109 protein-coding genes and 2 tRNA genes (1 of these 111 running past the window's edge) are annotated in these 112,355 nt (G+C 62.1%); 48 read left to right on the top strand and 63 right to left on the bottom strand.

What is annotated here, in order from left to right:
* Positions 1-1,479: the beginning of an excinuclease ABC subunit UvrA gene (uvrA, locus tag HZR20_RS10575; RefSeq protein ID WP_181686583.1), read on the bottom strand. Its footprint begins 1,500 nt before the window's first position; the window shows 1,479 of its 2,979 coding nt (coding positions 1-1,479); it begins with the start codon at positions 1,477-1,479; its stop codon lies beyond the left edge, outside the window.
* Positions 1,480-1,610: 131 nt separating this feature from the next.
* Here uvrA and HZR20_RS10570 point away from each other — a divergent pair, with 131 nt between their 5' ends.
* On the top strand, positions 1,611-2,381 hold the full coding sequence (locus HZR20_RS10570) for a bacteriorhodopsin (RefSeq protein ID WP_181686581.1): 771 nt from the start codon (positions 1,611-1,613) through the stop codon (positions 2,379-2,381).
* A gap of 100 nt (positions 2,382-2,481) precedes the next feature.
* Positions 2,482-3,777 carry an MFS transporter gene (locus HZR20_RS10565; protein WP_181686573.1) on the top strand — a complete coding sequence of 432 codons (1,296 nt, stop codon included), beginning with the start codon at positions 2,482-2,484 and terminating at the stop codon, positions 3,775-3,777.
* Between the two features lie 61 nt (positions 3,778-3,838).
* On the opposite strand, the gene HZR20_RS10560 is transcribed toward HZR20_RS10565, so the two are convergent.
* Positions 3,839-4,597, bottom strand: coding sequence for a lycopene cyclase domain-containing protein (locus HZR20_RS10560; RefSeq protein WP_181686571.1), 759 nt, complete (start codon positions 4,595-4,597; stop codon positions 3,839-3,841).
* A 401-nt stretch (positions 4,598-4,998) separates the two neighbouring features.
* Here HZR20_RS10560 and HZR20_RS10555 point away from each other — a divergent pair, with 401 nt between their 5' ends.
* Positions 4,999-5,421 (top strand): SRPBCC family protein, encoded by a 423-nt coding sequence (locus tag HZR20_RS10555; RefSeq protein WP_181686569.1) that lies wholly within the window; start codon positions 4,999-5,001, stop codon positions 5,419-5,421.
* A gap of 53 nt (positions 5,422-5,474) precedes the next feature.
* Here HZR20_RS10555 and HZR20_RS10550 read toward each other — a convergent pair whose 3' ends face one another.
* From HZR20_RS10550 to HZR20_RS10540, 3 genes are read right to left on the bottom strand one after another with little or no spacing between them, the layout of a single operon-like run.
* The gene (locus HZR20_RS10550) at positions 5,475-7,487 is read right to left on the bottom strand and encodes a bacterio-opsin activator domain-containing protein (protein WP_181686567.1); all 2,013 of its coding nucleotides are present in this window, start codon (positions 7,485-7,487) and stop codon (positions 5,475-5,477) included.
* A gap of 48 nt (positions 7,488-7,535) precedes the next feature.
* On the bottom strand, positions 7,536-9,119 hold the full coding sequence (locus HZR20_RS10545) for a phytoene desaturase family protein (protein WP_181686564.1): 1,584 nt from the start codon (positions 9,117-9,119) through the stop codon (positions 7,536-7,538).
* Position 9,120: 1 nt separating this feature from the next.
* Positions 9,121-10,197, bottom strand: a complete 1,077-nt coding sequence (locus HZR20_RS10540; RefSeq protein ID WP_181686562.1) for a Brp/Blh family beta-carotene 15,15'-dioxygenase — start codon at positions 10,195-10,197, stop codon at positions 9,121-9,123.
* 110 nt (positions 10,198-10,307) lie between these two features.
* Here HZR20_RS10540 and brz point away from each other — a divergent pair, with 110 nt between their 5' ends.
* The gene (brz, locus tag HZR20_RS10535; protein ID WP_181686560.1) at positions 10,308-10,490 is read left to right on the top strand and encodes a transcriptional regulator Brz; all 183 of its coding nucleotides are present in this window, start codon (positions 10,308-10,310) and stop codon (positions 10,488-10,490) included.
* A 9-nt stretch (positions 10,491-10,499) separates the two neighbouring features.
* Here brz and HZR20_RS10530 read toward each other — a convergent pair whose 3' ends face one another.
* The gene (locus HZR20_RS10530; RefSeq protein WP_181686558.1) at positions 10,500-10,895 is read right to left on the bottom strand and encodes a hypothetical protein; all 396 of its coding nucleotides are present in this window, start codon (positions 10,893-10,895) and stop codon (positions 10,500-10,502) included.
* Positions 10,896-10,970: 75 nt separating this feature from the next.
* Here HZR20_RS10530 and HZR20_RS10525 point away from each other — a divergent pair, with 75 nt between their 5' ends.
* On the top strand, positions 10,971-11,228 hold the full coding sequence (locus HZR20_RS10525; protein WP_258560418.1) for an AIM24 family protein: 258 nt from the start codon (positions 10,971-10,973) through the stop codon (positions 11,226-11,228).
* Positions 11,229-11,335: 107 nt separating this feature from the next.
* Here HZR20_RS10525 and HZR20_RS10520 read toward each other — a convergent pair whose 3' ends face one another.
* From HZR20_RS10520 to HZR20_RS10510, 3 genes are all read right to left on the bottom strand, one after another.
* The gene (locus HZR20_RS10520) at positions 11,336-12,727 is read right to left on the bottom strand and encodes a DUF402 domain-containing protein (protein ID WP_181686556.1); all 1,392 of its coding nucleotides are present in this window, start codon (positions 12,725-12,727) and stop codon (positions 11,336-11,338) included.
* Entirely contained in the window at positions 12,724-13,101 is a 378-nt protein-coding gene (locus tag HZR20_RS10515) for a DUF7532 family protein (RefSeq protein ID WP_181686554.1), read from the bottom strand. The genes HZR20_RS10520 and HZR20_RS10515 overlap by 4 nt, the downstream gene beginning before the upstream one ends.
* Before the next feature lie 67 nt (positions 13,102-13,168).
* Positions 13,169-13,327: a preprotein translocase subunit Sec61beta gene (locus tag HZR20_RS10510; protein WP_181686553.1), complete on the bottom strand. Its 159-nt coding sequence runs from the start codon at positions 13,325-13,327 to the stop codon at positions 13,169-13,171.
* A 135-nt stretch (positions 13,328-13,462) separates the two neighbouring features.
* Between HZR20_RS10510 and HZR20_RS10505 the strand changes: the two genes are divergently transcribed.
* Complete coding sequence (locus tag HZR20_RS10505; protein ID WP_181686550.1) at positions 13,463-13,729, top strand: thioredoxin family protein; 267 nt, start codon at positions 13,463-13,465, stop codon at positions 13,727-13,729.
* Between the two features lie 98 nt (positions 13,730-13,827).
* Here HZR20_RS10505 and npdG read toward each other — a convergent pair whose 3' ends face one another.
* Both npdG and HZR20_RS10495 read right to left on the bottom strand, forming a co-directional pair.
* A complete protein-coding gene (gene npdG / locus HZR20_RS10500; protein WP_181686548.1) occupies positions 13,828-14,496 on the bottom strand; it encodes an NADPH-dependent F420 reductase in 669 nt (222 codons plus the stop codon).
* A gap of 72 nt (positions 14,497-14,568) precedes the next feature.
* Positions 14,569-15,444 carry a TIGR01548 family HAD-type hydrolase gene (locus HZR20_RS10495; RefSeq protein WP_181686546.1) on the bottom strand — a complete coding sequence of 292 codons (876 nt, stop codon included), beginning with the start codon at positions 15,442-15,444 and terminating at the stop codon, positions 14,569-14,571.
* A gap of 153 nt (positions 15,445-15,597) precedes the next feature.
* Between HZR20_RS10495 and HZR20_RS10490 the strand changes: the two genes are divergently transcribed.
* Complete coding sequence (locus HZR20_RS10490; protein ID WP_181686544.1) at positions 15,598-16,119, top strand: archaemetzincin family Zn-dependent metalloprotease; 522 nt, start codon at positions 15,598-15,600, stop codon at positions 16,117-16,119.
* A 28-nt stretch (positions 16,120-16,147) separates the two neighbouring features.
* Here the strand turns inward: HZR20_RS10490 and HZR20_RS10485 are convergent, their stop codons facing one another.
* On the bottom strand, positions 16,148-17,965 hold the full coding sequence (locus tag HZR20_RS10485; RefSeq protein WP_181686543.1) for a bacterio-opsin activator domain-containing protein: 1,818 nt from the start codon (positions 17,963-17,965) through the stop codon (positions 16,148-16,150).
* 262 nt (positions 17,966-18,227) lie between these two features.
* Here HZR20_RS10485 and HZR20_RS10480 point away from each other — a divergent pair, with 262 nt between their 5' ends.
* The 4 genes from HZR20_RS10480 to HZR20_RS10465 are packed head-to-tail and all read left to right on the top strand — an operon-like array spanning position 18,228 to position 24,570.
* Positions 18,228-19,259, top strand: coding sequence for a 4Fe-4S dicluster domain-containing protein (locus HZR20_RS10480; RefSeq protein ID WP_181686542.1), 1,032 nt, complete (start codon positions 18,228-18,230; stop codon positions 19,257-19,259).
* Between the two features lie 3 nt (positions 19,260-19,262).
* The gene (gene nrfD / locus HZR20_RS10475; protein ID WP_181686541.1) at positions 19,263-20,531 is read left to right on the top strand and encodes an NrfD/PsrC family molybdoenzyme membrane anchor subunit; all 1,269 of its coding nucleotides are present in this window, start codon (positions 19,263-19,265) and stop codon (positions 20,529-20,531) included.
* Entirely contained in the window at positions 20,531-23,833 is a 3,303-nt protein-coding gene (locus tag HZR20_RS10470; RefSeq protein ID WP_181686540.1) for a molybdopterin-dependent oxidoreductase, read from the top strand. The genes nrfD and HZR20_RS10470 overlap by 1 nt, the downstream gene beginning before the upstream one ends.
* A 5-nt stretch (positions 23,834-23,838) precedes the next feature.
* Positions 23,839-24,570, top strand: coding sequence for a molecular chaperone TorD family protein (locus HZR20_RS10465; protein WP_220132744.1), 732 nt, complete (start codon positions 23,839-23,841; stop codon positions 24,568-24,570).
* 3 nt (positions 24,571-24,573) lie between these two features.
* Here HZR20_RS10465 and HZR20_RS10460 read toward each other — a convergent pair whose 3' ends face one another.
* The 5 genes from HZR20_RS10460 to HZR20_RS10440 form a co-directional block, all read right to left on the bottom strand.
* Positions 24,574-24,855, bottom strand: coding sequence for a hypothetical protein (locus tag HZR20_RS10460; protein ID WP_181686539.1), 282 nt, complete (start codon positions 24,853-24,855; stop codon positions 24,574-24,576).
* 534 nt (positions 24,856-25,389) lie between these two features.
* Positions 25,390-27,084, bottom strand: coding sequence for an L-lactate permease (locus HZR20_RS10455; RefSeq protein ID WP_181686538.1), 1,695 nt, complete (start codon positions 27,082-27,084; stop codon positions 25,390-25,392).
* A gap of 147 nt (positions 27,085-27,231) precedes the next feature.
* On the bottom strand, positions 27,232-28,002 hold the full coding sequence (locus HZR20_RS10450; RefSeq protein ID WP_181686537.1) for a PHP domain-containing protein: 771 nt from the start codon (positions 28,000-28,002) through the stop codon (positions 27,232-27,234).
* 45 nt (positions 28,003-28,047) lie between these two features.
* Positions 28,048-29,880, bottom strand: coding sequence for a ribosome biogenesis/translation initiation ATPase RLI (locus HZR20_RS10445; RefSeq protein ID WP_181686536.1), 1,833 nt, complete (start codon positions 29,878-29,880; stop codon positions 28,048-28,050).
* A gap of 19 nt (positions 29,881-29,899) precedes the next feature.
* Positions 29,900-30,199 carry an EMC6-like membrane protein gene (locus HZR20_RS10440; RefSeq protein WP_181686535.1) on the bottom strand — a complete coding sequence of 100 codons (300 nt, stop codon included), beginning with the start codon at positions 30,197-30,199 and terminating at the stop codon, positions 29,900-29,902.
* Positions 30,200-30,339: 140 nt separating this feature from the next.
* Between HZR20_RS10440 and HZR20_RS10435 the strand changes: the two genes are divergently transcribed.
* Positions 30,340-30,609 (top strand): ArsR family transcriptional regulator, encoded by a 270-nt coding sequence (locus tag HZR20_RS10435; protein ID WP_154551468.1) that lies wholly within the window; start codon positions 30,340-30,342, stop codon positions 30,607-30,609.
* 72 nt (positions 30,610-30,681) lie between these two features.
* Here HZR20_RS10435 and HZR20_RS10430 read toward each other — a convergent pair whose 3' ends face one another.
* The 4 genes from HZR20_RS10430 to HZR20_RS10415 all read right to left on the bottom strand — a co-directional run bounded on the left by HZR20_RS10430 (position 30,682) and on the right by HZR20_RS10415 (position 35,953).
* A complete protein-coding gene (locus HZR20_RS10430; RefSeq protein ID WP_181686534.1) occupies positions 30,682-31,905 on the bottom strand; it encodes a lactate racemase domain-containing protein in 1,224 nt (407 codons plus the stop codon).
* An 86-nt stretch (positions 31,906-31,991) separates the two neighbouring features.
* Positions 31,992-32,669: a sugar phosphate isomerase/epimerase family protein gene (locus HZR20_RS10425; RefSeq protein ID WP_181686533.1), complete on the bottom strand. Its 678-nt coding sequence runs from the start codon at positions 32,667-32,669 to the stop codon at positions 31,992-31,994.
* Between the two features lie 2 nt (positions 32,670-32,671).
* Positions 32,672-35,380, bottom strand: coding sequence for an AAA domain-containing protein (locus HZR20_RS10420; RefSeq protein ID WP_181686532.1), 2,709 nt, complete (start codon positions 35,378-35,380; stop codon positions 32,672-32,674).
* A 99-nt stretch (positions 35,381-35,479) separates the two neighbouring features.
* On the bottom strand, positions 35,480-35,953 hold the full coding sequence (locus HZR20_RS10415; RefSeq protein ID WP_181686531.1) for a redoxin domain-containing protein: 474 nt from the start codon (positions 35,951-35,953) through the stop codon (positions 35,480-35,482).
* Between the two features lie 151 nt (positions 35,954-36,104).
* On the opposite strand from HZR20_RS10415, the gene HZR20_RS10410 reads away from it, so the two are divergent.
* Positions 36,105-36,380, top strand: a complete 276-nt coding sequence (locus HZR20_RS10410) for a hypothetical protein (RefSeq protein WP_181686530.1) — start codon at positions 36,105-36,107, stop codon at positions 36,378-36,380.
* 31 nt (positions 36,381-36,411) lie between these two features.
* On the opposite strand, the gene HZR20_RS10405 is transcribed toward HZR20_RS10410, so the two are convergent.
* The 3 genes from HZR20_RS10405 to tenA are packed head-to-tail and all read right to left on the bottom strand — an operon-like array spanning position 36,412 to position 39,325.
* Complete coding sequence (locus HZR20_RS10405; RefSeq protein ID WP_181686529.1) at positions 36,412-37,920, bottom strand: sodium:solute symporter family transporter; 1,509 nt, start codon at positions 37,918-37,920, stop codon at positions 36,412-36,414.
* Positions 37,914-38,663, bottom strand: a complete 750-nt coding sequence (locus HZR20_RS10400) for a TenA family protein (RefSeq protein ID WP_181686528.1) — start codon at positions 38,661-38,663, stop codon at positions 37,914-37,916. The genes HZR20_RS10405 and HZR20_RS10400 overlap by 7 nt, the downstream gene beginning before the upstream one ends.
* The gene (gene tenA, locus HZR20_RS10395) at positions 38,660-39,325 is read right to left on the bottom strand and encodes a thiaminase II (RefSeq protein ID WP_181686527.1); all 666 of its coding nucleotides are present in this window, start codon (positions 39,323-39,325) and stop codon (positions 38,660-38,662) included. Before tenA ends, HZR20_RS10400 begins: the two co-directional genes overlap by 4 nt.
* A 107-nt stretch (positions 39,326-39,432) precedes the next feature.
* On the opposite strand from tenA, the gene HZR20_RS10390 reads away from it, so the two are divergent.
* Positions 39,433-39,978 (top strand): hypothetical protein, encoded by a 546-nt coding sequence (locus HZR20_RS10390; RefSeq protein ID WP_181686526.1) that lies wholly within the window; start codon positions 39,433-39,435, stop codon positions 39,976-39,978.
* 28 nt (positions 39,979-40,006) lie between these two features.
* Here HZR20_RS10390 and HZR20_RS10385 read toward each other — a convergent pair whose 3' ends face one another.
* Together HZR20_RS10385 and HZR20_RS10380 are read right to left on the bottom strand one after the other, a co-directional pair.
* Positions 40,007-40,966: a zinc-dependent metalloprotease gene (locus HZR20_RS10385; RefSeq protein WP_181686525.1), complete on the bottom strand. Its 960-nt coding sequence runs from the start codon at positions 40,964-40,966 to the stop codon at positions 40,007-40,009.
* Between the two features lie 46 nt (positions 40,967-41,012).
* Positions 41,013-41,276, bottom strand: coding sequence for a hypothetical protein (locus tag HZR20_RS10380; RefSeq protein ID WP_181686524.1), 264 nt, complete (start codon positions 41,274-41,276; stop codon positions 41,013-41,015).
* 139 nt (positions 41,277-41,415) lie between these two features.
* Between HZR20_RS10380 and HZR20_RS10375 the strand changes: the two genes are divergently transcribed.
* The 4 genes from HZR20_RS10375 (at position 41,416) to purF (ending at position 44,358) form a co-directional block, all read left to right on the top strand.
* The gene (locus tag HZR20_RS10375; RefSeq protein WP_181686523.1) at positions 41,416-42,486 is read left to right on the top strand and encodes a M20/M25/M40 family metallo-hydrolase; all 1,071 of its coding nucleotides are present in this window, start codon (positions 41,416-41,418) and stop codon (positions 42,484-42,486) included.
* A gap of 84 nt (positions 42,487-42,570) precedes the next feature.
* Positions 42,571-42,756, top strand: a complete 186-nt coding sequence (locus HZR20_RS10370) for an LSM domain-containing protein (RefSeq protein WP_181686522.1) — start codon at positions 42,571-42,573, stop codon at positions 42,754-42,756.
* Positions 42,753-42,926: a 50S ribosomal protein L37e gene (locus HZR20_RS10365; RefSeq protein ID WP_181686521.1), complete on the top strand. Its 174-nt coding sequence runs from the start codon at positions 42,753-42,755 to the stop codon at positions 42,924-42,926. Before HZR20_RS10370 ends, HZR20_RS10365 begins: the two co-directional genes overlap by 4 nt.
* Before the next feature lie 4 nt (positions 42,927-42,930).
* Complete coding sequence (gene purF / locus HZR20_RS10360) at positions 42,931-44,358, top strand: amidophosphoribosyltransferase (protein WP_181686520.1); 1,428 nt, start codon at positions 42,931-42,933, stop codon at positions 44,356-44,358.
* Positions 44,359-44,380: 22 nt separating this feature from the next.
* Here the strand turns inward: purF and HZR20_RS10355 are convergent, their stop codons facing one another.
* The 5 genes from HZR20_RS10355 to HZR20_RS10335 all read right to left on the bottom strand — a co-directional run bounded on the left by HZR20_RS10355 (position 44,381) and on the right by HZR20_RS10335 (position 48,830).
* Positions 44,381-44,944 carry a DUF420 domain-containing protein gene (locus tag HZR20_RS10355; protein WP_181686519.1) on the bottom strand — a complete coding sequence of 188 codons (564 nt, stop codon included), beginning with the start codon at positions 44,942-44,944 and terminating at the stop codon, positions 44,381-44,383.
* Between the two features lie 70 nt (positions 44,945-45,014).
* On the bottom strand, positions 45,015-45,164 hold the full coding sequence (locus HZR20_RS10350; protein ID WP_181686518.1) for a hypothetical protein: 150 nt from the start codon (positions 45,162-45,164) through the stop codon (positions 45,015-45,017).
* Positions 45,165-45,302: 138 nt separating this feature from the next.
* Positions 45,303-46,010, bottom strand: coding sequence for an ABC transporter ATP-binding protein (locus HZR20_RS10345; protein ID WP_181686517.1), 708 nt, complete (start codon positions 46,008-46,010; stop codon positions 45,303-45,305).
* On the bottom strand, positions 46,007-47,080 hold the full coding sequence (locus tag HZR20_RS10340; RefSeq protein WP_181686516.1) for an ABC transporter permease: 1,074 nt from the start codon (positions 47,078-47,080) through the stop codon (positions 46,007-46,009). The genes HZR20_RS10345 and HZR20_RS10340 overlap by 4 nt, the downstream gene beginning before the upstream one ends.
* A gap of 52 nt (positions 47,081-47,132) precedes the next feature.
* Positions 47,133-48,830, bottom strand: coding sequence for a hypothetical protein (locus HZR20_RS10335; protein WP_181686515.1), 1,698 nt, complete (start codon positions 48,828-48,830; stop codon positions 47,133-47,135).
* Between the two features lie 166 nt (positions 48,831-48,996).
* On the opposite strand from HZR20_RS10335, the gene HZR20_RS10330 reads away from it, so the two are divergent.
* From HZR20_RS10330 to HZR20_RS10315, 4 genes are all read left to right on the top strand, one after another.
* The gene (locus HZR20_RS10330) at positions 48,997-49,293 is read left to right on the top strand and encodes a DUF5785 family protein (RefSeq protein WP_181686514.1); all 297 of its coding nucleotides are present in this window, start codon (positions 48,997-48,999) and stop codon (positions 49,291-49,293) included.
* A 78-nt stretch (positions 49,294-49,371) separates the two neighbouring features.
* Positions 49,372-49,923 carry a CBS domain-containing protein gene (locus HZR20_RS10325; RefSeq protein ID WP_181686513.1) on the top strand — a complete coding sequence of 184 codons (552 nt, stop codon included), beginning with the start codon at positions 49,372-49,374 and terminating at the stop codon, positions 49,921-49,923.
* Positions 49,924-49,985: 62 nt separating this feature from the next.
* A complete protein-coding gene (locus HZR20_RS10320) occupies positions 49,986-50,447 on the top strand; it encodes a GNAT family N-acetyltransferase (protein ID WP_181686512.1) in 462 nt (153 codons plus the stop codon).
* Between the two features lie 11 nt (positions 50,448-50,458).
* Positions 50,459-50,532: transfer RNA gene (locus HZR20_RS10315), tRNA-Thr, on the top strand.
* Between the two features lie 156 nt (positions 50,533-50,688).
* On the opposite strand, the gene HZR20_RS10310 is transcribed toward HZR20_RS10315, so the two are convergent.
* Entirely contained in the window at positions 50,689-50,889 is a 201-nt protein-coding gene (locus tag HZR20_RS10310; protein ID WP_181686511.1) for a DUF7835 family putative zinc beta-ribbon protein, read from the bottom strand.
* 237 nt (positions 50,890-51,126) lie between these two features.
* On the opposite strand from HZR20_RS10310, the gene HZR20_RS10305 reads away from it, so the two are divergent.
* The 4 genes from HZR20_RS10305 (at position 51,127) to HZR20_RS10290 (ending at position 55,082) form a co-directional block, all read left to right on the top strand.
* The gene (locus HZR20_RS10305) at positions 51,127-51,666 is read left to right on the top strand and encodes an HIT family protein (protein WP_181686510.1); all 540 of its coding nucleotides are present in this window, start codon (positions 51,127-51,129) and stop codon (positions 51,664-51,666) included.
* Between the two features lie 79 nt (positions 51,667-51,745).
* Positions 51,746-52,669, top strand: coding sequence for a cation diffusion facilitator family transporter (locus HZR20_RS10300; RefSeq protein ID WP_181686509.1), 924 nt, complete (start codon positions 51,746-51,748; stop codon positions 52,667-52,669).
* A 150-nt stretch (positions 52,670-52,819) separates the two neighbouring features.
* Entirely contained in the window at positions 52,820-53,587 is a 768-nt protein-coding gene (locus tag HZR20_RS10295; RefSeq protein ID WP_181686508.1) for an SDR family oxidoreductase, read from the top strand.
* Between the two features lie 85 nt (positions 53,588-53,672).
* On the top strand, positions 53,673-55,082 hold the full coding sequence (locus tag HZR20_RS10290; protein ID WP_181686507.1) for a phosphoglucomutase/phosphomannomutase family protein: 1,410 nt from the start codon (positions 53,673-53,675) through the stop codon (positions 55,080-55,082).
* Between the two features lie 224 nt (positions 55,083-55,306).
* Here HZR20_RS10290 and HZR20_RS10285 read toward each other — a convergent pair whose 3' ends face one another.
* Together HZR20_RS10285 and HZR20_RS10280 are read right to left on the bottom strand one after the other, a co-directional pair.
* Positions 55,307-56,137, bottom strand: a complete 831-nt coding sequence (locus tag HZR20_RS10285; RefSeq protein WP_181686506.1) for a universal stress protein — start codon at positions 56,135-56,137, stop codon at positions 55,307-55,309.
* Between the two features lie 36 nt (positions 56,138-56,173).
* Positions 56,174-57,271: an NADH:flavin oxidoreductase/NADH oxidase gene (locus tag HZR20_RS10280; protein ID WP_181686505.1), complete on the bottom strand. Its 1,098-nt coding sequence runs from the start codon at positions 57,269-57,271 to the stop codon at positions 56,174-56,176.
* A 203-nt stretch (positions 57,272-57,474) separates the two neighbouring features.
* On the opposite strand from HZR20_RS10280, the gene HZR20_RS10275 reads away from it, so the two are divergent.
* Positions 57,475-58,098, top strand: a complete 624-nt coding sequence (locus tag HZR20_RS10275) for a ribonuclease H (RefSeq protein WP_181686504.1) — start codon at positions 57,475-57,477, stop codon at positions 58,096-58,098.
* Positions 58,099-58,131: 33 nt separating this feature from the next.
* On the opposite strand, the gene HZR20_RS10270 is transcribed toward HZR20_RS10275, so the two are convergent.
* On the bottom strand, positions 58,132-60,387 hold the full coding sequence (locus HZR20_RS10270) for an NADP-dependent malic enzyme (protein WP_181686503.1): 2,256 nt from the start codon (positions 60,385-60,387) through the stop codon (positions 58,132-58,134).
* 111 nt (positions 60,388-60,498) lie between these two features.
* Here HZR20_RS10270 and HZR20_RS10265 point away from each other — a divergent pair, with 111 nt between their 5' ends.
* The gene (locus HZR20_RS10265; RefSeq protein WP_181686502.1) at positions 60,499-61,308 is read left to right on the top strand and encodes a COX15/CtaA family protein; all 810 of its coding nucleotides are present in this window, start codon (positions 60,499-60,501) and stop codon (positions 61,306-61,308) included.
* Here the strand turns inward: HZR20_RS10265 and HZR20_RS10260 are convergent.
* A complete protein-coding gene (locus tag HZR20_RS10260; RefSeq protein WP_181686501.1) occupies positions 61,305-62,789 on the bottom strand; it encodes a replication factor C large subunit in 1,485 nt (494 codons plus the stop codon). The genes HZR20_RS10265 and HZR20_RS10260 overlap by 4 nt on opposite strands.
* Before the next feature lie 167 nt (positions 62,790-62,956).
* Between HZR20_RS10260 and HZR20_RS10255 the strand changes: the two genes are divergently transcribed.
* Both HZR20_RS10255 and HZR20_RS10250 read left to right on the top strand, forming a co-directional pair.
* Positions 62,957-63,928 (top strand): ABC transporter ATP-binding protein, encoded by a 972-nt coding sequence (locus HZR20_RS10255; RefSeq protein ID WP_181686500.1) that lies wholly within the window; start codon positions 62,957-62,959, stop codon positions 63,926-63,928.
* A complete protein-coding gene (locus HZR20_RS10250; RefSeq protein WP_181686499.1) occupies positions 63,925-65,157 on the top strand; it encodes an ABC transporter permease in 1,233 nt (410 codons plus the stop codon). The genes HZR20_RS10255 and HZR20_RS10250 overlap by 4 nt, the downstream gene beginning before the upstream one ends.
* 28 nt (positions 65,158-65,185) lie before the next feature.
* On the opposite strand, the gene HZR20_RS10245 is transcribed toward HZR20_RS10250, so the two are convergent.
* A complete protein-coding gene (locus tag HZR20_RS10245; RefSeq protein ID WP_181686498.1) occupies positions 65,186-65,866 on the bottom strand; it encodes a metal-dependent hydrolase in 681 nt (226 codons plus the stop codon).
* 132 nt (positions 65,867-65,998) lie between these two features.
* On the opposite strand from HZR20_RS10245, the gene HZR20_RS10240 reads away from it, so the two are divergent.
* On the top strand, positions 65,999-66,706 hold the full coding sequence (locus HZR20_RS10240) for a helix-turn-helix domain-containing protein (RefSeq protein WP_181686497.1): 708 nt from the start codon (positions 65,999-66,001) through the stop codon (positions 66,704-66,706).
* 119 nt (positions 66,707-66,825) lie between these two features.
* On the opposite strand, the gene hmgB is transcribed toward HZR20_RS10240, so the two are convergent.
* From hmgB to HZR20_RS10220, 4 genes are all read right to left on the bottom strand, one after another.
* Positions 66,826-68,160 carry a hydroxymethylglutaryl-CoA synthase gene (hmgB, locus tag HZR20_RS10235; RefSeq protein ID WP_181686496.1) on the bottom strand — a complete coding sequence of 445 codons (1,335 nt, stop codon included), beginning with the start codon at positions 68,158-68,160 and terminating at the stop codon, positions 66,826-66,828.
* 90 nt (positions 68,161-68,250) lie between these two features.
* Positions 68,251-70,119, bottom strand: coding sequence for a PA14 domain-containing protein (locus HZR20_RS10230; RefSeq protein ID WP_181686495.1), 1,869 nt, complete (start codon positions 70,117-70,119; stop codon positions 68,251-68,253).
* Between the two features lie 2 nt (positions 70,120-70,121).
* A complete protein-coding gene (locus HZR20_RS10225) occupies positions 70,122-72,200 on the bottom strand; it encodes a hypothetical protein (RefSeq protein ID WP_181686494.1) in 2,079 nt (692 codons plus the stop codon).
* 62 nt (positions 72,201-72,262) lie between these two features.
* The gene (locus HZR20_RS10220; RefSeq protein WP_181686493.1) at positions 72,263-72,844 is read right to left on the bottom strand and encodes a DUF2150 family protein; all 582 of its coding nucleotides are present in this window, start codon (positions 72,842-72,844) and stop codon (positions 72,263-72,265) included.
* A gap of 174 nt (positions 72,845-73,018) precedes the next feature.
* Here HZR20_RS10220 and HZR20_RS10215 point away from each other — a divergent pair, with 174 nt between their 5' ends.
* Positions 73,019-73,423 carry a universal stress protein gene (locus HZR20_RS10215; protein WP_181686492.1) on the top strand — a complete coding sequence of 135 codons (405 nt, stop codon included), beginning with the start codon at positions 73,019-73,021 and terminating at the stop codon, positions 73,421-73,423.
* On the opposite strand, the gene HZR20_RS10210 is transcribed toward HZR20_RS10215, so the two are convergent.
* Entirely contained in the window at positions 73,420-74,445 is a 1,026-nt protein-coding gene (locus tag HZR20_RS10210) for a mechanosensitive ion channel family protein (protein ID WP_181686491.1), read from the bottom strand. The genes HZR20_RS10215 and HZR20_RS10210 overlap by 4 nt on opposite strands.
* Before the next feature lie 160 nt (positions 74,446-74,605).
* On the opposite strand from HZR20_RS10210, the gene HZR20_RS10205 reads away from it, so the two are divergent.
* Positions 74,606-75,049: a type IV pilin gene (locus tag HZR20_RS10205; protein WP_181686490.1), complete on the top strand. Its 444-nt coding sequence runs from the start codon at positions 74,606-74,608 to the stop codon at positions 75,047-75,049.
* Between the two features lie 12 nt (positions 75,050-75,061).
* On the opposite strand, the gene HZR20_RS10200 is transcribed toward HZR20_RS10205, so the two are convergent.
* From HZR20_RS10200 to HZR20_RS10185, 4 genes are all read right to left on the bottom strand, one after another.
* Positions 75,062-76,522, bottom strand: coding sequence for an RtcB family protein (locus tag HZR20_RS10200; RefSeq protein WP_181686489.1), 1,461 nt, complete (start codon positions 76,520-76,522; stop codon positions 75,062-75,064).
* An 86-nt stretch (positions 76,523-76,608) separates the two neighbouring features.
* Positions 76,609-78,744, bottom strand: coding sequence for a catalase/peroxidase HPI (gene katG / locus HZR20_RS10195; protein ID WP_181686488.1), 2,136 nt, complete (start codon positions 78,742-78,744; stop codon positions 76,609-76,611).
* Positions 78,745-78,926: 182 nt separating this feature from the next.
* On the bottom strand, positions 78,927-79,337 hold the full coding sequence (locus HZR20_RS10190; RefSeq protein ID WP_181686487.1) for an archease: 411 nt from the start codon (positions 79,335-79,337) through the stop codon (positions 78,927-78,929).
* Positions 79,334-80,107: a DUF502 domain-containing protein gene (locus tag HZR20_RS10185; RefSeq protein WP_181686486.1), complete on the bottom strand. Its 774-nt coding sequence runs from the start codon at positions 80,105-80,107 to the stop codon at positions 79,334-79,336. The genes HZR20_RS10190 and HZR20_RS10185 overlap by 4 nt, the downstream gene beginning before the upstream one ends.
* Positions 80,108-80,215: 108 nt before the next feature.
* Between HZR20_RS10185 and HZR20_RS10180 the strand changes: the two genes are divergently transcribed.
* Entirely contained in the window at positions 80,216-80,701 is a 486-nt protein-coding gene (locus HZR20_RS10180; RefSeq protein WP_181686485.1) for a GNAT family N-acetyltransferase, read from the top strand.
* A gap of 24 nt (positions 80,702-80,725) precedes the next feature.
* Here HZR20_RS10180 and HZR20_RS10175 read toward each other — a convergent pair whose 3' ends face one another.
* From HZR20_RS10175 to HZR20_RS10150, 6 genes are all read right to left on the bottom strand, one after another.
* On the bottom strand, positions 80,726-81,157 hold the full coding sequence (locus tag HZR20_RS10175; RefSeq protein WP_181686484.1) for a metal-dependent transcriptional regulator: 432 nt from the start codon (positions 81,155-81,157) through the stop codon (positions 80,726-80,728).
* A gap of 46 nt (positions 81,158-81,203) precedes the next feature.
* Positions 81,204-81,683 carry a ferritin-like domain-containing protein gene (locus tag HZR20_RS10170; protein WP_181686483.1) on the bottom strand — a complete coding sequence of 160 codons (480 nt, stop codon included), beginning with the start codon at positions 81,681-81,683 and terminating at the stop codon, positions 81,204-81,206.
* A gap of 95 nt (positions 81,684-81,778) precedes the next feature.
* Complete coding sequence (sufD, locus tag HZR20_RS10165; RefSeq protein ID WP_181686482.1) at positions 81,779-82,990, bottom strand: Fe-S cluster assembly protein SufD; 1,212 nt, start codon at positions 82,988-82,990, stop codon at positions 81,779-81,781.
* Entirely contained in the window at positions 82,987-84,414 is a 1,428-nt protein-coding gene (sufB, locus tag HZR20_RS10160; protein WP_181686481.1) for a Fe-S cluster assembly protein SufB, read from the bottom strand. The genes sufD and sufB overlap by 4 nt, the downstream gene beginning before the upstream one ends.
* Positions 84,415-84,426: 12 nt before the next feature.
* Positions 84,427-85,335: an ABC transporter ATP-binding protein gene (locus HZR20_RS10155; protein WP_181686480.1), complete on the bottom strand. Its 909-nt coding sequence runs from the start codon at positions 85,333-85,335 to the stop codon at positions 84,427-84,429.
* Positions 85,336-85,456: 121 nt separating this feature from the next.
* Positions 85,457-88,174 (bottom strand): DNA-directed DNA polymerase, encoded by a 2,718-nt coding sequence (locus HZR20_RS10150; protein ID WP_181686479.1) that lies wholly within the window; start codon positions 88,172-88,174, stop codon positions 85,457-85,459.
* Between the two features lie 95 nt (positions 88,175-88,269).
* On the opposite strand from HZR20_RS10150, the gene HZR20_RS10145 reads away from it, so the two are divergent.
* The 3 genes from HZR20_RS10145 to HZR20_RS10135 are packed head-to-tail and all read left to right on the top strand — an operon-like array spanning position 88,270 to position 89,311.
* On the top strand, positions 88,270-88,461 hold the full coding sequence (locus HZR20_RS10145) for a DUF7331 family protein (RefSeq protein WP_181686651.1): 192 nt from the start codon (positions 88,270-88,272) through the stop codon (positions 88,459-88,461).
* A gap of 59 nt (positions 88,462-88,520) precedes the next feature.
* Entirely contained in the window at positions 88,521-88,832 is a 312-nt protein-coding gene (locus tag HZR20_RS10140) for a DUF7322 domain-containing protein (protein ID WP_181686478.1), read from the top strand.
* 53 nt (positions 88,833-88,885) lie between these two features.
* Positions 88,886-89,311 carry a DUF7346 family protein gene (locus tag HZR20_RS10135; protein ID WP_181686477.1) on the top strand — a complete coding sequence of 142 codons (426 nt, stop codon included), beginning with the start codon at positions 88,886-88,888 and terminating at the stop codon, positions 89,309-89,311.
* A gap of 34 nt (positions 89,312-89,345) precedes the next feature.
* Here HZR20_RS10135 and rad50 read toward each other — a convergent pair whose 3' ends face one another.
* From rad50 to HZR20_RS10120, 3 genes are all read right to left on the bottom strand, one after another.
* Entirely contained in the window at positions 89,346-92,018 is a 2,673-nt protein-coding gene (gene rad50 / locus HZR20_RS10130) for a DNA double-strand break repair ATPase Rad50 (RefSeq protein ID WP_181686476.1), read from the bottom strand.
* Positions 92,015-93,481, bottom strand: coding sequence for a DNA double-strand break repair protein Mre11 (gene mre11 / locus HZR20_RS10125; protein WP_181686475.1), 1,467 nt, complete (start codon positions 93,479-93,481; stop codon positions 92,015-92,017). Before mre11 ends, rad50 begins: the two co-directional genes overlap by 4 nt.
* A 71-nt stretch (positions 93,482-93,552) precedes the next feature.
* Entirely contained in the window at positions 93,553-93,819 is a 267-nt protein-coding gene (locus HZR20_RS10120) for a MarR family transcriptional regulator (RefSeq protein WP_181686474.1), read from the bottom strand.
* A 193-nt stretch (positions 93,820-94,012) separates the two neighbouring features.
* Between HZR20_RS10120 and pan1 the strand changes: the two genes are divergently transcribed.
* From pan1 to HZR20_RS10100, 4 genes are all read left to right on the top strand, one after another.
* Complete coding sequence (gene pan1 / locus HZR20_RS10115) at positions 94,013-95,224, top strand: proteasome-activating nucleotidase Pan1 (RefSeq protein WP_181686473.1); 1,212 nt, start codon at positions 94,013-94,015, stop codon at positions 95,222-95,224.
* Positions 95,225-95,303: 79 nt separating this feature from the next.
* The gene (hisC, locus tag HZR20_RS10110) at positions 95,304-96,377 is read left to right on the top strand and encodes a histidinol-phosphate transaminase (RefSeq protein WP_181686472.1); all 1,074 of its coding nucleotides are present in this window, start codon (positions 95,304-95,306) and stop codon (positions 96,375-96,377) included.
* Positions 96,374-96,880 (top strand): adenylate kinase family protein, encoded by a 507-nt coding sequence (locus tag HZR20_RS10105; protein ID WP_181686471.1) that lies wholly within the window; start codon positions 96,374-96,376, stop codon positions 96,878-96,880. The genes hisC and HZR20_RS10105 overlap by 4 nt, the downstream gene beginning before the upstream one ends.
* The gene (locus HZR20_RS10100) at positions 96,877-97,485 is read left to right on the top strand and encodes a CDP-alcohol phosphatidyltransferase family protein (protein WP_181686470.1); all 609 of its coding nucleotides are present in this window, start codon (positions 96,877-96,879) and stop codon (positions 97,483-97,485) included. The genes HZR20_RS10105 and HZR20_RS10100 overlap by 4 nt, the downstream gene beginning before the upstream one ends.
* A 14-nt stretch (positions 97,486-97,499) precedes the next feature.
* Here HZR20_RS10100 and HZR20_RS10095 read toward each other — a convergent pair whose 3' ends face one another.
* The gene (locus HZR20_RS10095; RefSeq protein ID WP_181686469.1) at positions 97,500-99,695 is read right to left on the bottom strand and encodes an LUD domain-containing protein; all 2,196 of its coding nucleotides are present in this window, start codon (positions 99,693-99,695) and stop codon (positions 97,500-97,502) included.
* Complete coding sequence (locus HZR20_RS10090) at positions 99,692-100,207, bottom strand: LUD domain-containing protein (RefSeq protein WP_181686468.1); 516 nt, start codon at positions 100,205-100,207, stop codon at positions 99,692-99,694. Before HZR20_RS10090 ends, HZR20_RS10095 begins: the two co-directional genes overlap by 4 nt.
* A gap of 150 nt (positions 100,208-100,357) precedes the next feature.
* Between HZR20_RS10090 and HZR20_RS10085 the strand changes: the two genes are divergently transcribed.
* Complete coding sequence (locus HZR20_RS10085) at positions 100,358-100,900, top strand: multiprotein bridging factor aMBF1 (protein ID WP_181686467.1); 543 nt, start codon at positions 100,358-100,360, stop codon at positions 100,898-100,900.
* A gap of 13 nt (positions 100,901-100,913) precedes the next feature.
* On the opposite strand, the gene HZR20_RS10080 is transcribed toward HZR20_RS10085, so the two are convergent.
* Positions 100,914-101,471, bottom strand: a complete 558-nt coding sequence (locus tag HZR20_RS10080; RefSeq protein WP_181686466.1) for a response regulator — start codon at positions 101,469-101,471, stop codon at positions 100,914-100,916.
* A gap of 116 nt (positions 101,472-101,587) precedes the next feature.
* On the opposite strand from HZR20_RS10080, the gene tpiA reads away from it, so the two are divergent.
* Positions 101,588-102,235, top strand: a complete 648-nt coding sequence (gene tpiA / locus HZR20_RS10075) for a triose-phosphate isomerase (RefSeq protein WP_181686465.1) — start codon at positions 101,588-101,590, stop codon at positions 102,233-102,235.
* A 344-nt stretch (positions 102,236-102,579) separates the two neighbouring features.
* Positions 102,580-103,905, top strand: coding sequence for a DNA polymerase IV (gene dinB, locus HZR20_RS10070; protein WP_181686464.1), 1,326 nt, complete (start codon positions 102,580-102,582; stop codon positions 103,903-103,905).
* 39 nt (positions 103,906-103,944) lie between these two features.
* Here the strand turns inward: dinB and HZR20_RS10065 are convergent, their stop codons facing one another.
* Positions 103,945-104,298 (bottom strand): hypothetical protein, encoded by a 354-nt coding sequence (locus tag HZR20_RS10065; protein WP_181686463.1) that lies wholly within the window; start codon positions 104,296-104,298, stop codon positions 103,945-103,947.
* A gap of 126 nt (positions 104,299-104,424) precedes the next feature.
* On the opposite strand from HZR20_RS10065, the gene HZR20_RS10060 reads away from it, so the two are divergent.
* From HZR20_RS10060 to HZR20_RS10050, 3 genes are all read left to right on the top strand, one after another.
* Complete coding sequence (locus tag HZR20_RS10060) at positions 104,425-106,095, top strand: ATP-binding protein (protein WP_181686462.1); 1,671 nt, start codon at positions 104,425-104,427, stop codon at positions 106,093-106,095.
* 257 nt (positions 106,096-106,352) lie between these two features.
* Positions 106,353-106,589, top strand: a complete 237-nt coding sequence (locus tag HZR20_RS10055; protein ID WP_181686461.1) for a hypothetical protein — start codon at positions 106,353-106,355, stop codon at positions 106,587-106,589.
* Between the two features lie 348 nt (positions 106,590-106,937).
* Positions 106,938-107,084, top strand: coding sequence for a hypothetical protein (locus tag HZR20_RS10050; protein ID WP_181686460.1), 147 nt, complete (start codon positions 106,938-106,940; stop codon positions 107,082-107,084).
* A 311-nt stretch (positions 107,085-107,395) separates the two neighbouring features.
* Here the strand turns inward: HZR20_RS10050 and HZR20_RS10045 are convergent.
* From HZR20_RS10045 to HZR20_RS10035, 3 genes are all read right to left on the bottom strand, one after another.
* Positions 107,396-107,573, bottom strand: a tRNA-Trp gene (locus HZR20_RS10045).
* 41 nt (positions 107,574-107,614) lie between these two features.
* Positions 107,615-107,842 carry a DUF5795 family protein gene (locus HZR20_RS10040; protein ID WP_181686459.1) on the bottom strand — a complete coding sequence of 76 codons (228 nt, stop codon included), beginning with the start codon at positions 107,840-107,842 and terminating at the stop codon, positions 107,615-107,617.
* A gap of 70 nt (positions 107,843-107,912) precedes the next feature.
* The gene (locus HZR20_RS10035; protein WP_181686458.1) at positions 107,913-108,806 is read right to left on the bottom strand and encodes a DUF5794 domain-containing protein; all 894 of its coding nucleotides are present in this window, start codon (positions 108,804-108,806) and stop codon (positions 107,913-107,915) included.
* A 461-nt stretch (positions 108,807-109,267) separates the two neighbouring features.
* On the opposite strand from HZR20_RS10035, the gene guaB reads away from it, so the two are divergent.
* The gene (gene guaB, locus HZR20_RS10030) at positions 109,268-110,758 is read left to right on the top strand and encodes an IMP dehydrogenase (RefSeq protein WP_181686457.1); all 1,491 of its coding nucleotides are present in this window, start codon (positions 109,268-109,270) and stop codon (positions 110,756-110,758) included.
* A 66-nt stretch (positions 110,759-110,824) separates the two neighbouring features.
* Here the strand turns inward: guaB and HZR20_RS10025 are convergent, their stop codons facing one another.
* Positions 110,825-112,006, bottom strand: coding sequence for an outer membrane protein assembly factor BamB family protein (locus HZR20_RS10025; protein WP_181686456.1), 1,182 nt, complete (start codon positions 112,004-112,006; stop codon positions 110,825-110,827).
* Between the last annotated feature and the right edge of the window lie 349 nt (positions 112,007-112,355).

Genomic DNA, 112,355 nt, shown 5'->3' with positions numbered 1-112,355 from the left:
CTTGAGAATCTCCGTGGCGATCGTGGCGTCACGCTCGCTCATTCCGTCTTCCATCCCCTCGAAGTGTGCCAGGGCGTCCCCGATCGACAGTTCGTTGACTGCGGTGATCGAGGTTCCCTCGACGAGGACGGCCCGCGATTCGGCTTTCAGCCGCGTTCCCTCACAGTTGGGGCACGTCGTCGTGGCCATGAACTCCTCGATGTGTTCACGCGCCCGATCGGAGTCCGTCTCGACGTGGCGACGTTCGAGGTTCGGGATGACGCCCTCGAAGCGTTCGGTCTTCTCGCGGGTGCCGTTCTTGGTCTGCCACTGGAAGTGCACTTGGTCGTCCGTGCCGTAGAGGAACTGGCGCTGAATCGCCGGATCGAGGTCCTCGAAGGGCGTTTCCAGGCTGACGCCGAAGTGCTCGGCGACGTTGTCAAGCTGTCGGGAGTAGTACGTCCGGTTGTAACTCCAGGGTTCGAAGACGTGCTTCAGTGGCTTGGCGGGGTCGGTAATCACCAGATCCTCGCTGACTTCTTTGGTTTCCCCGAGCCCTTCACACTCCGGACAGGCACCGTGCGGGGAGTTAAACGAGAAGCTCCGGGTCTCGATCTCGCTGATATCGATGCCACAATGCGTGCAGGCGAGTTCTTCGGAGAACTCAACGACGAGTCGGTCCGCTCCCGACCCGCCGCCCTCGCCGTCCTCGGCCTCGTCAGCGAGGTCTCCAGTCGAACGGGCACTCGCACCGCCCAGTTGGGCTCCTTCGGGCGGATCGGGGACGATCACTTTGAGCACGCCGTCGGCTTCGGTCAGGGCTGTCTCGACTGAGTCGGTGATCCGCGAGCGGGCCTCGGGGGCGACCTGGACGCGGTCGACGATGACGTCGATCGTGTGATCGAAGTTCTCGTCGAGGTCGGGCCGGTCGAGCGTCAGATCGTATTCTTCGCCGTCGACCTCGACGCGACTGTATCCCTCGCTCACGAGATCGTCAAAGCGGTCCTCGAAGGCACCCTTCTGATCCCGGACGATCGGCGCGGCGATCTTGAGTTTCGTCCCCTCGGGGAGGTCGAGGATCCGCGAGACCATGTTCTCGGCGCTCTGTTCGCCAACCTCACGGCCACATTCGGGACAGTGTGGCGTCCCGACGCGGGCATAGAGGAGGCGGAGATAGTCGTGCAGTTCCGTGACGGTCCCGACCGTCGAGCGGGGATTGTTGGCGGCGTTCTTCTGGTCGATGGAGATCGCAGGCGAGAGTCCCTCGACCGATTCGACCTGTGGTTTGTCCATCTGGCCGAGAAAATTACGGGCATAGGCGGACAGCGATTCGATGTATCGACGCTGCCCCTCAGCGTAGATCGTTTCGAAGGCCAGCGAGGACTTGCCCGACCCGGAAAGGCCGGTGACGACCGTCAGTTCCTCGCGCGGAATCTCACAATCGACGTCCTTGAGGTTGTGCTGTTCGGCCCCGCGGACCTCGATGACGTCCTTGCTCATTCGGAGTATGCCACGGCCCGGATCCGTGAAACCCTGTCGGTACAGGCCTGTCTCGCGTGAGTGACCGGTCAGATACCGAATTGATTTGGTACGATAGTTACCCAGAACCGGCAACAATGGGTAGTTGTAGCATGGCAGACCTGACAAACATATCACTGTGGGCAGGCACGGCAGGAATGTTCCTGGGGATGCTGTACTTCATCGCGACAGGCTGGAACGTACAGGATTCCCGGCGAAAGAAGTTTTACATCGTCACAACGTTCATCGCGGCGATCGCGTTCGTGAACTACCTGGCGATGGCGACAGGGTTCGGCCGGTTGCCGATCGAAATCGTCAACGACATCATCGGGACCAGTTTCGAGGAGCCTGAAACCATCTACTGGGCCCGGTACACCGACTGGATCCTGACGACGCCGCTGTTGTTGTACGACATCGCGTTGCTCGCGGGTGCTGATCGGAACACCACCTCGACGCTCGTCGGCCTGGACGTGTTGATGATCCTCACGGGTGTCGTCGCAACACTGCAGTTCACCGGCGCGGCCGGACTTGAGGCCGAGGCGCTCCGCATCGTCTGGTGGGGCGTCTCCACTGGTTTCCTGCTGGTGTTGCTGTACTTCCTGTTCTCGACCCTGACGGCCAAAGCCAACGAGTTGTCGCCGGACACGCGGAGTACGTTCAAACTGCTCCGGAACATGATCGGAATCCTCTGGCTGGTTTACCCGATCTGGTGGATCATCGGAACCGAAGGTGTCGGCGTCATCGGGATCGGCCCCGAGACGGCCGGCTTCGCCGTGCTGGACGTGACCGCGAAGGTGATCTTCGGGATCATCCTGCTGCGTAGTCACAACGTGCTGGACGACGCCGCGCCGGCGTCCAGCGGATCCGCACACGCAGCCGACTGAACGCGGCTCCACCCCGAATCCATTTTTCGCGCCACGTCGCCGAGAAGAGAGTTCGAGAGATTTTTCTTCCCACGTAAACAACCCACAAAAACGGTCTCTCGTGACACGGTTTCGATCGGTCGCGCTCTTGGGCGACCGGGAGTTTGCCGCGTTGGCGGGCACGGCGTTTGCGCGCAGTCAAGCGTATTCGACGATTCTCATCGCGCTGGCGCTGTACGCCGACCTCTTCGAGACGACCGGTTTCGTCGAGGGGCTGTTCGGTACCTCCTTTGCAATCGTGCAGTTGCTGGTCGTCCTGCCGCTGGGGCGGTCCGTCGATACGGGCAACGCCAAGCGGTACCTACTCGCCGGATTTCTGATAAACGTCGCCGTCTTCGTCGGGTTCATCTTCGCCGACAGTGCCGTCCACGTCATCCTGATCCGAATGCTACAGGGCCTGGGAGCCAGCGTCCTCTGGATCACGGGGGCAACGATCGTCGGGGAGATCAGTCCGAACGCGAGCCAGGGACTGTGGCTTGGCTCGTACAACCAGGTCGCCTCGTTCTCGTCGCTGCTGGGCGATCTGGTCGGCGGCTACCTCCTGTTTGCCTACGGCTTCACCGTGCCGTACCTGGTACTGACGGCGATCACCCTCGCCTCGTTCCTGCTCGTCTGGGCGTTCCTGCGTGACGATCCCGGCGGGCAGACAAGTCCGGACGAGGCTGGCGGTCTCGACGCGTTCCGGTCGCTGCTCGGCTTGCCGACGCTCCGGGCACTGGTCGGCTTTCGGTTCGCGTTCAGTTTCGGGAAGATGGCCGTCATCATTTTCCTCCCGATCTACGCACGGACGACGTTCGGCATCTCCGCGTTCGCGATCGGGTGGATCATGGCCGGCGGCAAGCTCACGAAGGCACTCATGCAGGGCTACGTCGGGACGCTCACGGATCGGTTCGGCCACGAGTATCGCTTCGTCGCCCTCGGTGCGTTCCTGTATGGTGTTGGGACGGCAATCATCCCGCTGGCCGCGTTCTTCGAGGGGCGGATCGAGCCAATACGGATCGGGCTCCTCGGCGACACACAGGTCCTCGGTGGTGCCTTCGTCACGCTGTTTTTCGCGTACTCGCTTTTGGGCGTGGCCGACTCGATCCGCCTGCCGGCCAGCATGTCGCTGTTCGTCGACGAGGGCGAACGGTACGACTCGGTGGCCAGTGCGATGTCGCTGCGATCGATCTCCTGGAAAGTCGGCCAGGTCGCGGGCCCGGTCCTCGTCGGGACGACGATGGATTTCGTCTCGACGGAAGCCGGGTTCGTCCTGGCTGCCGGATTCATCGCCGTCGCGACGACGGCCTACGTGCTCACGGCGCGACAGGCATATTTGCAGGAACCGCCCGTCGAGCCGACGCCAGCCGACGATTGACTGCTCGGTGGACGCCGATCGTCTCATACGCCGGGCGGTCGGGCACGCGGGGCCGACCGATTCACTTCGTTCGCTCCGGAACGGTTCCAAGGAGCGCCGAGAGTGACGGAAGCGCGCCGCGTTCGACGACCCAGCCGAACAGGACCAGTCCCTGGACGAGGAAGAGATTCGTCATCAGGAAGAACATCGCTTCCTCGATCGGGAGGCCGAGCAACGTCACGCCGGTCGTGTACGTCGGCGAGAACGTCCACAGCCCGAGGCCGATTGCCAGCCGATCGGCCACCCAGAGATACGCCGTGGGCACTGCCAGCGCGCCCAATACGCCACGCCCTCTTGCCAGCAGGACGGGCCAGCCAAACCCCCACTGAAGGGCAAGCACTGGCCCTGCCCACGCCAAGATTGCACCGAGATACCGGAACGTCGTCGCGGTCAGAGCGAGCAGGCCCAGCGCACCGACGAGTAGCCCACCCACGACGCCAGCTGCTCGCTGCCGTGGCGTGACGGACGATCCCGCCCCGTCTGGCCGGACCACCATCGCCGTCCACAGCCCGGTCAACACGGTCTGGCCCCCGATGAACAGCACTTCCTCGTAGGGGACGGCTCCGACGTGCCCGACGACGATCGAGCCGTATTCCCAGACGCCCGTCCGGATAAGATAAGCATCCCACGGGAGCGTATAGACGAGGGCGACGCCGAGTAACAGCCCCGTGCCTGCAAGCTGTGCCGGATGAAACCGATGAGTGACGAACAGGGCTGTGGCGAGGGCGACAATCGGCACGCCGACGAACAGCAGCGTGAATTGCAGGTAGGTCAGGACCATATCGCCCCCACCGGGACCGACAGGACAGTCCGAGCGTCGTCCCCTGGAACGCTCAGCACTGTCAGGCAGACCCAGTCATCTGTCCCTATCGCGACGGTCGCTCGGTTTTCCATGGCTGATAGTACAGCTACGTCCGCATCACGCCTCAAAAGTCCACCCACTCAATTGGGGTCGGTAACGCAGCCGCTTCGACGCCAAAGTGTGTGGGCGCGTTCTGAATCCGCTGCTGACGATGCACTGCCACTGCAACTGTGGTCAGTACCGATTGACACGCGACCAAATCAGTTCGGTACAAGCTACAACTTGGTGACGAACGAACCAGCGTATAGCGGTCGAGCCAGGTGTCGTTACGGGACACCGACCGCTCGCCGCGTGTATCCACCTCGGAGTGGTGATTGGAAGTGTTCACACACGAAGCTTCGATCACGGTCGGCGTGCCCCCCAGGACGGGCTTCCAATTCCTGGCTGACCCCCGAAACCAGGTGAAGATTACGCCCGGCCTGATCACCGTCAGCGCGACGCCGCCAGAGGAAGGGTTTACGACCCGGTATGAATACGAACTCGCCGGCGTCACGCTTTCGGGCCAGCTGACCGACAGCCTCCGTCGCCCACCGACCCGGCTCGTCCGCTCGCTGTCCGGTGCACTTGATGGAACGGTCCGGTATCGGCTTGCCGCCACTGACAACGGGACGCGGGTAACCTGCTCGATGGCGGTCCGGCTGCCGGCGGCCGTCCTCGATGCCATCCCGACGAGTGTCATCGAAACGAGAATCGAGCAAGCGGTGACGGCGACACTGCAGACGCTCCGGTCCTATCTTGAATAATAACCACCGGAAGGCGGTGGCAGTCGGGGAAGTCATCGCTCACAGAGAGTGGGTTAGTCGTCTTCGAAGAACGCTCGCATGAGTTTCTTCTCGGCCGTCCGGAGGTGCTGATAGTACGTCGAGGGAACCACATCCATCGATTCGGCGAGATCCTCACCCTCACACTGGCGGGGCCACTCGAAGAATCCACTCGTGTAGGCCTTTTTCAGTGCCGTCAGTTGCCGATCGGTCAGCTCGGCCTCGACAGCTGCCGCGAACGATCGCGGAGTCTCGTCGGCGTCCTCGGACTCGTGATACGCGATCAGTTCGACAACGTCGTAGGCCGTTTCGAGTTCCTCGACGATCGCCCGGCCATTTTGCTCGGTAGCGACGGTAAAGCGGACGCGAACGCTCTCGTTGTCGATCGAGATCGTCTCGACATCTGCCCCGTAGCTCGCGAGTGCGTCGACGAACTCTGCGCCAGCGGTGACGATCTCGACGACACACTCCCCGTCGGCCGTCGAGAGGACTGACACGTCCGTGACGGCCTCGTAGCGGTCCTCGGCCCCGAGGACTGCGGCTTCGTCGGCTTCGGAGACGGCAAACAGGAACGCGACGCGCCCGTCATCGTGGACCTGGGTACCACGATAGACGATCGGGTCGGTCGCCGTATTCGCGAGGTTAACGAGGAACAGCGACGGGTCCTGGAGATCGACTTCAATCGTAATCGTGACGTCAGTCGTGACCGTCCGCTTGCTGAGGACGTCGTTGATCGCCGCGCCGATCACCCGACCGAGCGCGCCCAGAATCGCCCGTTCAGTCTCGTCAAAGGCCGCCGGGTCGGCGTCGAAAACCGAAAGGACGCCGTAGGTCGTCCGGCGATAGGAGAGCGGAATGAGCACGCCCGACCCAGCCTGCCCCGAGTCGAAGCCGACTGGTGGGTCGAGTGTCGTCGCGTCACCGAGTCGCTGAATCGAATCCGTTTCGAGGGCCGCCGCGATACGATCAGCGCCCGGTCGACCCTCGTCGAGAGCAATCCTCACGGCCTCGGGACCGTCCTCGCTATACTCCGCGATTGAGACGGTGTGGGCGGTCGGATCGTACGTGCCGATCCAGGCCCGGTCGAACTCCTCACCGGAGCCGATTCGATCGACCGTCATCTGGTGGATCTCGGTCCGATTGTTCGCCCGGACCAGGATTTCAGAGAGGTCACCAACGAGCCCCTCGACGCGATCGAGCAACCGACGGAGCGTCTCTCGTTCCTCCCGGATCGCGGCTTCGGCTTCCTTGCGCTCGGTCACGTCCTGCTGGAAGGCGACGAAGTTGGTCACGTCGCCGTCGTCGTCGCGGATCGGCGAGATAGCCAGGTTGTTCCAGAACGTCGAACCGTCTTTTCGGTAGTTCAATAGTTCGGCCGACACTGGCGCTTCATTTTCGACGGCCTCGCGGATCTCGACGGTCGTCTCGGCGTCGGTGTCTTCGCCCTGCAGGAATCGACAGTTGACGCCGATCGCCTCCTCCTTGTCGTAGCCGGTGATTGCCTCGAAGGAGTCGTTGACGTAGATCAGGGGCTCGTCCGGCTCGGTCGCATCGCCGATCGTGATCCCGACCGGGGCCTCGTCTAAGGCGCGCTCTTTGAGACGTTGCTCCTCGGTTGCCGTCCGGTCGTGGATCGGCATCCTGATCCGATCTTCGTGGGTGGCGGGCACGGCGTCGTCGAGTTCCTCGAGAACCTGCGTCGCAAGATCCGGCGAGGACTGCGGGACGAATGCCGTCACGTCGGCCCTGACGGCGCGCCGTGCGACGTCGCCGTCGTCACTCGTCGGGAGCAAGAACACCGGAAAGTTCGGGCGCGTCTGTCGAATCGCTTCAAGCAGCGACAACCCGTCGAATCCATCCGCGGAGTGGTCGGCGATCACGCAGTCGACGGCCCCGGATTCGACCTGCGAGCGGGCGGCTTGGAAATCACGTTCAGTGTCCACCGCTACGGTCCCTGCCCGGGATCGTAGCGCGTCGGCCGGCAGCGGGGGACCATCCGGATTGTCCCCGACCCGGAGGAGATGACGACCCTCGGCTGACTCGCTCATGAGACGGACGTACACGGACGATCGCCCTAAAGGTCAGGGCTGTCGATCTCAGCGCGCAATCCCAAGTCTCGACAGCAGGTCACGCTTCCCCCGCGCATCTTCGAGAACGGCATCGGCGGCGTGCTGGCCACTGATAAACGCCATCGGCACGCCGATCCCCGGCGACGTGAACCCGCCGACGTAGTACAGCCCATCGACGGATTTGGCTCGGTGGGACGGTCGCATCGGGCCAGTCTGGAATAGCGTGTGGGCAAGGCCCAGTGCCGTCCCTTGCGGGTAGTTCAACCGCTCGGCGAAGTCACTGACGCACATCGAAGACTCGTAGACGATCCGATCGCGGATGTCGACGCCGACGTTGTCGGCCAAGTCGTCTAGAACCAGATCACGGTACTCCTGGCGACGCTCTGGCGTGTCGTCTAGTCCCGGAGCGATCGGCAGGAGCGCCACCACCGCATGGTGGCCGTCGGGCGCGACCCCGTCGTCGGTCAGGGACGGCACCGCGAGGTAGTAGGCGGGATCGTCCGGCCAAGCTGGGTCTTCGAAAATCGCTTCGAAATGGGGGTCCCAATCGTCGGGGAACACCAGCGAATGATGGGCCAGCGGCCCGACGTCGCCCTCGACGCCGAGATACAGCAGGAGCGCGGAGGGCGCGTAGGTCTGGTCGTCCCAGTGATCGAGGGCGTGATCCCTGTTGCCCGGCGAGAGCAACTCGCGTTCGACGTGAGCCTGTGGAGCGTTGGACACAACCCTGTCAGCCCGACGCCGCCCCTCGCTGGTCTGGAGTGCAAAGCCGGTCGTCGTCGACTGGAGATCGGTCACTTCGGCGTTCGTTCGGTACGTGACGCCGAGCTCCTCGCCGAGGTCGGCCAGCCCCTCCACGACGCTGTACATCCCGCCCTCGGGATAGTAGACGCCGAGATTGAAATCGACATGGGCCATGAGGTTGTACAGCGCCGGCGTGTTGTGTGGCGCGCCCCCCAGGAACACGAGCGTGTACTGCAGGAGTTGCTGGAGTTTCGGGTTCTCGACGTGGGAGGCGACGTGATCCTGCATCGATCCGAGCATTTTCAGCCCCGGACCGAGCCGAACGACGTCGAGGTCGATGAGGTCCCGGAAGCGAGACCGATCCTCGTAGACGAAGTGCTCCATCCCCACGTCGTACGTGTGTTCGGCCTCCGCGAGATAGGCGTCGAAGGCCTCGCCGCCGCCGGCCTCGTAGGCTGCGAAGGTTCGGCGCGTCCGCCCGAGGTCGGAGGTGATCGTCACCCAGTCACAGGGAGGATCGATATCGTCGTCGGAGGGCGTCCCGGCACCCGGCACTGGATCGCTATCGCGGTAGAACACCCGATACTGCGGATCCAGTTGGTGAAGGGTGTAGAAGTCCTCTGGGTCGTGGCCGAAATGGTCGAAAAACCGTTCGAACACATCCGGCATCAGATACCAAGAGGGACCGGTATCGAAGCGAAACCCGTCGGTTTCGAGTACGTTTGCCGCGCCACCGAGGCGGTCCTGGCGTTCGAGGACGGTCACGTCAGCACCGGCGTCAGCCAGGTAACAGGCCGTGGTGAGGCCGCCAAAGCCGCCGCCGATCACGTCGATCGTCTCGCCCGCAAGCGGAGATTCCTTGCGCATGTTAAGGCACATACCAGATACCGCGGCCCTGGTCTAAAAACGATCCGACGAGTACGTGTGGCAGCGCGATGATGCTGATCGCGATACTCCAGAACGCCACACCGCCCGCAAGCAGCGGTGCGCCGGCCAGTGGTCGGGTCGCAGCCAGATAGATCGCGCCGACGACCGTCGCGGTCGCGACGGCCCCGACGATCAACACGCCCCAGGCTGTCATCGCCACGACGCGGGGATCGTCGTTGTCGAGCAATCCAGCGAGGATTCCGCCCTCGGCCGGGATGTCGTCTTCGACGGCCACGTGCCTCCCGGTCTGTCGAAGCGAGTACCACAAGGGAAAGTACAGCCCGACCGCCACGACCACCGGGACGACCGCGAAGTACCCGACCAACAGGAGCGTCTCGGCGGCGTCGAGGAGCCAGGCTCCGCTGCCGTCCCGCCCCAGGTATCCCCAGGACAAGTGAGCGACAGCGAGCGTCCCGAACCCGACGGCGATCAGCGGGCGCGTCACCCCGAAGAGGTGACTGAACTGCGCGAGTGCGCCCGGATCGAAGATGCTGACCATGTACGCACTGAACGTCTCGAACGTGCCCGGCCAGAAGACGATCGGGACCGCCATGACCGTGCCGCCACGGACCAGTGCGGCGAGGTGTCGCTGTGATGCCGACCGGAGGTGACCACTGCCAGTCACAGCGTCCATGACGTGGAGGCCACCGTAGCCGCCTTTCAGGACCGCGACGACGATTGCCAGTGTCAGTCCCGCCACCGGCGCAACCATAAACAGGCCGATGAACGCCCCGATCAGCGCCAGGTACCCGGCGACGTACCGCCACTGAAAGGTCAGGCCGCGCTGGCGGATGTTGTTGAAGTGTTCGTACCCGCCGTGGGGAAGGTTTAGCGCGACCATCCCGAAAAGATAGATCGCGGCCTGAGCCTCCATTCCCAGCCGAATCCCGACAGCGGCAGCCACCGCGAAGGCGGCGGCGATCGAAGCGAGTGCGACCCGCGAGACGGTCACCGCAATCGGTTCGTCCACTCGCAGTCGAGACGCAGACGCGAATCGCCCGTGAGCGGTCTGTCCCATGGGCCAATAGTGGGACGGAACCGGCCTCAATCGGCAACCCAACTGATTGGGTAGGTTCGATCCACGGCTCGCCGGAGATTTATCAGGGACGCAAGCGAACTCCTCGATCGATGGCCATTGAAACGCTCGCGTGTCCGGACTGCGATGCCGAGGTTACGATGGGGCTCCCCCGGAACTCGACAGTGCGGTCAATCGCCGCCCAACCGCGGGACGAACCCGACGACGAGCGCGTAAAGGTCCGGGAGAACGCCTGCCCGAACGACCACCGACTGTACGTCACCTTCGAATTCTGAGTACGGGAATCACTCCGAGCGTTCAGCCCAGGCCTGCTCCTGGAGTCGCTCGGCGACGTGGCGACGGCCGTTCGCCAACTCCTCGTGGACGTGGCGATCGAACGCCTGTAAGTCGGCGTAGACGCCCGATTCGAAGTCCTCCAGGACGTCGTACGACCACCGATCCTCGTCGATGACTCCCCGCGGAAGTATCTCGTCTCTGAGCGTGTCTGCCAGTTCCGTCTGTCCGGCCTCGCGCAACTCCTGTTCAGCCACCGCAAAGTGGTCCATCGCGTGGCCGGTGTTGTGATGGAACGCGACCAGGTGGCCGTGGGCTCGATGGAGCCACTCGATCCCGAGTTCGATCCGATGCAACGCCTCCCGTTCAGTCGCTTCCGGCGTCGATGCAGTACGATCTCCCGACATGCCATATGTTACTATGTGACGAAGTATAACGGTGTCGTCAGAGTCAGTTTCAACTGAATAGGACGAGGCAAGCGTATGGTCCACGAAATCGAGAACCGACCATCCTACACCCTCCTGTCCGTCGAACTCGACCAGAGCGAGGGGATCCAGGCCGAAGCCGGCGCGATGGTCAGCCACACAGACAGCGTCGAAATCGAGACCGGCGCACAGGTTGAAATCGTCGGTTCGCTGAAACGCAAGCCTTCGGCGGCGAGGAACTGGTCTGTGTGTTCGAGAGCCAGGGTTCGGTCTGGCTCCAGACTCGCAGCACCGACGCCTTCCTCTCGTGGCTGATCCCCAACCTGCCGAGCGATGGCGGTGGCGGGGACCTCGACAGCGGGTTCAGCGTAAACTTCTGAACAGGGGGCCAGCCACAGCCCTGTCAGTGACCGAAATCACACTCAGAGTGCGCTCTCGACCGCGCTCGCCACATCCCGGGCCTTTTCGGCCAGCGCCTCGGGCACGTGACCGGCTTCGACCGCCGCATCGAGTTCGTCGTCGTCGACGCGCTCGACGGTCCCGTCTTTTTGCTTGACGACGTCGACGTGCAGATCGACGTATCGCACTTCGGTGGGAAACACCTCGACCGGCGTACAGACGTTGACGTACGTGCCGCGCTTTTCGCCCTCATTACTCCGGTAGACCGTCGGATACCACCACTTGCCCTCGGTGAGTTTCGTGACGGCGACGTCACCAGCCTGGCGTTCGATCCCCAGCCCGTCGTAAGTCCCGCCCGGTGACATCTCGCGTTCGACCCGGACGGTCCCGTCGGGATCGCGCTCGGTGACCTCGCCCCGACCGAGGCTGATCGTCCGGCCGTCGGGCTTGCCGTGGGCGATGGAAACTCGATCGCCTTCGGTCGGTCCGAACTGTCGAGTGACGACGTCGAAGGGGAACGAGCCCGCAAAGTCGGGTGCAAGCGCTTCGACGAAGTCGACGGCGGCACTGGCCTGTTCCGCACCAGCCTTGATCCGGTGATGGCCGGGCATCGTCGCCGTGACGGACCGGCGGCGCTCGTCGAGTTCGAACCGGGATTCACGACCGAACAGGACCCACGCCGTCGACTGGCCCCCGAACACCTGTCCCGTCCGGGTCCGATCGTCAGCTTCGGTGAGCGCTCGATCGAGATCGTCGGCGCGGTCGATCAACGGCTCGAGAGCGGCTTCGAGCACCTCGAAGTCCGCGTCGTCGGCAGCACGCTCCCATGAGACGCGCCAGCCGTCAGGAATCTCGACGGAGAGTACATCGAGCAAATCGGGCCCGCTCGTGCCAGTCGATTCTTCGCGCACTAGCGACGCGAGTTCCCTCGGGATCGAGAGTTGTGTCGTCACCTCGGGACGCTCGTCACTCCAGGGGGCAACGGACCTGTCGACCTGCACGCGAAGCCGATCGTCAGTCTCGACGTGGGCCTCGGTCGCGCCGAACGGGAGAAACGCCTCATCGTCGCCAAGATCGACAAGCGCGCCACTGCCAAGCGTTTCCGTGACGACACCATCGAAGACAGCCCCGCGTGGCGTCGAATCCGCCCAGGACAGTGTGTCTCTGGCGACCCTGAGCCGATCGACGACCGCCGAGACGGCCGCCTCGGCACCGATCACGCCGACACCGAGTCGATCGCCGTCGGGCACGATCGACGCATCCGGCGGTGCCGTCTCGAAGTCGCCGTCGAATCGGCGTTCGATCGGGCCGGACGGCCACACGACCGCAAATCGATCATCCGCGACGAGCAAGTCAGTGAGTGCCGTCGCGTAGATCCCGCGACACTGGACACTGAATGGGGGACTCGTCGTCATAGCGCCTCAGCATCGCGGCCGAACCGCACCCGGTCGTCGATGGTCGAGCCGAGGGAGAGTTCGACGCATTTGCCGTCTTCGAGGACGCGACCGCCCTCGATGGGAACGCCCCAGCCGTCAAACCGGAGATAGCCCCTGATGTCGTCGGCGTGGGTGTAGAGATCGATATACTCGACAACATGGGTCTGGTGGTCGGTGTCACTGTGGGCCATCTCCATGTCGGAGACGACCTCGCGCTGGGTGTCGAAAAACAATTCGATGGCCTCAGCCTCCTCGCGCGCGGCCTCGACGGCGATCTCGGCCGCCGCCTCGATGTCCTCGGCGGAGAGGCCAACCTCTCTGAGTGCGTGCTGGGTTCGCGGATCGAAGTGCATGTGCTCGCGGTTGGCAGGGCGCGTTTGAAAACGTCGCGGTCCACCGCGAATAGTGATCGCTAGCCGCTCAGGCGACGATGTTCAACACGAGAACGAGGACGCCAAACAGTGCGCCAAAGGCGACAATCGTCTTGGGATCGATCGTGATTGCGTTACGGTCTTCTGCGTCAAAATACCGGACGAGACCGGCACTCGACATCAGTCCGCCACCGTCGTTGCTGCTCATACCGGAGTGAACGTCATCGATCGGCCTAAGGCTTACGACACGACAGCCCCGGTGAAGCGAGGGACAGTCTGATTCGTCGAAAGTCGGACAGTGGAAACCCTTATTTTGCCGCCTCGGCTAACCACAGTAGGCATCATGTCCGTCACCCTCAAGGACTTTCAAGCAGACTGGTGTGGCCCGTGTAAGACCCAGGACCCGATCCTGGAAGACCTCATGGACGACTGGCCGGACGTCGAATTCGAGAAGATCGACGTCGACGAGAACCAGGACGTCGCCAACGAGTATCAGGTGCGGTCGCTGCCGACGCTGATTATCGAAGACGACGACGGTATCGTCGAGCGGTTTATCGGGGTCACTCAGGCCGACGACATCGAATCGGCGCTCGAAGAAGCGTCCGTATAACGACGTCGCCGCCATCTTCGCCGCTTACGACGCCGATCACGCACGTCCGCAGCGTTGCCTGTAGACTATCCGGAAATAGTCGTAACAGGATCGGGTGCTCACTCGAAGCGAACGCCCACGTCGTGGAGGGCGTCGTTGTACTGGGCCAGATTGATCAACAGCGGCGTCACCGATTCGACCTCGGCCGCGTTGTCGATCGGGCCGGCGTGTAACGCTCGCAGTCCATCGACATCCTCGGTGAACGACGTGACTGTCTTGAGAGCCTGATCGTCGTCACCGACCAGCAAGACGTCCATCGAGAGGTCGGCGTCCAGATTCGCCAGTCGACCGGCAGCCAGGTTGTGGAACGCCCCCACGACGGGAACGTCCGCCGGCACAGCGTCGGCCGCAAGCGCCGTGACGCTGCCAGCCCCCGGCTGGTTGTAGTGAATCCCCGCCTCGTCTCGCTTCATCCCCACCGCCGGACTCACGAGCACCGTACCGGCCGATAGATTGCCCCTGACAGCCTCGATCGTCTCGACGAGGTGGTAGGCCGGGACCGCGGCGACGACCACATCTGCGTCGATGACAGCCGCTTCGTTGGCCATCCCCTCGATGGTCACGTCCTGACCGCGGTTTGATACGGCCGTCTCGTATTCGTCTGCAGCGCTTCTGGCACGTTCGGCATCGCGGGACCCGATGACAAGCTGGTGGTCGGCGTGAAACGCCCAACGGAGGGCTAAACCTTCCCCAACGTCACCGGTGCCGCCGAGAATCGCAACTCGCATGTGAAACCATGAGTCGAGGGCGGTTAAGCCTGCTACGGTATTGGCAACTCCACGGCCCCGCAAGGAGATCACTCACGCACGCGATTCCAACAATTCAGGAAGCTCGTTGACCGTTTCGACAACTGCCTCGGCACCAGCATCGTCGAAGGCTCCACGCCCGCTGTCGCCGGTCAGCCCCCCCGTGAGCACGCCGATCCCGTGGTAGGTCCGGTCGGGATCGGCCGTCTCGGCGTTGACAGCCGTTCGGATGTCGTCTAAGGTGTCGCCCGCAAAGGCGACAGTCTCGGCGTCGAACCGCTCGGCGAGCGTCTGCAAGGCGGCGGGATCGGGTTTTCCCGCCTCCCAGTCGTCCATGGTGAACCGGTGTGGCTCCGGGATCGAGAGGCCGGCACGATCGAGGGCGATGTCTGCTTCCGCTGCTGGCCGGCCCGTCAGGATGCCGACGTCGAAGCGAGTCTGCAAGGCGTCGACGGTCTCGCGGTTGAGAAGTACTGGCTCGTCGTGAATGTAGCCCGCTTCGTCGAGTACCGGTTCCGCGCCCTCGATGTCGCGGTACAGGTCGCTCCCGAGGTACAGTTGCTGAAAAATCTCGCGGTTGTACTCTCGGTCGAGTGCCGCGTTGATGCGCTCGCGGGCGTCGGCGGCAAGCTCGTCGTCGATGACTGACCGTGCCCCACTGAATCCGCCCCCGGAGGCCGCAATGCAGTCGGTGAACGTCTCGACGCTCAGTTCGAACCCCTCCTCGCGAGCCAACACGTACAGGGCAAGGGCATCAGTCAGCACCCAGTCGTTGTTGAAGCCACCGGCGTCTTTGAACGGCTGGAGCGCCGAACGAGCGATCCGCTCGCCGTGAACCCGGGCCACCGTCTCGACGACTGCCCGGCGGTACGAATCCGCCACGTCGACGAGGACCCCGTCGACGTCGAGGACCACCGCATCAGTTTCCATTCGTGCTTGACGGAACGAACTCACTCCCAAAGGGTGTTCCGACTGCTTAGCAACACAGTCGTCAGTGAGGGGGCGCGGCCGATCGAAACCACTGCACTGGCGGGCGTCTCCGAGGGCGAGGTTTTTAAGCATCCTCCGATCATATACTGATCCATGCACGTGGACATCGTGCCGGTTGGTGACCTCCCCGCGGTCGTCAAGCGGGAAGCTTCCGCCGGGTTGCGTTCTGTTTTCGAGTGTGACGTCAGCGTCCACGATGCCCGATCAGTCCCCGCCGGCGCGCACGACCCCGATCGTGAGCAGTACCGTGCCGAGGAGTTCATCGACCTTGCAAAGCGGGTGGGTGTGGGCGAGAAGAACGTCGCAATTACAGCCAGAGACCTGTTCTATCGAAACCGCAACTATGTGTTCGGGCTCGCGTATTTGGACGGCAGCGGCAGCGTCATCTCGACACACCGACTCCAGACGTCCTCGGATGGCGGCCTCTCGAATAAGTCTTCCTCGGAGGTGTTCGCCGAACGTGTCCGCAAGGAGGTCGTCCACGAGATCGGCCATACACTGGGCCTCGAACACTGTGACAACAAGCGCTGTGTCATGAGTTTCTCGCCCCGCGTCCGTCAAGTAGATGTCAAGGAACAGACCCTCTGTGGGAGTTGCCAGCGGCGCGTTCTCTGACTGCGTTCGATCGTTTCCCGCCCGCCGCTCAAGTGTTAGAGACCGCATTGTCCTCGAACAGGGCCGCGAACAGTTTTCGCTGGGCCGTCCGCAGGTGCTGAGTGAACGTCGACTGGGTAATGTCCATGATCGCAGCGACATCTTCCCCGCTGGTCTCCCGGGGCCATTCGAAGAAGCCCGCGAAGAACGCCGTCCGGGCGGCCTCCAACTGCCGATCGGTGAGTGACTCCTCGAAGGATGACTGGAACGCCGTCCCCGGCTCGGCCTCACGCTCTTGCTCTCGCTGGGCGAGCAATTCGAGTTCGGAATGGGCCGCCTGGACGGCCTCGACGACCGATCGGATATCGTTTGACCGGGAAACCTCGGCACGGATCCGGCCGTGCCCATCGGTGACTGAAAGTCCGGTCACCGTCGCGCCGTATCTGGCGAGCGTCGGGACGATCGCCGACTCGTCGACGACGAGACGGACGAGACACCGCTCGTCGTACTCACACAGCGGTCGTCCGTCACGGGATTCGACATCGTCAAAATACGACGAAACGGACGCTTGATCGGCTCCCGTGACAGACACGTACGCGATGGGGTCCCCCTGATCACCAGCCACATGTTCGAGATCGACCGAGCATCCGAGAGACGCAGAGAGATCGACCAGTGGATCCGTAGCGCCGTCGACGAGGAACTCCAGTTCCGTGACCTCCGCTGCCGCAAGCGTGCGTCGACTCTCCGCGGCATTGACCGCATCACCCACGGTCGAGCCGAGTTCGGTGAACACCCCGCGGTCGATCGCCGCAAAGGCGTCCTCGGTCGCGGATTCGACGACGAGCACGCCGTAATCGGCGTCCTGATACGACAACGGAATCACGACCGCCGTCGCGTTCAGCGGATTGTCGAGTCGCGTCGCGTCAGCGTCGACGAATGCCGGCTCGTCACTGTCAAGGACATTATCGATCACGCGCCGATAGTTGGCCGTCGCGTCGATCCGGGTATCGAGTGTGCTCTCGTCGATCCCGGCACGAGTTCGGACGTTGACGTTGTCGTCGACGAGTCGAGGGTCACCGACCCACGCTGCCGCGAACAGTGGTGAGCGGGCGAACCGATCACACAGCGAGCGCTCGATTTCCTGTCGGGACGTGGCCGCGACGAGTTCGCGGTTGACGTCGCGCAATACCTCGTTCGTGTTGTTTAGCCGTTCGAGCCGGTCGTTCTGGTCGGCGATGCGGACCTCGCGTTCCTTACGCTCGGTTACGTCGCGCTCGACGGCGACATACCGTTCGACCTCGCCGTCCTCGCCGGTGATCGGTGCGATCGTCATGTCGACCCAGCAGAGGTCGCCGGACTTCCGGCGGTTGATGATCTCTCCCTCCCAGATCGATCCCGCGGCGATTGTCTCCCACATCTCGGTGTAGAAGTCCTCGTCGTGCTCGCCGGACTTCCACAGCCGCGGGTTCTCCCCGACGACTTCGTCCGGGTCGTGACCCGTCACCGCTTTGACGGCCGGATTGGCGTACTCGATCGTGCCGTCCGTGTCCGTCAGGAAGATGGCGTGACCGGCGTGTTCGATCGCCTTCTGAAATCCTCGCAAGCGCTCGGTGATGCGCTGTTCCTCGACGACGTAACTCGAGAGGTAGTAGACGGTGAGCACCGCAAGGATACTCACGGCCAGCCCGGGGAGTTCCTCGATCGGGTCGGTCGACCCTTGTGCGGAAAGGATCTGTCGTGTCGCCATCAACGAGAGCATGACCGTCAGAAACGCGAATCGCCGGTCGTTGGACCGGTAGAGCAACACCAGCGAGTACCCCACGCCGAGAACCCGCAGGACGATAGAGGCGAGAATGACGAGATTCATGGCACGTATTCGGGCGTCACGGCGTATATATCACAAGGATGTCTCCGACCGCTGAGCCGCGCTCGAACGAACCTTGAACGGGACCGCAATCGAGCCGGCCAAAGAGTATTGGGTGGGTGGTTATACCGGGTATTCGGTCCGGGGTGCGGAGGCAAACAGTATTGGGACGACGCTCTCAGGGGTGTCTTTCGTACGTCTACGTGATGATCCGAGCCACTGTCGGAGCGAGCGGCTGTCCGAGCAACCAGAAGGGTGACCCGCGATGAGTAGCTCCAACGACGACGTTCAGCCGGGCGTCCCTGCAGTCGAGACGGCGTCGATGGACGCGATGGTCGAGACGGAACGGGCCGATCCACGCGAGGAACTCGCGAAGACGGATCACGACACCGAATTGGGGATCGCGATGGCCGAGGACGCAAAGCGCGTCTCCCAGGGCGAAATTTCGGCCGAGGCCTACTGGGAGAAATACGACGCGGCCGCCGAACAGGAGTTCGGCGACGCCTATCGCGAAACCCCCAACCCGTCTATCGAGAGCACCGACCAGACGATCGACGCCGGGACGGCCGACTCGCTGTCCTGTACCATCGGCTCGATGGAGTCAGTCGCCTGCGAGATCGACGCCGCCGAGAGCGTCGAGGGAGGAGCCGCTCCGGAGGACCGAAAAGCGCGCTGGGGGATGGTTATCGACCTCCAGAAGTGTGTCGGGTGTGACTCCTGTACGGTCGCCTGCAAGGCCGAGAACCGCACCCCACCGGGCGTCTCCTACAACGTCGTCATGGAAGAGGAACACGGCGAATTCCCGAACGTTACCCGAACAAACGTCCCGCGGCCGTGCATGCAATGCGAGGAACCACCATGCGTCCAGGTCTGTCCCGTCAGCGCGACCTACAAGATGGACAACGGCGTGGTCAACATCGACTACGACCGCTGTATTGGATGCCGGTACTGTATGATCGCGTGTCCGTACGGCGCGCGGTACTTCGACTTCGGCGAGAACTACGACGACGAGGTCGAGGAAGCCGGCGAGATTACCAGCCCCGAGTACGGCGTCGATCGCGGGAAGCGAGAGGATGGTAAGTCACCGATCGGCAACGTCCGAAAGTGCAGTTTCTGCACCCACCGGCTCGAGCGCGGCGAGGAACCGGCCTGTGTCGAGACCTGCGTCGGCGACGCCCGCAACATGGGCGATCTGAACGATCCCGACAGTGACGTCGCCGAGATGGCCGACTCGACGCGATCGTTCCAGCTCAAGGAGAGCGAGGGAACCGATCCGAACGTCTACTACCTCAAATAACCCATGGCGACAGATACCTCACACTTCGAGTTCGATCCGGGGTTCACCGACAACCGCTTGCGAGTCGCCTGGTACGCCGCTCTCGCCGTCCTCCTGATCGTTGGCGGGGCCGCGATGATCCTCCGGATCACCGACGGCATGGCGAGTACGAACCTCACGAGCACGACCCCCTGGGGCGCGTGGGTCGCCTTTTACATCTACTTCGTCGGCCTCTCGGCCGGGGCGTTCCTGGTGAGCACGCTCGCGAACGTCTTCGGCGTCTCCGGGATGCACCGGGTCGACCGCGACGCCCTCTTCGCGGCGATCATCAGCATGGTGGTCGCGCTCATGTTCGTCTGGGTCGACCTCGGCCGGATGGACCGGATGTTCTTCCCCTTCATCTGGCGACAACTCACCTCCGCGCTTTCCTGGGAGGTCCACGCCTACGTTGCCTACATCGCCGTACTCGTCACTGAACTGTACTTCTCGATGCGGATCGACCTCGCTCGCGTCGCCGAACGTGGTTCCGGTCTCCGGGCCCGTCTGAGCGGCCTGCTGACGCTCGGCCGCCGTTCGACCAGCGAAGCCTCCCGCACTACCGACCGCAAGTGGCTCACACGGGCTGGCATTCTCGGCATCCCGCTGGCGATCTTCCTCGTCCACGGCGGGACCGGCATTCTCTTTGCCGTCTCGAAAGCCCGGCCGTACTGGAACAGCGGCCTCTTCCCCGTGATCTTCATCGTCTCGGCAGTCCTCTCGGGGACGGCGCTGGTCATGATGCTGTACGTCCTCCGGACGAAACTCTTCGACGACGAGCCGGTCGATCGGAACTTGCTGAATCGACTCGCCGTCCTGCTGGCCGCCTTCATTGTCGTCGACGCGGCGCTGACGGGCATCGAGATGCTGATCGCCATTGCCAGTCTCCACCCCCACGAGGTCGAGACCTGGGCAGTCATTCTCTTCGGGGAGATGTCCTGGTCGTTCTGGTGGTTCATGGTCGGGATGGGGTGGCTGTTCCCGCTCGTGATGCTCTCGAAACGCGAGTGGCGAGAGACGCCGTGGCTGATGGTCCTTGCGGGCCTGAGCGTCGTCATTGGAATCATCGCCGTCCGGTTCAACATCGTCGTCCCGCCACAGATCCTTCCCGTCATGAAGGGGCTTCCCCACGGCTCGTACTTCCCCTCCGCCGTGGAGTGGGCGACGAGTATCGGCATGATCGCGGTCGGCCTCCTGTTGTACACGATCGGCGCGGAACTGCTTCCCCTGACGCCACTCGATCGAGGTGATCACTGATGTCTACAGACAGCGATAGCACAGAGACGGACGTATCGGACACAGACAGCGACGGCACAGCGTCTGGGGGTGGACCGTCGCTGACGCGACGCGATCTCGTGAAAGCAGTCGGCAGTATCGGCCTCATCGGCGCGGCGAGTGCCGCCACGGTCGACGTCGACACTGAAGACCTCTGGACCGACAGCCAGCAGCACTACGTCGGCGACGATTATGGTGAGTACGGTGCCGAGGACGTGATCCACACGACCTGCGGGCAGTGCAACACCTTCTGTCCGATCAAGGTCAGACTCGCCGACGAGAGCGGGACGGGCGGATACAGTTCGCTCGTCCGCAAACTCGCCGGCAACCCCTACTCGTTCCTGAACACCCAGCCGTTCGCCCAGGTCCCCTACGACAGCGACCCGAACGACGTCGCGATGGGTGACGTCGCCGGCAGCGGCGACGTCGACACCGACCGATGGTCGCTGTCCGGCGGTCGGATCTGTCTGAAGGGCCAGGCCGGTATCCAGACGGCCTTCGACAGCTATCGCGTTCGCCAGCCGATGAAGCGCGTCGGCCCGCGAGGTTCCGAGCAGTGGAAGACGATCTCCTGGGAGCAGGCGATCGAGGAGATAGTCGAGGGTGACGACGAACTCGACCATCCCGGACTTCGGGAGATGTGGGGATATGCCCCCCAGGGCGAGGTGATGAACGACTGGGAGGCCGTCCAGTCCGACGAGATGGACAAAGCCACCTTCGACGAGAAGTGGGGCGAGGCCCTTATCGACACTGATCACCCCGACCTCGGGCCGAAGGCCAACCAGATCGTCGACGTTGGCGGGTTCCGGCGGAACTTCATCCGCGCGCGCCTCTGGCAGCAAGGCCTGGGATCGATCAACAGCACCCACCACGCCGGAACCTGCGGGTTTTCGAGCGTCATGGGGAACGTCCGCTCCCACGACGCCAAGAAGAAACGACAGTACCCCGACATCGAGAACACCGAGTACCTCCTCGTCTGGGGGACCAACCCGATGGTCGCCAACAAGGGCCCGACCTGGCTCGCCCCGAAGTTGACCAACGCCATCGCAGACGGCATGCGCATGGACGTGGTCGACCCCCGGCTCTCGAAGACCGCCGAGAAGGCCGAGACGTGGGTCCCGGTCGAACCTGGCGCGGACGGGGCCCTCGCGCTCGGCATGGCGCGCTGGATCATCGACCACGACCGCTACGATCTGCAGTATCTCCAGAACCCCGCTCAGGACGCCGCCCACGCCGACGACGAACCGACCTGGAGCGACGCGACCCACCTCGTCATGGTCGAGGAGGACGCGGGACCGAAGGCCCGCGCGGCAGACCTCGAACTCGTCGAGGCGGACGCCGAGACAGCCGACGATTTTGTCGTCATCGACGCCGAGACCGGCGAACCCCGTCCCGCGAGCGAGGTCGAGACGGCCGTCCTGGACGTCGAGGAAACGATCGGGGGAACGCGCGTCGAGAGCGTCTGGAGCCAGTACCGCGATCGGGTCTTCGAGTACACACTCGAGGAGTACGCCGAGATGGCCGGCGTCGACGCCGAGACCATCGCGGAGATCGCCGACGAGTTTACCAGTCACGGCAAGCGCGCGGCGATCATGTCCTACCGCGGCCCGGCGAAACACGGCAACGGCTTCCACAATACGCGTGCGATCGCTACGCTCCAGCACCTCATCGGCAATTACGACTGGAAAGGCGGCCAGATCACGCCCTACGCCGGCTACAGCACGATGTCCGGCCGCTACGAACTCGGGACAGTCCCCGACGGGAACTCGCCGTGGGGGATTCCGCTGCTCCGAGGGGGCGTCAACTACGAGGATACCTCGCTGTTCGAACGCGACGGCGGGTACCCCGCGAAACGGCCCTGGTTCCCGGTCGCGCCGCCACAGGCGACCCAGGAACTGTACGGCAGCGCGGCTGAGGAATATCCCTACGGGATCGAGGCGCTGTTCATCCGGCCATACTCGAACAATCACGTTATGACAGTCGCAGGCGGCGATCAGATCCCGCCGATCCTCCAGGACGAGGAGACGATTCCGCTGATCGTCGCCTCCGACACGGTGATCGGCGAGACCAGCAAGTATGCCGATTACATCCTGCCCGAGCCGACCTATCTTGAGCGGTGGGAGAACTTCGGTACCTACCCGAACAAGCGTCTGGCCGACGAGAAGATCAGCCAGCCCGCCGTCAACGTCGTGCCCCAGGCCCGACCGTTCGAGGACGTCCTCATCGACATGTGGAAGCGCATGGACCTCCCCGGCGTCGGCGCGGACGCGATCCCGGACGCCGACGGCGATCTCTGGGAACTCGACCAGGCTGAGGACTTCTACCTGAAACTCGCCGCGAACATCGCCTACGACCGCGATCCTGTCCCCGACGCGGACGACGACGAACTCGCAGCCTTCCGGGCGAGCCACGAGAAGGGACTCGGCGACGCGTTCGACGTGACGGACTGGAAAGGTGCCGTCACGGACGAGGAGTGGCGGAAGGTCGTCACCGTCCTCAATCGTGGCGGGCGCTTCGAGGAACCCGTCGAGGACTATTCCGATCGCTTCGCCGAGCACGGCCACGAGTACGATTACGCCGAGCGCTTCGACGACAGCAACGCCTACGACGGCGAGCACATGCGCTACAAACTCGGCTCGCGCGTGGACTTCTACAGCGAGGTAGTCCCGAACGGGAAGCACTCCTACACCGGCGACCGCTTCGATCCACTGCCGAAGGTCGCCGACGTCGAACACTACAACGGCGAGGTCCAGGCCGCCGTCGCGAGCGAGGACGACCGCGAGCGCCCCCTTCGGCTCATCAACTGGAAGCCACGAACCCAGGGGATGCACCGGACCCAGAACAGCCCGTGGCTCAGAGAGACCCGGCCGGAGAACCCGCTGTGGCTCAACCCGCAGGACGCCGAGGAACGCGACGTCGAGAACGGCGATCCGATTGAAATCGACGCCGGTCGCCGGACCGTCGAGGGAATCGCGATGGTCACGAGCGGCATCCGTCCGGGCGTGGTCGGCGCGATGTGGGGCTGGGGCCGAACCGGCGACGGCGCGAGTGCCGAAACGATCGACGACGAAACCCGCGGGCCGGTCGACGAGGACGGACATACGCCCTACCAGTTCGACGAGCCGATGACCGAGGAGGCAGGGCTGGCGAAGGGGCGGGACGCCGGCTTCGCGATCAATCACATCCAGCCGCTGGACGACACCCTCGAGGACACCGGCCTCTCGGATCTCGTCGGCGGCAGCAACGCCCAGTACGACGCCTTCGTCGAGGTCCGGCGACGGTGATTGCCGTGACGGAAACTACCCCTCACGACACGGAGGCCTCAGAATTAGATCCGGACGAGCAGTCCGAAGCGGTCGCCGTGGCCCGTGCCAGGGCCGAGGTCTACGGGCTTCTGGCGGCGGTCTTCGACGGCGACGTGGAGACGCTCGCCGCCGCGATCGAGGACGGTGCGTTCGTCCGTCTTGCGGACGCCCTCGCGGCAAACGTCGAGACTGACGCACTCGATCGCACTGACCTCGACTGCGAGGGACTCCGGATCGGTTACGACAATCTCTTCGCTGTCCCGGGGCCACACTACGTCCCGCCGTTCGCGTCGGCCCACGCAGACGAGCCAAGCGAGTCCTTCGAGTCGGACTCGCCGTATCACGAGGAAGGCGAGGCCGGCGAGTTCCTCGGCGATCCCGCCGCCGCGGCGGCGAAAGCCCATGCAGCCACGGGATTCGAACCGGAGCGTGGCGACGGTGTCCCCGACCATCTCGCGGTCGCCTTCGAGTTCATGGGGGCGCTCTGTGATCGGGAAGCCGAACTGTTGGCTGGCGACCAAGACGGCGCAACTTCCGAAGAGCTATCGGCGATCCGTGCCAGCCAGCGTGAAGCCCTCGATCGACTCGACTGGCTCGAATCGTTTCAGGAGGCGGTCGCCCGAGAAGATGCTGTCGAGGGCTTGTTCGCCGAACTTGCCGTCTTCGCCCCCCAGTTCGTCGCCTGGGACCGCAACGACGGGCTGGTGACGAACTGACTCTTACTGCTCACAGTGGCAGCCGTCGGTTGCTCCAGTACTCCCACGCACCCGTCGCCCGGCGCTGACGCCCGCCGCGACGACCCCGACTGCCAGTGCTGTCACGACGACCTGGATGAACGTCCCACCGACGGCTGCCGTCGCACTGCCCGAGAGCGCACTCCCAGTGGCTGCCGCCGTCGCCGGAGCGAGGAAAATACAGCAGAGACTTGCGACCCCGCCGATCCCCAGGATCGACCACGTCGAAGCCGAGTCTGTCCCTTCGCTGGCGTTCAAGGGCGACATGCTGACAATCCGTAGCGTAAGTTCACTGATCTATAAGAGATATAGCGCGAGAACCACGGGCCACCGTGCCCGTGGGTGAAGCGCGTCGAAATCGGTAATAAACTGCGCTATAAATTAGCGGGTAACGACCAGAACACAACCTCAAAGTAGGGAATTGAAGACCTCAATTCCTTTGCTGGTCGTCGGCGCTGAAATGAAAATGCGACTCCTCTCAAACGGTCTCTTAGAACCGAGATGAGACGGGAGTTGTCGGGTCGTGGTGGAGCGACCGACCTCCACGGACACTCGCCGTTGGCGAGTGTTCGGGTGTTTACCCGCGCCGGGCACGAGCCGTCAGGCGAGTGCGGAGGGAATTAAAGTTCGGTGCTGGTGCAGTGCGGTCCGAAACCCGGACGCCCCGCGCCACCGAGCGCGGGGTACTTCACCTTGTCTCGTCGAACGGTATCGGCTTGCCCCGGACAAGACATACCGATGTCGAGCAGACGCCGACGGCATGTCCCGCCCGGACCGTACTCGAGCGGACTTCGATTCGTCTCAGAACACCCCTGGTGCAACCACGTACACCAGCAGCGTGCCGATCGAGCCGGCAAAGATCGCGAACAGGACCGTCGGGACGATCACTTTCCGGAGAATATCCCCCTCACGGCCGGCGATCCCGACGACGCCACAGATCGCCGCGATGTTCTGGACGGAAATCATGTTGCCGACCCCGCCGCCGACGTTCTGAATCGCCACGATCAGCCCTTTCGAGAGGCCAACGTTCTCTGCGGCATTGTACTGCAAGGCGTTGAACAGAATATCAGAGACTGTGTTCGAGCCGGTGACGAACGTCCCCAGGGCACCGATCCAGGGGACGACCATCGGGAGGGCACCGCCGGCCGCATTCGCCAACACTTCTGAGAGGACCTGCATCATGCCGGCGACGTTCTCTGGGTTTTCGGCCGATCGGCGCATGATCTGGGTGAGCGAGACGACGACAACCAGTGTGATCGCCGCCGGGGCAACCTGTCGAATCGACTCCCGCCAGGCCTCGACCGTCCCTTCGAAGTCCAACCGGTACAGCAAGCCGGTGCCGATTGCGATGGGGATAAATGGCATCGTTCCGGGTAGATAGAGGTACTGTAAGTCCCACCCGAGTTCCGTACCCAGCAGACCCGTGACCCCAATAGTGAACTCCTGAAGCTGGCTCTCGATGCCCAGGCCAGGCCAGCGAGTCACCAGCAGGAAACCGGCGACGAGGAGGTACGGTGTCCAGGCAAGCCAGACCGGCATTTCCTTGGTTGGCTCGTCGTCACTGATCGAATCGAGATCGAGGCCGCCAAGCCAGGTGTCAGACCACCGACCGCGGTCGGGAAACGACCACTTGTGCTCGGGAACGAGTACGTTCGCGTTCGCCATAACGATCCCGACGCCGATCACGACGAAGCCGGCCGCGATGTCCGGCAACGAGTAGCCGACGAACCACGCGACGGCCCACTGGACGAGGCCGGTGATCACTCCCAGCACAAGCGCGAACGGGAGGACCGGAAGCGTCGACCGGGCCGCCCCGCTCAACGACCGTTCGTCGTCGTCACCGAACCAGTAAATGAGCAGAAAGACGCCGAGCACACCCCAAAAGACGAAGGTTAGCCCGGTCATCACGCCCGTCCACTGACCGACGAGCATCTTGAACGCTTCTGTGCCCATGCCGTCGATCAACTCGGCACTCATTCCCTGATCGACGCCGCCGATGATCGGCGTCCCAGCGGCCCCAAACTGTGGATTGGGCGCGTTGAAGAACAGCCCGAATACCGCCGCGGCCAGGGGCGGGAATCCCAGCCCGATGAACAGCGGCGCAGCCAACGCTCCCGGCGTCCCGAACCCGGCAACGCCTTCGATGATGGTCTCGAATCCCAAGCCGATCAACAGCAACTGGACGCGACGGTCGCTCTCGATGCGCCGGAAGAACCACCGAATCGTGCTGATCGAGCCGCCGACTTCGAGATAGTTCATCAGCAAGATGGCCCCGAAGACGATCAGGATGATGTCGACCGCGCCAAGCACGCCTTTGAGCGCGGCCGCCGCGAACCATGCCCCTTCCATGCCCCACACACCCAGTCCGAGTGCCGCGGCGATGACCCAGCCGACAGTCATCGATCGTGCGGCCGACCAGCGCAGCCCGGCCAGCAGCACGAACGAAACGACAATCGGGAGGCTCGCCGCCAGCGCCAAGAGCCCGGTACTCGTCATGTATTCGACCGTGACAGGTCCCGCGACAATAGTCACACGGTTCCAGTCGCTATTTGCCACGATCGATCGTCATCGTCAGGCATCGAACCGCCAATTTCGGACCTGCCCCAACTCCCCGAATCTGGATCCCTCGTCCTGATGGGAAACTTACACGTCCAGCTCGACTATTGGCAGGTCCTCGTTCCTGACGACCGCTGCCAGTCGGTCCTGGCAGGCGAGTAACTCGTCGGGTTCATGCGCGTCCGAGCCAATCGTGAACGCGACACCCTCAGCGAGGAGCGTCTCCAGAAACTGCTCGCTTGGATGGAAATCACCATACTCCCGGGTGACGCGCCCGGCATTGATCTCGGGGACTGTCTGCGAGTCGGCTAGCGCGTCGGCGATCCGGTGATAGTGGCCCTCGTCTAACAGTCCCCGGAGCGCCGGATTACGTTCGACGATATCGATGTGGGCCGCGATGTCGACCAGTTCGGAATCGAGCAGCGCACAGACGCGCTCGACGTACGTCTCGACCGCGTGCTCCCGTTCGGCAGGCGAGAGCGCGGCGAAGTGCTCTCGATCGTGGACGTTCGCCCCGTCGATTTGGTGAACGCTGCCGATGGCGTAGTCGAACTCCGCGTCGGCGAGGAAGTCTTCGATGGCTCCCTCGTGATCGGGGTGGTAGTCCATCTCGACGCCGTCGTACAGCCGGAGGTCGGTTCGGTCGCGAGACCGCTCGATCGCCCGGCGCCGGCGCTCGTGCGTGAGATCCAGGTTGAACCCGAACGCATTCCGGTAGGCGCGAGCACCCTCGGTCCCGAAGACGTTGCAGTGGTCGGCGAACCCGAGCCCGTCCAGACCCGCCTCCTCAGCGGCGGCGACCATCCGGGGCAACAGCGACCCGTCGGAGTAGGTGGTGTGCACGTGATAGTCGTGCATCAGTAACTCGTTTGGTGAGGACAGACTTGCGGGTTTCGCTCCCGGTTACTCGGGGGCGTAGTAGTACTCGCCAGCCTGCTTTTGCTCGCGATCGAGCTGACTCTCCGGTTTGTTGATCCGTGGCCGGGAGGTGCGTTCGTCCCGACGGAACGTGATGTCCAGATTGCTCAGGAAGTCGTTCATGCCGTCGCGCATCGATTGGGGCGTGCTCGCGTGACCCGAAACAGCCGGTTCGCCGTCGAAGACCAGCAGGCGGTCGGCCAACAGGTCGATCATGTAGATGTCGTGGTCGATGACCATCGCCGTCGCGTCGTGGTTCTCGGCGTAGCGACGGATCGCACTGGTCGCAAGCACTCGCTGCTCGACGTCGAGGTGGGCGCTTGGCTCGTCCAGCAGGTAGAGGTCGGCGTCCCGCGAGAGGCACGCCGCGATCGCAACGCGCTGGCGCTCTCCACCCGAGAGGTCAGTGAGTTGCTGTTCCATGATCTCCTCGAGTTGGAGGGGCTGAGCGATCTCCGTGTTCCAGTACGAACTGCCGAAGTCATCGGCGATCGAGCCCAAAAAGGCGTCGACGCGCATCGGCTGGTCAACCTCGACGTACTGAGGCTTGTAAGAAATATCGAGACTCGCGTCGATATCGCCCGCGTCAGCGTCGAGGCGGCCGGCCAGCAACTTCGCGAAGGTAGACTTCCCGATCCCGTTCGGCCCGACGACACCCAGCACCTCACTCTCGCGGATCTGACCCGATTCGACGGCCAGGGAGAACTCGTCCTCGCCATAACTCTTCTCTAAGGCCGGATACTCGATGACCGTGTCGCCGGTGCTGATCGAGCGCGGGGCATGTTCCTCGAACTCGATGGCCTCCTCGCGGATGCGCATGTTCTCGTTTTCCAGATAGCCTGCGAGATACTCGTTGATCCCGCTTTTAACCGACTTGGGATCAGTGATCACACCGAAGGCACCCGGCCGCCCGTAGCCGACGTGGATGGCGTCAGCAAGAAGGTCCAGAATAGCGAGGTCGTGTTCGACCACCAGCACTGACCGGTTCTGTTCCTCGGCGAGTTCCTGGATCAATCGGGCGGCGGTCATCCGCTGGCCGATGTCCAGATACGGTGAGACTTCGTCTAAGAAGTAGAAGTCGGCATCCCGGGCAACAGCCGCCACGAGGGCGACACGCTGGAGTTCCCCGCCCGAGAGCGTGTCAATGTCCTGATCGACGACAGGACCGATTCCGACGCGCTCGATCAGGTCGTCAAGCACACCGCGTTCGTCAGTCCGTTCGAGCAACTGTCGGGTCGTCCCGTCGAACTGGTCGGGGATCTGGTCGACGTACTGTGGTTTCCGGGCGACCGTGACGTCACCACCCAACAGGGATTCGAGGTAATCCTGCAGGGCCGTCCCACGGTAGGCGTCAAGCACTGCCTCCCACTCCGGGGACTCCTGGAATTGGCCGAGATTCGGCGTCAGTTCGTCGGCAAGCATGCGTACCGCGGTCGTTTTCCCGATCCCATTCGGCCCGAGAATTCCCGTCACGCGCCCTTCTTCGGGGGCCGGAAGGCCATAGAGCGCAAAGGCGTTCTCCCCGTAGCGGTGGACTGGATCATCATCAAGTTCCTGTGGCAGGTTGATGATCTCGATAGCGTCGAAGGGGCACTTCTCGACGCAGATCCCACAGGATTCGCCGAGACAGATCTCTTCGCTTATCCAGACTTGGTCGGCCCCCCCGCCGTGGGGTTCGCCCTCTTCAAATCGTTCTTCACGCGTGGTGATGCACTCTTTGCCCGTCCGATTTGGCGGACAGAAGTTGGCACACTCGTAGTTACAGCGGTCGGGTTGGCACCGATCGAGATCGACAACGGCGATAGAATCATCAGCCATGTATCAAATCCTCTAGAAATCACGCGGATGCAGTCGTCAATAGGATCGACCAGGTCACGAACCACATCGAGAACGTCATGAAGGCGATGTAGAGATAATCTTTCGTCGAGAAGTCTCCGATGTCGACCCCGGCAACTTGCAAGACCGGTAGCTGGACGATAATCGCGCCAGCGAGCAGTCCAAGTGCCGTATTGTCTGTTGCGGCAAGCCCCATCACCTCCGACCCCAGCCCGGACAGCACTCCCATCACGGCGGTCAGGGCCGTCACAGTCACACTCTTTACGTGACCGGTCAGTTGTCGCGTCTGTTCGGTAGCCATACCCCAAGGTGGGCCACCCGGGCTAAAAAGGCGTTCGTTCCCCGGTCCGGGCCTGAGGTCCCGATCCTGACTGATCATTCCGATGGACTATCGATCGAACTCCTCAATCTTTATACGGCCGGCGTCCCGAATAGATTTCAATGGCAGAATCCGACGGAGAGGGGATCGAAGACCTCCCGCCGAGCGCAAAACTCGTCTACAAGGTCCTCGAATACAAAGGGCCACTAACCCAGAAGGGTATCGTCGAGGAGTCGATGCTCTCGGCCCGTACAGTCCGCTACGCCCTCGAACGACTCGAAGAGGTCGATGTCGTTTCCGAAGACGTCTACTTCGCGGACGCTCGACAGAACCTCTACGAACTCACGACCGAGGACGGTACCGAACAACAGGACCAGGCCGTCTCAGACTGACTGTCGAGTCTTTTCTTCTCGGCGACCGACATCGTTTGTTGTCCGGAGACAGCCCATAGCTCGAACCGGCAGTTACACTAGCAAGGTTTTGGGCGCTTTCGGCACGACCAGCACCTCACTCCCGGGTTCGATCGCTTCCTCGACCGTCCCCTCGGCGTGCATCAGGCACTCCTCGACGAGTTCAGGGTCCTCGCTGTTCGTGATGTAGGCGTCGGCGTGCCGGAGTGACCGCACCGTCACGAACCCGCGCTGGGCACCAGGCTCGTAGCCCTGCAGCATCGCCTGGTAGCACGATTCGGCGTCCTCGGCCCCTGAGAGCCATTCGTAGAAGCGTTCTTCGCCACGACCCGCACCGTAGCCCTCGTCGAGCACCGCGGGCACGACGACGCGACCCCCCTCTTTGACAGGGGCACCATCCGAGAGGACGACGTACGTGATGCCGCGCGTCGTCTGGTAGAGTTGGGCGTCCTTTGGCGCACCGACACCCGAGATGACGGCGTCGTATTTCCCGTCAACCTCGAAAGCCAGTGCTTCACGGGCCGTCTCGGCCAGGTCGCGGACGACCGCACCCGAGTCACCCGCTGCAGCGTCCAGAAAGCCATTGGGGCCGGGCGTAACATTCAGACAAAAATCGAGCCCGAGCATTTCGCCCGCCTCCTCGACGGCCTCCCGGAAGGGGTTGCCGTCGATCTTGCCCAACTTGACCGATTCCTGGCTGAGCATCTCCGGGCCGTGGGTGTACTTGATGAACGATTCGCCGCCGGCACCGATGACGACCGTCTTTGCGCCCCCCGAGAAGCCCGCGTACTGGTGGGGTTCGCTCTGGCCCGTCGTGAGGACGAGGTCGGCCTCGGCGACTGGCCGATAGATCTCGATCGGCACGTCGTTTACCTCGCCGACAGTCACGGTGTCGTCCGGGTCGTGATTCTCCGCGAGGGCGGCGTATTCGCCGAGTTCGGCTTCGATTTCGTCATCGTCCATTGGTCGATGGAGGCCCAGGCCGAGCACGATCCGCACTTGCTCGCGGTCGATACCGGCCGCTTCGAGTTCTTCGAAGAGGACGTCGACCATGACGCCGTCCGGTGCGTCGCGGGTCACGTCCGTGACGACGATCGCCACCTCGTCGTCGGCGTTCGCGCGTTCGGCGAGTGGTGGCCCGTGTGGATCGCCGACAGCGGCCTGGGCTGCCTCGCGGACGTCGACTGGTTCGCCGCCAGGTAGCTCAGCGATCGTCACGTCACACTCAGGAAGGTCAACGTCCACATAGCCGTCCCCACGTGGAACTTTGAATGCCATGTCGACGGACAGGGGGGCGAACCACAAAGGAATTGCCCACTCCCATGACAGTCTGAATCGGCCCTGTGAACGCGGGAGCGGACCTGTTAGTCCTGCCAGTGACGCCCGAAGACACGCATTGCGGCCGCCTGCTCATCTGGCATCACTTCGAGCACGATCGGCCCCTCGAAGGCTGATCTTCGAATCGTTTGGATCGTCTCGCCCAGATCGATCTCACTGTCGCCAAAGGGGGGTCCATCGTGGCGTCGCGTGTCGTCAGTCAGGTGAATCAGGCCGATCTGCTCGGGATAGGTCGAGAGAAGTCGATCGAGCGCACGCTGAAACTCGCGTTCGGCTGTATAGAGGTGGGCCGTATCGAGTACCAGTTCGCTGCCGCGCCCGAGAATCATCTCTTCGAGGTGCAGGGTGCTCGCGCCGGTGTTGTTCTCGTGACCGTGTGGGGCCTCGAAGCCGATCCCCTCGACCGCCGGCCCAAACACCTGCAAGACGCGCTTCCAATGCAACACGAGGGAAGCATCGAGTTCGACCGCGAGGCGATCGGTCAACTGGTAATAGTCCGTTTCGTCGAGTTGGACGTGCGGTGTGTGGACCGAAGCGGCACTGACCGGGGATTCCCGCACGGCCGCCACCGTCTCCTCGAAGGCATCGAGATGAGCGCGTTCGAGATACAGCTCGACGGCGCCAAAGCCGCGGTCGATCGCGGCTGACAGCGCAGCCGGTTCGGGCGCACACTTGCCGACGGAACGTCGGGTGCCAAAACCCAACCTCACTCGCTGCGAGCCCACTCGACCATCCGACCGTACCGTTTGTCCGTCGAGAGTGCGTCAGCGTCACCGACGAGCACCAGCGCCCGCTTGGCCCGGGTCAGGGCGACGTTGATCCGCCGATAGTCCTCGAAGATGGGTCCATCGAGACTCCCCGTCGCGACGAACGAGACGACGATCACCTCCTTACTGGAACCCTGGAAGCGATCGACGGTATCGACAGTGGCCCCCTCGGGTACGCGCTGCCCGATCTCGGCCACCTGCGCGCGGTAGGGCGCGATGACGCCCACGTCCGTCGGATCGAGCCCGGCCGCCAGATACGAGTCGACCGTTTCGGCGACGGTTTGGGCTTCCGTGGGGTTGGTATTCCCATCAGCGCGGCCGTCCGGGTCGATGAATGCCACTCGGTCCTGAAGTTGGGCGGGCAGCGCGGACGGATCGACACCATCGAGATCGGCGAGGGACTGCCCCGCAATCTCTCCGCTGGCCGGGCGGAGTTGACCATCGTAGAACTCCCGCGAGGAGTAGGCCTGGATGCGCTGGGCCATCCGGTACTGGCGATCGAGAAGGACGCCGGCCTCGGGATGGGTGTCGATCAGGCGCTCGAACAGCGATCGCGAGAGGTCGGCGGCGTCTTCGGCGACGTCACCCTCGCTACGCACGACTGGCGGCAGTTGCTGGTGGTCGCCGACGAGGACGAACCGGTCGGCGCGGGCGACGGCCGCAAGCGCCCCGGGTTCGGTCAACTGGCCCGCCTCGTCGATGACGGCCACGTCGAACTCCTGCTCGCGCATGATTCGGGAGCCACAGGTCGCCGTCGTGGCGGCGACGACGGGCGCGTCCGTCAGTGTGGCTGCCCGCTCGTCCGGATCACCGGCCGGATCGAGCCTGACGTGAGCGAGGTCCTCGCGCACGCCAGTTTCGGTCCCCATCCGCACCACGTCCGAGACGCCCTGATCGAGCAGCGCCTCGACGGCGTTATCGACGGCCCGATTCGTAAACGCTGAGAGGAGGACTCGCTCGCCACGGTCGAGAAGCGCGTCGACGAGCGTCGCGAGCGTGTACGTCTTGCCGGTCCCCGGCGGGCCGTGGATTAGCGCGAAGTCCTCGGCACCGATTGCGCGGCGGACCGCCCGGTCCTGGGCCGGATTGTTCTCGACGAAGGTCTCGTCGACATCGCGGAACGCGGGTTCTTCCCGGCCGAACAGGACCGCCTTCTCCGCATCGGACTGTCGGAGGAGTGCGTCGTGGACGGCCGTCAGCATCCGGTCGGTCGACAATTCGGACGGATAGACGTCGAGGCGGCGAAGTTCGACCGGTTCGTCGGCGGTGACGACGATTTCCTCTGTTAACCGCTGCACTCGCGCAAGTTCCGCGTCCCCACGGATCGGATCGCCGTCGTTGGCAAGCACGACATCGCCCTCCCGGATCTTCGAGGTCGCACCTGTGGCTTTCGCGCGTAACTCCCAGCGACCGCCGTCAAGTTCCCGCCGGCCGGTGGGTTCGAGGTCGATCAGCGCGCGGTCGGCCTCGGCTCGTTCATCGGCGTCCTGCCGCCAGAGTTTGGCGTACTCTCGGTGGGCAGCGCGGCGTTCGGCCTCGATCGCCCGGTACTGCCGCCGGAAGTACGCACGTTCAGCCTCAGGGATTGCATTGCCGATCTGGCCGGCCTTCGACTCCTGATCGAGGCGTCCCGAGACAGCCATGCAAGTGTCTTGTTCGAAGCAGTACTCGCACTTGGCATCGGCCTCGTAGCCAGTCGGCACGTCCATTCCGTGTTCCATCGCGGCGATGTCGTTACGCGTCCTGAGAACAAACTCCAGCAGGCCCGACCCGATCGAAAACTCCTTGGCCGGCGAGAGATCCCCGCCCTCCTCGTTGCGGTCGACGGCCGCGTTCTTCGTATAAAGAAGCGTGCCCGTGTTGGGTGGCTCATCGCCGTGTTCACCGAGGATCAGCGCGTAGGCGGCTGCCTGGATCTTGTCCTGGAAGCGGGGTTCGCGGTTGGTGTTTTTGCCCGTCTTGAGTTCGACGGGCATCCCCCGCCGCACGGCGTCAGCCCGCCCTTTCACCCCGTAGCGCTCGCTGATGAGCGTCTGTTCGGACCGCCACTCGCCCGCCTCGGGGCCGAACGTCGTCTGGCCGCCGTCAGCAAGATGGCCCTGCTGGAGCCAGCCCTCGATCGCGCTGGCGTGATCGAGCGCGTCCTCGCAGACGGTTTCCGCATCCCGACCCAGCAAGCCGAGTTCGAGTCCGACTTCCTCGACCCGCTCGGCAACGGCGGTCTCGACGTCACGACCGCGCAGGAGATCCCCGAAGACCTCGTGGACGATCGTCCCCTTGACGACCGGGAATGCCAGGGGCGTCCCCGAGAGTTTGTTCAGGTAGTACATGCGAGGACACTGGACCCACGAGCGGACGTCGGTCACGTCGACGATGAACTCCGGGTCGACGACGACCATCGTGTCCTCGCCGGTCTGGTAGGTCGTCTCGCCGCGGTACTCCCGCTCCTCGGCGTCGTAGACGGCCAGTTCCATGCCGGGTTCGAGGACGTCAGCCGTTTCAGTCCACTTCCCCCACAGCGTGACCGTGACAGCCTCAGCGCGGCCATCGTCCGGGCGAACCTCGACCTCACAGAGTTCGCGCTCACCGTACTGTGTACTGACGGTCTTGGTCTCGCTCACCTCGACGACGGGGCCGCGTAGATGCACAACGGGAGCAAGCGGGCAGCGGGAAAAACGCTGTCGATGGCCCGGGTCGTCCCGCGGGTGCGTTGCAGCGACTTGTCGGTATTGCCGCACGCCCGTCGCTTAGACCGCCTCGACGGCCTCGATCAGTTCCGCGTAATCGGGTTCGTTGGTCGGGTCCTCGGCCTCCCAGGCGTAGGTCACCGTGCCCGCCCCGTCGAGGACGTACACCGCGCGGTTTGCGATGCCGTACAGGCCGAGGTCGGCGATGTCGATCGAGAGGCCGTAGGAGTCGATGACGTCGCCACCCATGTCGCTGACGAGGTCGAACCCGAGGTCGTACTCCTCGGCGAACGCGCCAAGCGAGAACGACGAGTCGGCGCTGACGCCCAGCAGCGTCGCACCGGCGGCCTCGAAGTCCGCGAGGTGCTCTTGCAGTGCAACCATCTCGTTCGAGCACGGGGGCGTAAATGCACCCGGGAAGAACGCGAGGACGACGGGACCGTCCCCAAGGTGGTCTTCGAGGTCGAACGTCTCGTGATCGCTTCCCTTGTACGTTGCCGTGAACGTCGGTGCTGTGTCGCCTTCTGAAACCATATCACTGGACGATATGATCCCGTCACTCAAAAGCCCGGCTATCGTGACAATCTAACCGAACTGTCCCGATTGACGCCACGCACTCATGCTGGACGGTCCACGCATTCGCAACGACCGAAACGTTCAGGCTGTCGGGTTCCGTCACTGAGGTATGTCACCGACAGTAGACGAGCTCCGCAACGAGATCCGCCAATCGACCGGTCGGTTCGAACGCGAGATTTCGACCGGATTTACCAAGGAAGACCTTGCCGCGATTTCGGGGGCTGTCGGCCACGACGTCGGGGACGGGAGCTTGCCGGGGAAAGCCACGATGCGCGAGGCGATCGAGCAAGGCATCGATACGCTCGACGACAACCGTGACGCGGAGAGCCCATTCAGAAAAGCGGAACTGGAGACGATCGCCGCCGTTGTTTCCACAGACAGCTGAGTCGTTGCAGAGTACGCGTCAGAGTACCACGTTAGTCAGCCGTCTCCTCGTCGAGTCGACGGACGGTTTTCCCGAGTCCGTCGTGATCGAACGTGGGACTGGAGAGCCGAGCGGCGATCACTGTCAGGGCGGTCGAAAGCAGGAATGCCCCGGCGAAGGACGTCAGATAGAGCGGATCAGCCGCCGGTAGGGCGTCGCCGACAAGCGGGATCGCGGTGATGTAGCCGCGCAAGTCTGGGAAGTACGCCAGCCCGAAGGCCAGGCCCGCGAGACTACTGATCAATGCGCCAGGCCCCGTGAGCCGCCGAGAGTACAGCCCATAAATGAGTGGGAACGCGACGGCCGCACCCAGCAGATCGGCGAGGAAAAACAGCCGGAGGACGCTCCGGGCGCGGAGACTCACGTAGATCGCCGCCAGCGCGACGGCAACGGTGAACGCCCGGGCACCGAGAGTAAGCGTCCGGTCGGTCGGATCGTCGAGTAGTCGCGGGAGGTCGGCGGTCACGAGACTCGACAGCGCGTTGAACAGCGTGTCGACGGAACTCATCACGAGCAACAGCGCCAGCAGGACCACGATCAAGACGAGCCACTCGGGGAAGGCTTCGCCAAGGAGAAGGAAGAACGAGACGTCAGCGTTGTAGCCAGCACCGGCAGTCACGACGTTTGCGTGGCCGGCGGCGACCACTCCGAACAGGGCGGCCACCAGGATAATCGCGCCGTTCGCGAGCGAGGCTGAACGGAACCCACGTCGCACTGTCTCGCTATCCGCCCCCGCGTAGATGCGCTGCCACCATGTCTGGTTGATGAGTTCCGCGCCGAGAATGGCAAACGAGAGTCCGAGTCCGAACTGCAGTCCCGGCCAGTAGCCCGGATCGAGCAACGCGGGATTTGTCGACATGATCCCGTCGTAGACCGCGCTGGGACCGCCAAGCGAGAGGATCGCGCCGATGGCCGCGAGCACGAGCAACGGTAGGACGACAACCGCCTGGATCGTGTCGGTGAAGATGCTCGCCCGGAGCCCGCCGTAGCCCGTGTAAACGAGTACGAACCCACCGACGAGGACGGCCGTCTGCCACTGGGGCACCTCAGCGATCAGCGCGAGGGCCCGGGAGATACCCGTCAACTCGGCGGCGAGGAAGACGAACATGTACAGCGCACTCACCACGAGCACGAAGGCGTACATCGCCGCGCCGTACCGGGCGTGGGCGTACTCGGTCAGGGAGTGTCCGTCCGGGACCACTTCGCGGAGCCGGGGACCGATCTTCGCGTAGGCGAGCATTGGCAGGGCTTCACCGATCGCATAGCCAACGACCGCCGCGATCCCGAAACTCGCGCCGGCCTCGGGAGCCGACAGCAGGATCCAGACGCCCATCACCGAGGCGACCAACGTGGCCGTCATCCGGCCCTCGCCGACGGAATCCCTGGCCGTGATTAGATCCTCGACGGACCCGACGCGTCCCCGGGAGTGCCACAGGCCGAGCCCGGAGAAGACCACGAGGGTCAGGACCGTCAGGCCGAGCGCGAGCCCAGTGCTCACCACGAGTGGTCACCTCCCGACGGGGCCTCGTCAGTCCCATATGCCATCTCGAAAAACGCGCCCTCAAGTTTGACCGTGCGGGCAAAGAGCCGCTGGAGGCGCTCGCGGCGGCGAGGCGACGCTTTTGCCCCCTCCCGGTCCAGTTCCTCGCGAAGCCAGCCGACGAACGACCGGAAGTTCTCGTTTGCGTGAAGGTCGATCCACTCCCGAAGATAGAACGCGCCGGGTTCGGCATCGCTACTCGCCGTGGCCCAGGAGCGGTAGATCCACTCCGCGGGGACCAGTACAGCCAAGGTCTCCGCGTAGCCACCCTCCGCCCGGGCGCGACCGAGCAGATCTTCGAAGGCCCGTGTGGTCAGGGTCAGTTCCGGATCAGTGTAGGTCTCGGGCGGGATGGAAAGCGCCTCGAAGGACCGCTCGAAGTAATCGTTTTCGTCGTCGGTCAACGTCCCCAGAAAGGCCACGAGTCGTGAGCGAGCCGCCATGCCGGGTGCCTCGCCGACCGCGTGGCCGAACGTCCCCACGAGTTCGTCAAGGAATGCGTAGTCCTGTTGAAGATAGCGACCGAAGACTGCCTCATCCAGTTCGCCGCTCGCCAGTTCGGCGACAAAGCGGTGCTCGACGGCCGCCGACCAGTCAGGTTCGGCCCTGGCGCGCAGCCAGTCGGTGAACCGGGCGTCCGAGCGGTCTTTCGCGTACGCCTCATAGGTGGCCGGCACGTCGCTACCGGTGGTGCCAGCGGTCATATCTCCCACCCCTCCTGTCGCCAGGCAGCGTCCCAGAAGCGGTATTCGTAGCGGGCGGAGGTCTCGAACAGTTCGCGGTACCGTTCGCGGTCTTCAGCCGTCGATTCGGCAGCAATCTCGTCCATGAGATCGAGACACCACTCCGCGAGTTCCGTGAACTCCTCACCGGCGTAGGTGTCGATCCAGGCCGCGTAGCGTTCCTCGGCGGGGCGGCCCTGGGCATCGAGGCGTTTGGCCGTCTCGTTGAACCCCCACATACAGGGCAACAGCGCGGCGACGGTGTCGCCGAACGACCCGATCGAGGCCGTTCGCACGAGGAAGTCAGTGTACCCGCGCGTCGTAGGCGAGGGCTCGGTGGCTTCGAGTTCGGCCTCGCTGATACCGAACTCGGCGGCGTACTCCCGGTGGAGATCCATCTCGGTATTGATCGTCGCATCCAGTAACTCGGCGAACCGGCCCATCCGAGCCAACGATGGGGCCTTGGCGGCCCCCAACGCGAACACGCGACCGTACTCGATCAGGTAGACGTAGTCCTGGCGCACCCAGTGTTTGAACGGTTCCTCGTCGAGCGTCCCCTCGCCCAATTGGGCGACCATCGGATGCTCGACGATCGCCGTCCAGTGGTCGTCGGCGAGCGGTTCCAAATCGTCGGTGAAGGACATAGCTGACTGCTGGGACTGAAACGCCTTATAATTGGCTAATACTACATTGTTATATCTGGCTTCGATCGACCGTCACGTTCATTCTAACCGATCGACTACGTTCGCCCATGCGCGTTCGCGACTGGCAGGACATCCTCGAGGACGTCGTGGAGAACGACACCGACCCAGACGGGTGGCGCGCCGTCGGAGGCGACCGCGCCAACGGCATCGGCGAGGACCTCTATCTCGGGCACCCCTCGGTCGGGGTCTACCAGCTCAAAACGTACGCGAAAAACCCCTTCGAGGTCCAGGGTGTCGGCGCGGAAGTTGCCCGCAAACTCGACGACGAGATCGAGCCGCTCTTTCCCGAAGACGGCTCGGGACTGTTCGGCGTTCAGCCACCGGTCGAAGACGAGAGCGAGGCCAAACAGACGGCCAACCGTCTGGAAGAAGTCCTCAAGACCCACGCCGAAGCACCGACGACGCCTGACGCGCTGTTCGAGGACATGATGGACGCCATGGACAGTCCAGCCTACGGCCCGATGGAGTTCGAACCCAGGGACCGACCCGACGCGATGGGCGACCTGACGGACACCTTCGAGGAGGCAGAACAATTGCTCGACGCCGAACTCGAGGACCTCATCGACGAGAGCGTCGATCGCGGCGTTTACTGACGAGATTGCGTGACTTCGGACACCGCTATTAGGACGGCTCGACCCGGGCCAGCCACCGCTGTGGGTGATCGAGTTCGGCATCCGTCGGCAGGTTTTCCTGGCGATCCCAGACGGCACTCGCGCCGGCCAGGCCACGCTCGTCGGCGACGACGTCGAAGAACTCCTTTCCACGCTCGTACTGGCGGCGCTTCATCCCGAGGCCGAAGACGTACCTGAGCAGGCGCTTCACCGGCCCGCCGCCCCCTCGACGCTCGTCGAGTTTCGCGCGTAGCTCGGCAGACGGTTCGTCGAAGGCCCGATCCATCACCAGTTCGGCGTAGCCCTCTACGGCGGTCATCGCGGTGTTGAGATCCGTGTACGCCTCTCGATCGACACTGCCCTCGGTGAGTTCCTCGATCGCACTCGTGATCCGCGTTTCCAGATACGTCGAGAGCCACGGTGCCGCGCCGAACTCGGCCGCGTGGGCAACCTCGTGAAAGGCGATCCAGCGGCGGAAACGGTCCAGTGGCACGTCGAGATCAGCGGCCGTCCGCGTAACGTTCGGGTGGACGAAGTACAGCGCGTGCTCGTCAGCGTCGGGACCGGCGAGCAGTAGCGGGTCGTACTGTCCAATGACGTTCCGGGCGAGAAAACCCAGGAGAACCGACATGGTCCCGGTATTGACGACGGTTGCCGCTCGCGGGGTGGCAGCCGTTCGCTCGGCTAATGGGGTGGTGATCAGCCGGAACGTGTCGGCGTTGGCGTCGATCCAGTGGTGGCGGTTGAAAATCTGGACTGTCTCTGGAAGCGTGACGTCGCGGTCGATCGCTGCGGCGATCGCGTCACGGGCATCGCCGACGTCCTCGGCGTAGGCCTCTCGCTCGGCCGACGAAAGGGACAAGTCTCCAGAATCGGTCCCGTTCGTAGCGGCCTCGACGACGGCACTCCAGTCGACGACGCCGTCGCCGTCGGCCGATGCAACGGCTTGCAAGCTCCGATAGGCGTCCATACCAGTGGCTGGTACTCCGTGCGGTTAGACGTTCGCTTTCGAGTGGTCACTCGACGAGTTCGTCTGCTTCGTCGAGGACGTCGTCGGTCTCCAGCGGGCTGGCGTCGTCACCAAGCAATTGCCGGACGATTGCAATCGCCGCGACGGCGAGAAGTATCCCACCTGCGATTTTCAAGATGCTGGGGCCGCCATCATCTTCGTCACCGACCGATTGGTCAGTCGTGTCGTCGCTTCTCGTGCCGCCGAGACCGTCCATACCGGGGATCGCCCCCTCCTCGAAGTGGAGTTCGATGAATGTGAACTGTGCCATGATTGAAAGGATGAGCAGCGACCGTATAGAAGTTCCGCCTGTAGTAGCGTGTCGTTCATGCGATGCTCGAAAGCGGCTCTGAAAGTGCACCTGACAAGTGAGTCGTGGTCTTCAAGCCGGTGCCGTGCCCAGGAGCTGTATGGACAAGCCACAGCGAGAGTTCCTCGAATCGTTGCTCGAAACGTCGAGTCCGTCGGGATTCGAACAGCCTGGCCAGCGGGTCTGGGTAGAGTACGTCTCCGCGTTCGCCGACGAGGTCCGCACCGACGAGTACGGGAACGCCGTCGCCGTCCACGAGGGTGATGGTGACGCCGAGATCGCGATCGCCGGGCACGGCGACGAGATCGGATTTATGGTCCGGGAGATCACCGACGACGGTCTCCTTCGGCTCGCGCGGATTGGGGGCTCCGACCGGACAGTCACACGCGGCCAGCACGTCACCGTCCACGCTGACAACGGGCCGGTCGAGGGTGTCGTCGGACAGGTAGCGATCCACTTGCGGGACGGTGAGGACGAAGTCGACGACGTGCCGGAACAGTACGTTGACATCGGCGTCGAGAGCGAGGAAGGCGCGCAAGAACTGGTCGAGATCGGCGATCCGATCACGTTTTCCTCGGGCCTGCAATCGCTGGCTGGCACGCGGTTGGCGGCCCGCGGCATGGACAACCGGGTCGGGATATGGACGGCCGCCGAAGCGTTGCGCCGGGCGAGCGAAGCCGACGCGGACGCGACCGTCTACGCCGTCAGCACCGTCCAGGAAGAACTCGGCCTCCGCGGGGCGCGGATGGTCGGGTTCGATCTGGATCCCGACGCGATCATCGCGGTGGACGTCACGCACGCCACCGACACGCCGGACGTGCCCGGCAAGCGATCGACTGGTGTCGAATTAGGTGCTGGGCCAGTCGTCGCTCGCGGGAGCGCCAACCACCCGCAACTGGTCGCGGCAGTCCGGGATGTCGCCGACGCCGAGGATGTCGACGTCCAGCTGGAAGCGACGGGCATCCGGACGGGAACCGACGCCGACGCCTTTTACACCCAGCGTGGCGGTATCCCGTCGCTGAACGTCGGACTCCCCAATCGCTACATGCACACGCCGGTCGAAGTGATCGACACCGACGATCTGGACGCGGCGGCCGCGGCCCTCGGTGCATTCGCGATCAAAGCGGACGAATACATGCCCTTCGCCGTCGATCTCGACGCCGAAACGTAGCGTCGGCGGGACAGTGTCGGTGGCGGACGGTCGAAAGATCAACGGTCCGTCAGGTTTATCCCGCCGTCGCTCCCTGCCTGCGGTATGAGTGATCGACCGCTGGACATCCTCGAGGCAGCACTCGATAGCGAAGTGACCGTCGCGCTCAAGGACGGCACCGAACGTGTCGGTGACCTCGCGGGCTACGACCAGCACATGAATCTCGTCTTGCAAGCGGGCGAAGACACAACGATTATACGCGGCGACAACGTCGTCACGATACAACCATGACCGGGAAAGGAACCCCCAGCCAAGGGAAGAAGAACAAGACGACTCACGTGAATTGTCGACGGTGCGGCGAGAAGTCCTACCACGTCAGGAAAGGCGTCTGTGCCTCGTGTGGCTTTGGCAAGTCGGCCAAGCGACGCGACTACGCCTGGCAACAGAAGGCCGGCGAGTAGGCGTATGGACGAGAAGTGCGGCGTCGTCGGCGTTTCACTCGCCGACCGTGAGGCCGCTCGTCCCCTTTACTATTCGCTGTACGCCCTTCAGCACCGCGGCCAAGAATCCGCGGGAATCGTCACCCACGACGGCTTTCAGCAACACAGCCACGTGGAAATGGGGCTTGTCGGCGACGCCTTCGACGAAGCGGACCTGGCGGGACTCGCTGGGTCGGTGGGGATCGGCCACGTCCGGTATCCGACAGCCGGGAGCGTCGATAAAGACTGCGCCCAGCCGTTTACCGTCTCCTTCAAGAGTGGATCGCTGGGGCTGAGTCACAACGGCAACCTCGTCAACACCGAGGCCGTCCGGGACGAACTCGCCGAGCTCGGCCACGCGTTCACCTCGGACGGTGATACCGAGGTTATTGCCCACGACCTGGCGCGGAATCTGCTCGAATCAGATCTCGTCCGGGCAGTCAAGCGCACGGTCGAACGGATTCACGGCTCGTATTCACTGACAATCACCCACGACGATACCGTCCTGGGCCTGCGAGACCCACAAGGGAACCGGCCGCTGTGTATCGGGGAACTCGACAGTGGGTACATCCTCGCCTCGGAATCGGTTGCCATCGACACACTGGGCGGCGAAGTAATTCGGGACGTCCGCCCGGGCGAACTCGTGGTCTTGCACCCGGACGGCGAGGGCTACGACACCTACCAGCTCGTCGAGACCGACCGGACGGCGAACTGCTTTTTCGAGTACGTCTACTTCGCCCGGCCAGACTCGATCATCGACGACAAACTCGTCTACGACGTCCGGCGGGAACTCGGCCGGCGACTCTACGAGGAGTCTGGCATCGACAGCGACGTCGTGCTGCCGGTGCCGGACTCGGGACGAGCGTTCGCTTCCGGGTACGCCGCGGCCGCCGAAGATGTCGAGTTCGCTGAGGGGCTGATGAAAAACCGGTACGTCGGGCGGACCTTCATCATGCCCACTCAAGACAAGCGGGAACAGGCTGTCCGGCTGAAACTCAACCCGATCAAGAACACGATCGAGGGCAAAAGCGTCACACTCATCGACGACTCGATCGTCCGCGGGACGACCTCGAACCAGTTGATCGAACTCCTCCGGGACGCCGGAGCCGAGGAGATCCACATGCGGATCGGAGCGCCACCGATCGTCGCGCCCTGTTACATGGGTATCGACATGGCTTCACGCGATGAGTTGATCGCTGCTGATCGCGACGTCGAGGACATCCGCGAGGAGATTGGCGCGGACAGTCTCTCGTACCTCTCGATCGACGCCATCGCCGAGACATTAGGCACTGACCGACGCGATCTCTGTCTGGGCTGTGTCACCGGTGCGTATCCCTACGACATCGACGGAGAGACGACCGACCGGGAAATCGTCCCGTCGGAAGTCGGTGGACCAGGCGTTGCTGACGATTGATCGGGTCTTTTCTGATTTGTGTTCAAGCCGGAAATGCGACGTACAGCAGCAGGTAGACGACGATTCCGAGCGCAAACGAAATTGCCCACAGCGCGGCGGCGATCCGGCCGATCCGTGGATGAGGTGTCGTCGAAAGCTCCGCAGGCTCGTAGGCATACGCTAGCAATAGCACGTAAAAGAGCAGGGGCACGCAGAGAATGGCCAGCGAGACGTGGATCGCGAGAATGAGTAGATACACGGGCTCGATAGCAGCGGGACCACCAAAGTGAGTCGTCCCTTCGAGGGTGAGTCGATACAGATACAACGACAGGAAGGCGACGAAGAGGACGAATGCCGCCCCCATCCGTTGGCGGTGGGCGTGCACATTCTGGCGATGAATCGCCCGCACGCCACCGACAATAGCCACGAGCGCGAGCGCGCTCATCGCCGCATTGAGGTGTGGTATCGCGGTGATCAGTGTCTCGGGAGCCCGGGGGAGGAGTGATGACGGGACAACTCCACCCACGGTCCCAAAGATAATCGCTAACGAGACAACTGACAGCACCGCAGCTAATCCACCGACGTGTCCGCGAACGGACGATCGCATATCGGTGTATGCGGACCGCTTCCAGAAGGCCATTGTGCTCTGGATCGGTCAGTAACGCTGCTCCAGAAAATCAACGCCACGCTTTGCGGTCGACGTGATAATCCGATTGGATCCACGCGTCGAAGTTCGCTCGATCGTAGATGATGTAGTACTGCTCGCCGGTGTGTTCCGCGTCGATTCGGGGACCGTCCGGTTCTGACGCGCCGCCTGATGAGTCCATTCCTGTCTTTGTTTTCGTAGTGACATGTAGTCAGTGACTGTGCGGTACATCTTACCCATCCAAACAGAATAGCAAAAAAGCTGTCGTCTTGTTAACGAACCGTGACGTCGCTGTTCGACCGGTGAGAACGAGCGTCGATCACGGCGATTTCGCGTCGGTCGGGCCAACTAACTCGGTATACATCTCGGTCATCGATCGGTCGTCTGTTGTGAGTTCCTCGCTGGTCTCATCGAAGACCACACGGCCGTGATCGAGGACGGTCACTCGATCAAGGACGGTGGCAAAGTCCGCAATCCGGTGGGTCGAGACGAACACCGCGTTGCCGGCCCCGGCATACGACGCCAGGAAATCGAGAAACTGTGATTCGGAGACGTCGTCAAGGTCAGCCAGCGGCTCGTCGAGCAATAGAAATCGTGGCCGTTTCAGCAGGGCAAGAGCTAGATCGAGTTTCTTTGCGTAGCCACCGGACAGCGCACCTGCGCGGCGGTGACGAACGCGATCGAGGCCCAGCACATCCACGACGTACTCCTGCCACCCGTCAGCCGGCACGTCCATCAGCCGGCCGAATACGTGCAGATTCTCCGCGACCGTGAGGTCAGGATACCAACTAGGCCGCTGAAAGCCGACTCCAACGGTCGCCTCGGGCCGCGATATGACGCCCCCGGTCGGCTGTGTGAGCCCGAGCAAGATTCGGAACAGCGTCGTCTTGCCTGAGCCGTTTGGGCCGACCAGACAGTGAAGCGTACCAGGTTCAACTGCGAGAGAGACACCGTCGAGGGCGACGACCGGGCCGTACTCGCGCCGGAGGTTCTTGACAGTCAGCGTCTGCGGAGCGTTTGCTATCATGAAATCCACCGCCTATAGGCGATAATCGACAGTTCCAGTCCCGCGCCGGCCAGGACAGTCACGATGACCAGGCCGACCAGCCAGTCGGTAAACAGCGACAGCGGCAGGTCCTTGAGCATCGCGCTCCGGACGACGATCATCCCGTAGTGGACCGGGACGAGCCGCGCAATGGCTCGCCGGAGCGGGGAGAAAAAGCCGACAGGATAGATGAGCCCACCGAGTGCGAACAGCCCAAACAGGACGAGGACGTTCAGAAACCGCCCCGTTGTGCTGAACCGCGAGAGGAACATGATCGTCATCGCCACGATCGACATGAGGAGAAAGGACACAAACAAGGCTGCAATCGCTCCTGGTGTGAGGACAGCGAGGCTATACTCGAACTGGCGGGCGACCACCCAAAAGATCCCGACGGGAATCGACATGAGTGCCGTAAAGAAGAGGAGTTTGCTCACGGCCAGGGCTTCGAGCGACGATTCCGTGCGGATCCGATCGAGTGCGGTCCGTTCGGCTGCCAGGTTGTACGGCACGTAAGTGAACGCGAACAGCGTGATCACACCGAACAACAACAGTGGCATGAGAAACTCAGGAAGTGTGTGTGTCGGTTCAAGGACGGTCCGCGTGACCCGAACGTCGACGGGAAGGGCCGCGGACAGACGGGCGTTCGCGATGCTCGTGATCGCTTTCGAGGTCTCTCTGAACGGGACCAGACTCCCGTCGACGTGCAGGACAAACTCCAATCGACCGTCTGATTGGGCAGCGACGCCCGATGGAATCTCGATGACGGCATAGACCGACTCCCGACGGAGGTCCTCGAGTGCGTGTTCGGTCGACTCGTATCTGACGGGATCGGAGAAGAACGTCACCGCACCCTCGACCACCGAGAGGTCCGCATCCGAAACGTTCTCCCCGGCACCGACGACAGCGACGGGCATATCGGTCGGCACGACCGTCTGGAACGCCACACTCGCGCCGGCGAACACCGCCGGCACGACGACGAGCAAGACGATCAACGCCGCAAGATTGCGCTTACTCCAGACGAGTTCCTTCCTGAGGAGTGGACGAAGACGCATAGGCAAGCAATGAGTGCGTCGAGGGAGCCACCGATGAAGCTATCGGAGTCGATCAGCCCATCAGGCTGCCACTCTGAGAGAGTCGCTGCATGAGGTCGACGAGATCGCTGGCAGGATACTGGAACGACATCGTCACGCGACGCTGATCTTGAGAGACCTCCAGTTCGTCGATCAGATCCGACACTGCACTGCTCTGGGAGCCGACTGTCGCCAAGGACAGTAAGCCATCGACGGACTCTTTGACAGTCTCGGCGCTACGCTGGTCGGTGGCCGTGACCTGCATTTCCATCCCGACGTCACTCCCGCTCGTGTAGTAGACGCCCGACATCGTTTCGACGTTCTGGACGATCTGGGCCCCGTTGGGCATCTGATTGGCCTGCTGGGCCGCTTGATCCGGCATCGTACTGGAGACCTTGACGTACCCGTCACGCAAGTTCTCGAAGGACTGGCGGAGTTCGCCGCTGAAGGCCTCGGCGTCGCCGTTCTCGACGTCGATCACGTCTTTGACCGTCTGTTCGTACCCGATCACGAACGTCCCGTCACCCATCGCGGCGATCCAGCTGTCGGGACCGAAGCCCTGAGATTGGACGTAAACGGTCGTGCCAGCGTAGCTGCGTTCTTCGAGTGCGCCCGAGCCGGCGGTATCTTCGATCGTCTCGATGAGGTCAGCCTCGGACCAATCGGACTTGACGATAGCGCCGGCGTACTCCGCTGAACTGCCGCCAGTCCCGGGATAGCGGGCAAACACAGTCGCCGAATCGAAGGCATCGATATCGAGCGGTGACTGACTTCTGACCTGCTCTAACATGTCACTGTAAGAGGTCGGGCCAGCATAGAACTGGTTCTGGGCACTCATCTCTAGTGCCCCGTCGACCATCGTCTCCGTCGTCTGATCGTCAACGATGCCCGAATCCATGTACATCACCATGTCGACGTCCTCGGGAACGGTGTCGAGGGCTGCCCCGTCACTCCCAGCGCCGTCGCTGAGGAACGGGACGTCGCCACCAGTCGCGACGAACACGCCGGCCGCAGCCGCGCCACCGACGATGACGAGGATGGCGAGAATCGTCAGCGGAGTCCATTGAAAGCCACTCGGCAGCCAGGACCCGCCGCCACCCTGGGGTGGTCCCCCGGGTTGGCCACCCCGCCCAGGCGGTGGCCCTCGTTGCCCCTGCTGGGGCTGGCCTCGCCGTTGGCCCTGGGGCTGATTCTGGCGCGGTTGGCCTCCCTGCTGTGGCTGGCCTCCCTGCTGTGGTTGTCGCCCGCCCTGTGGCTGGCCACCTTGTTGTGGTTGTCCACTCTGGGGTTGTCGTCCGCCTTGCGGCTGGCCGCCCTGGCGTGGTTGTCCACCCTGCTGTGGGTTCCCGCCCTGTGGCTGGTTCCGTGGATCCCGCCCTTGTCCAGGCTGGCTCTGAGACGGCTGGTTCTGTGGGTTGCGACCACCCTGTGGCTGGCCTCCCTGGCCCTGGGGCCGACCCTGGTGTGGCTGTCTCTGCCCGTGAGACTCCTGGGGCGGTTGGCCCTGGCGAGGCTGGCCTTGGGGCTGGTCACGCGGCGGTTGGCCCTGGGGCTGACCCTGGCCCGGTTGCTCTCCAGGCCGACCCTGCCCGTGCCCATTCGGATCGGGTTGTTCGCGGGGCTGTCCACCGTGTTGACCGTGCTCGTCCGGGGAATTCGACGGGTCGCCACCCGCAGACCCGTCGCCCCCGCGATCGGTTCTGTCGCCGTCGTTTCCGTTGTCCTCAGGCATTGTATCACCTCGAACCGGCCCGGCAATGCCGGGAAAACGGCTCGAGCAACTGTATAAACGGTGGCACAACTCACATTTAATACTTGGTGTGATCTGCAAATTGACCGCAACCAGTCGGGGCTGCTGGCTGGGATACCTTTTTGCCGGCGAGCGCCACAGGTACGGTATGGACTGGCCCCACGACCCAGACGGCGAGGAAGGGAGCGAGGGTCGCCGCAAGTACGGACAGGCGATCCTGGCGAAGAAACTCGACGCCGACGATTTTCCGGTCGCAGCGACAGCGTTCCGTGACGAGTACGGAGACCACCCGATTCGTATCGACGAGGAGACCGTCGTCAGCGTGTCGGACATCTTCGAACACGTTGAGGCGGACAGCTTCGAGACGTTCCCCGAATTTCACACCGCTGTCGGCGATGCGATGCGCGAGGCGGGCTACTGGCCGCTCGAACGTGAATCGGCGTGACAATCGTGAACATAACACGTCCGCGTGCATAAACGTGGTGGGAGTATCTTTTAGAGCGAACGTAGCCAATGGAGATGTATGAGCGTCGAGAGCACGATCAGGGAGGTGATGACGCGGGACTACGTCGGCGTCAGCGAATCCGACGATGTCCTCGACGCGGGCCAACTCCTTCGGGATGAAGGAGTCGATGGGGCAGTCGTGTTACGGGGGAACGAACCTGTCGGGATGCTCGAAGTCGACGGCGTACTCGATCACGTCCTCGAAGACGGTGACGTCGAGACAGTCGGTGACGCGATGGTTTCTGAGGTCGAACGTGTTGGGGCGGAACAGCCTATCTCGACAGCGGCGGATCGACTCGTCTCCAGCGACGAGTCGGTGCTTGTCGTCACGGACGAACGCGACGACGTCATCGGCGTTGTAACCGAGGCGGATCTCGTCAGAGCCGTCGCACTGGGTCGCGATCCGGACGACCAACGGACCGAGAACATTGAACCGGCACGGACCGGCCAAAATCCCGACACTGACGAGCGATATTCAAACCAAGGGATCTGTGAGCGGTGTGGCGCACTGACCAGCGATCTCGCCTCGTTCAACGGGCAGTTGCTTTGTAGCGACTGCCGGGATATCTGAGGAGCGCAATCCCCTTACTGGCGAGGCCCCAACCCCGGGTCGTGTACGTCGAATCGCCCACAATGGACGCCGCTGACGAGCTCGCGGACATGTGGGTCTCCCTCGCAGCCGATCAGCGGGCGTACGGCTCGCATCTAGAAGCCGAGACCAACCGCGGACAGATCCGCTCGGCGATCAACCGCCACACCATCAGTGGTCGTCTCAGGGTCGTCCGCGAGAGCGATCGATTGCTCGGGTTCGTTATGTTCACGGTCGATTCGAGCTCGCTTCGTCGGACAGTGTCCCGTGGGCTGATCGAGAACCTCTACGTCGTCCCTGATCGTCGACGCGAAGGGATCGGCACGACATTGCTCGACGCCGCAGAAACGGCATTAGGCGACGAGGGAGTCGACGTGATCGCACTCGACGTGCTCGCACCCAATGACGGTGCCCGAGCGTTCTATCGCGACCGTGGGTACAACCCCCACCGGATGAGCGTCGAAAAGTCGATCGAAAGCGATACCCACTCAAAGGGGGACGAATAATCACCGCTTGTGCCAGGGGAGCTTGGGCGGTGCAAGCACTCGACTTGTAATCGAGAATTCGTGGGTTCAAATCCCACCCCTGGCTTCGAACGATACGTGTCGAGCCAGAACACCGAACACCCCGATTTTGCGGTGTTCCTTTGTCAGTGAAATGTAATTCGATATGATAGGATCGGAGTGAGTGGGGTGACAGGAGCGATTCAGTGCCAGCGAGTCGCGTCTCGGTTTTTCTAGGATGGCCTCAGGCGTCGTTCATGCGACGTCTCGTTTCTCGACCACAGGCCCGACACTCTCTCACGCGATACGGTTCGCGTGAGAACGCGGCGTTCGTCTGGTCGTCGCTCTCGGTCACGAGCGCGAGTGACACCGCGTGTGGTTGGTCGGTCCCACAGGCCGGGCAATGCTCCATCATCGTATCCGTCGCCTGGTCTGTGCTGGCCATCCTATTTCTCAGGTTGGCATGACGGAGCATAAGAAAGGCAGTCCGTTCGGACCGTTCACCGCAGGACGGGAGTCCAATTGCGTCGAGAAACCGAGAAATGCCACAGAGACAGTTCATCACCGGCATGCGGCTTGTGAAGTGGCCCGTTTTGGGCCAAACGGCCGAAAGAAATACATAGTGGAAGGGGGACCTCCGACAGAGCGGAACCGATTAACTTCCCAAGCAACGTGTGCACATATGGATCAGGTGTTCGCGCCGTGGCGCATCGAGTGGGTCGAACGGGACGAGAAGAACCCGGACATCGACGACTGTGTTTTCTGTGAACTCCCCGAACGGGACACAGACCGCGAGGCGTACCTCCTCGCCGAGAACGAACACGCCTACGTCCTTCTCAATAACTACCCCTACAATCCTGGCCACGCAATGGTCATCCCGCGAACCCATACGGGGGCGTACGGCGACCTGCGTGACGCGGAGTTGCTCGATCACGCACACCTCAAACAGCGGACAATTGCCGCGATGGAAACGGGTCTGGACCCGGATGGCTTCAATGTCGGCTTGAATCTCGGCGGGAGTGCGGCCGGTGGGTCAATTGGCGATCACCTCCACACGCACGTGGTCCCGCGTTGGGCGGGCGACAGTAACTTCATGGCGGTCATCTCGGAAACGAAAGTAATCGTCGAGGCCATCGCCGAGACGTACAATCGGCTCCACGAGGCATTCGCTGCTCAAGACGGGGCCACCGCCGTCAGTGACGACACAGCCGTACAATTTTAAGAAGGCCCGAATACTGAGGAAAGCCTGCAGTCAAGCCAAACAGGAAGGTCCATTACTGGCGGTCCGCAACGAGAAACCGATGAGTCGCCGCCACACGCTTCGTCGGGTGGGTCTGTTGCTGTTCGTCGCGAACCTGGCACTGTTTATCGCCAAGGGAGCCGTTGCCCTCCAGACGGGCAGTCTGGCGCTCGAATCTGAGGCCGTCAACAGCTTAGCAGACACCGTCTACTCGATGGTGATTTTGGCAGGACTATATCTGACGACGCGCCCCCCGGACTTCGAGCACCCTCACGGCCACGAACGGATCGAACCGTTTGTCTCGTTGTTCGTCGCAGTTGGCATTTTCATTGCGGCAGCTGTAGTCTTTTATCAATCCGGCACGGCGTTGCTCGGTGGACCGATCGACCCGGTACAGAGTCCGTTGGCAATCGCCGTCCTTCTGGTCTCAGTGCTGGCGAAGCTGGGGCTCTACCGCTATTGCCTGGCAGTCGGCCGGGAGTGGCAATCCCCCGCGCTCGTCGCAACCGCACTGGACAACCGCAATGATGTCTGGACGGCTGGGGCCGCACTCGCCGGCGTCGTCGGGGCGGGACTGGGTGCCCCAGTTTTGGACCCGCTCGCGGCGATGATCGTCGCAATCGGCATCGTCCACACGGGCGTCGAAGTCGTCCGAGATAATATCAATTACCTCGTTGGGGCGGCCCCGCCGGAGGAATTGCGGGGCGAGATCGTTCAGCGAGCGCTCGAACATTCGGACGTCGAGGGTGCTCACGACGTGATTGCTCACTACGTCGGCCCCGAGATAGACGTTAGCCTCCACATCGAAGTCGAGGGCGATCGCACGCTTCGAGAGGCCCACGATATCGAAACGGCCGTCGTCAAGACAGTCGAAGATCTCGATCAGGTTGACGAGGCATTCGTCCACGTCGATCCCCGGGAACTCGGCGAGTGGAAAGCCGACCAAGAAGTCGACCGGCTTGCCGACAATGATGGGACAGCATAAACGGTGGATATTCAGCCTGGGAGCGGTGAATTAGATAAACGTTCGTTATATTTTCACTATGGCGACAAAAGCTGCCGGTACCGTGGCTCTTGGTGCCACAATACCCCAAAAGTATTTGTTACCCTCGAACTTCGATCATATCGACGTATCATGTCTTTGCTCGAAAACGACGTTGCTGTTGTAACTGGTGGCTCGAGTGGTATCGGCCGAAACATTTGCGAGACGTTCGCTTCGGAGGGAGCGTCAATCGTCAACGCAGATATCCAGGAAGCGCCCCGCCAGGGCGGGAATCCGACCCACGAAATGGTTGCCGAGGAATACGGCGTCGAAGCGACGTACGTCGAGTGTGACGTCTCGGAAAAAGCGGATCTGGAAGCTGTCGCCGACGCAGCCACGGAACTCGGAGGGATTGACGTGTGGGTCAACAACGCCGGGATCTTCCGTGGCGAGGAGTTCACCGAGGTCACTGAAGACGAATACGATCAGTTGATGGATATCAACGTCAAGGGCACCTTCTTTGGCGCCCAGGTCGCCATCGAGCAGATGGTCGAGACCGGCGGCGGCAGCCTGATCAACCTCTCCAGTGTGGCCGGACTGGAAGGATCAGGCGATTTCGTCACGTACTGTGCCTCGAAGGGTGCTGTACGACTCATGACCTACTCACTCGCTGATAAATACGGTCCGGAGGGAGTCCGCGTCAACGCCATCCACCCGGGCGTGATCGAGACCGAGATGGTGACTGACGACGTGCCGATCATCGGCGGTGAGGGCGAAGAGGCGTTCCGACAGCAGGTGCCACTCCGGCGCTTTGGGCAACCGGACGACATTGGGAATGCCGCACTCTTCCTCGCCAGTGACATGAGCGACTACGTCAACGGCGAGTCCCTCGTCGTCGACGGCGGCCAGACCAACACCTGATCGGCTGAGGAAATCCGATCGAATCGATCGAACGCGGGCGCGACGGATCGGCGCGTTTTTTAGCGTTCAATCGGCAGGGACACACATGGATACGCCGATCGAGTTCGGAACCGATGGGTGGCGAGACACCCTCGATACGTTCACGACGCCCCGGATCAAGATGGTGGCACAGGCCGTCGCCGACTACCTCCGCGAGGAGGCAGACCGCGCAGGCGACACCGTGGCAGTCGGATACGATGCTCGCGAATCCTCACCGGGATTCGCCGAGGATGTTGCCGAGGTTCTCGCGGCGAACGGGTTCGACGTCCTCGTCGCCGAGCGGGACTGCCCGACACCGGTCACCGCCTGGACGATCGTCGACCGCGATCTGGCCGGCGCGATGGTCATTACGGCCTCGCACAACCCGCCAGAATACAACGGCGTAAAGTACATCCCCGAGAACGGCTCGCCCGCGCTGCCCGAGGTGACCGAGGGACTCGAAGCACGACTGCGCGAGCCCGACCCATTACCTGGGGCCGAACACGGCGACATCAAGGAGGTAGACTTCACCGAGACCTATTACGAGCACGCCCTAGACTTGCTGGAGCCGGATCTATCCGATCTTACGGTTGTCTACGATGCTATGCACGGCAGCGGCCGGGGCGTCACCGACGAGTTGCTCGAACGCGGGGGGGCGACCGTCCACCGCCGCCGCTGTGAGCGCGACCCGGACTTTGGCGGGACCCCGCCGGAACCCTCGGCGGAGAACCTCGAAGAACTGGTCGCGGCCGTCCGTGAGCACGACGCCGACCTGGGCGTGGCCAACGACGGCGACGCCGACCGGATCGCCGTCGTCACGCCAGCGCGTGGCTTCCTCGACGAAAACCTGTTCTTTGCCGGCTTGTACGACTACATGCTCGAAGACGACGACGGCCCAGCGGTCCGGACCGTTTCGACCACGTTCCTCATCGACCGCATCGCCGAGGCCCACGGCCAGACCGTCGCGGAGGTCCCAGTTGGATTCAAGTGGATCGCCCAGGCGATGGAAGAGCGCGATGCCTTGATGGGCGGCGAGGAAAGCGGCGGGTTCTCGATCCGTGGCCACGTCCGCGAGAAAGACGGCGTCCTCATGGCGTTGCTCGCGTCGGTGGCGACCGCCGACCGATCGCTCGATGAGCGGATCGATACGCTCCTCGCGGAATACGGTGAGATCCACCAGGATCGCCGAAATCTGGACTGTCCGGATTCGGAGAAAGACCGAGTCGTCGGCGAGATTGAGCAGGCGTTGCCCGAGACAGTCGCCGGTGTCACCGTCGAGACAGTCAACGACGCCGACGGGTTCAAGATCCTTCTGGAAGACGGCTCCTGGTTGCTCGCTCGTCCCAGCGGCACGGAACCGAAACTCCGGATTTACGCTGAGGCCGACAGCGCCGACCGGGTCGACGCGCTACTTGATGCGGGCGTCGACATTGTCGAACCGATCATCCGAAATTCAGGAGCAAACCCACAGCTTTAGCTGTGGGATGAATCCGTCACTACCCATGGTCTTGGAGCAGGCCGACTCTCCAGCGTTGAACAAATACTAGTGCTACAGATGCCATATGGAAGTGCGGCGGATCGTCCCCGTTTCGCTCGACGTGGACAGCGGGACGCTGAACGTGAACGGAGGCTATTCTCCTGCCTCGTCAGAGGCCAGAACGGGAGTCCACGCTGAATCCCACGACTTCAGTCGTGGGTAGCTCAATCACGCCACTTGTCCGGGGGACGAACAGTCATCACTGGAACCGTCGCTGTTCGGACCAGTGTCTCTGTGGTACTTCCGAAGAGATATCGATCCAATCCGGTCCGACCGTGGGTGCCAAGCACGACTAGATCAATGTGCTGGTCCGCGACGTACGACCGAATCGTCTCGGGGATCGACCGGCCGGTTACGACGGCTGTCGAGATGTCCGAGACGCCAACCGATCGGGCCGTCTCCGTCGCTTCTCTGACGGCTGTTCGTGCGCGATCTTCCATGTGCTCGCGGCTAGTGGTCGAACGAACGTTGGCGTCAGATCGCGTCCGTTCGACGACCGACAGCGCGGCAATCGGGACGTTCGCGACGCGAGCCAGTGTCGCCCCCACCTCGACCGCTGCTTGGGCTGCCCGGCTCCCGTCGGTCGGGACGAGAACCCGACGATACGGATAGCGCAGTTCCGCATCCGGCGTCGCTGTGAGCACTGGGATGTCTGCGAGGCGCATGATCCGGGCCGTGACGCTACCGAGCAGTAGGCGTTCGAGTCCTGATCGCCCGTGGGTCGGTATGACGATCGCATCGACGTTCGCCTCTTCTGCGTACGCGAGGATTTCCTGGTAGACCTCCCCCTCTCGTCGAACTGATTCAGGTTCGAGTCCTCGCTCGCGAACGCGATCACCGGCGAGTGCCAACAGTTCCTCAGGATCGGATCCCGATTCGTCGACCGTCAACAGATGGACGCTTGCGTCGTGATCGTTCGCCACGTCGAGGGCGTGTTCGAGGACTGCCATCGCGCCCGCGCTGCCGTCTGTCGGAAACAGGATCCGGTCGACCATGCCGGCGATGATGACCCCCGGTGGCAAAAGGCTACCTCAGAACGCTCGCTCGTACTGCGGTGGCACGCGAACGCGATCGAGGGCATCGAGTTCCACGGCAGCCCGCAGCGTGAAATACGGATCCCGGAGGTGTTCACGGCCGACAATCGCGACGTCAGCCCGCCCGTTTGCGACGAGTTGATCGGCCTGCTGGGCCGTCGTAATCGCCCCGACAGCACCGACGCGCAGCGACTCGGGCGTTTCCTCGTTGATGCGTTCGGCGAACCCGACCTGATAGCCAGGGCCGGCCTCGTCGGGGTGGGACGCCGGTGAGATCCCGCCGGAACTCACGTCGATCAGATCAACGCCGAGATCGGCGAGGTCACCTGCCAGTTCGACGGATTGCTCGAGGGTCCAGGCGTCTCGATCCGACAGCCAGTCCGTCGCCGAGATTCGCACGAACACGGGTTTTTCTTCCGGCCAAACGTCACGGACGGCCGTGACAACTTCCCGGAGCAGTCGTGTCCGTCCCTCGAAGTCACCGCCGTACTCGTCGTCACGGTTGTTGGTAACCGGCGAGAGGAATTCGTGGAGCAGGTAGCCGTGGGCGGCGTGCACCTCGGCGATCTCGAAGCCGGCTTCCAGGGCGTTCTCGGCACCCGTCCGGAACGCATCGATGACGTCTTCGATTGTCGCCTGATCCATGCGCTGGTGTGGCGGGGCTTGCTCGTCGTACGGCCAGGACTGACCGCTCGGGCCGATCGTCTCCCAGCCACCTGCTTCGGGCTGGACTGGCTCGCTGCCGTCCCACGGGCGGCTCTTGGAGGCCTTCCGGCCGGCGTGGGCGAGCTGGATCGCCGGCACTGACCCCTGCTCGGCGATGAAGTCGGTGATCGGTTGCCAGGCTGCAACCTGTTCGGCCGACCAGATTCCCGTGTCTTCGGGTGAGATCCGTCCGCGAGGTTCGACGCCCGTTCCTTCTGACATAACGATGCCGGCACCGCCGACGGCCCGGCTCCCGAGGTGGACCCGGTGCCAGTCCGTCGGGATCCCGTCGCGGTCCTCACACGAATACTGGCACATCGGCGAGACCATCACGCGGTTTGGGGTCCTCACGTCCCGCAATTCGAGCGGTGAAAAGAGATCTTCTGCCATCCCGACTTCCTTCGGTCGGCGGACTCAAGAACGTCTCGACTCGGCCATTGAGAGGGGCTCTGTATTGATCTGGCCTGGGGGCGTTTGCTGAGATGGGAACTCTCGTCCCTAGCCAGAATGTCACACCCGTTGGGCAGCACCCATGTTTGGTAATTGTTGACATCCGAGGAAGATTTACAAGGGCTCGGCCGCGAACGGTAGACATGGCCGCATATGGCCGGCCGACGCTCCGTGACCTGTTCGACGATTCTCCGACGCCACACATCGCCCACCCGCCACGGACCCATCACCGGGATTTCTATCTCGCAACCGATGGGTCGTTTCGCGAATCCGAAGGTGGGCTCGGCGTCGTCATCGAAACGCGGGATGGCGAGCGTGTCGCTCGCCTGTCGGTGCCAGACGTGGTGCCGGACAACAACGTCGCGGAGTATCGAGCCCTCCATCTGGGACTGGACGTGCTCGCAGCCAGGGCACCGGATCGAGCCCAGGTCGGCGTCCTCATCGATCACGACGACCTCGCGGGCAACGTCAACGCCGCCATGCTCGCCTTCGAGGACCCCGTCGCCGAGTCCCCACACACGCTGTCGATCCCGCCGGCGTCGCGCCACCACTGGCGAGGCATCCGAGCGCGGATCCGGGAGTTCGACTCCCTGCGCGCGGCCCGCATCGCCTCGGACGTAAACCCGGCTCACCCACTAGCCAACGCGCCAGACGAGTACGCCCACGTCAACAACGAGCGGGACCGATGTCTGCGTCCGGAACCGCCAACGGCCAGTGAGCAGCGTGTGCCGCCACCTTCGCGGTCTGACCGACCAGCCGACGACTGATCCCGGGCACGCACTCGGCCGTCAGTCCTGCAGCTATTCTTCCGCCTGCGCGTCGACGACGGCGACGCCGGCCAGGTTCACGATATCCTCGACGTCGTCGCCGCGCTGGACGACGTGGACGGGTCGATCCATGCCCGCGAGCATCGGGCCGATGGCACCCGCTCCGCCGAGTGTCTGGAGGAGTTTGTAGGCGATGTTGCCCGCATCCAGATTCGGGAAGATCAACACGTTGGCCGGATCGTCCAGTTCGGCAAACTCGTAGCTCCCGGTGAGCATCTCCCTGACGACGGCCGTATCTGCCTGCATCTCGCCGTCGACAGGGAACTGCACTTCCGGGTCAGCCCGGAGGCGACGGGCCGCCTCTCGTGGGGCATGCGTGTGTTCGTCGTCGACGCTCCCGAAGTCACTGTAGGAGAGCAACGCGGCCCGGGGTTCGACGTTGAACTGTCGAGCAAGGTCGGCGGTGTGGCCGGTTATCTCCGTCAGCACCTCGGCGTCGGGATCAGGATTAACCGTCGTGTCGGCGAGGAATAGCACCTGATTGCGGAACGTAAGCATGTACACGCCCGCGGCGTACGCAGCGTCGGGTGCCGTTCCAACGACTTCAAGCGGTGGTCGGAGGGCCGAGGGATAGTGGTTCGTCGCGCCGGTCAGCATGGCGTCGGCGTCACCCGTCTCGACCATGACGCTGGCGAGGTAATCGCCATTGGCGAGCAAATCGCGGGCCTCCTGGCGCGTCACGCCCTTTCGCTTGCGGAGCTCGTACAGCCGATCGACGTAGCGCTCGACGTCTTCGTCGGCGATGTCGACGACCTCGGGTGTGAACGAGAGCCCGAGTCGGTCGGCGCTCGATCGGATCCACTCTCGGTCCCCGACCAACACCGGGTCGGCGATCGAACGATCCGCGAGTTGGTAGGCTGCCCGGATCATCGCGTCGTCGTTGCCCTCCGCGAGGACGACGCGCTTGGGATCGCTCTTGGCTTTGTTGAGCACGACTCGCATCATTTCGCGGGACTTTCCGAGTCGGGCCTCCAGCCCCTCGACGTAGGTGTCGAGATCCGGCTGTTGCCGGGCTGCGCCGGACTCGATCGCTGCACGCGCGACGGCAGGGGCGACCTCGAAGAGCACGCGCGGGTCGAGTGGCTTTGGAATGACGTACTCAGGGCCGAACTGGATCGCCTCGCCGCCGTAAGCTTTCACGACGGCGTCCGGGACGTCTTCGCGGGCGAGGGCAGCCAGCGCCTGGGCGGCCGCGACTTTCATCTCCTCGTTGATCGTCTTCGCCCGTGCATCAAGCGCGCCCCGGAAGATGAACGGGAATCCGAGGACGTTGTTGACCTGATTGGGGTAGTCCGATCGGCCAGTCGCAACGATGGTGGTCCCCTCGCCGGCTTCTTTGGCCGCCGGATAGTCGATCTCCGGGTCTGGGTTGGCCATCGGGAAGACGATCGGGTCTTCGGCCATCGAGGCCACCATCTCCGGATCGACGATGCCGCCGATCGAGAGGCCGACGAAGACGTCTGCCCCGGCCATCGCGTCGGCCAGATCGCCGGCCGGCTGATCGCTCGCGAATTCGGCCTTGTACTCGTTGACGTCGCCGGCCGTTGCCCTTGATTCCGTGACGATCCCACCGGAGTCGACCATCGTGATCCCCGACGTGGGAACGCCCAGCGACTCGAAAAAGCGGGCTGTGGCGATTGCGCTCGCTCCGGCACCCGAGAACACAACCTCGAGGTCCTCGATGGCTTTCCCGACGACATCAGCGGCGTTCAGCAGTGCCGCCCCGCTGATGATCGCAGTCCCGTGCTGGTCGTCGTGGAAGACGGGGATCGACAGCGAGTCCTTGAGGTGTTCCTCGACCCGGAAACACGCGGGGGCAGCAATGTCTTCGAGGTTGACGCCCCCGAAGGTTGGTTCCAGTGCCTCGACGACGCCGATCATCTTCTCGGCGGATTCGACGTCGACTTCCAGATCGAAGACGTCGATGTCGGCGAATCGCTTGAACAACACACCCTTCCCTTCCATGACTGGTTTCGAGGCAAGTGGTCCGATGTCACCCAGCCCGAGCGTGGCGCTGCCATCGGAGACGACAGCGACAAGGTTTCCCTTCGAGGTGTACTCGAAGGCATCGGTCGGATCGGCATCGATTTCCCGGCAAGGGCCGGCGACACCTGGCGAGTACGCCAGGCTGAGATCTCGCTGCGTGTTGGTCGGTTTCGTCGTGGCAATCTCTAGCTTCCCGGGCGGATCGCGGCGGTGATATTCGAGTGCGTCCTCTTCGAGGCCCATAGAGAGTGCCTGTCAGCCAGTACCAAAAAGGATTGCCTGCCGGCCAGACAGGAGACTGACCGATCGGCCGGAATGCGGGAGGCTAAGTGGGAGCCGACCACAATTAAGCGCATGGACCGGCGGTTTCGCTCTCTCGTTGCCGTCACGACGGCGTTCGTCTTCGCGACGATCCTGCTTGGCGTGGCGACAAAATCGTATGGTGCAGGGTTGGCCTGTCAGGCCCGATGGCCCGTCTGTGATGGCGGCATCCTGAACCTCTTTCCCGAGTCGTTCCCGAGTTTCTTCGAGTGGATTCACCGCGCTGTCGCCGGTGTCGGCGGGTTGTTCATCGTCGGGACGGCACTCGAGGCCTGGCGGCGAGACGTGGCACCGAAGATCCGGAATGCGCTGCTCGTCGGGGCGTTGTTAACGCCGCTGCAGGTCGTCCTCGGCCAGCAGACGGTCGTCAACTTCACGTTCCCGATCCTGACGGCGCACTTCTGGACGGCCGTTACGATCTTCGGGGCCTTTGCCTTCGCGTTGGTCGCGTCCTGGGCGGATGCGATCCGGACGCCCCATCTGAAAGGGGCTGCCGTCCTCGCGCTCGTGCTCTTTCCCGTCCAGGTCCTGTTGACGCCGCCGTTCATCAGTAGTTACACGCCAGTCCTCCAGACGCTGCAGTACGCAGTCCTGCTCGTGTTGGTGCTATCGGTGATCACCCTCGTGGTCGTCGGTCGACGCACGTTCCCGGACGCCTACCAGTCCGCACCCGTGGTGGCTATCGTCGCGCTGGTGCCGACGGTCTACCTGGGCCGGCACCTGCTTGCCGGGTCAACGATTCACCACCTCGTCTATCTGCTCGCTGGATTCGTCGTCTTCGCCGCGCTTGTAGGCAGTGCGATCGGTACCTGGCAACGGCACCCGTCACCGGGCGGCGACTAGACGAAATCGCCAAGTCCAGTCTGCTGATCGTCCTCTGCTTCGGGATCTTCTCCCTGGCTGGGATCACTCGCTTCGTCACGCTCGACGCTCGTCGATGTATCACTGCCGTCTGTGGCTGTCGCTCCGGTGTCTAGGTTCTCCGACTCGTCGCGTGAATCGCCCTGATCTGGACCGGGTTCGAATGCCCCTTCGGACCCCTCGACAGCGGCTTCCGCTCGCAATTGTTGGGCGTCTTCGACGATCGACTGCACCTTGTTCGTGTCCTCGCCACTGCCAGTGACGAAGGCGACATGCTCGGCAGAGAGATCGTAGGCTGCGGTCATCGCGACCGTCGCCTCGCGGTTCTTGCAGTGATGCGTGATGACTTCCAGATGTGGCAGGATCTTTCGGCGTGCCGTACTCATGCTCACGCCACTTTCCTGGGCGATCGCTCGCGCCACGTCGTCCCGGGTCCCCCGTGCCCCCTTCGTCCGGCCGAGTTTCGACCAGTAGCTCGGTGGGCCATAGCGCGTCCACCCGCTTTTGGTCCCGTCGCGGGCAGCCGCCACACCGGCCGTCATGTTGTCGGCGGCATACCGCCAGAAGGAGTAATTCTGCGTGGCTCGCACCCGACCGAGCCAGCGATCCGCCGTCGAGAGCGACCGATAGGCGGCCGCGAGTTCTTCACCCTCGTAGTCTTTGGGCATGTTGTCCTCGATCCAGGAAATCAGGTCGTCGGGCGTCTCGTCGACGTCGTAGGACCCCTCTAGGGCCTCCTGGGCATCGGATTCCTTGAGGACGGCATCCAGATAGTCGAAGATGCCCGTCGTCCGGTCACGGTCTCCGGTGACGACGTCCTCGGCAGTTATTGTCTCGCGGCCGTCCGCCGCTGCCTGCAGGTCCTTGATCGCCCCCCGGAGATCACCGTCGTTGGCGTCGGCGATTTTCTGGAGGGCGTCGTCCTCGAATCCCACGTCCTCTTGCCGACAGACGTCTCGCAGCACAGGGACAATCGAGCGTGCAGAAACGTCTCGGAATTCGATGTCTCGGCAGGCGTTTCGGAGCCCGTTCGACATCTCGTAGAACTCGTTTGCGATCAGTATCATCGGCTGGCTGGCGTCGTTGACCACCCCGGTGATCGCCCGTGCCCCACCGCGATCGGCGTTGCCATGGAGATTGTCCGCCTCGTCGAGGATGAGGACGCGGCGACCAGCGCCGCCTTCGCTCAGCGTCCCACTTTTGGCCGCCTCGCCAGCGACCCGCTCGATGACGCTCTTGGTCCGGGCGTCGCTGGCGTTCAATTCGATGGTCGGCCAGTCCATGTCGGCAGCGAGGGCGTGTGCCGCGGAGGTCTTTCCGACGCCCGGTGAGCCATGGAGGATGACGGCCTCACGGTGGTCGGGCCAGGTCTTGGCCCACTCACGGAGCGCGTCACGGGCCTTGTCGTTGCCCCGCACCTCCGCGAGCGTCGACGGGCGGTGTTTCTCCGTCCAGTCGGTCATTATCGAAACCTGGGGCGAGCAGTGGTTAGGTGTTGCGGAGCGACAGCGAAGCGGGGGTAGGTGGGACGGTGCGTCGCTCTCTGTACTTCCCACGTCTGGATTTAAGTTCCGGCCCGCTGAATCATCGCTCGATTGACGATGTCAGGATTGTATGGGGGAAACGTCCCATGACACCACCGCAGACCGAACGGTCGGGATCGGTGATCGAAGTCGCCGACCTGCAAAAGACCTACGGGGAGACGACAGCCGTCGACGGCGTCAGTTTCGAGGTCTTCGAGGAGGAAATCTTCGCCCTGGTCGGTCCGAACGGCGCGGGCAAGACGACGACGGTCGAGATGCTCGAGTGTCTTCGGACGCCAAGCGGTGGATCGGCCGCGGTTCTGGGCCGCGACGTCGGGACCGACGCCCGCGCGATCAAAGCCGACATCGGCGTCGTCCCACAGTCGTTTCACACCTTCGAGCGGCTGACCGTCCGGGAGAACGTCGAACTCATCGGTCAACTGTACGACGACAGCCTCGCTGTCGAGACCGTCCTCGACGAACTCGATCTGGCGGAGTGGGCCGATCGCCGATTCGAGACCCTCTCCGGTGGCCTGCAGCGCCGGACGGGGATCGCGATGGCGCTGGTCGGCGACCCGGCCGTGTTGTTCCTCGATGAACCCACAACTGGGCTCGATCCCGACGCGCGCCGGGCGACCTGGGACCGGATCGAAGCACTGGCCGATCGCGGGACAACGGTCGTCCTGACGACTCACTACATGGAGGAAGTCGAACAACTCGCCGACCGCGCTGCCCTGTTGCTCGAAGGCACGATCGAGGCTGTCGACACTGTGTCGAATCTGATCGAACGGTACGGCGGTGCGATCAAAGTGGTCGTCAGGGCCGACGGTCGCCGAGACGAACCGACTGCTGACGACGCAATCGGAGAAATCCTCGCAGCGGACGCAATCGACACGTATGGGACCGATGAGGGCGACCTGGTTGGACTCTTTGAGGACCGCGAGCGAGCCCAGGAGACCTTTAGCCGTCTGCATCGAGAGGGTGGCGACCGGGCGATCGATCTGGTGAGTGCCGGAATGGAGGACGTGTTCTTGCGACTGGCGGGTTCGACGCCGGAGCCGGGTGGTGATTTGTCGTGACGCGAATCGTCGCTCTCTTGATCGCGCTCCTGAAAGACTGGTCGCGTTCCCGGGAGACTGTCTTCTTCGTCGTGTTGTTTCCCATCATCCTGCTGGTGATTTTCAGCAGCGTCTTCGCGGCCAGCACGCCCACGTTCGGGATCGCCGTGCAGAATCAGGATCTCGGTCCCGATGGCGAACCCACGGAACTGTCTGCACAATTCGTCGAGAGTATCGAGGGTGTCGACCCGCTGTCAGTCACGCACGTCAACGCGTCCCGAAACGTCACTGACAGCGACGACGCTCGTCGCGTCCTGGTGATTCCCGATGGCTTTGGCGAGCACGTCCGTGATCAGGCCGGGCGCGCCCGAATGGTGATCGTTAGAGACACCGTCACAATGGTCCAGGGTCAGTTGAACGACAGCCAGCGACAGTCGATCCAAAGCGGCCTCGCGGCGGCCGGAGAACGGACGAATGCGACCAACGCGACCGGCGTGACGGTGCAGTTCTACGCGCCGCCTGACGACGAATCAGCGCCCGTCGTCCGTGGAATTCTCGCACAGGTCGTCGCCGAATTCAACCAGGAGGCGATCGGTGTCGAGGAGCCGCCGGTCACGATGACCACGGGCACGACCGGCTCGGCTGGTCTGGGTGCCGTCGAGTACTACTTGCCGGCGTTCATCGCCACGCTGGTGTTGATCAACGGCGTGATGACTGTCCCGAGCATGATCGCGGGTTTCACCGACGATGGCACGCTCAAGCGACTCGTCGCGACGCCGTTGCGAAAGCGCGACTGGATCCTCGCAAACGTCATCCAGCAGTCGCTGCTCGCGCTCGTCTTGACGGGGGTGATGCTGGTCGTCGCGGCGGTGTTGTTCGGCGTCACGGTCGTACCAGGGCCGCTTTCGATCGCGCTCTTGCTGATCGGGGCCGTCGGCTTCTCGGCACTCGGGATGGCTCTGGGGAGTCTGCTGCCGGACCCTGACGCAGCGACCAGCCTGGGCGGGATCGTCGCGTTCCCGATGATGTTCCTCTCGGGCGTCTTCTGGGAGATGGATATCATGCCCGAGACGCTGCAAACGATCGGCCGATTGCTTCCGCTCTATCAGTTCCATCGCGGGTTGCGCCGGCTCATGATCGTGGGGACGACCGATGGCGTTTGGCCGGCATTTCTCTCCCTCGGCGTCCTGGCAGTGGTCTTTCTCGCCGTCGCGATACGGCTGACTCGGTGGCGTGATTTCGCCGAGTAACTGTGCCCGCGTTCGTCGGCCGCGTCTTTCAGGATTCGCCGACGATGCGTTGCTCGATCAACCGGCCACCGACGACGACGGCGCTCGTCACGACCAGCAGGAGTTGCTGGCCCGACCGGACGATGGGGAAGGTCCGTTCGACGTTCGCCGGTTCCTCTCCTTCCCAGGGATCGACGCCCGAACTGTAGAACTGGTCGTCCGTCGAGCCGACGGCGACCTCGCCGCCACTGCTTCCTCCACCACTGCTGGCACCGTCGGCCGTCGACTGTGAGAGGTCGACGAACGTTTGGACGATGCCGTCGTGGGTCGACAGCAGGACCTCGCCGTCGAGCTGATAGAACTGATCGTGGACCGGGTAGAAGACGTTGACGCCGTTGGTGAACATGTCCAGGCCGATCCCCGCGATCGCAAGCGAGAGGATGCTCACCCAGGCGACGCGAACGCCCGCGTCGTCCCATCGGGCCCGTATCCACGAGTCTTCCCGGTATCGGGTGTCGTACCAGCAGACGGCGCCGACCGCGAGCGGCAACAGCAGCGTGTGCAGGACGGCACGGTGCCCACTCTCGATCACGAGGCTCGCGAACGCGTCGAGATCGGGAATCGCCGCCGCCACGAACACGACGGCCAGCGCCCGGAGATCGAACGCTGCCCCGAGCAATCCCGCCGCGAGCAAGCCCGCAAGTGCGAGATGGACCACCGTCGAGGGCATAGTGGTCGGTACTGAGTGACGAATGAACAAATCCCTTCCGCCGGTATTCGGCGGCCGTCTCACGAGAGTGTTCGACGATAGTCGAGTGACGATTCGACAGGAGTTATGTCTGCGGCCCACCGACGGGAACTCATGAGTCAGGGAGAGCGAACACAGCTGGCCGAACGCATCGCCGGCGAGATCGCCTATAGCGAGCGCTCAGGGGAGACGATCCGCAAGTGGCGGACTGACTTCGAGGTCACCCAGACCGAACTCGCTGATCGGCTGGATGTCTCGCCATCGGTCGTGTCCGATTACGAGAGCGGTCGGCGGGACAATCCAGGAATCGCCGTCGTCAGGCGAACGGTTGAGGCGCTGCTCGACATCGACGAAGCGCGCGGTGGGAGACATATCCGCCAGCATGCGCGGGTCATTTCTGCGGGCTACGACAGGGATAGCGTACTCGACCTCCGGGAGTTTTCGGCCGCGGTCCCCATCGAGCGCTATTTCGACGCGATCGACGCAACTGAACTAGCGGCCGGGACCCAGGAAACCGTCGTCGGGCACACGGTCATCGATTCCATCGCAGCGATCAGGCGACTTTCAAGCGAGGAATTCTATCGTCTGTACGGTCAGAGTTCGAACCGGGCCCTCGTATTCACGAACGTCTCCCGAGGGGAGTCACCGCTCGTGGCGATGCGTGTGGTCAATCCGACGCCGAATGCGGTCGTCCTCCACGGGATCGAGGGGGAAGATGTCTGGGAGCATGCGGTCGATCTGGCACGCGTCGATGGCTTCGCGCTTTCGACCACGACAATCGACCTTTCGGCTGTCCTCGACGCTGGTGACGATCAGTTTTGAGAGAAAGACGGCGAGGGGATGCGGCCGCGATTATGATGGGCCAGGGCGACCACATCCCGGTCCCGCCGTCCGGGTGTTGGGCCCGAACCGGCGGCGTATCGACGCGGACGTTGACGACGTTACTCGACGTACGTGTACTTGCGCTCGCCCATGCGACCCCAACCGTCGAAGACGAACTCTTCTTCGGGCGTGGTGAAGGCGTCGATATCGGTGCTTTCGTCGTAGTTGTGGACGTCGTGGATCTGTTCGTACTCGGTGAAACTCAGGTCGTAGCGCTCACGCAGCTGCTCATCGACGTTGAGCTGGGCGATCTCTTCCTCCCACCCAGGCTGGACGGTTTCGATGTGGACTTCGGCCTGTGCGCCACTGCCATATGAACAGACCAGCAGCTGCTTTTCGTCCAGGGCACGGCCGTTCTCACGGGCCTCCCGGAGTGCGGACGCCCGGGCGAGGTGGACCGATCCGGTGTACCAGTTGCCGACGTACCGGGAGATACCGAGCGTTGGCTCGACCGTCAGATCGTACCACTCCTGGTACAGATCGGTCTCGGTCAGACCGTCGGTGTACTCCGAGAGGGCATCTCGGAACGCGTCGTCGTCCTCGAAGTCCTCAGGTCGAGGCTGTGGCCCGATTTCTTCAGCCAGCGCGTCTTCGACGTCCGTCCCGCGGGAAATGTGTCGATACCCGAGCGCAGCACCTTTCCGGACCATCCCCGGGAACGGAATATGGAACGGCACGACAGCGAAGTCATCGGGGTGGAGATCCCGTTGTTCTTCGAGATCGCGGAGTGCCTCTCGCATCCGGGCGAGATAGACCTGCATCGAACGTTTGCCGTCGACGCTTGGGAACTGCTGGTTGGGCTTGAGAAAGTCCGTCTCGTCGGCACTCCCAAAGCCCTGGAGGGGTTCGACGATTGTGAGATCGGGATCCTCGTCGATCAGCATGGCGACCGCACCGGCGCCCTGCGTGGCCTCACCGGAATCTCCACGTTCGTACAGCGCCGTGTCCGTTGCGATGACGAGTGCCGCCCGGCCCCGGTTCTTCCCGGACGTGACCCAGTTGACGGCGTCGTCGATCGCCTGGGTCCCAGCCAGACAGGCGAACTTCCGCTCGCCCTTGTTCGCGTGATGGAAGTCGTCCTCGAAGACATCTTCCAGACAGCCGGCGATGTACGTCGACACCGGCTTTGAGTGATCGAACGCGCTCTCGGTGGCGACGTCGATTCGGCCGATGTCGTCGGGTTCGAGGCCCTTTCGGTCCATCAGCCGCTTGGCCGCGTTTGCCCCCATCGTGACGATGTCCTCGTAGGCGTCGGGGAACGAACTGGCATGCAATCCGAGCCCTTTCGTGTATTTGGCAGGATCTTCGTCCTTTGCGGGCGCGAACGTCTCCGCGAGATCGAGTTTGAGATTCCCGGTACGGATCTCGACGGCGTCGATGCCGGCGGTTGTCATGGTTCGTCCTCATTGACGGCGAAGTGTCTTATGTTTCTGTCGATCAGGACTTCGTCGATTGTCGAAAGTAGCGTGTTGATCAAATGGGTTCTACTTTGGTCGATAGAGTCGGCTTGGCGGGATCGGTTCTGGGCCACTCGTTTCGTTGCCAAAACCGACGGCAAGTGACTGGACTCCCGTATGTTCGAAGTAAACCACCGTTACGTTGTGGTATCCGCTTTCGAGAGCCACTCGTCCGCTTGCCGTCTCTTCTGGATGGAGTCCGCCGTTGTCGACGACCAGTTTTCCGTCGACGTAGAGACGACTCCCATCGTCGGAACTTGTGTTGAATATATACGTGTCTGTCTTTGAGACGTTGAGATACGTCTGATATCTGAACGCAAAGTTGTCTTCACGATGGGATGGTTCAAGATCAATACTTTCATTGTCCCCGTTTCGATCGGCCGCGGACCAATTCACACTATCGAGTGAGGTAATACTCGACGCTTCGTAATATTGGTACTCAACGCCGTTGTCACCCGTTCCTGGTGAAAGTGCAGGGAGGAGATCGAGGACTGCAACGGAGGTTTGCATCGAGTCTGATCGACCCGCATCGTCTGTGACAGTGAGCGTCACAGGATAGGTTCCATTTGACCCGTAGGTATACTCGACTGTGGGGTTCGATGTCGTAGTCGTATTCCCGTCGCCGAAGGCCCACTCGTATTCGGAGATCGAGCCGTCAGCAGTCGTCTTGCTTGCGTTAAAAGTGCACGTGAGTCCCACACAATCGGTGTCGAAATTTACGCTCGGAGCAGGCGTTCGGAACAGAGCGCTTGCGGGGATTTCGCCAGCATTGACGCCCGGGCCAGACCAGTTTACAGTCAGCCCCTCGTCTATCTCGTTTTCGAAGTACGTCACCGTAATTGCGTGTTTACCCGCGGAGAGATTGATAGATCCACTTCGGGTTCGGTTGCCGTGTTCGCCGCCGTTATCGACGATTTGTTGATCCCCGATATACAGATAACTCCCGTCATCTGATCGGGTCGAGAACGTGTACGTTCCGTTCGAAGGAACTTCGACGTAGCCAGTGAAACGGAACGCGAAGTTGTCTTCCCGGTGGGCGGGGTCGAGATCGATCTGGTCTGTCTCTCCCGTCCGCACCGGTGATTCAGCTTCGAAGTCCGGCATACTCGTGTAATCAGCTGCCTCGTAATACTCGTACTGCACACCGGCCTCTGTCGATTCGGGATTGTCGGGTGCACGTAGGTAGTCGATAGTGATCGTCAACGACGTGGTGTCTTCCCGGCCATCACTGTCGACGACGGTAAGCGTGACCTCGTAATCGCTAGTGTTCGTGTAGGTGTGGTTTATGCTCGGATCGGTCGTGTTCAGTGTCGTCCCGTCTCCGAACGCCCACTCGTAGCGAGCGATGGATTGGTTTGCAATCGATCCGCTCGCGTTGAACGTCACCGTTTCACCTGGCTCGACATCTTGTGGACTGTACGTTAGCGATGCTAGCGGCCCGGGGACTGCTGGTATATCGAACGCCTGATCGACCAAGACAGTGTTCGTCTGCTCGTGAACGACGAGTACTTGGACCGTCTCGCCCGTCAATCGTTGCTGATGGATGTATCTCTCACCTGGACTGAACTCGCTGTCGTCATTCCCCGACACAGCATCGCTATCCAGAGTTACCCTCCGTTCACCACTCCCATCGCGGATGAGTAGTTGTAACTCCTCGATCGCGACTGTGTCTCCGCCTTTGTGAATCACTTCGATACCGGTACCGGAGACCTCGATATCAATATCGAGGACCGGTTCGTCGGTCGTATCGACGGTGCCCAAGATGACGACGCCAACGAGTGCCGATAGGATGACGATGACTGCCGTCAGGAGAATGACGCCGATGACCTCTGATTGACCTCGTTTCGGAGGGTCGACGTCACTGTTTCTTTTTTCAATTTGTGCGGAGTGGGTCATCACTAGGCCGTGAACGTGAACTCTTCCGTGACTTGAGTCCCATCAACGGTGTACGTGATTGTGATATTCAGCTGCTCACCAGTCATGTTCTGGTTTTGTGTATTTCCAGAGCCACCGGAAGCAACGTAAAACTCATAAAATGAGATAGTAGCTGAGTTACCAGCGTTGATCACTGCCTCAGTTCCACTGTTGTACCTGCCACCTTCGCCAACGTCAACTGTTAATCCATCAGCTGGAATTGCAACGCCTCCACCATAATCGGTGTAAGCATCGGTATCAGCGGCAATGTATACTTCCACATCTTGTGGGTTCGGTGAGTTAAGTAGATCATCACTGAGTTCTACTATGTTATCATTCACCGGATCAATCGTGATCGAATCGATAGTAACAGCTGACCCATATTCATTTGTTACGCTGAATTCAACGCCCCCAGCTCTGTCCGGGTTTGGTGTGTCGTCTCCGTCCACAGCTGCTGCATCGCCATTATAGATGAGGCCGAGTGCATTGATAACTTCCAAGACCAACGTGTCTCCACTCGACCCACTCGACGTGTACGCTTTGACAAATCCATTGTCCAGTGCTTGAAATTCCGTCGAATTTTTGCCGTTTGAATCTGTCACTCCGGTAGAACGCGATAACGAAACAATTGACGTGTCGTTGAGTGCGTACTCCACAGTTGCCCCTTGGGCGATTGGATCGGTTCCCATCGTCACTGCTCCCGTCGAAGATTGACTGGCATCGAATGTACAGACCTCATCCAGCTCATTCGGGCATTTGACCGGACTTTGACTGCTCACCCAGTCGACTACGTACGCCCCAGTCCCGTTCCCGCCCCCTGTGTCCAGCCCACTCCCGTCGGTGTTCTGGACGGTAACGGTCACCGAGACATTCTCAGGACCTCTCGGATCGAATGCACTGGTTGGCTGCCCATCGAGGCTCACGTTGATCCGGATGTTTCGACTGGCTTGCCCTGCAATGTCTTCGGCCAGATACCGAAACTCAGCTCTGCCATCTTCGTCTGTATTCACCGTCGAATTGGCCAGGCTTCCGTTCTCAGGGCCGGATTCGACGCTTGCAAACAGTTCTACCCCCGAGACAGGATTGTTGAACTTGTCACGTGCTTCGACGACCACCGATCGTTCACTTTTTTCTTGCATCGACCCGCCGTCACCGGCGATATCTGTGATATATCTGGCCGATTCCGACTCGGTATTCGTTCCGACGCCTACTTTCGCCATCCGAAGCGTGTACGTCTCCGATTGTTCGAATTCGATCGAGACGAGATCGAACGATTCCTCGGCCAGCGGGGTCCCATCGACGCTGACGACGTATCCGCTCTGGTCGACGAACTGATCGGAGTCACGCAATAGCGACCGCCAGTCACTGGCGTTTCGCATCGACGCGAACTGGATAGTAACGTTCTCGTCGGTCTCGTTGGTGATCGCTACGTCGGTCTGGGAGGCACTGAGTGCTTCCAGATCGAGCGACACCGACTGACTCGACCGCCGGTCGTACGACCCCTCGATCGCGACGAGGGTAATCTTCCGGCCATCGACGAGTTGCTGTCCCGATGTCCACAAGCTTGCGTCGTCGAATTGCCGGAACAGTGCCGTGGTATCGTAGCCGATCGTGGGCGGATCAGTAAATTCGCTGTAGTCCGGCGTGTACCCGATCGCTCCTGAATACCGGGTCTGGTTCGCTCCGGTCCAGTAATCGTTCGTCTCCTCATCGGTTGCGCGTGCATTGGCGACTGTCAGATTGATCGCCTCCTCGCCCGTCCCGACTGTACGCAGGCGCCCACCTGGCGGTGGGGGATTCAACGCGACCAGTCGCGCTGGATAGCTGGTCCCCAGGGCAATGCCGACCGATCGTCCCTCGCCCGTCTTCGGTACTGAGACGATCGAATTCCGTAGATCTTGCATATCACCGGCGACCGTCTGCAGGTGATTGGCCTCGACCTGTTCGTTCTGGTTTGGGACGACAAACGCCTGAAAGAGCGAGAACGCGATTATGAGCACAGCAAACAGTAGCACGGCCCCTATCTGAATTGCTTGGGCGCGCTCGTCGTCCCGGAACGACATTGCGTTACCTTTCGTCGTCGTCGATAAAAATGTGTGTGCCTGCCCCGGCGTCGACTCGTGGTTCAGGCGTCGTCTTCTTCGACGACTTCCGGGTCACTCAAGGCCGTCTGCAGACTGTCGAGGCCGTTGACCCACTCAGCGACGAGTCCGAACTCGAGTTCGTCGACGATATCCATCGACAACTCGTCTTCGTCGGCGAATATACGTGTCCCGGCCTGCACACAGTAGCCGAGCGCGGCGTCCATATCTTCGTTCGCTTCGGCGTCTCCCGCTGCTTCGATCAGGTTGTCAACCGGTGCCTCAGCGACATCACCGGCAACATACTCCTCGGCTGCATAGAAGACACAGACCAGCGACGTCTGGACGCCGTCGACGACCATCAGTTTCTCTTCGTCGTCCATTTCGACCTCTTTGAGAACGATGTCGCGGACGGACGCGAGTTCTTCGAGGGCTGCCTCGGTGTCGAGTTCGTCGTCCTCGTAGTCGGTGACGATCTTGGCGACGGCGATCGCGGCGTCATCCTGGAGATTCAACAATAGGCGGGCAGAGTCTTCTTCTTCGGGATCGATGCTCTCAGCTTCGATGCGCTCGATCCAGTTTTTCCAGCGTTCTTCTGTGTAGTATTCTCCCGGTGGTGCGCTCATATCACTCCGTTCGTGCCTCCGGGGTTATGGCTTTCGCTAGGCTACGATACCGACAGGTGCTCACGCCTGCTGGGCTGTCTTCGATCTGGGTCAGTTCACGAACGAATCTCGCGACAGTGAACTCCACTCCGGGAAGCGAAACGTTGAGGATCGGCGACGGGCTACCACATGCTGATGTCGACCGTTTTGGCCCCTGTCAGATATCCGCTCTCCGAGCATTCCCGTGCAACGCTTTCACGGGCAATCGAGGTTGCCCACGAGGAAGATGCTGACCTGGCAGTGTTACACGTCAATCTCCACCAGGCCAACGGCCACGTAGCGCGACCGGAACTCAAATCTGCAGTGGAAGATGCCTTCGGGACGTTGCCGAATACACGGTACGTCGTCAGATCAGGCTTGCTCGTCGAGGAGACGATCCTCGAAGAAGTGGCGGCGATGGACGTCGATGTCGTCGTCATCGGCCGGAAACAAGTCAGCCGCTGGCGGGAGATGGTTCGGCGACTCGCAGACGATCCGGATATCGCCGCTTATCTCGACGGGGAACTGGATTGCCGGGTCGTCACGGCCTCGATCGATTAATCGGGAGATGGACCGTCCGTCGGCTCACCTCCCGAAGGCGGTCGGATCGAGCTATCTCCGGCTCGGCTTGCTCTGTTCTCATCGTGTCTGATCGGCAACTCGCCGCTAGTTTCGTCGAACATCAGATGGGAGTGTGGGTAGGCGATCTCGACATCGATGTCTTCGAGCGCCTCCCAGATCGCCGTCTGGACGCGTGATCGCGTCGCCAGAAGTTTGTAGGGCTCTTTGATCCAATACCGAAGTGTGAGTTTCACTCCGTGGTCCCCAAACTCGTTGACATAGCAAGTCGGCCCAGCCGGATACCGGGCAGCACCCACGCGAATGTCAGGTCCTCCTTCGATGACGCCTTCGACGCCTCTGGCGGCTCGCTCGAAGCGGTCCCGGGCGGTGTCGAGATCTCCTTCGTAGGTGACGACAACGTCGATTGCGCGTCTCGTCCGTGGATCCTCGGCCGAATAGTTTACCACGTCGCGGTCACGAATGGCTCCGTTCGGAATGACCAGAAACGTATTATCGAGCGTGAATATCTTCGTGTACCGGAGCGTGATGTCTTCGACGAACCCTCGTTGGTTCGTGTCTACCAGTTCGACCATGTCCCCGATCTCGTAGGGCTGATCGGCCAACAGGAAGACCCCACTGATCACGCTGCCGACGATCGGCGCGAGGACGACACCGACCACGGCCGAGAAGACAGTGACTGAAAGCGCGATATCGCCCAATTTCAACCCAAATATCCGAAGAATCACCAGCAACGCAAGTACAAACACGCCGGCGCGAATCCCACTGAGGAACGTGCGCGTCAGACTCGGTCGGCGAAATCGTCTGGCGATGCGTCGGCCAAAGAGGGTTACCAATCCCCGGGAAAGTAGCCAGGCACCGACCAGCACGACAATCACTGCCAAGAGCTCAATCACCCAACTGGGAATCCAGGCTGGCACCAATTCAGCGACACGCGTTATGCCCGACGTCTCGGTGGTTGGCGTCGAAAAAATCAACGGGAAGATAACGGCGGGCAACTGCATGCACGCAGAGACTGTCCCGGAAGAAAAAAGCGTTGTGACCACCCACCGAAACTCCGGTCAGTTCCGTCTCGGTTGTGGCTCAGATCGCTTGTCGATGGCTGCCCGTCTCGGGGGGTAACAGGGCGTGTAATCTTTCAGTGACGCGGTCGAATCAACTTGCATGGCCGCGTCCGAACCCGATGACCGCGCTGTCTCTGAGATGATGGCCGTCGCCACGCTCGTTGCCATGGCGCTGTTACTCGTCGTCGGGATGGGACTGAACGTGTTCTTGCTCGCGCCCAGTGATTCCGGTGCCCCCAGTGCTAACTTTACCTTCCGGTATGTCGAGCAGAGCAGCGCATTGATTGTGACACACGAGACGGGCGATAGTATTCGGGCCGCGGACGTCTACGTCGAAGGGCAAGATGGGAACGTGACGTGGGCGGCCCTCGCAGGATGGAACGAATCGAGAATGATACAAGAAGGAGACATTGTACAGGTCGCCCAAGGTGGGGCCTACGGCGCACCGATAGGGGCGAACGATGAGATAGATCTCGTCTGGTGGAACGCAACAGCGAACGGGACAGCGGTACTCGACAGCTGGACGGGTGCGGACGGTCCGTAGACAGCGAGGCCGTCAGCCCTTGATGTTACACACCGGGAACGTCCGCGCGACGCGATCACCGATGCCGAGTGCATCCGAGACCCGGACCACTTCGTCGACATCCTTGTAGACGCCCGGCGCTTCCTCGGCAACCGTCGCACCGCTTTCGGCTCTGACGTAGATCTGCTGGTGATCCTGTAGATCGTCTTGGACGTCCTCTCCCCAGTAGATGTCTTTGGCTTCGGTCCGGGACATCAATCGACCTGCGCCGTGGGCCGTCGAGCCGAACGTCTCTTCCATCGAGTGCTCGCCGCCGCGCAGAATGTAGCTCCCGGCGCCCATACTTCCGGGGATGATGATCGGCTGGCCGACATCCCGATATGCGGCCGGCACCTCGGGATGGCCGGCCGGGAACGCCCGTGTCGCACCTTTCCGGTGGACGAAGAGTTCTCGATCCTCTCCGTCGATATCGTGTGCCTCCTTCTTTGCAATGTTGTGGGCCACGTCGTATAGGAGATCCATCTCCATGTCACGCCAGTCACGGTCGAACACGTCGGCGAAGACCTCTCGCGTCCGATGCATGATGAGCTGTCGGTTGACCCACGCGAAGTTGATCGCGGCGTTCATCGCGGCGTAGTACTCCTCGGCGAGATGGCTGCCCGCCGGCGCGGCCGCGAGTTCCTTGTCCGGCAACTCGTTCAACAGTCCCTGGTGGGTCTGTTCGATCTCCCGCAGGTAGTCGGTACAGACCTGGTGGCCCAGTCCGCGCGAGCCACAGTGAATCAGGACGACGATCTGGTCTTCTTCGAGGCCGAAGCTCTCCGCGACGTCGTCGCGGTAGACGTCCGTAACGCGCTGGACCTCCAAGAAATGATTCCCGCTACCGAGACTCCCGAGTTGCTGGCGGCCCCTGTCTTTGGCCTTCTTCGAGACGGCAGCGGCGTCGGCACCTGGCCGCACGCCCTCATCCTCACAGTGGGCGAGGTCGTCCTCGACGGCGTAGCCCTCTTCAAGCGCCCAGTCGACGCCGCGTTCGAGCACGTCTTCCAGCGTTTCAACGTCCGTCTGGACGACACCGCCACCGCCCAGGCCGGCCGGAATCGCTTCGAAGAGGGCATCGACGAGTTCCTCTTCGCGACCCTGGATATCACTATATTCCAGATCCGTCTTCAACATCCGTACGCCGCAATTTATATCGTAGCCCACCGCTCCCGGCGAAATCACGCCATCTTCGGCATCGATGCCGGCGACGCCCCCGACGGGGAAACCATAGCCCTGGTGGGCGTCGGGCATCGCGATGGCGTACTTCTGGATTCCGGGGAGGTGGCTGGTGTTCTTGAGTTGCTGCAGCGAGAGGTCATCGCTGATCTCGTCCAGGAGCGCCTCGCTTGCGAGGACTCGCGCCGGGACGCGCATTTCGCCCTCCTGTGGGAGCTCCCAGACGTACTCGCGAACCTTCTCCAAGGTGAACTCGCCGGCGTCGTAGGTAGTCATACGCGTTGGTAGAACCTGTGGCACAAAGTAAGGTTCGAAGCGGAGGACGTCGTCGGATCGGCAAACGCGTGAGGGTGAGACGGCCGTTATTCGAGATCGAAGCGATCGGCCTGCATGACCTTGCTCCAGGTGTCAACGAAGTCCTCCACGAACTGCCCCTCGCCGTCCTCGGCCGCATACACCTGCGAGACGGCACGGAGTCGCGCGTTCGATCCAAAGATGAGGTCCACGCGCGACCCCGTCCATTCGATCTCTCCCGTCTCCCGGTCGCGGATCTCGTAGCCGTTTTCGTCGTCGGTCTGCTCCCACTCGTAGCCCATGTCGAGCAGGTTCACGAAGAAGTCATTCGAGAGCGTCCCTGGCTCGTCGGTGAAGACGCCTTTGTCAGTGTCGCCGTAGGTTGCGCCCAGTTGGCGCATCCCGCCGACCAGGACCGTCAGCTCGGGGACAGTCAGGTTCAGCAGTTCTGCCTTGTCCAACAGGATCTCCTCGGGCTTGCGCTCGGCCGCCTCGCCGACGTAGTTACGGAATCCGTCGGCTTCGGGCTTCAGCGCCTGGAAGGACTCGACGTCGGTCTGCTCGGCTTTCGCGTCGGTCCGGCCGGGTTCGAAGGGTACCGTCACGTCGTAGCCGGCGTCGGCCGCTGCCTGCTCGACCGCGGCGTTCCCACCGAGGACGATCAGGTCAGCCAGCGAGACGCGAACGTCGTCGTCCCGGGCGTCGTTGAACGCCGTCTGGATGTCCTCGTAGGTGGCAAGGACCGTCTCGAGTTCGTCGGGTTCGTTGACTTCCCAGCTCCGCTGGGGTTCCAGTCGGATGCGAGCGCCGTTCGCACCGCCACGCTTGTCGCTGTCACGGTACGTCGAGGCCGATGCCCAGGCCGTCTTGACCAGCTGGGATCGGGAGAGATCCGATCCGAGGATGGTCTCCTTGAGGTCTGCGACTTCGCTCTCGCCGATCAGGGTGTACTCAGCATCCGGCAGTGGGTCCTGCCAGATCATCTCTTCCTCTGGGACTTCGGGGCCGAGGAAGCGCTCTGGCGGCCCCATGTCGCGGTGGATCAGCTTGTACCACGCCTTCGCGAAGTTGATCCCGAACGCCATCATGTTATCCTGGTAGCGCTCGAGAATCTCGCGGTAGTCCGGGTCCCGCTTGAGGGCGATATCCGTCGTGAGCATCATCACGTCTTCTTTCTCCTCGGGATCTTCGACGCCGGGAGCCGATTCGTCGAGTTCGCCGTTCTGGGTCGTCCACTGCCAGGCGCCGCCGGGCCCCTTCTCGGGCCACCACTGGTGCTCGAGCAGGTTGTCGATGTACCCCATGTCCCACTCGGTCGGCGTGGTGTTCCACGGGCCCTCGATCCCACTGGTGATCGTATCTTTGCCCGTGCCCGAGCCGTGTTCGTTGTCCCAGCCAAGCCCCTGCTGTTCGATCGGGGCCTCGGCGGGTTCGGGACCGAGATTGTCGCCGGAATCGGCTCCGTGAACCTTTCCGAAGGTGTGGCCGCCGGCGATGAGCGCGACGGTTTCTTCGTCGTTCATCGCCATCCGGCTGAAGGACTCGCGGATGTTTTCCGCCGAAGCTTCCGGGGCCGGTTCGCCGTCCGGGCCTTCCGGATTTACGTAGATGAGGCCCATGACGGTGGCACCGAGCGGGTTCTCGAGGTCGCCGTCCTCGCCGAATCGCTCGGAGGTTTCCATCTCCATTTCCGGCCCCCAGTCGACGGCCTCGTCGGGGGCGAAGTCGTCCTCGCGCCCACCAGCGAACCCGAACGTCTCGAAGCCCATCGACTCCATAGCGACGTTGCCGGCCAGGACGATCAGATCGGCCCAGGAAAGCTTGGGGCCGTATTTTTGCTTGATCGGCCAGAGCAGGCGTCGTGCCTTGTCGAGGTTCGCATTGTCCGGCCAGCTATCCAGCGGCGGGAACCGCTGGGTGCCGCCGGCGGCACCGCCCCGACCGTCCGTTGTGCGGTACGTTCCGGCGCTGTGCCAGGCCATCCGGATAAAGAGTGGGCCATAGTGGCCGTAATCAGCCGGCCACCACTCTTTGGATTCGGTCATCAACTCTTCGAGATCGTCCTTCACCGCATCGAGATCGAGTTTCTGGAACTCCTCGGCGTACTCGAAGTCGTCTTCGTAGGGGGTGTCATCGCGGGCATTCTGGTCGAGAATCCCGAGATCCAACTGGTTTGGCCACCAGTTTTGGTTGCGTTCTCGCATCATCAGTAGAAGGGGCTATTCACACATCAATTTTGCCTTCGGGGAAATCGTCTTCGCTATGAGGGAAAGAATACACACGGATTGGACAATCCCTGCCACAGGTGTCTGCACACCGTAGCACGTGTCGTAGCGAGCAACATGTGATACCGACACGACGATCTCTGGAATTCGATAGTGAGGGGTTAGACGTCGAGGACGACGTAGACGTGCCAGCCGTCCTCAGTCGTTTCGAGGACCATTTCGGAGTACGTGACGGCTTTGATCTCTCGGGCGGAGATCGTTTCCAGGGGGACGCCCCGAGCGCTAGCGTCGACTGACCAGTCGTCGCCGGACTTCTCGACTGTGGCTCGATTATCGACCGGGAGGACGCCCCGAACGTCCCGTTGGTAGATGAGTTCGTCCAGATAATCGAACAGAAGCGCATCTCGACGCTCGGCAGTGACGGCACACTCAAATCGGTCGCCGGTTGTCGGGACGGTCTCGCACATCGCACCAGCCATTCCGTCGGCCGTCGCTGCAAACACGCCTCCCAGTGTTTCTCCCGTCGCCTCGACAGCCACGTCCGCCGTGTGGTCCCTCAGCTCGAAACTCACTGGCTGTCACCGTCCGTCGTCGATTCGGCATCCTCGTTTGTCATCGGCAAGTCAACGGGGAAGTCCTCGGCGTCGGGGAGGACACTCTCGACCTCTTCGGCTGTCGTTTCCTCGCCGATCGAGACGCCGCTGGTCATGATCGACTTGATCCCTGCCTCGATACTCATATCCACGTCCACACAGCGGTCTTTCGGGACGTAGATGACGTATCCTCCCATGACGGGGTTCGGTGACATCGGCACGTACAGTGTCAGCATCTCGCCGTCGTCGATACGTTCTTCGAAGCGATCTGGCGTCTCAGCGGTGACGAATCCTAGTGCATATGAGTTGGGCGTCGGGAATTCGACGAGTTTCACCTCTTTGAAACTGGCCGTGTCGGCGTCCGTGACCATCTCGCTCATCTCGTCGAACGTCCGGTAGACAGTTCCAACCCCGGGAATATTCCCCATCGCCCGGTCGAATCGTGCCTCGAGATGGCCGTCCCCCTGGCGGCTCTCGGCGGCAAATCCGATCAGAAAGATCACGAATAGGATAATCAGGACTGCCAGTAGTTCCAGAACGATCCGTGGGGTCCCACTATCTGCCCCCGCGATGTTTTCGAGTACCTCGATCAATGGGTCGAGCTGGCCGAAGACGAACCCGGCGACGAGACTGAGCACAACCAGCGTAATCAATAGCGGCACGGTGATAGCAAGTCCCGTAAAGAGCGACTGTTTGACGCGTTCGCGTAGCTTCGTGGCACGATCCCGGGACCGATCGGACAGCGACATATAGACAGTGTTTGGCGGCACTCCTGAAAGCATTGCGGGACGAGAAACTGGCCGGCAAATCCTCTGTCGGGCGGTGGAATTATAGGCTGGAGCGTATTATGGCCGATAGTGAGCGTGACCGTCGAGTCAACACGCGTCGAACGCGGCGACGACGACTTCGTCGAGGCCGCGTGGCAGCTCAAAGAACGCATCCGCGAGGAGAACGGCGTTCTCCGGCAGCGCCGCCGGTTCTTCGAAAACGCCTACCGTCGCTCGACCGTCTACGCCTATTATGACGGTGGGCGGCGTTCGACGCTGATTGGATTTGCAGCGGTCCGCCGCGACGGCTATATGCTCTTTCTGGCGGTCGATCCGGAGTATCGTGGGCAGGGGTTGGGGAAACGACTCGTCGCTCGTGTCGTCAAAGATTATCGGAACGTTTCCTGTCACGCTCGGACGACCAACCGCGAAGCGATGCAATTCTATCAGCATATCGGCTTCGAGATCGTCCGCCGGATCGACGGCTATTACGAAGATGGTGGCGACGCCTATTACCTCAAACTCGGCGACGACGAGGGAATTTTCGAGCGTCTCCAGTCGCTGCTTCGCCGGTGAGCATTCGTCTTTCCAGGTGGACAGTCAATCCGAGGCACCGAACTCGACGTCGAGACACTCACAGACGTCGTTTTCGGCGTCGAAACAGTCCGGGCACTCCGGTTCGCGCTCGACGATCGTATCGAGGCGTTCGGCGACTGTCTCGTCGATAACACTCTCGAGTTGCCGGGCTTCGGTTCGGAATTCTTCGACTTCCAGTACCTGAAAGAGGAATCGTTCGATGATACAATACGTCTCAAGCGCGTCTCTGGCCTGGATGATTCCCTCGTCAGTCAGCGTTACACCGTTGTACTTCTCGTGATCGGCTAACCCGCGTTCCTCGAGCTTGCCGACCATCTCGTTGGCGCTGGCTGGGCTCACGCCCAGTCGATCGGCGATCCGGCCGGTAGAAGCCGGTTCGTCTGTCTGTTGCTGGACGAGGTAGATGGCCTTGAGATATTGGTCTGCAGTATTCACGTCGCATCCCTCCGTCTCGTTCTGTCGATCACCGCTGGCCCAGTGTTCATGCTCGTTCCTCCATGACGTCCGTTACCGCCTCGACGCCCCGGGCTTCGGCCCCACGTAGGTCGCCAAGCGTTTGTTCCAGTTCGTCGCTGTCGATTCCAACGGACGCCTCGCTTTCGGCGAGTGCATCAAGGAGGTCGTCGAAGAACTTGTAGGCTGTTTCGGCGTTACAGAGTTGGTCGTACACGATATCGTCGAAGTCCTGATCGGCCTGGTACTGGGCCTCGACCAGTGGTTCGATGTCCTCGTAGGCCACGCTGTTAGCGTCGAGATCGTCGATTAGGGTCTCTAAGCGCCGTCGATGGGTGTTCGCCTGGTCGATCGCGTCCTCAAGGAGTGCGTGTAGCTCCCCTTCGAGACCGTCGTTCGATTCAATATGCTTGCTCGACCTGGCTTCGATAACTTCCTGCAGGACGACGCCGATCTGTAAGAGTCGGGCGAGCTGGTGGTCTGAGGCGATCGGCTCTCTGAGGCTCACCGACTCACCTCCGGTATGCGATTGGGGCCGAGAGACATGTGTGAGGCTCCGTGTGGCACGCCCTTAAACTCGTTCCCGGATCCCAATCTCCGAGGTCAGATGCCCAGGCGTTCGAGGACCAGCGCGTCCAGGTCCTCGCGAAGTTCGTCGACTTCGACTTCTTCTAACACCGGCACGAAGAAGCCTTCGACGAGCATGTTCGTCGCCGATTCCTCGTCGACGCCACGTGAGGTCATGTAGAACAGATCGTCTTGGTCGACCTGCCCGACCGTTGCGGAGTGACTGGCTTCCGTGTCGTGGTTGTTGATGATCAACTTCGGCGAGGCGTCGGCCTCGCTGTCGTCGCTCAACATGAGGGTGTTCTCCCGCTGGTAGGAGTTGGTGTCCCACGCATCTTCTCCGACATCTTGAACTCCCTCGTACACCGAGCGGGCGGTGTCGTCCAGCACGCCTCGCGTGACGAGATCGGCCGTCGTGTGCTCGCCCTCGTGCCAGACGCGCGAGGCGAGATCGAAGTGCTGGTCGTCGTGTCCGAAGAAGGCCCCGACGATCTTCGACTCAGAGCCGTCGCCAAGCAAGCGGGTTTCGACGCTGGTTTTGGTCAGCCGCGAGCCGAGATTGCCTTCGATCCAGTTGATCGTCCCGTAGGTGTCTGCGTGGCCGCGCTTGATCGAGAAGTTGTACGTGTCCTCGGCGAGATTCTGCAAGGCCCCGTACTGGACGGTGGCGTTCTCGCCGGCAGTGACCTCGACGACACCCGAATAGTACTGGTCGCCCTCGACGGGTTCGCCCGTGTGCTGGCGCTCCAGAATCGTCACTGACGACGATTTTTCGGCGACGACCAAGGTGTAGTTGAACAGCGACCGGGAGTTCATCGTCGTCCGGATCTTGACGTCCTCGGCGTCGACACCCTCGGGGACGTAGACGACCGTCCCGGCACCGAACAGTGCCGTCGACAGCGCCGTCAGATAGTCCCGCTGGGGATCGACGACACTCCCGAAGTGGTCCTCAATCAGGTCGCCGTGGTCCTCTAGAGCTTCCGCCCAGGAGAGCACCTCGACGCCCTCGGCCTCGACGCGGTCTTTTTCCTCGGCCCACTCAAGCGGGTCGACGAGTTCCTCGTAATCCAGCGCGTCGAGGTTCGTCCAGTCTCGCCCGGGCGTGCGGATGACCGACGGCATCGGAAGCGCTTCGAGCGCTTCGAAGGCCTCGAGGCGCGTCTCAGTTAGCCAGTCCGGCTCGCCCAGTTCCGCGGAGATCTGCTCGACGTCCGCTTCAGTGACAGTTGCGTGTACCTGCGTGCTCATCCGAGGCTCCCCTCCATCTCCAGTTCGATGAGACGGTTGAGTTCGACGGCGTACTCGATCGGCAGCTCCTCCGTGATCGGCTCGATGAACCCAGCGACAATCATCTGCTTTGCGTCGTCGTCGTCCAGGCCCCGGCTCTGGAGGTAGAAGATGTCCTCGTCGCCGATCTTCCCAACAGTTGCCTCGTGGGCGACGTCAACTTCGTTATCCTGAATCTCCATGTACGGCATCGTGTCCGACGTACTCTCGTTGTCGAACATCAGCGCGTCACATTCGACGTTCGTCTGGGATCCTTTCGCCCCATTGGCGATGTGAACCAGCCCGCGGTAGTTCGTCCGCCCGCCGTCCTTGGCGATGGACTTCGATTCGATGGTGGACTTCGTGTTGGGCGCGTTGTGGTAGACCTTCGCGCCGGTGTCGATGTCCTGGCCTTCGCCCGCGAAGGCGATGGTGATGTGATTGTCACTGGCACCGGGGCCCTTGAGGATCGTACTCGGGTACAGCATGGTCGCCTTCGAGCCCATCGACCCGGATATCCACTCCATGCGGCCGTCGGCCTCGGCGATGGCGCGCTTGGTGTTGAGGTTGTAGGTGTTCTTCGACCAGTTCTGGACCGTCGAGTACTGGACGTGGGCACCCTCCTTGACGAAGACTTCGACGCCCCCACTGTGGAGATTGTGACGGGCGTATTGGGGTGCCGAACAGCCCTCGATGTAGTGGACTTCCGAGTTCTCCTCGGCGATGATGAGGGTGTGCTCGAACTGGCCCATTCCCTCCGAATTCATCCGGAAGTACGCCTGGATGGGCATCTGGACAGTGACGCCCTCGGGGATGTAGACGAAGCTCCCGCCCGACCAGACCGCACCGTGTAGCGCCGCGAACTTGTTGTCGCTGGGCGGGACAGCCTTGGTCATGAAGTGCTCACGGACGAGCTCGGGGTGTTCCTGGACGGCCTTGTCCATGTCCATGAACACGACGCCTTTCTCCTCCCACTGCTCCTGCATGTTCTGGTAGACGATCTCGGACTCGTACTGAGCGCCGACCCCAGAGAGGGCCTGCTGTTCGGCCTCGGGGATGCCCAGCTTGTCGAAGGTGTCCTGAATCTCGTCGGGGAGGTCGTCCCAGTCGTCCTCGCCACCGCGAGTCTCGATGTCTGGGCGGATGTAGGGGATGATCTCGTCGACGTTGACTTCCGAGAGGTCCGGCTGTCCGGGCCAGTCCGTCGGCATCGGCATTTCCTTGTACTGCTCCAAGGCGCGAAGGCGCCGTTGGAGCATCCAATCGGGCTCGTCCTTGTCGTCGCTGATCTTCCGGACAGTCTCCTCTGTGAGGCCGACCTCAGCTTCGTAGGCCGACTTCTCTTCTTTCTTGAATTCGAATCGAGCCTCCGTGTCGGTCGATTCGAGGTCGTTGTCTGAACTCATACGTTGGTCACCTCAGGCAGCCTCGTAAACCTGCTCGCGAACCCAATCGTAGCCCTCGTCTTCGAGCTTTTCGGCCAGTTCCGGCCCGCCACTCTGTGCGATCTGTCCGTCGAGCATCACGTGGACGTGATCGGGCTCGACGTAATCGAGGATGCGCTGGTAGTGGGTGATCTGGAGAACGCCCGTCCCTTGGTCGTCCCGGAGGGAGTTGATCCCCTTCGAGACATCCTGAAGGCGGTCGATGTCAAGCCCGGAGTCGATCTCGTCGAGCACGGCGATCTCGGGTTCGAGGATCGCCGCTTGCAGGACCTCGTTCTGTTTCTTCTCGCCGCCGGAGAACCCGACGTTGAGATACCGCTCGGCGAAGGACTCGTCCATATCCAGCTGCTCCATCTTTTCTTTCAAGAGCTGCTGGAACTCGGCGACGCTGACCTCGCCCTCGTCGGCGGCCCCTTCCATCGGCGAGGTATCATAGCCCGCCTCTTCGTCGTCTTCGGCCTCTGCTTCCTCGTCGTTTTCGAAGAGCTCCTCGCGGCCCTCGAGCTTGGCGTTCAGCGCCGTTCGGAGGAAGTTCACCATGGTGACGCCTTCGATCTCGGCCGGATACTGGAAGCCGAGGAAGATTCCGAGGGCTGCACGCTCGTTCGGTTCGAGGTCGAGGAGATCCCACGTCTGCAGGTCCTCGGGAATCTCCTCGTCGTATTCCTCGCTGTCAAGGTGCAGCAATACGTCACCGTCGGTCACCTCGTAGGCAGGGTGACCGGCGATTATCTTCGCCGTTGTCGATTTCCCGCTGCCGTTCGGTCCCATCAGCGCGTGAATCTCGCCGGACTCGACCGTCAGATCGACCCCTTCGAGAATCCGCTCGCCACCTTCTTCGGCTACCTTCGCGTGGAGACTATTGATTTCGAGTGTTGCCATGTTCTAGGTCAACCGAAAAGTGGTTCCTCTCACCCATGAAGCTTTCGCAACACAAGATATTTGCTTTGGCTGAATCAGAAAGAATCTTGCCGAACGATGAAGTCGATGGGGACTGTCCGTCTCACATGTACTGGCCGAGCCCCGTCTGCTCTTGGCCGCTTTTGACCTCTTGCCAGGAGACGTCTAAAGCCTCGATGACGCGGGCGATCGGTCCCTTGAGGGTCTTTTCGAGCATTTTCTCCCAGTCGACCTCGAATTCCTCGGGGATCTGTTCGGCGACGTCGAAACAGATCACGTCCGGATCGCGTTTGAATTCGCCATAGATGAGGTCCCGGGAAGGATCGAGACCGCGTTCGTCTTCGATCCGTCGGAAGTACTCGGGGTGGACTTTCTTCAAATAAAGGCGCTTGGGCTTGCTCCCGCGATCGAAGTTCGTCCCAAGTAACTCGTTTGCGTACTTCGCCCCCCGGACCTGGGCGGTATCGGTGTCGTAATTGTCCAGGCGCTTGCCGATCCCACCGGGGATACCCACGTCCTCCATATTGACGTTGCCTGCCTGGAAGTCCTCGATCACGTCGTGAAGATACTCCGTGACGGCGTCGACATCGCCTTCGGTGACGATCAAGTCGAGAACCTCCTTCTGGACGCGCTTGGTGATCGGCGCGATGTCCGAGCGCTGGTACTCGAAACCGGTGATGTCGATGTCGTCGACATCCTTGCCCTCTTTCCAGACGATGTGGCCCGCGTAGCGCTTCTTCTTCCCCGCCTGGAAGAACCGCCGGTAGAGCTTCTCGAACTCGATCTGAAAGCGGTGCTCATCGGCCTGTAGCGTCTCGCGGGCGAACTCGTCGTAGGAGGCGTTGATCGCCTCCTCGATCTCGAAGGAGCGATCGATCGCATCCGCGACCGACATATCATCCTCCATACTTATCATAACGCTGTCGGTATCCCCGTAGGTCACCTCGTATCCGAGGTCGTTGACAGCCGATTCGGTGTACTCGATGACCGATCGCCCCGTCGCGGTCACGGCGGCGGCGTTGTCCTTGTCATAGAGCCTGAATCGATCCCATCCCGAAACGCCGTAGAGAGAATTCATAATAACCTTGACAGCTCCTTGCTGCCGGTCATAGAGCTCGTAGGCCTCGGTTCCGGGTTCGTGATCGTTTCGGAGGGACTTCTTCTCTTCGCGCTCTGATAATAGTTCTTCGACCATCTCCCGAACGATCCCGTCGGGTTCTTTCCGGAAGTGCTGGCCGCTGGGATCGGGTGCCCGGAACGTCTCCCCGTCGTAGGTCTCTGGATCAACCTTCGTCTCCGGGGATGCGTTAATCGTCACCATACACATCGGATAGAGAGATTTCAAGTCATGGACACTTACCATCTCCTTGATCCCGCTGATCGGCTCGAAGACGGCCCCGCCCTCGAACTCTTCGCCGGACTCGACGGTGCCCTTCGAGGGCAGAACGAAATTCCCGAAGGCCTTGTGGAGGACGTACATGTCGACGGCGTCCCCTGGTGTGGGGGCGTCCTCGAGTTTGCACCCGACGAAGGAGGCCACCTCCTCGAAGAAGGCGATGATGTCCTGCTTGCGGTCGAGTTCGACGCACAGTTCGACGTCCCGGAGGTTGTACTCCAGCAGGCGTTCGGGATTCTCTTCCCAGAGCGTGCCGATGTCGCCCGTGTAGGTTTCTTTGCCGGCCCCGAGTTCAGCCTGGCCGACATCCTCTAAACGGTAGGAATCGAGTTCCGTGAACTGCGTCCGCTTGTAGGCCCGCAGGAGATCGAACACGACACGGCCCTTGATATCCGGGCCTTGCCAGTCGGACCGCCACACTTCGTTGACGCGGGACAGCCGGTTCATGTCGAGATTTTCCTCGGCCCGAGCGTCGAGAACGTCCAGTCGGTCGATGAAATAGGGTGCGTCGAAATCACCGAAGTTCCACCCGGTCAGCAAGTCTGGATTCGTTTCCTCGATGTAGTCGAGAAACGCCCCAAGCATCGCCTCCTCTTCGTCGAAGACGCGGACGTCGGCCTCGAAATCGTCTTCCAGGGGTTCGTAGCCATCGAGTGCCTCCGGCGGGTCGATTCCGACTGGCGAGTCATACAGCCAGACGACGTACTCGTCACGATAGGAGTCGTGGCTGGTGAGACAGATGATCGGCTCCTCGCCGTCTTCGGGGAAGCCCGAGCGGTCTTCGACCTCGATGTCGAAGGTGTTGACCCGCGCCTCGGCGTCGTAATCGACGGCCTCGATTTCGTCGTGGGGGACCCGGATCGAACCGTCGTCAGTTCGCCGCGCTGGGACGCGAACGCCGCTGGTGATGTCCTTGTCGATCAGCAGACGGTTGGGAAAGAGAATGTCCGCCTCGTAATGGTCGAAGTCGTCACGGATCTGCCCGACGTCACGCGGTGTGCGACCGAAGATCCGCATCAGTTCCTCGCCGCGGATGGACTCGTAGGCGTTCCCGTCATCGTCAGTGTATTCCCACCCGGTGATCGCATCGTAGCTTGCGAGGCGGTCTTCATCGACGGACGCTGCTGGCGCATAGAAGTACGGTTTGAACTCGTAGACGCGGATATGTTCTAGCTCGTGGTCGCTGGTACGACCAAAGACGTGCAAGACAGGATATTCGTCGTCTCCGCTACCCTCGATCGTGTAATCGACCTGCGTGACGAAGAGCTCGACCGTCCCGTCGGCCTCGGGATATCGCCACTCGCTGGTCTCGACGACGCCAGCCTGGTGGCCGCCGTTGCCGGCGACGGCCTGGGCCTCTTCGTTCGGTCTGTCGACCCCCCCGTCGAAATCGTCCAGGCCGATCTGTTCCCCGGAATCTACCATTGGCGTAGCGTTCGCCTGCCCGTGCAAAAACTCCCCGGTCGCCTGCCGAGGGAACAAAGTTTATGCCATGTCATACCATACCACTTATCGTAGTTATGACGAACCCCGCCGACGGACGCCGGAGCGACGGAGTGCCGAGCGGGGAGCAACGTCTCCCCGAACCGTCCGAGACGGCCGCAACCGTCGAGTTCTACGAGACTGACGACGGCACTGTACTCTACGACGCAGAGAACCCGCTTTCGTGGGTGTTCAGCGACGACGCTATCGATCTCTCGGCCCATCGGTAGCTATCCTTCGGTCACGCCTACCCGAAGCCGATTTGAGGCCGGCGACCCGAACGTACAGCGTGTCCGATCGCGACCTTATCGACGATCTCGTCGGCGACAACGACGACCAGCCGACGGATCTAGTCCCGGCGGTCGACGTGCCCGAACCGGACCCCGGCGAGGATGCGCTCGATGGGGCAGTCGCGGCCCTGTTCTGGCGACTCGTCTTGGTGTTCAACGTGGCGCTGTTTGGCGTCACTGTCGGGCCGATGATGCTGTACTTTCGAGGCAATCTCCGCATTGGTGGCGGCTTACTCGCGGTCGGGCTGCTTTTCGCCGGATACGGATTCGCTCGATACTGGGCGTTCAAACGAGAGCGGCTTGCAGACTGACAGTCTCCCTTGGCCGTCCAAAGTGCTATCCCGGCGCGAGCGAAATGGCGACCATGCGGACGGTACGTGACGAGCATGGACGGACGTATCTCCTCGTCAAGCGGTCGGGGTCGGAGTGGCTCGTTCGCGATCCCGAGACCGGCCAGGAGTCCTATCGGCCCGAATCGACCCTCGAACCGATCGAGGAGTCCCCGCTAGAGGCAGTCTCAGCAACCGTTTCGAGCCCGGTACGGGCTGTCCTCACTGCGGTCCGGACTGAACAGGCGCTTGGCTTACTCCTCGAAATCAATCGCGACGGCCCAGTGGCCGTCACTACGTTGCTCGATCGCTACGAGTACTGCGAGAGCGATCTGCATGGCCAACTGGCCGAGTTTCGGGCTGCTGGGTTGATCGAGGAAGAATCGGTTGCCGGAAAACGGGGCTACGGGACGACTGACGTGGCGACGGACGCGCTTGCGACAATACTCGATACGGAGTGAACCTGCCTCTTCGTGGCTCTGTCGCTCCCACCGATCAATCCGCCGGCAGGGCAGTTGCCTCGCGGCGGCTCACAGTCGAGCGATTGGTTGTGGCGTCCTTGCTGACGTGAACGAGGTCGTCGGCCGCATCGACGAGTTCGTCGTCGTGGCTGACGACGACGATCTGCTCGACGCCGATCTCCGCGCGCATGTACTCGATAAGTTCGAGCAGTTGTGAGACGTGCCCCGAATCCAGGAAGACGGTCGGTTCGTCGAGAATCAGCGGGGGGGTCGGTGCCGTCCCTTCGATCCCTTCGGCCAGGAGCCGGTAGATCGCCGCCCGGAGACTCAGATTGAACAATGCTCGTTCCCCGCCCGAGAGCTGGTCTGGGTCGAGGGCCTGCCCGTCTTTCTGGTAGATCGTCAGGTGATATTCTTCATCGAGTTCGATCCGATCGTAGGAGTCGTTCCGATAGACGAGGTCGAACGTGTCGTTGAGCATCCGCTCTAAGGTCTCGACGTTTCGCTTGCGGAGTTCGGCCCGAAGCTGGCCGTACATCTCCTGTAATTGCTCGGCCTCGTCGTACAGCGAATCGAGCCGGTCGACAGTGGCAGCGAGTTCCTCGCGACGGTCCCTGAGTGACTGCAACTCCTCGATCTCGTTTTCGAGAGCTCCTTTTTTGCCCTGCAGGTCGTCGCGGCGCTGTTCGAGGCGCTCGATTTCCTCGCGGACCTCTTCGAGATAGGTTTCCGCTCGGTCCTTGTCCGCCCTGGCTTCTTCGAGGCGGTCCTCGTCGATCGCCTCTTCGAGATCGGCCCGTCGTTCCCGGAGCGCCGTCAATCGCTCCCGTCGCTCGTCGTTCATCTCGGCCAGTTGCTCGCGGCGCTCGCGGCGTTGCTCGATCGCGTCTGCAATGTCCTCGCGTTCCTCCAGCCATTCGAGAATATCTTCGATGGTGTCGATCCGATCCGACAGCTCCGCGCGGCCCTCGTTGCAGTCCGCGATCGCTTCTTGGGCCTCCTTGGCCGCTGCTTTTGCTTCTTCGGCCTGTTCACGATGTTCCTCGGCCTGTTCGTCCAGTTGGTCGGCCTCATCTCGAAGGGTCTCGATTCGCTCGCCTGTCTCCTCGATTGTCGTTTCCCGATCGCCGATCAGTTCCGCGAGTGTCTCGCGCTTCTCCTGGAGGCGGTCGTACTCACTCTCACGGTCGAGGAGCGCTTTGGCGCGTTCCAGCCGGTCTTCGAGCGTCGCATAATCGTCTTCTACGGCCTCACGTTCGGATTCCAGCTCCTGGCGTCGCTCGCGATCGGCTTCGAGCGTGTCGACACGCGGTGCGCCCTCGACTGACTGGCCACACTCCGGACACTTGCCCGCGTCGAGGAGTTCTTCTGCCTCCTGAATTGTTTCTTCCAGGTGTTCGATGGTCGCCCGGGTCGACGTGAGTTCGTCGTCGATCTCGTCCAGTTCGTCCTGGACCTCCTCGCGGAACGTGTCTGCCTCACCGAGGGCGATCGGCGCGTCCTCGAAGGTCGCCTCGATCGCGTCGATCTGCTCGTCGACGTCTGAAAGCGTCTCGCGACGGTCGGCCAGATCCTCCCGTGTGTCTTCGAGGTCGGACTCAAGCTCGTCGGCACGCTCGCGCTTCTCGGCAGCCCGAGTCTCGCACTCGTCGGTTTCCTCGCGGTGTGACTCGGCCTCGTCGCGGTGGCGTTGGGCGTCGAGTCTGTGACTCTCGATGTCGTCACGGAGGTCCTCGTCCTGTGATCGCAGTTCTTCGAGCTGATTTTCGAGTGCTCCGCGGTCGGCATCCGCGGCCAGTTCCGTTGATTCAATCGCCGAGTCGATGGTCTCCTCGACCTCTTCGCGCCGTTCACGGTGCTCACGGATCTCCGTCTGCAGTTGCTCGCGCTTCGATTCTGTCGCCTCGACCGTCTCAGTCAGGTCGTCGACCTCGCTCTCGACCTCGTCGAGTTCGTCGCGTCGCTGTTCGTACTCTTCCAGGGCCGATTCGGCGTCCGAGAGCGTCTCCTTTGCAGTCTCGCGTTGCTCTTCGTAGTTTTCGAGTTCCTCCCTCACGGACGCCAGATCCGTCTCGGCGGCGTTGCGTCGCTCGTGGAGGTCTTTGGCTTCCTTGGCTTCGATCTGTTCGTCGAGCTGGGAGAGCGAGCCTTCCTTGTCCTGCAAGACGCGGCCGACCCCGACGCGGGCGTCGCTGGCCCGCTGGCGGTATTCCTCTAAGCGACCGAGCTGGAGGAGGTCGTCGATCATGTCCTGGCGCTCGCTCGCGGTCGCGTTGATCAGCTTGTTGACTTCGCCCTGGCGGACGTACGCACAGTTGACGAACGCCGCGTGATCCATCCGCAACAGTGTAGCAACCCGATCGCGGACGTCGCGTGCGCCCTCAACCGTGCCATCCGGTTCTTCGAGGACGCATTCGACTGTCGTCGCCCGATCGTCGCGGACGCGGAGGCGTCGTTTGATGTGATAGGACTTTCCGCCGTGGGCGAACCACAGCTCGATCGTGGCTTCCTCGGCCCCGATCGTCACCAGGTCTTCGAGCGTTCGATCGAGCGCCCGCGCCCCGTACAGGGCGAAGAAGGCGGCTTCGAGCAACGATGACTTCCCGCTGCCGTTGACACCGTGAATGACCGTCACGCCGCGATCCAGTCGCAGATCGGCGTCGGTGTAGCACTTGAAGTTCTCCAACCGGATGCGCTCGAATCTCATAGGTACTCCTCCATCGTGGCCTGATCCTCGCCGTCCCCGTCAGGGTGGGACTGGTCTCCGGGAGCAGCTTCGTCAGTGCCGGACGAGTCGTCGCTGACGCCAGCGTCTTTGGCATCGTCGTCGTTTGGCTGCGTCTCGGAATCGTCGTCGTGAGGCTGTGTCTTGGAATCGTCGTCGTGACGTTGTGTCTTGGAATCGTCGTCGTGACGTTGTGTCTCGGAATCTTCCTCAGCCGGGCCAGCTGAGTCGACGGGGCTTTCGTCGGCCACGCCCGTTGGGTCGACATCGTTCTCGTCGGTGTCGTCCTGGGATTCCTCGGTCTGTTGCTTGTCAGAATTAGCCTCGGGCGGGGCCGGCTCGAAAGTGTCGGCGTCGGCGTCCGTTACCAGTTCGCGAACGCGGCCCTGGACGGAATCGTCGACGTTCGAGTCGGCGACCTTGCTCGCCCGGACGACCTCGTCGAGTTCCTGGGCGGCGGGACTGAGGCCGAGTTGCTGGATACGTTCGTGGACGGCGTCGTCTGGATCGGCGAAACTCACCTGGTAGGCTGATTCCTCGTCGATCTCCCGGCGATCGTTGACGCGGGCGATCAGGGCCCCGCGATCGCGGGCGAACTCCTCGATCCCGGCCGGCGGCACTGGCTCGCCCTCGCCCTCGATCGTGACGATGACGACGGCGTCCGTCAGGTCGTGCTGGCCGACTCGTTCGCGCACTCGTTTTCCCCCTTCTCCCTCGGCGAGTTCGACGTCAACGAAGACGAACTCGCGGGTCTCGATGGATCGACGTCGAATATCCACCTCGTCGTCGAACGTGACGATGTTGTACCCGCGTGCCTCTCGCTCGTCCGCGCTCGCCCGCTCGGTCGAGCCACAGTAGGTGAGCCACGTGCCCTCAACCTCGCGCTTGGCCGGGGTGTGGTCATCACCGAGCAACATCACGTCGAACGCGACGTCGGACTCACTGAGAATTTCGCGGGCGTCCCAGTCGCCGTGGTCGAACGGTTCGAACAGGCCGTGTGAGACGAGAGCCGCGTGGTCGGCGTCGTGTGGTTCGAAGTCGTACTGATAGGCGTCTCGCTGGGCGCGCGCAACGAAGTCCAGCCCGTAGAAGGCGGTATCGCCGATCACGGTCGGCGTCGCGTCGAGTCGCGTCGCCAGGTCGAGTGACTCGAACAGATCGAGCCACTGGGCGTCGCGTTTCCCTTCGTGATTGCCGACGACGGCCAGGAACGGAATCTCCGCGTCAGCAAGGTCACGGAGGATCGACATCGCTCCCATGATGTCTTGCAGTCTGGGTCGCCGATCGTGAAAGAGGTCGCCGGCGTGAACAACGGCGTCGACATCCGACTCGATAGCGTCGGTCGTGACCGTTCGAAACCCATCCAGGAAGTCCGACTGGCGCTCGGCGGAATGGTACTGCCGATAGCCAAGGTGAGTGTCGCCGGTGTGTATCACCTGCGTCATTGCCGGCGGCTACGCGACCGGGTCCTAAAGACGTTCCGCGAGGTGGGTGAAAGTGGACGACGAGCCCGCGATCACTCGATCGACAGGGTGTAGACGCGCTTGCGGGCGTCGGCAAACGAGAACCGCGAGTCGACGACGCCGACGTCTTCGAGGCGATTTAGCGCGTACCGAACCGTCCGGGCCGGCAACAGCGTCTCGTCGGCGAGTTGGCTCTGGGTCAAGCTGTCGTTGTATTCGAGGGACTTGGCGACGAGTTTCGCACTCGGTGGCAGCTCTTCGACGGCTTCCCAACCGGGGTCCTGTGCTGGCTCGACCTGTGGTGACTCCGTGACGCTCATCGTACTCCGTCGTAACTGATACAGGGTGATAATATTTACTATCTCTAATTATAACTTTTGGTTATTCTCTACCCATGTCACCTGCCCTGTCGATCAAGTCGAAGAACGGTCAGGATTTGCCTCAACTGCCGGATTGGGCGAGTATTCGTCGTGACCCGAAGCCTCTTGTTGGCAGACCCGCTAGGGACGTTCAATGACGGATACGGTGGACGACGTCGAGCAACCGTACGACGAAGACGCGTCCCAACAGGAGAAACTCGAAGCGCTCGAAGAACAACTCGACATCCTCGAGGACCAAAACGAGGAGATGCGGGACAAGCTGCTGGATGCCAATGCCGAGAACAACAAGTACCAGCAGAAACTCGAACGCCTCAACCACGAGAACAAGAAGCTCAAGCAGTCCCCGCTGTTCGTGGCAACGGTCCAAGAGCTAACTGACGAGGGCGTCATCATCAAACAGCACGGGAACAACCAGGAAGCCCTCACCGAAGTCACCGACGAAATGCGCGAGGACATCGAACCCGACGAACGTGTCGCGGTCAACAACTCGCTGTCGATCGTCAAGACGCTTGACGACGAGACGGACGTTCGTGCTCGCGTGATGCAGGTCGATCAGAGCCCACAGGTGACCTACCAGGACATCGGTGGGCTTGACGACCAGGTTTCGGAAGTTCGCGAGACCGTCGAGATGCCCATGAAGAATCCCGGCATGTTCGACGAGGTTGGTATCGATCCGCCCAGTGGTGTCCTGCTGCACGGCCCGCCAGGGACCGGGAAAACGATGCTGGCGAAAGCCGTCGCCAACGAGACCGACGCCACCTTCATCAAGATGGCTGGCTCGGAACTGGTCCACAAGTTCATCGGCGAGGGCGCGAAACTCGTCCGCGATCTCTTCGAACTCGCACGCCAGCACGAACCCGCCGTGATCTTCATCGACGAGATCGACGCGATCGCCTCGAAGCGAACGGACTCAAAGACCAGCGGCGACGCCGAGGTTCAGCGGACGATGATGCAACTCCTTTCGGAGATGGACGGCTTTGACGACCGCGGGGAGATCCGCATCATCGCCGCCACCAACCGCTTTGACATGCTCGACCGCGCCATCCTCCGGCCCGGTCGCTTCGACCGCCTCATCGAGGTGCCAAAGCCGGAAATCGAGGGCCGCGAGCAGATCTTCGAGATCCACACCCGCGAGATGAACCTCGCCGAAGACGTCGACTTCGCTCGCCTGGCTGAAGAAGCGACGGAGGCCAGTGGGGCCGACGTCAAGGCGATCTGTACCGAGGCTGGGATGCTCGCCATCCGCGACGACCGGACTGAGGTCACCGAGGCCGACTTCGTCGACGCCTGGGAGAAGATCCAGGCCGAAGAGGAAGACGACGAAGTTTCGAAGACGTTCGCCTGAGTGGCCTGTTTTCCCGATTCGAACGCCCCGTAGCGACAGGTATGCACGCTTAAGAGTGCCCGCCCCCCACCCTTCGGGTATGAACCCACGGGACCTCTCTTCCCACACTGTCTATCGTGCCGGGCGCGGGATCGAAGAGACCGCCCGCGAACTCGGCGTCGACCCCGACGACCTGATCAAACTCTCTTCGAACGAGAACGCCATCGGCCCGAGTCCAAAGGCTGTTGAAGCGATCCGCGAGCACGCCGAACGGATTCACGCCTATCCGAAAGCCTCCCACGCTGATCTCGTCGAGCGGCTGGCCGACCGCTGGGACGTCGACCCGGCCCAGATCTGGCCGGCAAACGGGGGCGACGGTGCGATGGACGCCCTTTCCCGCGCGATGCTTGACCCCGGGCAAGCCGCACTGGTCCCCGACCCGGACTTTACTTATCACTCGATGAGCGCCCGGTATCACCACGGCGAGGTCCACACCTATCCGCTCGTGGCCGACGACGGCTTCCACCAGTCACCCGATCGCGTCCTCGATGGCTACGACGGCGAGCGAATAGTCTACCTGACGAGCCCGCACAATCCCACGGGATCGCAGGTTTCTCTCGACGAGATCGAAGCAATCGCCGACCGGACCGACGAGGAGACGCTCGTGGTCGTCGACGAGGCCTACAACGAGTTCGCCGACCGTCCGAGTGCCGTTGAACTTGTTAGACAGCGCGATGACGTCGCGGTCATCCGCACGTTCTCGAAAGCGTATGGTCTCGCCGGCCTTCGACTCGGGTACGCCATCACGCCCACGGAGTGGGCCGATGCCTACGAGCGAATCAACACGCCCTTCTCGGCGAGTGAGCTCGCTTGCCGGGCCGGATTGGCCGCACTGGACGACGAGGAACACATCCAGAAGATCCGGGACCTTGTCGAGTGGAGTCGCGAATACTATCAGGACAATCTCGACGCGAGGACCTACGAGAGCGGCGGAAACTTCGTTCTCGCGGAGGTCGGTGACGCGACGCGCGTCGCCCAGGAGAGCAAAGAGCGGGGCGTGATCGTCCGGGACTGTTCGAGCTTCGGTCTGCCCGAACACGTCCGGATCACCTGTGGGACCCGTGCGGAGACGAAGACGGCGGTCGAAACCATCAACGAGGTGCTCGATTCGTGAGGGTCGCCGTCACTGGGACGCCCGGCACTGGCAAAACGAGCGCAACGGACCGTCTGGAACGGGATCTGGATGTCGTTCATCTCAACGAAGTCATCACGCAGGAAGGGCTTTCACAGGGCGTCGACGACGAACGCGATTCGACGATCGCCGATCTCGACGCCGTCCGGGACTGGTTCGACGGGCGCGACGATGTCGTCGTCGAATCTCACCTCGCCCATCACCTTCCAGTCGATCGCGTGATCGTCCTCCGCTGTCATCCCGAGACGATCGAACAGCGACTGAGCGACCGCGGCGAGAGCGAAGAAAGCGCACAGGAAAACGCCGAGAGTGAGGCCCTGGACGTCATTCTCGTCGAGGCGATCGAGGAGCACGGCGGCGAATCAGTCTACGAGATCGAGACGACCGATCGCTCGCCTGAGGCGGTCGCCACCGAGATCGAAGCCGTCATCGACGGGGATCGCAAGCCAGGGGCCGGGGCGGTATCCTACATCGACTACCTATGACGCTCGATCGGCTCCGTCCACTCACGGACCGACTGCTCGACCCGTTCGTCGCAGTGAGCGTTCGGCTCGGGCTCACGCCGAACGCCGTCAGCGTCGTAGCACTGCTCGTCGCCGGTGGGGCCGCCGTCGCGTTCTACTTCGGCCCATCTGCGCCGAGCTGGTATCTCGCGGGCGCATTCCTGGTGTTTCTCAACGGCCTGCTCGATCTGCTTGACGGTGCAATCGCTCGGGAACTGGGAACCGAATCGGCGGCCGGTGACCTGCTCGATCACGTCTTCGATCGCTATGCTGACTTGCTCGTCCTCGTCGGGCTAGCTGGGGGCATCGACCGCTGGGATCTCGGTGTCGCAGCGATCACGGGCGTGTTGATGACATCCTACTTGGGAACCCAGGCCCAGGCAGTCGGACTTGACCGGGTTTATGGCGGTCTCTTGGGTCGGGCTGATCGCCTCGCACTCACCGGGGTTGTTGGCGTCGTGGCGTTCGTGTACGGCGAGCCAATCCGTGGCCTTTCGGTCGTCGGCTGGTTGCTCGTCGTCTTCGCCGTCGTCGGTCACTTCACCGCGATCCAGCGACTTGTGGTGTCGCTTCGGGATCTGGACTGAGCTTTCGCGGACGCTTACTCCTCCTCGGGCGCGATCAACTCGACCGGGTGTGTCGCTGGTCGATCGAGCAGATCAGTCAGTTGGTCATGACAGGACGTGCCACTCGCCACGACCCGCCGATCTTCAGTCTCGGGCGTGGTGAATTGTTCGCGGAGGTCGTCACCGACGGCCATGCTGACGTCGTAATACTGCTGTTTGAAGCCAAAGGAGCCGGCCATCCCGCAGCACTCGACCTCCGAGGTGACCATGTCGTAGCCCACTTCGTCGAGGATCGCTTCGGTGTGAGCCGCCAACCCGAGCGTCCGTTGCTGACAGTGGCTGTGATAGGCGATTTCCTCGCCGTCGCCGTCGGCAAGCGCGTCGAGGTCCGCGCCGTTTTCGAGGCGGCCGAAGACGTACTCCAAGACCTCGTAACTGTTTGTCGAAAGTCGGTCGAACGCTTCCTCGGGGAGCAACCGACGGTAATCGTTCCGGAGCATCGCGAGGTCGCTCGGCTCGACCATAACCACGTCGCGCCCGGCTTCGAGGTGGGGTTCCAGCGCGTCGGCGACGGTTTCGGCGTGCTCGCGGGCCGTCTCGATCATGCCCTGTGAGAGGGCGGCGCGGCCGCTTTCGGTCACGTCCGCGACGTGGACTTCCACGTCGAGGGCTTCGAGCGTCCGGATCGCGGCTTTGCCCCGCTCGACGTGCATGTAGTTGGTGTAGGTGTCGGCGAGCAGGACGACTTCGCGCTCGGGGTCTGCTGGCGGTTCTCGACCCTTGGCCCACTTGCGGAGCGTCCCGCGCGTGAATTTCGGCATCTCTCGCCGGCGATCGACGCCGAGCAGTTTCTCGGCAATCCACCGGGACGGCGGGGCCGCGGCGGCCCAGTTCGACAGCGGGGCGAACGCGCTGCCGAGTGTCGCGACGGTGGCGAAATTCCCGAAAAAGCGCTTCTGGAGGTCCAGGCCGGCGGGTTCCTCGTCTGGCGTCAGTCCGGTGACGAGGTGATCGAACGTGTCCGGATCCTCGCCGCGGTTGAGTCGATCCCGCACGACGGTGTTGATCCAGGGGATGTCTATCTTGACGGGACAGGCTTCAGTACAGCGACTGCAGCCGGTACAGAGGTCGTTGAACTCTTCGGCGCTTTCCTCGCCACCGATACCGGCCTCCCAGCCAGTGGCGATCCCGCCGGTGTAAGTCTCCCCGCCGAAGGCGTGACCGCCGACCTGTTGGAAGTTGGCACACGAATTGGCACATGCAGAACACCGGATACAGTAAAGCGTCTCCCGGAGGTCGTCGTCCTCGCGCATCGCCATGCGGCCGTTGTCCACGAGGACGAGGTGGAACTCGCGGTCGTCCGGATCGCCCAAGCGGTCGCCATTGAACGTGGGCGCGTCGATCGGTGGTGTCAGCAGCGAAATGTAGGAGGTGATGTCCTGGCCCGTTCCAGAGCGCCCTATCAACTCGACGAACGGCTGGAGGTCCTCCACGCTGGGAATTATCTTTTCGACGCCGGCCACCGCGACGTGGGTGTCCGCGCTGGCGACGGTCTTGCGGGCGTTCCCCTCGCTGGTCACGAGTGCCATCGTCCCGGAGTCGGCCGTCAGAAAGTTCGCGCCCGTCATGCCCACGTCGGCGTCAGCGATCTGGTCGGCCAATTGCTCGCGGGCGAAGTTCGTGAGGTCCTCGGCCGTTTCCAGGGGGACGTCGGGATCGAAGTGGTCCTCGAACAGGTCCGCGATTTCCGCACGTGATTTGTGGATCGCGGGGGCAACAAGGTGGGACGGGGCTTCCTCAGCCACCTGTAACACCCACTCGCCGAGGTCGGTTTCGACGACGTCGACGCCAGCGCTTTCGAGGTGTTCGTTGACGTCGAGTTCCTCCGTCGTCATTGACTTGCTCTTTGCCACGCTGTCGGCATCGGCGTCTTTGGCGATTGATTCGATATATTCGTTGGCGTCAGCGGCGTCTTCGGCAAGATAGACCGTGCCGCCGTTTGCCTCGACGGCGGCCGTGAGTTCCTCGATCAGCTCGGGCAATCTCTCGATGGCGTCTTCCTTGATCGCGCGTGCCTCGTCTTTGAGGGCTTCGTAATTCTCCAGGTTGGCGACCGACTCGTACCGATCGTCGTTGAACCCCTGGGTGTTGGTCTCGATAGCGGCGCCTTCGGTGTCGAGGATCTCCCGGATTTTCGCTGCCTTCGCACGTTTCGAGGTTTTCCCGCTCATGATTCGATGATAACGATGTGGACGTGTTTCGGCCCGTGGACGCCACGGACGAGTGCCCCCATGTCCGACGTTGCACTGGCTCCCGTCGCCACGATCGCGTCACCGCGTTCCTCACGCAGGTGTGGGCCGAGTGCCTCGAAGGCTTCGGCCATCGATCCGACGATATCCGACTCCTCGATAACGACGACATGTGTTCCGGAAAAGAGGCTCATCAGTTCGGAGCCGTTCGGGTCGGATTCGAGGACAACGCTGCCGTAATCAGCGATGGCCAGGGTCGCCGGTGTCACGCCGGTCGTGGCCGTCCGGATCGCTGTTGGATCCGGATTTGTCTCGACACGTTCCGGGAGTGTGACGCCATCGATCGGGAGTTCCACGCCGACTGCCGGCGACTCGATCAGTGCTGTAAGCGTCGATTCGATGTCGTCCAGTCCGGTTGTCGTCCAGTCCACCTCGATCTCGGCGAGCGAGGTGGTAAACTGCTCGACCGGCGACTCATTCGTCGTCTGTGACATTGCCCAGCCTCCGTCCTAAATCGGGATGAGGATGGGGAAACCGGCAGGATACGCGGGCACTCGATAGTGGTCGTTTGACTCCATCGCGGAAATCGCTTCGCCACCCAGGTAGGCGTACGATTTATGCCCCGGCGCAGGCAAAGGACTCACATGGTACAGTGTGAGATGTGCGGGGCGGAGACCCAGTCGCCCAACACGATCAAAGTGGAGGGTGCGGAACTGGATGTCTGTGATGAGTGTACTGACTTCGGGACCGAAGTCCAGACTGCGGACTCGGGATCGGCGTCGACGAAGTACTCGACGGGCAGCTCTTCCAGTTCGAGCGCGTCAAGTTCCGACGGGTCGCCATCAACATCGAGTTCGGCGAGTCAATCAAGCGGCGGCCGCCGACAGGACATGTTCGATGAGATGGACGAACTCGTCCAGGACTTTGACGAGCGTATCCGGGCAGCCCGCGAATCAGCCGGGCTCAGCCAGAGCGAACTCGCCGACCAACTCAACGAAAAGGCGAGCCTCATCCGGCAGCTCGAACACGGCGGCCACCTCCCCAGCGACGACGTTCAGGGGAAGCTCGAACATGCACTCGACATCACGCTGACGGAAAGCGGTGATGAAGGCGACACTGACTGGGATGGCGGCTCGGACGTCGGCGAATACACGCTCGGTGACGTTGTCGAGCGCAAGGATTCTTAAAAAGGCGGGCCGGTCAATTTCCGCGCGTAATCTGACGTTCTTCGAGTGACTCCGCTAGTTCCTCGACATCGGCTTCGAGTCGATCAATTTCCCCTTCGAGCGCTGTGAACCGTTCGCTATTTGTCAGTTCCGGGCGTGTCTTCTCCACTTCGAGGACGTTGCGCTTGAGCTTCTTGGCCGTGAGCTTTCGGCGCTGTTCGTTGTACTTCGAAATCGTTTCCAGGCGATCGACGACGTTTCGTAGTGTCCCTTTACTCACCGGCTTGACGACGTAGTCGTCGACACCCAGGTCGATAATGTCGAAGTCAGGATCGACAGCGGTCACCATCGCTACCTGGACGTCGATACCCTGCTCTTCGATGGTTGCGAGCACTTCGTTCCCCGAGACGACGGGCATGCGACGATCGAGGAGGACAAGATCAACCGTCGCGTCGAGTTCGTTGATGGCCTGCTGGCCACCGTAGGCTGTCCGAACGTCGTACTGATCGGTGAGATACTCCGCGTACAGGTCTGCTAAGTGATCTTCGTCTTCGACGATAAGGACAGTCGTCGCCTCGCTCCGGTCAGTCACGCCGTATGATTACGTCGAGAGGGTCTTAACCGTCACTGTTTGGGCCGAATCTGATGCTGTCACAGACGCGACGGTTCGAAACCTATTTTCGCCCGGTCGACACAGTATGAAATGCAATGTTCGTTCTTGTCAACCTCAAGACCTACCCCTGTGACCCGGTCGAAGTCGCCGAGGCCGCACGGGACGTAAGCGAAGCGTCCGGCGTCCGCATCGGTGTCGCCGCACAGGCGGCCCACCTCGAAGCGGTCGCCGACACTGGCGTCGAGACCTGGGCCCAGCACGTCGACCCGATCGAGTATGGCTCGAACACCGGCCACACGCTCGCCGAGAGCGTCGCTGACGCCGGTGCCGTCGGCACGCTGATCAATCACTCCGAACAGCGGCTCAAACTCGCCGACATCGACGGTTCGGTTGAGGCCGCTGAACGGGCCGGGCTGGAAACCTGCGTTTGTGCAAACAACCCCGATCAGATCGCCGCCGCCGCGGCGCTCGGTCCCGACTCGGTTGCTGTCGAACCGCCGGAACTTATCGGCACTGGCACGCCCGTCAGCAAAGCCGACCCGGACATCGTGACGGATGCAGTCGAGGCCGCTGAGGCCGTCGACGCTGCCGTCGATGTCTACTGTGGTGCCGGTATCTCGACCGGCGAAGACGTCGAGTCCGCCGGTGACCTGGGTGCGACCGGCGTGCTCCTGGCCAGTGGTGTCGCGAAGGCCGACGACCCGCGCGCTGCCCTCGAAGACCTCGTCGAACCGCTTTCCTGATCGATTCGAGCCGTTCGGTCGGTCTCGCGACCGATCCAGTCTTCTGCTACGACGATCACCGTCTCTATACCCTCGGGAGTTCAAACTGGTCGGCCTCACTATCGGACAGGCGGGGAAACCATTAAGTATGACAATGTGTAACACTCACATGGAACCTCGCAGAGGGTTCCCGACGGGAACCACCGTCGTGAACGTCCGGGAGTCGAACCGTGCGCAAGCGACGCCACGACCGCCGGTACGCGACCCCGGCGGGTTTCTGTGTATTTCACGACCCAGCAGCGCGTATAGCCCGCCAAGCGTTCCGGAGCAGCAACTTCCTTATCGCCGTGGGCTAAACAGTGCGTATGCCACGGCCGGGTACGCTCCCCATCGATTCGCCCACCGACGAGCAGATCGTCTGTCACGTCGATGCGGACTGCTTTTACGTCTCCTGTGAGCGGCTGCGCGAGCCAGAACTGCGGGACGAACCGGTTATCGTTGGCATGGGGTATGCGGAAGGTGAGTCCCACGGTGCCGTCGCGACGGCGAGTTACGAAGCCCGCGAGTATGGCGTCGAGAGCGCTCAGTCGATCGAGGAAGCACTCGAAGCGCTCCCCCGCCGAGCGGATGCCGACGCCGACGAAGAGCCAACGGCGTACTATCGCCCAGTCGACATGGACTACTACGAGTCAATCAGCGACGACGTCCGAGACGTTTTGGACGAGTACGCAGACGTGGTCCGACCGGTGAGCATCGACGAGGCGTATTTGGACGTGACTGACCGGACAGACTGGGCGCATGCGGCGTCGTTCGGCGATGACCTGAAAGGGAAAATTCAGGACCGGGCGGGGATCGTCGTCAGCGTCGGCATCGCCCCGGCGATGAGTGCCGCCAAGATCGCCAGTGACGTGGACAAGCCGGACGGACTGACCGTCGTCGAACCCGGCGAAGTGCGGGCATTTTTCGGCCCGCTAGATGTCGAAGCGATTCACAACGTCGGCCCGGCGACGGCGCGGGAACTCCGGGAGATGGACATCGAAACGGCTGGAGATCTGGCGAGTGCGGACCCCGACCGACTCTCGAATCGCTTCGGCGAGCGCGGGCGGACGATCTATCGGTATGCCAGGGGCGAAGACGACCGCGACGTGACGCCCCGTGACGATCCCAAGAGTTTCTCGCGGGAGTCCGCCTTTTCGGAGGCAGTCAGTGAGTTCGACCGGGTCGAGAAACGGATTCAGACACTTGCCTCGGCCGTCGCTGATCGGGCTGCTCGAAACGGGGCGCTCTACCAGACCATCGGTATCAAAGTCGTCGAACCCCCCTTCGACGTCCACACTCGCGCCCGCTCGCTCTCAGGCCCCGTCGAGGACCCTGCGCTCGTAGCGGACGTCGCCGCTGACTTGCTTTCGGAGTTCGATAAGGCGAGTGTCCGGAAGGTCGGCGTTCGCGTGTCGAACCTGTCCTTCACTGATCGCGAGCAGGTAGCCCTCAGCGGGTTCGACACGGCGTCGACCCACGACGATGAGGAACCAGTTGTAAACGAGACAGAATCGATCGACGATCACAGCGACGACACGGTCGCCACTGAGGCCCAGACTGCAACCTCTGGCGGCGACCATGCAGCGATCTCGGGGGAGACGACGGGCAACCACAATCTGGCTGGGCAGACGTCATTGTTCGACTTCGGCTAGGGCGAGGTGTGCTGTCTGGTCCCTCGAATCGACTCGTTCTCAATCCAGTCCGCTGTCGAGGTTTTCCAGTAACTTCCCGGCGAACAGGCCCAGACGGGGCGCGATCGTGTCGGAATCGTCGCTGGGTGGATCGGCTGGCTGGGCGGCAAGCGTGGTGACGAACTGCTCGCCGTGGGTCATCGCTTGTATCATATCAACGACGTCGACAGTCAGTCCTTCGTCAGCGGTATCCATCTCCGGATGTCGGGTTTTCTCTTCGTCGGTGTATCTGATCGTCCAGGACGGTCCGCCGACGATTGCAAGGACGTCTTCGACGGCACCAACTGTGAGTCGATCCGCGTCGCTGGCCACGTAGACAGTTCCGTCCTCGACGATCGTTTCGTACCGCGCCATGTCACGTGTGGTTGCTATAGCTGTCTCAACACGTCCCTGGGATAAATACACACAGGTGCCCCATTCGTCGGACCACCGTCTGACGGAGAGTTATGGGCGTTGGGCTCTATCTGTTTCACAGAGAGTATGGGCGAGGACGACACGCGGACGATCACGGTCGCCGAGACATCCGATGGCCACGGTGGGACGAGCGAACCGGGCCAGTCGGTGTCGCTACCGGTCGTCGAACTCCTCACCGGACGCGGATTCATCACCGGCAAGAGCGGTAGTGGCAAGAGTAATTCCGCATCTGTGGTCGCCGAGAAGTTGCTCGATCAGGGCTTTGGGCTCCTCATTGTCGACATCGACGGCGAATATTATGGTCTCAAAGAGGAGTACGAGATTCTCCACGCCGGGGGCGACGAGGAGTGTGACATTCAGGTAACGCCCGATCACGCCGAGAAACTCGCGTCGCTTGCCTTAGAGCAAAACGTCCCGATCATTCTGGATGTCTCGAGCTTTCTCGACGAGCAGAAAGCCCGCGAACTGCTGACTGCCGTTTCACGGCAACTATTTGCGAAAGCCAAGAAATGCAAACAGCCGTTCCTCATGCTCGTCGAGGAAATCCACGAGTACATCCCCGAGAAGGGGAGTGTCGACGAGTGCGGGAAGATGCTCATCAAGATCGGCAAGCGCGGGCGCAAACACGGGCTCGGTATCGCCGGAATTAGCCAGCGGCCCGCCGATGTCAAGAAGGACTTCATCACGCAGTGTGACTGGCTCGTCTGGCATCGCCTCACCTGGAACAACGACACGAAGGTCGTCCGTCGCATCCTCGATGCGGACTATGCCGACGCCGTCGAATCGCTCGATGACGGCGAAGCGTTCATGATGAACGACTGGGCCGAACGCGTCCAGCGCGTCCAGTTCCACCGCAAACAGACGTTCGACGCCGGGGCGACCCCCGGTCTGGACGACTTCGAGCGGCCCGATCTCAAGTCCGTCAGCGACGATCTTGTCTCGGACTTGCAGTCGATTAGCGACCACCAGGAAGAGACCGAAGATCGCATTGCAGAATTGAAAGAGGAACTCGACCGCAAAAACTCTCGGATCGCCGAACTCGAACGCGAGTTACAGGATGCCCGAGACATGAGTCGAATGGCCGACCAGTTTGTCGACGCGCTGGTTGGACACGTCGATGGAGCCAACCCCGGTCGCACGGAACAACAGAAATTGCGGGCCAGTCACTCCCGGACAACGGAGCGTACCAGCGATGACGACCCGGCCCAGCGTGAACTGGTGGCCGACGGCGACGCGACGACTGTCGATTCGAACGGCACGGATTCTGAGGACGTGGTCGCCGATGCGATCGAGTCCTTCGAGGAGTTCGTCCCTGCGAGTGCCGACAGCGATATGCAGGATACTGATGGGTCGGATGTCGCTGCTGAGGCAACGCAGAGCAGCGGGACTGCCACACCGTCGATCGAGGAACTTCCGGACTTCGTCGGTCGCGTCCGGGCGGAGATCCGCACGCTCGAACCCAAAACGAAGAAGATGCTCGATTACTACCGTGAACAGGGCCCGGCCTCGCCGCTGGACGCCCACTTCGTTGCTGGGGGTTCAGGCGACCGGACGCACGCGTACTCCCGCAATCGAACGCTCCGGACGAAGGGGCTTATCGAGCACGTCGGCCAGGGCGCCTACGATTACCGATTGGAAACACTGTTGGAAACGCGGGGCCCCGAAGACGTCACCGACGACGATCTCGATACCTACGTCCATGCCGTCGAGGACTCGTTTGCTGACGCGAGTGAGTGACGACTCGAATCGAACGCGCAATCGATGGTGTCCGGTCGACTGTTGACGCACGCACCCATGAGTTGCTCCTTCCCTACTTCCTGGTCAACCGTTTCCATCGTGACTGTTCGGTCGATGCACTCTGGCCGTTCGGGCGTGAGTACACAACGTTTGCGGGCACCCCGACCTCCATTGTGGTTGGCCTACTTAGCGGACTACATAATACTCATGGTAAACAATGCCAAACAATGTTTAGTGTAGCCGCCGTCCCCTTCCCCGTGAGTGACACAACTGACGAGGGTAGCGAGACAGTGGCAAAGATGGATGACGGCATGATTGCGCCAGCTGTGATGGCTGCAATCGGGTCTGTGGCTCTGTCACTTTACTACTATTACGTCCGTGGCGAGAAACAGCGCGGCCAGTTTATCGGGCTTTGGCCCCCGACCATACTTGGCCTCGCCACGTACATCAAACTGGACGAAATACAGAAATTATTGTACGAACGTGATGGATAACGGGAAGACTTCCACACCTACTTTTGAAATGACGGCAGCGTGAAGCCTGCAGTACCCTGCTCACAACGTCGCCCGGAGCAAACCACGTCCTTGTGGCCGGATCATCGAACCGTGTAACTCGGGCTTTCGATGGCGTGACGCTAGTTGACCTACGTTTTCAGCGACTGAGGCTTCATATCGGTGAGCATGCTGGCATCCCACTCGTGGGCGTCGGTTGGTCCGTTCCAGGTGGGATCGAGCTGGGATGGGATTGCATCATGGTGAGTTCTCGTTCGGCGGCGAGGCGATCTTCGAGTGCTCTGGCGCGGGCGGCACGGGTGTTCGGGGCCGCACAGGGGGAGGTTCTCTGTGAGTTCCTCGAGGGTCTGGACGAGTTGCAGACGGACCGTCACCGAGGTCGAGCCACTCCTGCAGTGGGCGGTGATGAACGTCGGTTGTTTCCGAGAAAAGGCCCTACAAATCAGCGCCGCCGGCGATCGCACACAACTGGTGTAGATAGACAGTCTCATCTTCACCATCGTAACGGGACCGAGTGTAGGCATATCCCTGACCGGTGAGGGTCACAGACGGAACGTTTTGACGACGAGATTGCGCCGTCATAGCGCACACCTCTCAGAAATTTTAGCATGTTTTTCGGCGTTTCTGAAAACACCGAAAACCGGCCGCTCACTTACCTGAGGTAAAGAAAAATTAAAGCACAGTATGGGGTCGGAGAGATTATGAACCACGGTCCCAGCACACTGCTCCCTGATTCAAATCTCTCCGACTACATTTCTGCTGCTCGCGCGTTTGCTCACAGCAGGAAATGGGGTCGGAGAGATTTGAACTCCCGATCGACTGATATCTCCGGTAAGCGCCTCGGAACTCCAGAGGGTCATCAAAGCGCCGGTGATCAGCCGGTCGCTCAGTATATCAGTCTGGAGTGTCGTCCCGGGCGCCATTGCCTCTGGAGTCAGTCGCCATGCCGGACTTGGCCACGACCCCGCGCTCCGCTGTAGGACGATTTGCCGTAAATGGATTTCGATTCAGTCCCTGTCGGTCGCTTGCCACGCACACTCTTGGCACTTATACCCAGTGACGAATTCGGTGATCGAGGGCATATATCCAACTTCGAGGACGTCACCGCCACACTCGGGACAGTCCCGGTCGGCGTCGGCTATCGATTCGGCGTCCATGACGTCCTCGCCTTCGACGAGTTCGGCCAGGCTGACAGCCGTGACCATCCGTCCCTCGACGACGCGGTTTTCAGCCATACACACGCCTGGGGGTCGATGGTCCTAAACTTTCCTGTCAGCTTCGACTGGCACTGGCGGCTCTGTTCGATCACAGCCACGGACGCTGTCGAGGGCTCGACGTATCGTCGTCAGTGACCTGCGGGATTCCCGGTGATGAATCGGTCACGGCCGCTTTCGAGTCCTCTGTGTCGCCGTCGTGGACCGTCGACTGACCACCGTCCGTGGCTGGCTCGGAACGGCGCGGTTCCGGATCCGAACCGGGGTCCAGAGACAGCAGGACAGCAATCACCAACACCGCAAGCGGGAGTGGAGCGTCCGACGGGATCAACCCGTAGATCGATAGCACGAGTACGCCCAGTGCGACGGCGCTACCGAATCGGAATCGGTCGATGTCGACCGTCGTTCGCAGCCACGGGCCGAATATCGCGACCAACAGCGCGAACCCGACGCCAACACCGGCAGCGGCCGTCCCGCGGACGATCAGCCCTAGATCAGTCGTGATAGCCAGTTGGGCCCCGGAGAGATCGAGGCTGGCGACCAGCCCAAGCCCAACGACGAGCCCAGGCCGGGGTAGCACGTCGCCGATACGGGCGCTCGCGGTTTTGGCGGCGATCGCGAGGATCACCAACCCGGCGAATCGCTCGAAGATCGCCAGGTCGAGCAGGCTGCTGATCGTCGGGGCGAGGGCGGCTTCGATTGCTGCGATGGGGAGCAAGATCGCCCCGACGACCAGGACGGTTAAGACCTGTTCACGGGGAGAGCCATCGAAGTCCGCGAGGATGACGGCCACGGTCGCACTGCCGCCAAAGACGAGCAACCCAACTTCGACAATGCCGGCCGCGTTGCTCACGGCACCGGCAAGCACCAGTGCCGGGAAGACACCGTCAACCAGGGGGAGACACATGACAGTCGCAAGTAATCGACCGGCGCCACCGACCCGTCGCTCGATGGCCAGCGCGGTCGGATGTCTGGAGCTACTCATCACCTAGGGGCGGCCGTCTCCCGTGGCCCGTGGGTGATGGCGTTCGCCCCGATACCGTACTCGGTCGGGGTGAACAAACTCCGCCTCGCGTCCGGATCGGGGGGCGTGCCAGTGTCCTGGATTCAGTCCGCCCCCGCGTGTGAACGCATTCCCCATCGATTTCGAAAATGTGTGTCGTCCGTTAGAGTCGCCGCGCAGCTTGCAGGCGGTCCGCGTTCGGATGGGGATGGCGGAAGCCATGTGTGAAACAATGATGGATAGTGGTAAAAACGTTGCGTGAGAGGGGCCCGCAAAGATATGGATTCACAAGAGAATACCGGGACCGTTCAACCGGACTGTTCGTCTCACTCGGCAAAGCCGTCTCATTCGTCTATTTTTCTTCGCGTCTCTGTGACGAAGTAGCAAGACCCGATTCGGTCGTGACTCGCAACGTTTTTAGCGTGAGTGTTCCGACAGATTACATGGCGAACGACGACCGTCAGTTTTCGGCGAAACTGGACGAACCGGAAGCGTTGACTTTTGACGACGTACTTTTACGACCCAAAGAGAGTCGCGTCGAACCGGACGATGCACTAACGGAAACACGAGTCTCGAAAAACGTCACACTGAACGTCCCGGTCCTCTCGGCGGCGATGGACACCGTTACCACCGGCGATATGGCAATTGCGATGGCACGCCACGGCGGACTCGGCGTTATCCACCGGAACATGGATGTCGACCACATGGTCGGCGAAATCGAGCGCGTCAAGCGCGCCGACGAACTGATCATTCGGGATGTTGTGACGGCCAGCCCGGACCAGACCGTCCGGGAAGTCGACGCGCTGATGGACCGGAAGGGGGTCAGTGGGGCACCCGTGATCAACGACGACGACGAGGTCCTGGGGATCATCTCGGCGACCGACATCCGGCCGTATCTGGAAGTCGGTGAATCGGACGCCGTCAGCGAGGCGATGACTGACGAGGTCATCACCGCGAGCGAGGACGTCACGCCCCGGGACGCACTCGAATTGATGTACGATCACAAGATCGAGCGGGTGCCGATCGTCGACGACAAAGAGCGACTCATCGGCCTCGTGACGATGCAGGGCATTCTCCAGCGTCGTGAGTACGATCAGGCCGCCCGGGACGAAAACGGCCGCCTTCGCTGTGGTGTCGCGGTCGGCCCGTTCGAGCAGGACCGTGCCGTTGCCGCCGACGAGGCCGGCGCGGATGTCCTTTTCATCGACTGTGCGCACGCGCACAACCTGGACGTCGTCGAAAGCGCTCGCGAGATCAAATCCCAGGTCGAGGCCGACGTCGTGGTCGGCAACATCGGGACCCGAGAGGCTGCCGAGGATCTCGTCGACTTCGCCGACGGGCTCAAGGTCGGCATCGGCCCGGGTAGTATCTGTACGACCCGGATCGTCTCCGGGGCAGGAATGCCACAGTTGACGGCGACCGCGGAGGTCGCGGACGTGGCCGCAGATCACGACGTGCCGGTGATCGCCGACGGCGGGATCCGGTACTCCGGTGACGCGATCAAGGCCATCGCCGCCGGTGCCGATGCGGTCATGCTCGGGTCCTATTTCGCCGGGACCGACGAGGCCCCCGGACGCGTCATCACGATGAACGGCAAGAAGTACAAGCAGTACCGCGGGATGGGGAGCGTCGGGGCGATGAAATCCGGCGGTGGCGACCGCTATCTCAAGGACGTCGAGGAAGGCCAGGACGACGAGGAGTACGTCCCCGAGGGTGTCGAGGCTGCCACGCCCTATCAAGGGCCTGTCGAGGACGAGCTCCACCAGCTCGTCGGCGGCATGAAATCGGGCATGGGGTACGTCGGGGCGGAGTCAATCCCTGCATTCAAAGAACGGGCCGAGTTCGTCCGGGTCTCGGGGGCCGGCCAGCAGGAGAACCACCCCCACGACGTCGTCATCACCGACGAAGCCCCGAATTACCGGCCTGACGAGTAGCGTCATCAGCTATATTTCGTCTATCTCCGGACGGTTCAGTAGATCGAAGAGGGAGAGTGATCAGGATCACGTCGGTGGTCGGAACGCCCGGAGCTCTCCGTCCCGACTTGTGACCAGGATGCTACGACTCGCAACAGCGTGAGACGAGTGGACTATGGAGGATTCCGCGACCGACCATCGTTCGGTCTGCAGGTCGGTATCGAACGCTGCCACGTCTATATCGATAGAACCGGCGATAACAGTGTCGCCGACGACGATCGGCGACGAGTAGATATCTCCCTGGAGCGATCGCGATGCACTGCCTTCTCCGCTCTCGCGATCCAGTTTGACGAGATCGAACCCGTCGGTCACGTAGAGTGCAGTCTCCGTTACAGCCGGAGATGTCCACGATGTGAGGTCATCCCGTCGCCACCGCTGCTGGCCACTCTCGACATCCACGGCCACGATGCCTCCTTTCACACTCGATAGAACTGCTGTTCGACCGGCCACAGTGGGCGCAGCCCGCACCTTCTGTAGGGATACCCTCCACTGGCGCTCGTTAGATTCTCGATCGATAGCCCAGACTTCGTTCTCGCTCGGGACGCACACTGTGGTCTCGCTCACAGCCGGCGCGATGTCCATGCGTGCCTGCATCGCGTCAACCTCGTAGGTCGGCATGCTCCGGTAGCGCGAGATCTCCCCCGATTCAGTGTCGATGGTCAGTAGCCTGTCAGTCGTGCGGAGGAACACCGTATTGTCGGCGAACGTCGGCGAGAACAGCTGCTCGCCCTGTACGTCGATGGTCCACAGTCGTTCACCGTCAGTCGTTCGAAAGGCGAAGAGTCGTCCGCCATCGGGCGTTTCAATCGGGACGTACACGACTTGGCTATGACCATCCGGACTCGCGCTGACGGGTCCCGGAAGCTCGTTCTTCCATCGCAGATCGCCGTTTAAGTCGTACTGGGCGACGCCGTGGTACTGAGTGGAGACGTCGCCCGTCGCCACGAGGACGCCGTCGTCGACGACGATCGGGGAGACGCCTTCACCGCCCGTCTGTTTCAACCATTGGAGTTCGATCTCCTGTGGGACCGTACCCGACACGGTGCCCGTGTTCTGTGGATCGAACTGGACTGACGGCCACTCCTCCGGATATGACGCACTTCGGTCTTGCTCTGTAGAAAGGAGCGGCCCAGCACAGCCTGCAAGGGCGACTCCACAGCAGAGACCGATTGCTTCTCGTCGATAACAGTGGAGGGACAGCTTTGACATAAAGGGAAGAGCTGTGCTCCGAATATAAATATTTCGATTTAAACATTTATGCCGTGTAATATTACCATTCTACCTCTTCTCACGTATATGTTGAAACAAATAAATAATAACACGTATGGTACTTATATACCTAATTAGAAAATGTATTCCATTATTGTGGACCAAAAAGTTTAAACAGAAAGGGTGGAAATGACCTCTTGATGTCACGCCAAAACCAAGGTGTTGACAGTAGTCAGAGTCGCAGAACTTTCCTCGCAAATACAGCCACTGGGCCTTGTTTAGACGCTCGAAACCACGCAGTTCAGCGCCTCCTGAATTCGTATAGATTTCCTAGTAGCTCACGCTAAAT

The organism is Halorhabdus salina (assembly GCF_013839425.1).
Classification (GTDB): domain Archaea; phylum Halobacteriota; class Halobacteria; order Halobacteriales; family Haloarculaceae; genus Halorhabdus; species Halorhabdus salina.
Note: the sequence above shows the minus strand (reverse complement) of the source record. Positions and strands in the feature narration are given on the sequence as shown.

Excerpts from the sequence above, each read along its gene's own strand:
- HZR20_RS10570 (WP_181686581.1), top strand. The coding sequence starts at position 1,611 with ATGGCAGACCTGACAAACATATCACTGTGGGCAGGCACGGCAGGAATG.
- HZR20_RS10560 (WP_181686571.1), bottom strand. The coding sequence starts at position 4,597 with ATGGTCCTGACCTACCTGCAATTCACGCTGCTGTTCGTCGGCGTGCCG.
- HZR20_RS10550 (WP_181686567.1), bottom strand. The coding sequence starts at position 7,487 with ATGAGCGAGTCAGCCGAGGGTCGTCATCTCCTCCGGGTCGGGGACAAT.
- HZR20_RS10545 (WP_181686564.1), bottom strand. The coding sequence starts at position 9,119 with ATGCGCAAGGAATCTCCGCTTGCGGGCGAGACGATCGACGTGATCGGC.
- HZR20_RS10540 (WP_181686562.1), bottom strand. The coding sequence starts at position 10,197 with ATGGGACAGACCGCTCACGGGCGATTCGCGTCTGCGTCTCGACTGCGA.
- brz (WP_181686560.1), top strand. The coding sequence starts at position 10,308 with ATGGCCATTGAAACGCTCGCGTGTCCGGACTGCGATGCCGAGGTTACG.
- HZR20_RS10530 (WP_181686558.1), bottom strand. The coding sequence starts at position 10,895 with ATGTCGGGAGATCGTACTGCATCGACGCCGGAAGCGACTGAACGGGAG.
- HZR20_RS10525 (WP_258560418.1), top strand. The coding sequence starts at position 10,971 with ATGGTCCACGAAATCGAGAACCGACCATCCTACACCCTCCTGTCCGTC.
- HZR20_RS10520 (WP_181686556.1), bottom strand. The coding sequence starts at position 12,727 with ATGACGACGAGTCCCCCATTCAGTGTCCAGTGTCGCGGGATCTACGCG.
- HZR20_RS10515 (WP_181686554.1), bottom strand. The coding sequence starts at position 13,101 with ATGCACTTCGATCCGCGAACCCAGCACGCACTCAGAGAGGTTGGCCTC.
- HZR20_RS10510 (WP_181686553.1), bottom strand. The coding sequence starts at position 13,327 with ATGAGCAGCAACGACGGTGGCGGACTGATGTCGAGTGCCGGTCTCGTC.
- HZR20_RS10505 (WP_181686550.1), top strand. The coding sequence starts at position 13,463 with ATGTCCGTCACCCTCAAGGACTTTCAAGCAGACTGGTGTGGCCCGTGT.
- npdG (WP_181686548.1), bottom strand. The coding sequence starts at position 14,496 with ATGCGAGTTGCGATTCTCGGCGGCACCGGTGACGTTGGGGAAGGTTTA.
- HZR20_RS10495 (WP_181686546.1), bottom strand. The coding sequence starts at position 15,444 with ATGGAAACTGATGCGGTGGTCCTCGACGTCGACGGGGTCCTCGTCGAC.
- HZR20_RS10490 (WP_181686544.1), top strand. The coding sequence starts at position 15,598 with ATGCACGTGGACATCGTGCCGGTTGGTGACCTCCCCGCGGTCGTCAAG.
- HZR20_RS10485 (WP_181686543.1), bottom strand. The coding sequence starts at position 17,965 with ATGAATCTCGTCATTCTCGCCTCTATCGTCCTGCGGGTTCTCGGCGTG.
- HZR20_RS10480 (WP_181686542.1), top strand. The coding sequence starts at position 18,228 with ATGAGTAGCTCCAACGACGACGTTCAGCCGGGCGTCCCTGCAGTCGAG.
- nrfD (WP_181686541.1), top strand. The coding sequence starts at position 19,263 with ATGGCGACAGATACCTCACACTTCGAGTTCGATCCGGGGTTCACCGAC.
- HZR20_RS10470 (WP_181686540.1), top strand. The coding sequence starts at position 20,531 with ATGTCTACAGACAGCGATAGCACAGAGACGGACGTATCGGACACAGAC.
- HZR20_RS10460 (WP_181686539.1), bottom strand. The coding sequence starts at position 24,855 with ATGTCGCCCTTGAACGCCAGCGAAGGGACAGACTCGGCTTCGACGTGG.
- HZR20_RS10455 (WP_181686538.1), bottom strand. The coding sequence starts at position 27,084 with ATGACGAGTACCGGGCTCTTGGCGCTGGCGGCGAGCCTCCCGATTGTC.
- HZR20_RS10450 (WP_181686537.1), bottom strand. The coding sequence starts at position 28,002 with ATGCACGACTATCACGTGCACACCACCTACTCCGACGGGTCGCTGTTG.
- HZR20_RS10445 (WP_181686536.1), bottom strand. The coding sequence starts at position 29,880 with ATGGCTGATGATTCTATCGCCGTTGTCGATCTCGATCGGTGCCAACCC.
- HZR20_RS10440 (WP_181686535.1), bottom strand. The coding sequence starts at position 30,199 with ATGGCTACCGAACAGACGCGACAACTGACCGGTCACGTAAAGAGTGTG.
- HZR20_RS10435 (WP_154551468.1), top strand. The coding sequence starts at position 30,340 with ATGGCAGAATCCGACGGAGAGGGGATCGAAGACCTCCCGCCGAGCGCA.
- HZR20_RS10430 (WP_181686534.1), bottom strand. The coding sequence starts at position 31,905 with ATGGCATTCAAAGTTCCACGTGGGGACGGCTATGTGGACGTTGACCTT.
- HZR20_RS10415 (WP_181686531.1), bottom strand. The coding sequence starts at position 35,953 with ATGGTTTCAGAAGGCGACACAGCACCGACGTTCACGGCAACGTACAAG.
- HZR20_RS10410 (WP_181686530.1), top strand. The coding sequence starts at position 36,105 with ATGTCACCGACAGTAGACGAGCTCCGCAACGAGATCCGCCAATCGACC.
- HZR20_RS10400 (WP_181686528.1), bottom strand. The coding sequence starts at position 38,663 with ATGACCGCTGGCACCACCGGTAGCGACGTGCCGGCCACCTATGAGGCG.
- tenA (WP_181686527.1), bottom strand. The coding sequence starts at position 39,325 with ATGTCCTTCACCGACGATTTGGAACCGCTCGCCGACGACCACTGGACG.
- HZR20_RS10390 (WP_181686526.1), top strand. The coding sequence starts at position 39,433 with ATGCGCGTTCGCGACTGGCAGGACATCCTCGAGGACGTCGTGGAGAAC.
- HZR20_RS10385 (WP_181686525.1), bottom strand. The coding sequence starts at position 40,966 with ATGGACGCCTATCGGAGCTTGCAAGCCGTTGCATCGGCCGACGGCGAC.
- HZR20_RS10380 (WP_181686524.1), bottom strand. The coding sequence starts at position 41,276 with ATGGCACAGTTCACATTCATCGAACTCCACTTCGAGGAGGGGGCGATC.
- HZR20_RS10375 (WP_181686523.1), top strand. The coding sequence starts at position 41,416 with ATGGACAAGCCACAGCGAGAGTTCCTCGAATCGTTGCTCGAAACGTCG.
- HZR20_RS10370 (WP_181686522.1), top strand. The coding sequence starts at position 42,571 with ATGAGTGATCGACCGCTGGACATCCTCGAGGCAGCACTCGATAGCGAA.
- HZR20_RS10365 (WP_181686521.1), top strand. The coding sequence starts at position 42,753 with ATGACCGGGAAAGGAACCCCCAGCCAAGGGAAGAAGAACAAGACGACT.
- purF (WP_181686520.1), top strand. The coding sequence starts at position 42,931 with ATGGACGAGAAGTGCGGCGTCGTCGGCGTTTCACTCGCCGACCGTGAG.
- HZR20_RS10355 (WP_181686519.1), bottom strand. The coding sequence starts at position 44,944 with ATGCGATCGTCCGTTCGCGGACACGTCGGTGGATTAGCTGCGGTGCTG.
- HZR20_RS10350 (WP_181686518.1), bottom strand. The coding sequence starts at position 45,164 with ATGGACTCATCAGGCGGCGCGTCAGAACCGGACGGTCCCCGAATCGAC.
- HZR20_RS10345 (WP_181686517.1), bottom strand. The coding sequence starts at position 46,010 with ATGATAGCAAACGCTCCGCAGACGCTGACTGTCAAGAACCTCCGGCGC.
- HZR20_RS10340 (WP_181686516.1), bottom strand. The coding sequence starts at position 47,080 with ATGCGTCTTCGTCCACTCCTCAGGAAGGAACTCGTCTGGAGTAAGCGC.
- HZR20_RS10335 (WP_181686515.1), bottom strand. The coding sequence starts at position 48,830 with ATGCCTGAGGACAACGGAAACGACGGCGACAGAACCGATCGCGGGGGC.
- HZR20_RS10330 (WP_181686514.1), top strand. The coding sequence starts at position 48,997 with ATGGACTGGCCCCACGACCCAGACGGCGAGGAAGGGAGCGAGGGTCGC.
- HZR20_RS10325 (WP_181686513.1), top strand. The coding sequence starts at position 49,372 with ATGAGCGTCGAGAGCACGATCAGGGAGGTGATGACGCGGGACTACGTC.
- HZR20_RS10320 (WP_181686512.1), top strand. The coding sequence starts at position 49,986 with ATGGACGCCGCTGACGAGCTCGCGGACATGTGGGTCTCCCTCGCAGCC.
- HZR20_RS10310 (WP_181686511.1), bottom strand. The coding sequence starts at position 50,889 with ATGGCCAGCACAGACCAGGCGACGGATACGATGATGGAGCATTGCCCG.
- HZR20_RS10305 (WP_181686510.1), top strand. The coding sequence starts at position 51,127 with ATGGATCAGGTGTTCGCGCCGTGGCGCATCGAGTGGGTCGAACGGGAC.
- HZR20_RS10300 (WP_181686509.1), top strand. The coding sequence starts at position 51,746 with ATGAGTCGCCGCCACACGCTTCGTCGGGTGGGTCTGTTGCTGTTCGTC.
- HZR20_RS10295 (WP_181686508.1), top strand. The coding sequence starts at position 52,820 with ATGTCTTTGCTCGAAAACGACGTTGCTGTTGTAACTGGTGGCTCGAGT.
- HZR20_RS10290 (WP_181686507.1), top strand. The coding sequence starts at position 53,673 with ATGGATACGCCGATCGAGTTCGGAACCGATGGGTGGCGAGACACCCTC.
- HZR20_RS10285 (WP_181686506.1), bottom strand. The coding sequence starts at position 56,137 with ATGGTCGACCGGATCCTGTTTCCGACAGACGGCAGCGCGGGCGCGATG.
- HZR20_RS10280 (WP_181686505.1), bottom strand. The coding sequence starts at position 57,271 with ATGGCAGAAGATCTCTTTTCACCGCTCGAATTGCGGGACGTGAGGACC.
- HZR20_RS10275 (WP_181686504.1), top strand. The coding sequence starts at position 57,475 with ATGGCCGCATATGGCCGGCCGACGCTCCGTGACCTGTTCGACGATTCT.
- HZR20_RS10270 (WP_181686503.1), bottom strand. The coding sequence starts at position 60,387 with ATGGGCCTCGAAGAGGACGCACTCGAATATCACCGCCGCGATCCGCCC.
- HZR20_RS10265 (WP_181686502.1), top strand. The coding sequence starts at position 60,499 with ATGGACCGGCGGTTTCGCTCTCTCGTTGCCGTCACGACGGCGTTCGTC.
- HZR20_RS10260 (WP_181686501.1), bottom strand. The coding sequence starts at position 62,789 with ATGACCGACTGGACGGAGAAACACCGCCCGTCGACGCTCGCGGAGGTG.
- HZR20_RS10255 (WP_181686500.1), top strand. The coding sequence starts at position 62,957 with ATGACACCACCGCAGACCGAACGGTCGGGATCGGTGATCGAAGTCGCC.
- HZR20_RS10245 (WP_181686498.1), bottom strand. The coding sequence starts at position 65,866 with ATGCCCTCGACGGTGGTCCATCTCGCACTTGCGGGCTTGCTCGCGGCG.
- HZR20_RS10240 (WP_181686497.1), top strand. The coding sequence starts at position 65,999 with ATGAGTCAGGGAGAGCGAACACAGCTGGCCGAACGCATCGCCGGCGAG.
- hmgB (WP_181686496.1), bottom strand. The coding sequence starts at position 68,160 with ATGACAACCGCCGGCATCGACGCCGTCGAGATCCGTACCGGGAATCTC.
- HZR20_RS10230 (WP_181686495.1), bottom strand. The coding sequence starts at position 70,119 with ATGACCCACTCCGCACAAATTGAAAAAAGAAACAGTGACGTCGACCCT.
- HZR20_RS10225 (WP_181686494.1), bottom strand. The coding sequence starts at position 72,200 with ATGTCGTTCCGGGACGACGAGCGCGCCCAAGCAATTCAGATAGGGGCC.
- HZR20_RS10220 (WP_181686493.1), bottom strand. The coding sequence starts at position 72,844 with ATGAGCGCACCACCGGGAGAATACTACACAGAAGAACGCTGGAAAAAC.
- HZR20_RS10215 (WP_181686492.1), top strand. The coding sequence starts at position 73,019 with ATGTCGACCGTTTTGGCCCCTGTCAGATATCCGCTCTCCGAGCATTCC.
- HZR20_RS10210 (WP_181686491.1), bottom strand. The coding sequence starts at position 74,445 with ATGCAGTTGCCCGCCGTTATCTTCCCGTTGATTTTTTCGACGCCAACC.
- HZR20_RS10205 (WP_181686490.1), top strand. The coding sequence starts at position 74,606 with ATGGCCGCGTCCGAACCCGATGACCGCGCTGTCTCTGAGATGATGGCC.
- HZR20_RS10200 (WP_181686489.1), bottom strand. The coding sequence starts at position 76,522 with ATGACTACCTACGACGCCGGCGAGTTCACCTTGGAGAAGGTTCGCGAG.
- katG (WP_181686488.1), bottom strand. The coding sequence starts at position 78,744 with ATGCGAGAACGCAACCAAAACTGGTGGCCAAACCAGTTGGATCTCGGG.
- HZR20_RS10185 (WP_181686486.1), bottom strand. The coding sequence starts at position 80,107 with ATGTCGCTGTCCGATCGGTCCCGGGATCGTGCCACGAAGCTACGCGAA.
- sufD (WP_181686482.1), bottom strand. The coding sequence starts at position 82,990 with ATGAGCACGCAGGTACACGCAACTGTCACTGAAGCGGACGTCGAGCAG.
- sufB (WP_181686481.1), bottom strand. The coding sequence starts at position 84,414 with ATGAGTTCAGACAACGACCTCGAATCGACCGACACGGAGGCTCGATTC.
- HZR20_RS10155 (WP_181686480.1), bottom strand. The coding sequence starts at position 85,335 with ATGGCAACACTCGAAATCAATAGTCTCCACGCGAAGGTAGCCGAAGAA.
- HZR20_RS10150 (WP_181686479.1), bottom strand. The coding sequence starts at position 88,174 with ATGGTAGATTCCGGGGAACAGATCGGCCTGGACGATTTCGACGGGGGG.
- HZR20_RS10145 (WP_181686651.1), top strand. The coding sequence starts at position 88,270 with ATGACGAACCCCGCCGACGGACGCCGGAGCGACGGAGTGCCGAGCGGG.
- HZR20_RS10135 (WP_181686477.1), top strand. The coding sequence starts at position 88,886 with ATGCGGACGGTACGTGACGAGCATGGACGGACGTATCTCCTCGTCAAG.
- rad50 (WP_181686476.1), bottom strand. The coding sequence starts at position 92,018 with ATGAGATTCGAGCGCATCCGGTTGGAGAACTTCAAGTGCTACACCGAC.
- mre11 (WP_181686475.1), bottom strand. The coding sequence starts at position 93,481 with ATGACGCAGGTGATACACACCGGCGACACTCACCTTGGCTATCGGCAG.
- HZR20_RS10120 (WP_181686474.1), bottom strand. The coding sequence starts at position 93,819 with ATGAGCGTCACGGAGTCACCACAGGTCGAGCCAGCACAGGACCCCGGT.
- pan1 (WP_181686473.1), top strand. The coding sequence starts at position 94,013 with ATGACGGATACGGTGGACGACGTCGAGCAACCGTACGACGAAGACGCG.
- hisC (WP_181686472.1), top strand. The coding sequence starts at position 95,304 with ATGAACCCACGGGACCTCTCTTCCCACACTGTCTATCGTGCCGGGCGC.
- HZR20_RS10100 (WP_181686470.1), top strand. The coding sequence starts at position 96,877 with ATGACGCTCGATCGGCTCCGTCCACTCACGGACCGACTGCTCGACCCG.
- HZR20_RS10095 (WP_181686469.1), bottom strand. The coding sequence starts at position 99,695 with ATGAGCGGGAAAACCTCGAAACGTGCGAAGGCAGCGAAAATCCGGGAG.
- HZR20_RS10090 (WP_181686468.1), bottom strand. The coding sequence starts at position 100,207 with ATGTCACAGACGACGAATGAGTCGCCGGTCGAGCAGTTTACCACCTCG.
- HZR20_RS10085 (WP_181686467.1), top strand. The coding sequence starts at position 100,358 with ATGGTACAGTGTGAGATGTGCGGGGCGGAGACCCAGTCGCCCAACACG.
- tpiA (WP_181686465.1), top strand. The coding sequence starts at position 101,588 with ATGTTCGTTCTTGTCAACCTCAAGACCTACCCCTGTGACCCGGTCGAA.
- dinB (WP_181686464.1), top strand. The coding sequence starts at position 102,580 with ATGCCACGGCCGGGTACGCTCCCCATCGATTCGCCCACCGACGAGCAG.
- HZR20_RS10065 (WP_181686463.1), bottom strand. The coding sequence starts at position 104,298 with ATGGCGCGGTACGAAACGATCGTCGAGGACGGAACTGTCTACGTGGCC.
- HZR20_RS10060 (WP_181686462.1), top strand. The coding sequence starts at position 104,425 with ATGGGCGAGGACGACACGCGGACGATCACGGTCGCCGAGACATCCGAT.
- HZR20_RS10040 (WP_181686459.1), bottom strand. The coding sequence starts at position 107,842 with ATGGCTGAAAACCGCGTCGTCGAGGGACGGATGGTCACGGCTGTCAGC.
- HZR20_RS10035 (WP_181686458.1), bottom strand. The coding sequence starts at position 108,806 with ATGAGTAGCTCCAGACATCCGACCGCGCTGGCCATCGAGCGACGGGTC.
- guaB (WP_181686457.1), top strand. The coding sequence starts at position 109,268 with ATGGCGAACGACGACCGTCAGTTTTCGGCGAAACTGGACGAACCGGAA.
- HZR20_RS10025 (WP_181686456.1), bottom strand. The coding sequence starts at position 112,006 with ATGTCAAAGCTGTCCCTCCACTGTTATCGACGAGAAGCAATCGGTCTC.